The 115,343-nt window shown below is 31.2% G+C and carries 87 protein-coding genes and 2 tRNA genes (2 of these 89 only partly in view); 46 read left to right on the top strand and 43 right to left on the bottom strand.

Translation table 11 applies throughout. The features are described 5' to 3' along the window. The 3 genes in view from purL to K4897_RS04610 are tightly spaced (at most 16 nt apart) and all read left to right on the top strand, a layout consistent with a single transcriptional unit that may run on beyond the window. Positions 1-2,097: the 3' portion of a phosphoribosylformylglycinamidine synthase subunit PurL gene (gene purL, locus K4897_RS04620; RefSeq protein WP_019265227.1), read on the top strand. Its footprint begins 54 nt before the window's first position; the window shows 2,097 of its 2,151 coding nt (coding positions 55-2,151); the start codon falls outside the window, past its left edge; it ends in the stop codon at positions 2,095-2,097. 12 nt (positions 2,098-2,109) lie between these two features. Continuing rightward, a complete protein-coding gene (glp, locus tag K4897_RS04615) occupies positions 2,110-3,327 on the top strand; it encodes a gephyrin-like molybdotransferase Glp (protein WP_250416935.1) in 1,218 nt (405 codons plus the stop codon). Positions 3,328-3,343: 16 nt separating this feature from the next. Beyond that, positions 3,344-4,489, top strand: coding sequence for a site-2 protease family protein (locus tag K4897_RS04610; RefSeq protein ID WP_250416934.1), 1,146 nt, complete (start codon positions 3,344-3,346; stop codon positions 4,487-4,489). A 111-nt stretch (positions 4,490-4,600) separates the two neighbouring features. Here the strand turns inward: K4897_RS04610 and K4897_RS04605 are convergent, their stop codons facing one another. Next, entirely contained in the window at positions 4,601-8,122 is a 3,522-nt protein-coding gene (locus K4897_RS04605) for a right-handed parallel beta-helix repeat-containing protein (RefSeq protein ID WP_250416932.1), read from the bottom strand. 267 nt (positions 8,123-8,389) lie between these two features. Continuing rightward, positions 8,390-17,500 carry an Ig-like domain repeat protein gene (locus K4897_RS04600; RefSeq protein WP_250416931.1) on the bottom strand — a complete coding sequence of 3,037 codons (9,111 nt, stop codon included), beginning with the start codon at positions 17,498-17,500 and terminating at the stop codon, positions 8,390-8,392. Between the two features lie 578 nt (positions 17,501-18,078). Between K4897_RS04600 and K4897_RS09125 the strand changes: the two genes are divergently transcribed. Next, on the top strand, positions 18,079-18,201 hold the full coding sequence (locus K4897_RS09125) for a hypothetical protein (protein WP_256468726.1): 123 nt from the start codon (positions 18,079-18,081) through the stop codon (positions 18,199-18,201). Positions 18,202-18,439: 238 nt separating this feature from the next. On the opposite strand, the gene K4897_RS04595 is transcribed toward K4897_RS09125, so the two are convergent. Continuing rightward, on the bottom strand, positions 18,440-18,853 hold the full coding sequence (locus tag K4897_RS04595; RefSeq protein WP_250416929.1) for a ferritin family protein: 414 nt from the start codon (positions 18,851-18,853) through the stop codon (positions 18,440-18,442). 48 nt (positions 18,854-18,901) lie between these two features. Further along, positions 18,902-20,128, bottom strand: a complete 1,227-nt coding sequence (locus K4897_RS04590) for an FprA family A-type flavoprotein (protein ID WP_004032564.1) — start codon at positions 20,126-20,128, stop codon at positions 18,902-18,904. A gap of 226 nt (positions 20,129-20,354) precedes the next feature. On the opposite strand from K4897_RS04590, the gene K4897_RS04585 reads away from it, so the two are divergent. Beyond that, positions 20,355-21,122 (top strand): V4R domain-containing protein, encoded by a 768-nt coding sequence (locus tag K4897_RS04585; protein ID WP_250416927.1) that lies wholly within the window; start codon positions 20,355-20,357, stop codon positions 21,120-21,122. Here K4897_RS04585 and cobI read toward each other — a convergent pair. Beyond that, complete coding sequence (cobI, locus tag K4897_RS04580) at positions 21,119-21,823, bottom strand: precorrin-2 C(20)-methyltransferase (protein ID WP_094516347.1); 705 nt, start codon at positions 21,821-21,823, stop codon at positions 21,119-21,121. The two genes, K4897_RS04585 and cobI, sit on opposite strands and share 4 nt — an antisense overlap. A gap of 199 nt (positions 21,824-22,022) precedes the next feature. Between cobI and K4897_RS04575 the strand changes: the two genes are divergently transcribed. The 3 genes from K4897_RS04575 to K4897_RS04565 all read left to right on the top strand — a co-directional run bounded on the left by K4897_RS04575 (position 22,023) and on the right by K4897_RS04565 (position 25,617). Further along, positions 22,023-22,853 carry a DUF4062 domain-containing protein gene (locus K4897_RS04575; protein WP_094516348.1) on the top strand — a complete coding sequence of 277 codons (831 nt, stop codon included), beginning with the start codon at positions 22,023-22,025 and terminating at the stop codon, positions 22,851-22,853. A 5-nt stretch (positions 22,854-22,858) separates the two neighbouring features. Then, a complete protein-coding gene (locus K4897_RS04570; RefSeq protein ID WP_250416925.1) occupies positions 22,859-23,470 on the top strand; it encodes an ATP-binding protein in 612 nt (203 codons plus the stop codon). 308 nt (positions 23,471-23,778) lie between these two features. Beyond that, positions 23,779-25,617, top strand: a complete 1,839-nt coding sequence (locus tag K4897_RS04565) for a helicase C-terminal domain-containing protein (RefSeq protein ID WP_250416923.1) — start codon at positions 23,779-23,781, stop codon at positions 25,615-25,617. A 19-nt stretch (positions 25,618-25,636) separates the two neighbouring features. Here the strand turns inward: K4897_RS04565 and K4897_RS04560 are convergent. The 8 genes from K4897_RS04560 to hpt all read right to left on the bottom strand — a co-directional run bounded on the left by K4897_RS04560 (position 25,637) and on the right by hpt (position 30,134). Next, positions 25,637-25,710 (bottom strand) — tRNA-Arg (locus K4897_RS04560). A 9-nt stretch (positions 25,711-25,719) separates the two neighbouring features. After that, complete coding sequence (locus K4897_RS04555) at positions 25,720-26,733, bottom strand: topoisomerase IV (protein ID WP_019265240.1); 1,014 nt, start codon at positions 26,731-26,733, stop codon at positions 25,720-25,722. Between the two features lie 11 nt (positions 26,734-26,744). After that, the gene (locus K4897_RS04550) at positions 26,745-27,059 is read right to left on the bottom strand and encodes a transcription factor S (protein WP_019266911.1); all 315 of its coding nucleotides are present in this window, start codon (positions 27,057-27,059) and stop codon (positions 26,745-26,747) included. Positions 27,060-27,148: 89 nt separating this feature from the next. Continuing rightward, on the bottom strand, positions 27,149-27,577 hold the full coding sequence (locus K4897_RS04545; RefSeq protein ID WP_019265242.1) for an NUDIX hydrolase: 429 nt from the start codon (positions 27,575-27,577) through the stop codon (positions 27,149-27,151). Between the two features lie 38 nt (positions 27,578-27,615). Beyond that, positions 27,616-27,906 carry a DNA-directed RNA polymerase subunit L gene (locus tag K4897_RS04540; RefSeq protein WP_019265243.1) on the bottom strand — a complete coding sequence of 97 codons (291 nt, stop codon included), beginning with the start codon at positions 27,904-27,906 and terminating at the stop codon, positions 27,616-27,618. A gap of 11 nt (positions 27,907-27,917) precedes the next feature. Further along, on the bottom strand, positions 27,918-28,490 hold the full coding sequence (locus tag K4897_RS04535; RefSeq protein WP_019265244.1) for an exosome complex RNA-binding protein Csl4: 573 nt from the start codon (positions 28,488-28,490) through the stop codon (positions 27,918-27,920). 68 nt (positions 28,491-28,558) lie between these two features. Beyond that, positions 28,559-29,563 (bottom strand): diphthamide biosynthesis enzyme Dph2, encoded by a 1,005-nt coding sequence (gene dph2 / locus K4897_RS04530; RefSeq protein ID WP_019265245.1) that lies wholly within the window; start codon positions 29,561-29,563, stop codon positions 28,559-28,561. Between the two features lies 1 nt (position 29,564). After that, a complete protein-coding gene (gene hpt, locus K4897_RS04525; protein ID WP_019265246.1) occupies positions 29,565-30,134 on the bottom strand; it encodes a hypoxanthine/guanine phosphoribosyltransferase in 570 nt (189 codons plus the stop codon). Positions 30,135-30,238: 104 nt separating this feature from the next. Between hpt and K4897_RS04520 the strand changes: the two genes are divergently transcribed. The 8 genes from K4897_RS04520 to K4897_RS04485 all read left to right on the top strand — a co-directional run bounded on the left by K4897_RS04520 (position 30,239) and on the right by K4897_RS04485 (position 37,063). Further along, the gene (locus K4897_RS04520) at positions 30,239-31,582 is read left to right on the top strand and encodes a signal recognition particle protein Srp54 (protein WP_019265247.1); all 1,344 of its coding nucleotides are present in this window, start codon (positions 30,239-30,241) and stop codon (positions 31,580-31,582) included. Beyond that, positions 31,579-32,793 (top strand): tRNA pseudouridine(54/55) synthase Pus10, encoded by a 1,215-nt coding sequence (locus K4897_RS04515; protein ID WP_250416921.1) that lies wholly within the window; start codon positions 31,579-31,581, stop codon positions 32,791-32,793. Before K4897_RS04520 ends, K4897_RS04515 begins: the two co-directional genes overlap by 4 nt. 11 nt (positions 32,794-32,804) lie before the next feature. Further along, complete coding sequence (gene moaC / locus K4897_RS04510; RefSeq protein ID WP_019266914.1) at positions 32,805-33,272, top strand: cyclic pyranopterin monophosphate synthase MoaC; 468 nt, start codon at positions 32,805-32,807, stop codon at positions 33,270-33,272. 69 nt (positions 33,273-33,341) lie between these two features. Continuing rightward, entirely contained in the window at positions 33,342-33,503 is a 162-nt protein-coding gene (locus K4897_RS04505) for a preprotein translocase subunit Sec61beta (protein WP_004032550.1), read from the top strand. Between the two features lie 65 nt (positions 33,504-33,568). Then, the gene (gene hisF, locus K4897_RS04500) at positions 33,569-34,393 is read left to right on the top strand and encodes an imidazole glycerol phosphate synthase subunit HisF (RefSeq protein ID WP_019265250.1); all 825 of its coding nucleotides are present in this window, start codon (positions 33,569-33,571) and stop codon (positions 34,391-34,393) included. Then, the gene (locus tag K4897_RS04495) at positions 34,390-35,325 is read left to right on the top strand and encodes a DNA glycosylase (protein ID WP_250416919.1); all 936 of its coding nucleotides are present in this window, start codon (positions 34,390-34,392) and stop codon (positions 35,323-35,325) included. Before hisF ends, K4897_RS04495 begins: the two co-directional genes overlap by 4 nt. 4 nt (positions 35,326-35,329) lie before the next feature. Next, positions 35,330-35,680, top strand: coding sequence for a VOC family protein (locus K4897_RS04490; RefSeq protein WP_250416918.1), 351 nt, complete (start codon positions 35,330-35,332; stop codon positions 35,678-35,680). Between the two features lie 3 nt (positions 35,681-35,683). Next, positions 35,684-37,063 carry an MFS transporter gene (locus tag K4897_RS04485; RefSeq protein WP_250416916.1) on the top strand — a complete coding sequence of 460 codons (1,380 nt, stop codon included), beginning with the start codon at positions 35,684-35,686 and terminating at the stop codon, positions 37,061-37,063. A 10-nt stretch (positions 37,064-37,073) separates the two neighbouring features. Here the strand turns inward: K4897_RS04485 and K4897_RS04480 are convergent, their stop codons facing one another. Then, complete coding sequence (locus tag K4897_RS04480) at positions 37,074-37,508, bottom strand: peptidylprolyl isomerase (RefSeq protein ID WP_019265254.1); 435 nt, start codon at positions 37,506-37,508, stop codon at positions 37,074-37,076. A 74-nt stretch (positions 37,509-37,582) separates the two neighbouring features. On the opposite strand from K4897_RS04480, the gene K4897_RS04475 reads away from it, so the two are divergent. Beyond that, a complete protein-coding gene (locus K4897_RS04475; RefSeq protein ID WP_019266918.1) occupies positions 37,583-38,749 on the top strand; it encodes an acetylornithine transaminase in 1,167 nt (388 codons plus the stop codon). On the opposite strand, the gene K4897_RS04470 is transcribed toward K4897_RS04475, so the two are convergent. Further along, positions 38,746-39,150 (bottom strand): NUDIX domain-containing protein, encoded by a 405-nt coding sequence (locus K4897_RS04470; protein ID WP_019265256.1) that lies wholly within the window; start codon positions 39,148-39,150, stop codon positions 38,746-38,748. The genes K4897_RS04475 and K4897_RS04470 overlap by 4 nt on opposite strands. A gap of 162 nt (positions 39,151-39,312) precedes the next feature. On the opposite strand from K4897_RS04470, the gene K4897_RS04465 reads away from it, so the two are divergent. From K4897_RS04465 to dapF, 3 genes are all read left to right on the top strand, one after another. Then, on the top strand, positions 39,313-40,389 hold the full coding sequence (locus K4897_RS04465) for an acyltransferase (RefSeq protein WP_250416914.1): 1,077 nt from the start codon (positions 39,313-39,315) through the stop codon (positions 40,387-40,389). 88 nt (positions 40,390-40,477) lie between these two features. Next, entirely contained in the window at positions 40,478-41,761 is a 1,284-nt protein-coding gene (gene lysA / locus K4897_RS04460; protein ID WP_250416912.1) for a diaminopimelate decarboxylase, read from the top strand. 8 nt (positions 41,762-41,769) lie between these two features. Continuing rightward, entirely contained in the window at positions 41,770-42,630 is an 861-nt protein-coding gene (gene dapF / locus K4897_RS04455) for a diaminopimelate epimerase (RefSeq protein ID WP_250416910.1), read from the top strand. 17 nt (positions 42,631-42,647) lie between these two features. Here dapF and K4897_RS04450 read toward each other — a convergent pair whose 3' ends face one another. From K4897_RS04450 to polC, 10 genes are all read right to left on the bottom strand, one after another. Continuing rightward, positions 42,648-43,229, bottom strand: a complete 582-nt coding sequence (locus tag K4897_RS04450; protein WP_250416908.1) for a HemK2/MTQ2 family protein methyltransferase — start codon at positions 43,227-43,229, stop codon at positions 42,648-42,650. Positions 43,230-43,235: 6 nt separating this feature from the next. Further along, a complete protein-coding gene (gene rsmA / locus K4897_RS04445) occupies positions 43,236-44,147 on the bottom strand; it encodes a 16S rRNA (adenine(1518)-N(6)/adenine(1519)-N(6))-dimethyltransferase RsmA (protein ID WP_250416907.1) in 912 nt (303 codons plus the stop codon). Between the two features lie 9 nt (positions 44,148-44,156). Beyond that, positions 44,157-44,804, bottom strand: coding sequence for a DUF655 domain-containing protein (locus K4897_RS04440; RefSeq protein WP_019265262.1), 648 nt, complete (start codon positions 44,802-44,804; stop codon positions 44,157-44,159). A gap of 244 nt (positions 44,805-45,048) precedes the next feature. Continuing rightward, positions 45,049-45,393: an RNA polymerase Rpb4 family protein gene (locus tag K4897_RS04435; RefSeq protein ID WP_019266922.1), complete on the bottom strand. Its 345-nt coding sequence runs from the start codon at positions 45,391-45,393 to the stop codon at positions 45,049-45,051. Between the two features lie 10 nt (positions 45,394-45,403). Then, the gene (locus K4897_RS04430; protein WP_019265264.1) at positions 45,404-45,700 is read right to left on the bottom strand and encodes a 50S ribosomal protein L21e; all 297 of its coding nucleotides are present in this window, start codon (positions 45,698-45,700) and stop codon (positions 45,404-45,406) included. A 194-nt stretch (positions 45,701-45,894) separates the two neighbouring features. Beyond that, positions 45,895-46,191 carry a putative quinol monooxygenase gene (locus K4897_RS04425; RefSeq protein WP_019265265.1) on the bottom strand — a complete coding sequence of 99 codons (297 nt, stop codon included), beginning with the start codon at positions 46,189-46,191 and terminating at the stop codon, positions 45,895-45,897. A gap of 47 nt (positions 46,192-46,238) precedes the next feature. Next, complete coding sequence (locus tag K4897_RS04420; protein ID WP_250416905.1) at positions 46,239-47,309, bottom strand: NAD(P)-dependent alcohol dehydrogenase; 1,071 nt, start codon at positions 47,307-47,309, stop codon at positions 46,239-46,241. A 186-nt stretch (positions 47,310-47,495) separates the two neighbouring features. Continuing rightward, the gene (locus K4897_RS04415) at positions 47,496-48,107 is read right to left on the bottom strand and encodes a queuosine precursor transporter (RefSeq protein WP_250416903.1); all 612 of its coding nucleotides are present in this window, start codon (positions 48,105-48,107) and stop codon (positions 47,496-47,498) included. A gap of 156 nt (positions 48,108-48,263) precedes the next feature. Beyond that, positions 48,264-50,594, bottom strand: a complete 2,331-nt coding sequence (gene nrdD / locus K4897_RS04410; protein WP_019266923.1) for an anaerobic ribonucleoside-triphosphate reductase — start codon at positions 50,592-50,594, stop codon at positions 48,264-48,266. A 170-nt stretch (positions 50,595-50,764) separates the two neighbouring features. Next, positions 50,765-54,070, bottom strand: coding sequence for a DNA polymerase II large subunit (gene polC / locus K4897_RS04405; RefSeq protein WP_250416901.1), 3,306 nt, complete (start codon positions 54,068-54,070; stop codon positions 50,765-50,767). A gap of 183 nt (positions 54,071-54,253) precedes the next feature. Between polC and K4897_RS04400 the strand changes: the two genes are divergently transcribed. Together K4897_RS04400 and K4897_RS04395 are read left to right on the top strand one after the other, a co-directional pair. Continuing rightward, positions 54,254-55,012 carry an acyltransferase gene (locus K4897_RS04400; protein ID WP_250416899.1) on the top strand — a complete coding sequence of 253 codons (759 nt, stop codon included), beginning with the start codon at positions 54,254-54,256 and terminating at the stop codon, positions 55,010-55,012. Between the two features lie 23 nt (positions 55,013-55,035). Beyond that, positions 55,036-55,512, top strand: a complete 477-nt coding sequence (locus tag K4897_RS04395; protein ID WP_029143296.1) for a nucleoside deaminase — start codon at positions 55,036-55,038, stop codon at positions 55,510-55,512. Here the strand turns inward: K4897_RS04395 and lysS are convergent. Continuing rightward, entirely contained in the window at positions 55,509-57,092 is a 1,584-nt protein-coding gene (gene lysS, locus K4897_RS04390; protein ID WP_019265272.1) for a lysine--tRNA ligase, read from the bottom strand. The two genes, K4897_RS04395 and lysS, sit on opposite strands and share 4 nt — an antisense overlap. 237 nt (positions 57,093-57,329) lie before the next feature. Then, positions 57,330-63,173, bottom strand: coding sequence for an Ig-like domain repeat protein (locus tag K4897_RS04385; RefSeq protein ID WP_250416898.1), 5,844 nt, complete (start codon positions 63,171-63,173; stop codon positions 57,330-57,332). Between the two features lie 346 nt (positions 63,174-63,519). On the opposite strand from K4897_RS04385, the gene K4897_RS04380 reads away from it, so the two are divergent. After that, positions 63,520-68,097, top strand: coding sequence for an Ig-like domain repeat protein (locus tag K4897_RS04380; protein WP_250416948.1), 4,578 nt, complete (start codon positions 63,520-63,522; stop codon positions 68,095-68,097). A gap of 79 nt (positions 68,098-68,176) precedes the next feature. Here K4897_RS04380 and thiC read toward each other — a convergent pair whose 3' ends face one another. From thiC to K4897_RS04360, 4 genes are all read right to left on the bottom strand, one after another. Continuing rightward, positions 68,177-69,475 (bottom strand): phosphomethylpyrimidine synthase, encoded by a 1,299-nt coding sequence (gene thiC, locus K4897_RS04375; RefSeq protein WP_250416895.1) that lies wholly within the window; start codon positions 69,473-69,475, stop codon positions 68,177-68,179. Between the two features lie 184 nt (positions 69,476-69,659). Further along, on the bottom strand, positions 69,660-70,574 hold the full coding sequence (locus tag K4897_RS04370) for a carbohydrate kinase family protein (RefSeq protein ID WP_019264635.1): 915 nt from the start codon (positions 70,572-70,574) through the stop codon (positions 69,660-69,662). 151 nt (positions 70,575-70,725) lie between these two features. Continuing rightward, complete coding sequence (locus tag K4897_RS04365; RefSeq protein WP_250415713.1) at positions 70,726-71,943, bottom strand: hypothetical protein; 1,218 nt, start codon at positions 71,941-71,943, stop codon at positions 70,726-70,728. Between the two features lie 151 nt (positions 71,944-72,094). Beyond that, positions 72,095-72,964: a LysR family transcriptional regulator gene (locus K4897_RS04360; protein ID WP_250416893.1), complete on the bottom strand. Its 870-nt coding sequence runs from the start codon at positions 72,962-72,964 to the stop codon at positions 72,095-72,097. 73 nt (positions 72,965-73,037) lie between these two features. On the opposite strand from K4897_RS04360, the gene hxlB reads away from it, so the two are divergent. Then, positions 73,038-73,628 carry a 6-phospho-3-hexuloisomerase gene (hxlB, locus tag K4897_RS04355; RefSeq protein ID WP_019266536.1) on the top strand — a complete coding sequence of 197 codons (591 nt, stop codon included), beginning with the start codon at positions 73,038-73,040 and terminating at the stop codon, positions 73,626-73,628. A gap of 8 nt (positions 73,629-73,636) precedes the next feature. Here the strand turns inward: hxlB and fdhD are convergent, their stop codons facing one another. Beyond that, positions 73,637-74,386, bottom strand: a complete 750-nt coding sequence (gene fdhD / locus K4897_RS04350; RefSeq protein WP_250416890.1) for a formate dehydrogenase accessory sulfurtransferase FdhD — start codon at positions 74,384-74,386, stop codon at positions 73,637-73,639. 101 nt (positions 74,387-74,487) lie between these two features. Here fdhD and K4897_RS04345 point away from each other — a divergent pair, with 101 nt between their 5' ends. The 4 genes from K4897_RS04345 to K4897_RS04330 are packed head-to-tail and all read left to right on the top strand — an operon-like array spanning position 74,488 to position 77,995. Further along, positions 74,488-75,588, top strand: coding sequence for an ABC transporter substrate-binding protein (locus tag K4897_RS04345; RefSeq protein ID WP_019264631.1), 1,101 nt, complete (start codon positions 74,488-74,490; stop codon positions 75,586-75,588). A 9-nt stretch (positions 75,589-75,597) separates the two neighbouring features. Next, positions 75,598-76,611 (top strand): iron ABC transporter permease, encoded by a 1,014-nt coding sequence (locus tag K4897_RS04340; protein WP_019264630.1) that lies wholly within the window; start codon positions 75,598-75,600, stop codon positions 76,609-76,611. Further along, entirely contained in the window at positions 76,602-77,405 is an 804-nt protein-coding gene (locus K4897_RS04335) for an ABC transporter ATP-binding protein (protein ID WP_019264629.1), read from the top strand. Before K4897_RS04340 ends, K4897_RS04335 begins: the two co-directional genes overlap by 10 nt. An 11-nt stretch (positions 77,406-77,416) precedes the next feature. Continuing rightward, positions 77,417-77,995: an FmdE family protein gene (locus K4897_RS04330; protein WP_019264628.1), complete on the top strand. Its 579-nt coding sequence runs from the start codon at positions 77,417-77,419 to the stop codon at positions 77,993-77,995. 69 nt (positions 77,996-78,064) lie between these two features. On the opposite strand, the gene K4897_RS04325 is transcribed toward K4897_RS04330, so the two are convergent. The 4 genes from K4897_RS04325 to K4897_RS04310 all read right to left on the bottom strand — a co-directional run bounded on the left by K4897_RS04325 (position 78,065) and on the right by K4897_RS04310 (position 88,226). Then, entirely contained in the window at positions 78,065-80,713 is a 2,649-nt protein-coding gene (locus K4897_RS04325) for a right-handed parallel beta-helix repeat-containing protein (protein WP_250416888.1), read from the bottom strand. Between the two features lie 120 nt (positions 80,714-80,833). Then, entirely contained in the window at positions 80,834-83,329 is a 2,496-nt protein-coding gene (locus tag K4897_RS04320; protein WP_250416885.1) for a right-handed parallel beta-helix repeat-containing protein, read from the bottom strand. 120 nt (positions 83,330-83,449) lie between these two features. Next, positions 83,450-85,738 carry a right-handed parallel beta-helix repeat-containing protein gene (locus K4897_RS04315; RefSeq protein WP_019268077.1) on the bottom strand — a complete coding sequence of 763 codons (2,289 nt, stop codon included), beginning with the start codon at positions 85,736-85,738 and terminating at the stop codon, positions 83,450-83,452. A gap of 163 nt (positions 85,739-85,901) precedes the next feature. Continuing rightward, positions 85,902-88,226: a right-handed parallel beta-helix repeat-containing protein gene (locus K4897_RS04310; protein ID WP_250416883.1), complete on the bottom strand. Its 2,325-nt coding sequence runs from the start codon at positions 88,224-88,226 to the stop codon at positions 85,902-85,904. Positions 88,227-88,621: 395 nt separating this feature from the next. Between K4897_RS04310 and K4897_RS04305 the strand changes: the two genes are divergently transcribed. From K4897_RS04305 to K4897_RS04270, 8 genes are all read left to right on the top strand, one after another. Next, positions 88,622-90,568: a nitrous oxide reductase family maturation protein NosD gene (locus K4897_RS04305; RefSeq protein ID WP_295870361.1), complete on the top strand. Its 1,947-nt coding sequence runs from the start codon at positions 88,622-88,624 to the stop codon at positions 90,566-90,568. Positions 90,569-90,671: 103 nt separating this feature from the next. Further along, positions 90,672-91,331, top strand: a complete 660-nt coding sequence (locus tag K4897_RS04300; protein WP_019266529.1) for a hypothetical protein — start codon at positions 90,672-90,674, stop codon at positions 91,329-91,331. Between the two features lie 11 nt (positions 91,332-91,342). Next, positions 91,343-91,984: a MotA/TolQ/ExbB proton channel family protein gene (locus tag K4897_RS04295; protein ID WP_019264621.1), complete on the top strand. Its 642-nt coding sequence runs from the start codon at positions 91,343-91,345 to the stop codon at positions 91,982-91,984. A gap of 5 nt (positions 91,985-91,989) precedes the next feature. Next, positions 91,990-92,289 (top strand): DUF2149 domain-containing protein, encoded by a 300-nt coding sequence (locus K4897_RS04290; RefSeq protein WP_019264620.1) that lies wholly within the window; start codon positions 91,990-91,992, stop codon positions 92,287-92,289. 534 nt (positions 92,290-92,823) lie between these two features. Next, positions 92,824-93,612, top strand: coding sequence for a formate/nitrite transporter family protein (locus K4897_RS04285; protein ID WP_301178397.1), 789 nt, complete (start codon positions 92,824-92,826; stop codon positions 93,610-93,612). Between the two features lie 86 nt (positions 93,613-93,698). Continuing rightward, entirely contained in the window at positions 93,699-95,756 is a 2,058-nt protein-coding gene (gene fdhF / locus K4897_RS04280) for a formate dehydrogenase subunit alpha (RefSeq protein WP_250416879.1), read from the top strand. 6 nt (positions 95,757-95,762) lie between these two features. Next, positions 95,763-96,968 carry a Coenzyme F420 hydrogenase/dehydrogenase, beta subunit C-terminal domain gene (locus K4897_RS04275; RefSeq protein WP_004032501.1) on the top strand — a complete coding sequence of 402 codons (1,206 nt, stop codon included), beginning with the start codon at positions 95,763-95,765 and terminating at the stop codon, positions 96,966-96,968. A gap of 141 nt (positions 96,969-97,109) precedes the next feature. Beyond that, a complete protein-coding gene (locus tag K4897_RS04270; protein ID WP_250416344.1) occupies positions 97,110-98,660 on the top strand; it encodes an IS1182 family transposase in 1,551 nt (516 codons plus the stop codon). A gap of 112 nt (positions 98,661-98,772) precedes the next feature. Here the strand turns inward: K4897_RS04270 and moaA are convergent, their stop codons facing one another. Both moaA and mobB read right to left on the bottom strand, forming a co-directional pair. After that, on the bottom strand, positions 98,773-99,702 hold the full coding sequence (gene moaA / locus K4897_RS04265) for a GTP 3',8-cyclase MoaA (protein ID WP_250416877.1): 930 nt from the start codon (positions 99,700-99,702) through the stop codon (positions 98,773-98,775). 4 nt (positions 99,703-99,706) lie between these two features. Then, a complete protein-coding gene (mobB, locus tag K4897_RS04260) occupies positions 99,707-100,756 on the bottom strand; it encodes a molybdopterin-guanine dinucleotide biosynthesis protein B (RefSeq protein ID WP_019262451.1) in 1,050 nt (349 codons plus the stop codon). Between the two features lie 386 nt (positions 100,757-101,142). Between mobB and K4897_RS04255 the strand changes: the two genes are divergently transcribed. From K4897_RS04255 to K4897_RS04215, 9 genes are all read left to right on the top strand, one after another. After that, positions 101,143-101,604 (top strand): 4Fe-4S binding protein, encoded by a 462-nt coding sequence (locus tag K4897_RS04255; protein ID WP_004032498.1) that lies wholly within the window; start codon positions 101,143-101,145, stop codon positions 101,602-101,604. A gap of 2 nt (positions 101,605-101,606) precedes the next feature. After that, positions 101,607-102,704: a tungsten-dependent formylmethanofuran dehydrogenase subunit FwdF gene (gene fwdF / locus K4897_RS04250; protein ID WP_004032497.1), complete on the top strand. Its 1,098-nt coding sequence runs from the start codon at positions 101,607-101,609 to the stop codon at positions 102,702-102,704. 8 nt (positions 102,705-102,712) lie between these two features. Next, the gene (locus tag K4897_RS04245) at positions 102,713-102,943 is read left to right on the top strand and encodes an ATP-binding protein (protein ID WP_004032496.1); all 231 of its coding nucleotides are present in this window, start codon (positions 102,713-102,715) and stop codon (positions 102,941-102,943) included. Between the two features lie 11 nt (positions 102,944-102,954). Next, on the top strand, positions 102,955-103,524 hold the full coding sequence (locus K4897_RS04240; protein ID WP_004032495.1) for a molybdopterin dinucleotide binding domain-containing protein: 570 nt from the start codon (positions 102,955-102,957) through the stop codon (positions 103,522-103,524). Further along, positions 103,514-104,890 carry a formylmethanofuran dehydrogenase subunit B gene (locus tag K4897_RS04235; protein WP_004032494.1) on the top strand — a complete coding sequence of 459 codons (1,377 nt, stop codon included), beginning with the start codon at positions 103,514-103,516 and terminating at the stop codon, positions 104,888-104,890. Before K4897_RS04240 ends, K4897_RS04235 begins: the two co-directional genes overlap by 11 nt. 6 nt (positions 104,891-104,896) lie before the next feature. Further along, positions 104,897-106,609 (top strand): formylmethanofuran dehydrogenase subunit A, encoded by a 1,713-nt coding sequence (locus tag K4897_RS04230; RefSeq protein WP_250416874.1) that lies wholly within the window; start codon positions 104,897-104,899, stop codon positions 106,607-106,609. Between the two features lie 5 nt (positions 106,610-106,614). Then, positions 106,615-107,490 (top strand): formylmethanofuran dehydrogenase subunit C, encoded by an 876-nt coding sequence (locus tag K4897_RS04225; protein ID WP_019266518.1) that lies wholly within the window; start codon positions 106,615-106,617, stop codon positions 107,488-107,490. Positions 107,491-107,650: 160 nt separating this feature from the next. Next, complete coding sequence (locus K4897_RS04220; protein WP_019266517.1) at positions 107,651-107,944, top strand: DUF2097 domain-containing protein; 294 nt, start codon at positions 107,651-107,653, stop codon at positions 107,942-107,944. A 144-nt stretch (positions 107,945-108,088) separates the two neighbouring features. Beyond that, on the top strand, positions 108,089-108,379 hold the full coding sequence (locus K4897_RS04215; protein ID WP_019266516.1) for a DUF2097 domain-containing protein: 291 nt from the start codon (positions 108,089-108,091) through the stop codon (positions 108,377-108,379). A gap of 5 nt (positions 108,380-108,384) precedes the next feature. On the opposite strand, the gene K4897_RS04210 is transcribed toward K4897_RS04215, so the two are convergent. The 5 genes from K4897_RS04210 to K4897_RS04190 all read right to left on the bottom strand — a co-directional run bounded on the left by K4897_RS04210 (position 108,385) and on the right by K4897_RS04190 (position 113,963). Next, positions 108,385-110,064, bottom strand: coding sequence for a DUF128 domain-containing protein (locus K4897_RS04210; protein WP_019266515.1), 1,680 nt, complete (start codon positions 110,062-110,064; stop codon positions 108,385-108,387). 87 nt (positions 110,065-110,151) lie between these two features. Then, the gene (gene glnA / locus K4897_RS04205) at positions 110,152-111,510 is read right to left on the bottom strand and encodes a type I glutamate--ammonia ligase (protein ID WP_049780222.1); all 1,359 of its coding nucleotides are present in this window, start codon (positions 111,508-111,510) and stop codon (positions 110,152-110,154) included. 256 nt (positions 111,511-111,766) lie between these two features. Continuing rightward, on the bottom strand, positions 111,767-112,522 hold the full coding sequence (locus K4897_RS04200; RefSeq protein WP_250416872.1) for a HesA/MoeB/ThiF family protein: 756 nt from the start codon (positions 112,520-112,522) through the stop codon (positions 111,767-111,769). Between the two features lie 9 nt (positions 112,523-112,531). Further along, on the bottom strand, positions 112,532-113,698 hold the full coding sequence (locus K4897_RS04195; protein WP_250416870.1) for an aldo/keto reductase: 1,167 nt from the start codon (positions 113,696-113,698) through the stop codon (positions 112,532-112,534). Positions 113,699-113,853: 155 nt separating this feature from the next. Beyond that, positions 113,854-113,963: transfer RNA gene (locus K4897_RS04190), tRNA-Met, on the bottom strand. A 249-nt stretch (positions 113,964-114,212) separates the two neighbouring features. On the opposite strand from K4897_RS04190, the gene K4897_RS04185 reads away from it, so the two are divergent. Further along, positions 114,213-115,343, top strand: the 5' portion of a protein-coding gene (locus K4897_RS04185; RefSeq protein ID WP_250416868.1) for an adenosylhomocysteinase. The gene runs 120 nt beyond the window's last position; only the first 1,131 of its 1,251 coding nucleotides appear in the window; its start codon is at positions 114,213-114,215; the stop codon falls past the right edge of the window.

The following is a 115,343-nucleotide window of genomic DNA, read 5'->3' as shown; positions in this document are numbered from 1 at the left end:
ATGAATGAACTGGAAGAAGGGATGTTGGATGTAATGTTTTCAGAACATTGCTCCTACAAAAGCAGCAGACCAATTCTAGGTACATTTCCTACTGAAGGGGAAAATATTATTTTAGGTCCTGGAGATGATGCAGGTTTAGTTTCAGTAACTGATAAATATGCTTTGGCTGTTGGTATGGAAAGTCACAACCATCCTTCAGCTATTGAGCCTTATGGTGGAGCAGGTACTGGAATTGGAGGAATTTTAAGAGATATTATTTCTATGGGTGCAAGACCAATAGCTCTTTTAGATTCTTTACGTTTTGGATCATTGGATGATGAGAAATCAAAATATTTATTTGAACATGTTGTAGAGGGAATTTCTGACTATGGTAATAGGGTAGGAGTTCCAACAGTGGCAGGTGAAGTTGAATTTGATGATTCATTTAGAACAAATCCTTTAGTTAATGTAATGTGTGTAGGACTTGTTGAAAAAGATAAAATCGTTCGTGGAAAAGCTCCATATGTTGGGGATGTCTTTTTATTGATGGGAGGTACAACTGGCCGTGATGGAATTCATGGTGTAACCTTTGCATCAGAAGAGTTAACTTCAGATAGTGAAACAGAAGACAGGCCTGCTGTACAGGTAGCTGATCCATTTACTAAAAAAAGAGTTTTGGAAGCTTCTCTTGAAATTTTAGATGAAATTAATGTTAGCGGAGTTAAAGATTTAGGTGGTGGAGGATTAACCTGCTGTATTTCAGAGCTTGTTGATGAATCAGATAATGGTGCAAGAGTTGATTTACGTAATATTCCTTTAAGAGAAACAGGAATGACTCCATATGAAATCATGCTTTCAGAATCTCAGGAAAGAATGGTTTTTGTAATTAATCCTAAAGATGTTGAAAAAGCACAGGAAATCTGTGATAAACATGAAATTGTTTCAGCAGTTATTGGGGAAGTTATTGACGGAAACAACATGATAATTGATGATGAAGGTTCTTCTTTAGCTGATTTGCCAACTATACTGTTAGCTGATCCTCCTTCACTTAATCGTGAATTAAAAGAAATACCTGAAGATACATCAAAAGTTGAAGTAGAGCACCCTCCAGTTAGGCAATCCTTACTTGGACTTTTATCTTCACCCAATATTGCTTCCAAACAATGGGTTTACAAACAGTATGACCACGAAGTTCAGGTAAGAACTGTTGTAAAACCTGGTGATGATGCAGCTGTTTTAAGAATTGATGATGAGACAGCTATTGCACTTGCAACTGATGCAAATACAATCCACACTAAATTGTCTCCGTTTGATGGCGGTGCAGGTTGTGTAGCTGAAGCTATTCGTAATGTAATTTCCATGGGCGCAACTCCTTATGCTGTTGTGGACTGTCTTAACTTTGGAAATCCTGAAACTCCTGAAATATTATGGCAATTTAAAAGAACAATTGAAGGTATGTCACTTGTAGCTGAGAATTTTAATGCTCCGGTTATCAGTGGAAATGTAAGTTTTTATAATGAAACTGAAGGTATTAAAATCAATCCTACTCCTGCTGTTGGTGTTATAGGTGTTGAGAACATTGAAAATATCAGAACAATGGACTTTAAAAACTCCGGTGATAAAATCCTTTTAATTGGTACTACTTATGATGAAGTAACCGGTTCGGAATATCATAGGGCTATTCATAATATTGAAAAAGGTATGGCTCCAAGAATTAGGATTGAAGATGAATTGGCTAATGGTAAAACTATCTTAAAATTACTTGATGAAGATTCATCTAAAAATATTACAGCTATTCATGATATATCTAATGGCGGATTAGCTGTTGCATTATCTGAAATGGTTATGAAAGGTAATATTGGTTGTGAAATAGATTTGGATTCAGTTATAACTTCTGATGATTTGGAAGAATCAGATTTAATTTATAGTGAATCACATGGTAGATATATTGTAACAGTAAAGGCTGATGCTGTTGATGAAATATTAAATAAAATAAATGTTCCTGTAGCTATTATAGGGGAAGTTAAAGGAACTGTTTTAAAACTTGGAGATAATGAATTTACCATTGATGAATTAAATAATTCTTATCATGGAGTTATTGAAAAATACATGGCTTAAGCTGGTGCGCTGATGTTTTTGTCTAAATTAGATTCTCTAAAAGATGCTTTGAAATTAATGGAAAGTAATCAGAGGGTAATGGATTATGAAGAAATACCTTTAAAAGATGCTCATAAAAGAGTGTTGGCTGAAGATATTATTTCTTTTCATGATTCTCCTCCTTTTGATAAATCTGCAATGGATGGTTTTGCCCTTAAGGGAGTAAATACTTTTGGAGCATCACAAAGCAATCCTAAACATTTAAAAATTGTTGATTCAATTGGTGCAGGAGATTTTTGTGACAAGATAATAGGTGAAAATGAAGCTATTGTAATAGCTACTGGATCTCCTGTTCCTGCAGGTGCAGATGCTGTTTTAATGAAGGAGTATACTACAACACAGAGTGATGAGTTAACCATTTACAGTCAGGTAACTCCTGGTGAAAATGTAAGTCCGAAAGCTGAAGATATCAGCAAGGGGGATGTGGTTTTATCTAAAAATACATTTATCAGATATCAGGAAATGGGCTTAATAGCGTCTGCAGGATATAATACAGTTAAAGTTTTTAAAAAACCTAAAGTAAAGGTAATTATTACAGGCAATGAACTTGTAGATCCAACTAAGGAAGAAATATCTAAAGCTAAAATAATCAACTCTAACCAGTACACAATTGGCTCCATGCTTGAAGATTGTGGAGTTGTTTTTGATATTTGTCATGTAAAAGATAGTTTTGAAGAAGTTAAGAAAGCTATTTTGGAAGCATTAGATGAATATGATGTTATAATGACTACTGGGGGAACAGCTATCAGTAAAGGTGATGTGGTTTTGGATGTTGTTGGTGATATTGGGGAGATATTATTCCATGGTGTATCTATAAGGCCTGGAAAACCTATTGGTGCAGGTATTGCTAATAATAAAATGATATTTACATTTTCAGGACAGCCAGTTGCAGCTATGACTCAATTTGATATTTTTGCGAGGAAATATTTATTTAATATGCAGGGCAGAGACTTTAATTTCCATATTGTTCAAAGAGAATCTTTATTAAAAATTCCTTCTCAGCTTGGAAGAACCGATTTTGTCCGTGCATTTTCAGATGATGATTTTGCAAGGCATGTGTTGAACAGGGGTTCTGGTATAATTAGGTCTATGGTGGAGGCAAACAGCTACATCATAATAGATGAAAATGATGAAGGATATCAAAAGGGCGATATAGTTGATGTTGTCTTCTTTGATTCATTAATTTGGTAGACTAAGAGGTCATTTAATGAATGGTATTTATTATTATTTAATCGCTTTCATTGTTATCTGGATATTGGCATTCGGATTAAAAAGCAAATTAACCAATCATGGATTTGAAATTCAGTTTCCTCTTATTATGTGGAGAACTGAAAAGTTTAAAAATTTTATAAAAAGGATGGCTAATCTTTCTCCACGGTTTTGGAAATGGTTTATGAATGTAGGGATTGTAATTTCATATATTGCAATGATATACATTACATGGACACTGCTTAGTTCATTATCCTCAATGTTATATGCTCCTTCAGTTTCTTTAGTTATTCCTGGAGTTGAACTTCCTGGTTCATCAATTTATGTTCCTTTAGGCTATGGATTGGTTGCATTAGCTACTGTATTGATAGTTCATGAATTTTCTCATGGTATATTGGCTGTTGCTGAGAAAATAAATGTTAAATCAGTAGGTCTGATGCTTTTTGCAATTCTTCCGGGGGCATTTATGGAACCTGATGATGAAGAAATGAAAGAAGCTAAAAAATCTTCTAAATTAAGAATATATGCTGCAGGATCAATGGCAAACATTACTTTGGCAGTGATAGCTCTTTTAATAGTTTCTGCAGTAGGGTCTTATGTTATTCCATCTACTTTTGAAGAACATGGGATTGAAATTGACAGACTTGTAGGAGACTCTCCCGCCAGTAAGGTTCTTAAGGAAGGAATGGTTATTGAATCAATTGATAATCATAAGGTTCATGACTCAAACAGCTATGTAAATGCAGTCAATAATCTTAAACCAGGTCAAAACATAACTATAGGAACGAATGAAGGTGATTATTCTATAGTTTTAGATAAAAATCCAAACAATGAGTCTAAAGGATATATGGGTATTCAAGCAGCTAAACATTATGAATTAAATGATGGTGTAGCTAGTACTTATGGAGATTCTCTGCCATGGATCTGGTTTAATATTCTGGAGCTGTTCCAGTGGATATTCATGTTGAATCTTGGTATTGGTTTATTTAATCTGCTTCCGATAAAACCTCTTGACGGAGGACATATGTTTGAGACATTACTTAGTTATAAAGTCTCTGAAAAGTATTACAAGCCAATTACAAATTCACTGTCCCTGGTTTTAGGGATGATTATAATATTTAGTTTGGTTTATGGATTTTTATAATCCAGAATATTATTTTTTTCATGGTAATGTCAATATTTTAGTAATTTCAACTTGAACACAAAAAAATCAATAAATAAAAAAAGGAGTATTTAAAAAAAGATTTTAAATACTCTAAATTTCATTTTTCTTATTTCTATAATAACCAAGTCCAATTAGAATAGCAACAAGTAGAATAACAACAATAGTAACAATAATATTATTAGTGGATATTGCACTCTTATTAACCCTCTTAGAAACCTCATAAGATTTAGACTCAGAACCCTGCTCATTAGAACTGGATTCTCCTATAGAACTACTAGAACTAGAACTAGAAGATGAGGACGGACTTGAAACAGCACTGTCTACACCGGTAAATATAATGTCACTTACACCAACAGCAAAATGACCATCTAAATCAGAACTAATAGAACTACCATTACTTACCACATCAATAACAACATCAACAATCTCAGAACTAGTATTGCCATTTACAGGATTCTCACTAGAGGTACCATTTCCGTCACCAGTCACATTATCAGCTGAAGTATTACCTTTAGACTCACCACCGGTATTTCCTCCTTGAGAAGGATTACTTGGAGTTACAGGAACATTAGGATTACTAGGAACATCTGGCTTAGTAGGAACCTCCGGTTTACTAGGGACATCTGGCTTAGTAGGAACATCGGGATTACTAGGAACAACAGGTTCGGTAGGTTTAATTATAATAACATGATACTTTCCATCTTTATCAAAATAACCGTTATCTATCAACTCATTAGGCTTAAATCGGTTATAAGTATGAATAGCATTACCGTTACCTTTATTACCAATAAAATAACTGTCTATAATGGTTAAAGAACCTGTATTCTTAATTGCACCACCATCGATTATAGCTTTATTATTAGTAAAATTAGAACCACTAACAATAGTCTTACCAGTAACCCACAAAGCACCACCATTTGATCCTTTATTATTATCAAAAACAGAACCGGAAATCACATTATTAGCTCCATTAGAATAAATAGTAGCTGCTACATTACTAATACCACCAACAGCATTATTATTTTTCACAACAGAATCGATAATAGTCATATCAGCACCGCCACGATTATTAATAACACTGACTTCCAAACCACCTTTATTACGGGTAAAAGAGGAATTCTCAATGTATAATTTACCTGAAGAAAACATGTCAATTACACCATTACTACCACCATAATTATCATCAAAATTACAGCCAGTAATGCTTAAATTGGTATTAGCTTTTCCACGAATATCATATATTTCAATAACACCTGCAGAAGCACCAGCACTATTGGCAGTGAAATTAGTATTGATTAAATCAATATTGCCTCCGGAAGAAAAAATTACTCCACCTTGAGAGCCCCAATGATCATAATAAGCAATATTATTATGAATATTACAATCCTCAATAGTCAAATTAGCATTATTGGAATTAATCACACCACCACTACTGGCTTGAGTACTGTGGAAATTGGATTCTTTAAGAATTGTAGTACTGTTTGCATAAATAGCTCCACAAAAAGCAGCAGGTCCAGAAGCCTTATTAGATAAAAATTCAGAGTTACTAACATTTAAAAAACCATTATTAAAAATAACTCCGGAACTTCTTTCAGCATCATTACCAAAGAAATAACAGTCAATTACAGTTAAATAGCCATCATTATAAATAGCACCGGCACAACCGCCTTCCTCAGGAAAAACAAGAATAGTATCATCTTCTAAAGAGTTACCATAATCATCCCACTTGTAAGGATTCACAGAAACAGCTTTATTATCTCTAAAGTTAGAATTAATCAAAGTAGCAACACCCTCATTATAGATTACACCACCTAAATTAGCATTATTATGTATGAAAGAGGAATCTATAACTGTTAGATTTCCACTATTAAAAATAGCACCGCCGGAATATTCTTTCTCAATACCTTTAATATCTTCAGAGTGAAGATCACTAAATAATAAATTAGCACCTAAAACAACAGCATTCCTTAAAACTAATGAACCGGTAGAAGTAATATTGAAAATACGAGTATTAAACTTATTTGCATTAATCTGGAAATTATTACCTAAAATAGTTACATTCTTGTCAATAACAATACCGGAGCGTAAATAATAATCACTACTTATAAGTTCAATATTTCCAATTAAATTAATAACACCACCATCAACAATACTGTTAATTGCCTCAGTTAAATTATCAAAACTGCCATAAACATTATATATAGTATAACTTCCATTACCATGACTTATTTCACTATCTGGAGTTAAAATTATACCATAACATTTATTATCAGAAATATTATAGCTGTTTTTATCTACATCTTTAATATTAATAGAATATTTACTAGACATCACCACAATATTATTTATTACACTAACATTAGAGGGATATTTGGAATTAGATGACTTTACAAGTAAAATACCAACACCGGAAGAAGAATTAATAATATTGCCATAAAGAGTAAGTCCTGTTAAATTACCAGTTTGATAAATACTGGCTTTACCTACAGTACTAACAATATTATTTAATACATTAATATTATCTCCATCAGCATAAATACCGTAACCATCACCAGTAATGTCAATATTATTATTGGATATAATGGAATTGGATCCGCAATAAATTGCTGAAGAACTAATAAGGCAATTGGCAATGGTATTATTGGAAACTAAACAATTATCTCCAACAAAAATACCGTAATCAGCACCAATACGATCAGCACTTAAATAAGCAACACCAGTTAAATTAAAAATTTTATTATTAATCACGGTGGAATTTTCATAAGTAGAAATCCCTCTGAAAGTTCCTATAATAACATTGGAATCAATGGTGTTATTAAAACCCATCATTTGCATTCCATAACAAAAAGCATCAGGATTATCAATCATACATTTTAAAGTATTATTATAAAAAATATTAAAGTTAGCTTCACCACCATGGAAAGCACCACTGCCCCAAATGGAAATATAAATTATATTGGCATTATCACATTCTAAATAATTATTAGCTATATAATTATAATCAGCACCACCTAAAACCATAGTAGAATAGGATTTACCACTTACAGTTCCAGATTTAAAATAATTATTAGAAATATTATTATATTTAGAACCAGGATTAACTATACTGGCAAAAGCTCCATAAGTTACAATGGAATTATTCCAAATATTACAATTTAAAGCCCTATAAAGAATTAAACCAGGACTATTATTGTTAATAATCCTAATATTACTAACATTAACATCAGAAGAGGTGATATAAAGATAACCTTCACGAATTATACTATTATTACCAACAATATTTACAGGACGATTAATATTGAAATGTTTATTATCAAATTCTCCTGATAAAATCAAGGTATCTCCATTTTTTACTGCAGCAGAATCTAAATTACCAAATCCATCAAAATATTGAGTATAATTATATTTAGAAATTACATGCTGGGTAGAACCAGAACTAACAGCCTCATGTTCAGAAATCACATTTAAACTATCATCAGAACTGATAGAAACATCAGCATTACTAACAGAACAATCAACATCGGTGGAATTCACATCAGTTGCACTAACATTATTAAGTAATATTAAAATACTTGAAATAAGTACTAATATAAAGATTGCATTTTTTTTCACTTTTTTTCACCTCCCTTTACACTTGTATTATAAAATTAGTTATACGTACTTTTAAATTAAAAAGAAGAATAACCCACAATCACACTTAAATAGAATGATTGTGCCTTAGCCTTAATTAAAAATTTACATTTGCACAATATAATTAAATTCATTTATTTTATTTGTTCTTAACATTTTTACATCATTTATTGCTTCTTTAAAGCATATTAATACTTTAAAAAAGAAAAAGGGTTTTAATAAAATAAAACCCTCATTACAAAAATACTTTTATCTATTCACTTTAATAGTATTAGAAACCACCGCTTGACCATAAGATGAAGTAATAATATACTCACCAGGCATTAAATTAATATTTAAACTAGCTACTCCATTACTATCAGTTAATTTGTTGTAGAAAATACCATTAATATTCATAGTAATATTAACGCCATTAACAGGTTTACCAACACCATCAACTAACTTAGCCTTATACTGATCAGGATTTCCGTATGTTTTAACTAAATTTTCACCAGTTAAAGTAGGTAAAACTTTAATAGTGTTAGAATACATTTCACCATTAACTGGGTTAATAGCAGTTAAAATGTATGTTCCGCTGTTTAAATTAATATTTAAAGTAGCTACACCGTTAGCATTAGTATTTTTTTTATAGAAAACACCATTTATGTTAAAAGTAACTTCAGTATTGGTTAATAAACTACCGTCTTTGTTTAAGAAAGTAGCAGTATATTGAGTACCATTTTGGAAGTATTTAGTAATATTATTACCCTGAATAGTACATAAAACAGTAACTGTACTACCAACCATTTCATTATTTACTGGGTTAATAGCAGTTAGGATGTATGTTCCGCTGTTTAAATTAATATTTAAAGTAGCTACACCGTTAGCATTAGTATTTTTTTTATAGAAAACACCATTTATGTTAAAAGTAACTTCAGTATTGGTTAATAAACTACCGTCTTTGTTTAAGAAAGTAGCACTATACTGAGTATCATTTTGGAAGTATTTAGTAATGTTGTTGCTCTGAATACTAGATAAAACAGTAATTGTACTACCAACCATTTCATTATTTACTGGGTTAATAGCAGTTAGGATGTATGTTCCGCTGTTTAAATTAATATTTAAAGTAGCTACACCGTTAGCATTAGTATTTTTTTTATAGAAAACACCATTTATGTTAAAAGTAACTTCTTTATCAGCTAAAACTTTACCAGTTCCGTCTACAAAAGCAGCATGATATTGAGTATCATTCCTATAGATTTTAGTAATGTTTTTACTTTCAACAGTAGATAAAATAGTCACATTATTAGTTATTGATGATTTAGTATAATCCTCAGTACCATTATATGTAACAGTAACAGTATAATTACCTGTATTTAAATTAAGACCTATACTAGCTTTACCATCTTTATCAGTGAACCTAACATAATCTACACCATTAATATTGATAACAACACTTTGATTAAATAAAGCATTACCTTTAATATCAGTTAAAGTAATTTCGTATCTTGTACCGTTTTTAAAGAACATAATAACATCATTACCAGTTAAAACACTTGCAGACATTACAGGAGTGTTATTAGCAATAATGTTACCGGAAGAAGGTGTTACACTAACATCACCTTTATAATAAGGAGAAATTAGCTCATTATCAACAACAGTATTACCTTCAGTATTTAACTTAACAGTATAATTACCAGTAGTTTTAACACTATTGTCTGAAATTACAGCTTTTCCGGAATTTATTTTAATACCTACATTTTCAGAACTAATAGAATCACCAGTAGTTGGAGTTCCAAGACCGGCACCATTAGTAACAATTGTATTACCTGAAACAACTAAATCTTTACAAGCAGAAGCAATACCTATAGTGAAATTACCATCTGCAGAGATAGTGTTATTGATTATAGATTCTTCAGTTCCCATTACTTCAAATCCGTAAACAGAATTAGCTAAACCATAAACAGTATTGTTAACATAATCTACAGTTAAATTAGCACCATAAACAGAAGAATAAACAGGATATGCAACAGCACTTGCAACAGCACTTAAATTATTATTCATTACAATACCGGAAGATTCACCACCAATAACAACTGTATTAGCATAATGATTACTAGTAAATGAATCAATAACATTGTCAACAACAGTGAAATTATCTAAATTGCTTAAACTAAGACCATAAATATAAGAGTTACCGATACAATCAATAATATTATCACTAACAATCACATCAGCGGAATCAGAAAGCATAACAGCATAAATAATATCATAAGAACCAAAAACACCATCATAGCTAAGGTCAATTATATTGTTAGATATAACAGCACCGTCACAAGATGTAACTTCTACACCACCAGTTTTAATATCAAGATTCCAAGAAGCATCATAAATAGCACCAGAAGGAATAGTAATATTCATAATATTATCAATAATATTTAAATCAGTACAATTATCAAAAGATAAAGCCTTATTAATACCAGTACCATTAGTTTTACCAACAAAAATAACAGTATTGTTAAATAAAGTTAAATCATTACAAGAATCGGCTAAAACACCATAAGCATCACAATCAAAAGCACCAGTAACATTAATCACATTACCGCTTAAAACAACACTATCACCATTAACTAAAACACCGTAAGTCAAAGCACTATCATCAGAAATATCAACAGTAAAATTATTGACACTGACATTATCAGCACTAATATTTAACATAATATCCAATAAAGTAGCATTACTGCCTGATAAATCAATAGGACGATTAATATTAATGGAAGTTATATCAAGACCACTAAAAGTACCAACAAAAGTTAAATTACTACCAACAAAAGCGGATTTTAAATTACCGTTACTATCAAAGAAACTAAAGAAAGTATCATTAGTAACAGTACCTACATAAGCCACATTAATAGTACCGGAAGTAAAAGCAGGTTTATGATTAGCATCACCATTATAAACAGCACTTAAACTATGTTTACCAGGTTCTAATTTATTCAATACATACTCAACTCTACCATTAATTAACTTAAGATTAATTGGATTACCATTGTCTACAGATAAAATTACAGTTCCATTTAACAATGGAGTAGATGTAATAACGACTTTAGCAGGATCACCGAAAATTATATCTTCAGTTTTAATACTAATTTTAGTATCAGCAACAGAAACACGGAAACTACTACCAGATGGATCATAATCATGAGAATTGAAATTATCATTACCTGCAGTAGTTGCAGTAACAATATAAGATCCTACAGCTAAATTGGTGAAATTTCTAACAGCAACACCATTTACAAAAGTAACAGGATAGCTAGTACTCCATCCAAATAGAATATTACCAGTTCCATTATACAATGGATTGGTTTTAACAGTTATAGTTTCAATTTCACCATATTGAATATCTTTAACAGTAATAACAACATTGGTATCCGCCTTAACTATAGTAAATGATGAAGTGGCAGATGAATTTTTATACATATCATTTCCACTATAATTAACTGTAAATGAATAAGTATTAACATTTAAAATTCCTAAATTAAGAGAAGCTGTTCCATTAATTAAATTAACAGTATAAGATTTACCATTAACAATTATATTAACAGTACCGCTAGCAAGACTTTTATCTACACCGGTAACAGCAACACCAATACTGACATTATTTCCATATACTCTACCATTAACACTTGCATTAATAAGAGACTCCATTTTAACAATATCAATTAAGAATTTTTGATTATCAACAGTACAGATAATATTTCCTTCAGAATTTGTAACGGCAGTGAAAGTAGCTGTATTGTTATTAAAGTTAACAGTTGAAGAATTAACACTAGCACTAGCAGAAACAATCTCTAAAACACGATTAGGTATTATATATGTAACATCAGTACCATTACTATTTTTAAACACAATTGAAATAGTATTATTAGTTCCAACAAAAACACTACTGATATTATTATCTATAGTAGCTACGAACCAGTTGGTAATATTTTGTACTCCATAAACTAAATTAGATACATTATTAGGATTATCATTAGAACCCCACCAATTATCATTTAAAATAGTATTAGAACCTCCAAATACAGCAGCACCTAAACCGGAAGCAGTATTATTTAAAATTACAGAATTAATCATATTTAAAGTAGTATAAATTGAATGATATATTGCTCCGCCATCAACAGCATTATTTTCAAAGAAATAAGAATCAGAAATAGAGTAACTATATCCACTTCTAATAGCTCCACCTTCAGTAGCATTATTTTTTATAAAACTACAATTAGTTATTTTTAAATCTGAACTAATCATCAATGCACCGCCAGAAGGAGCCTGATTACCATTAAAAATACAATCATCAATAGTATTTCCTAAACTACGAGCTGTATAATATGCCCCACCAAGACTGCCAGCAGTATTATTAGTAAAAATACAGCCAGTCATGTAAGTTTTAGCTACTTGTTGGTATTGACTTGGATCAGTATAACTTGCAACTGCACCGCCCCAACTTCCAGCATGGTTGCCGGTGAAATTAGAATACATTATAGTAATAGTATCTGTAGAATATCCCATACCATTACGAATAGCTCCGCCAATTGTAGAAGCAGTATTGTTAACAAAATTACAGTTCATAACAGTTAAACTACCTCTATTCATGATAGCTCCACCTCCATTTTGAGAAGGATTACCATTTGAAACACTATTGCCTTCAAAATAACAGTTACTTATAACAGTATTTTCATTGCTAAATATAGCTCCACCACTACCAGAACCAGTAGCTCCTGCAGTATTATTAATAAAACTACATTTTATAATTGAACCTCCACTTATTACAATAGCTCCACCATCACCATAAGCAGAATTATTAATAAAGTTACAATTGAAAACATCACCTTGACCATTTAAAGCCGCACCAGTACCATAATGATCATCTATAACTGGATTACTGGTGAAATTAGAGTTAATTACATTGAAACTTCCTTGAACACATATTCCATGATTATTTACAAAATTACACCCAGTAATATTAAATGCACCATAATTAACATACCTTCCATAATTATCATCGAAATAACAATTATTTAATGAATTATCAAAATAATTTCTAATATGGTAAATACAAGCAGAGAAACTACCAGTGTTATTTATAAATTTAGAATTATTAATTGTAAGAGATACATCACCATTATTATAAATTACACCAGAATCTATATAGCTATTATCAGCACCATTATTTTTAAAAATAGAATCAATAATTGTTAAATAACCATTATTATAAATGTTTCTAACATCAGCAGTTAAACTTGCAACTGCATTATTATTCATATATATAACATTTTTTAAGGTTACTCCTGATGTTTTGGAAATGTAAATATTTCCATTAGAAGACATTAATCCATTAATAAATGTTAAATTATCAATGATAAGGTTTTTTGCATTATTAATTGTAAAGAATGTATTACTATTTCCTCCATCAATTACAGCATTTCTTCCTGTAATAGTTAATAAACCGGTGTTAATTATAATATTTGTATTTTCATTTCCAGAATAAATACCATCTAAAATATGAATTGTTACATTATCATAACCATAAGCATAATAAACTGCTTTTTTAATAGTTTTAAATGGATATAATAAACTTCCATTATAATTATCATTTCCAAGACTGTCTGAAACATATAAATCTGTAATAGTTAAAGGAATCACATTGATTTTTGCAGTTCCATTATTTATAACTAAATCATTTAATGCATTACTATAATTTCCAGAAATAGTATACTGGCCATTTTTAAATACATAATTTAAATTTGCCTTATTATTAGACAAAGCAGAATTTCCAATTAGAACTCCATCAACATAAAAATTAACAATGCCTCCGGAAATAATTGCATTATCTTTATTGGATAATGTAGCAACAATATCGTTCATATAAGTATTTGAAGTGATATCTGTAAATGTTAAAGTTAAACCCGCCATCTGAGTAATGTAATAATCACTTAAACAAATATCATTTAAAACTCCTTTAGCAGTATTATTAATATATTCATTATTTACAAGTGTACAGTTGTTAATTAAATATAATGCTCCTCCAGAAAATGTAGCTGTATTATTAATAAATTTAGCTCCAGATACATTACAATTACCAAATATAGCTCCGCCATATTGGGCAGTATTATTTATAAAAGTATCATTAATAGAAACACCATAACCCAAACCAAAACTAGCTTTTACTGAAAAACTTATTGCACCTCCATAATATTTTGAAGTTATATTGACAAATTTATTATTTGCACTATATAAATAAGCAGTTTCATCTTTATTAAATGTATATACAATAATAGCTCCAGATAAATAACTATACCTCTTTTCAACTTGAGTACGTTTTCCACCACCGACGATTATGTCTTTAAAAATTGAATTAGTAATAGTAGCATTTTTTGTGGTAATAGCTCCTTCACCAGAATTTAAATCAGATATGATTTTTTCAAAAATACAATTATCCATTATAAGATTGCTTACAGACAATGCTCCTACATAATGTTTAGAAAAACAATCAGTAAAAATACAATCGTTAATAATAGTTTTTCCTGCCTGTGAAGTCATTACACCCGCCTTTTGAAATGCATCACTTGCAAAATTATTAAAAGTTAAATTTACAAAATTAAGTGAAAGTATTTTATTAGATATGGTTGTACTAAAGAATGTACTAGTAGATGTTCCATCAATAATGGTTTTATTATAATTTTCACCAATTATAGTTAAAGTTCCTATTGCATCTAAAGTTAGATTAACATTACCTGCACCAGAATAGTTACCTTCTTTTAAATGAATAATAACATCCGCTCCATTATTAAAACCATATTCTAATGCTTTTTTAATAGTTTTAAAAGGGCTTGTTTCAGTTCCTAAACCGGAAGTATCATTACCATTAACAGAAACCCAAATATTTAAAGGAGTCCTATCAACATTTACAATTAAATTACCAGCTATACACTTACTATATTCAGTACCATGAGAACAATTAGCAGTTAAAGTATATTTTCCATTATCTAATAAACCAATATAATTTAAAGTTGTTACACTGTTAGTAACACCTTTGGTTTGTCCTAATAAAGTTCCATTTGCATAAAAATAAATATACCTACTATAACTACTAATTGACACATTATTTCCATCAATATCAGTAACATGAGCAGTTAAGTTAAAATTAGTGCTATTTGTAGTAGTATTTAGTAAAGTGATAAGTAAATTCATATATCCACCATTGTAAATATTACCCTGATTATTGCTTGCATTAATGAATTTGTTTCCACTTACATAATTATTTCCTTCTAAATATACAATAGAATAACCTGTTCTTTGATTAGTACAGTTTATAAAAGTATTGTTAATTAAATAACCATCTTTAGAGTTTAAATATATACTTGCATCATGACCGTTTGATGTGATGTTTATAAATTTATTTCCAATAATATTCGCTTTAGATACGCCAAGAAGACAGACTGCAGATCCCTGAGTATTAGATGATCTTCCATAACAATTAATAAAAGTATTATTAATTAAATTAACACTGAGGTCAGATGCATAAATAGCTCCTGCCCTATTTGAATTTGAATTATCTTTAAAAGTAGAATTTATAACAGTTAAATTATTATATTGCTGATAAATAGCACCATATCTACCAACAGCATAATTATTTTCAAATACACAGTTTTCTATTGTTAAAAGAGCATTACTTTTTATAACTGAAGCCTGACTGGTAGTACTGGAGTTACAATTTATAAAAGTAATATTTTTCAATGTTACTATTGAATTCCTATTCATTGATAAAAATATAGGGCTAGTATAATTACCATCAATAATAGCTTTATTATAATTTTCACCAATTATAGTTAAAATTCCTACGGTATCGAAAGTTAAATTAACATTACCTGCACCAGAATAGTTACCTTCTTTTAAATGAATAATAACTTCTACTTTATTATTAAAACCATATTCTAATGCTTTTTTAATAGTTCTAAAAGGGCTTGTTTCAGTTCCTAAACCGGAAGTATCATTACCATTAACAGAAACCCAAATATTTAAAGGAGTCCTATCAATGTTTACAATTAAATTACCAGCTATACACTTACTATTTTCATCACCATAAGAACAATCAGCAGTTAAAGTATATTTTCCATTATCTAATAAACCAGCATAATTTAAAGTTGATACACTATTAATAATTCTGGAGTGGCCTAATGAAGTTCCATTTAGATAAAAATAAACATATGCATATCTGTATAGTGACACATTATTTCCATCAATATCGCTTACACGGGCAGTTATGCTAAAATTAGTATTATTTGTAGTAATATTCGATAGGGTAAAAAGTAAATTCATTGTCCCCTGACTGTAGATACTACCCATATTATTACTTGCATTAATGAATTTGTTTCCACTTACATAATTCTTTCCAGTTAAATATACAATAGAATAATCCGTTCCTTGATTAGTACAGTTTATAAAAGTATTGTTAATTAAATAACCATTATTAGAGTTTAAATATATACTTGCATCATAACCGTTTGATATGATATTTGCAAATTTATTTCCAACAATGTTTGCTTTAGTTATACTATTTAAATAGACTGATGATCCCTGAGTATTAGATGATCTTCCATAACAATTAATAAATGTATTATTAATTAAATTAACATTATCCAGACCTTCTGCTCGAATAGCTCCTGCTCTATTTAAATTTGAATTATCTTTAAAAGTAGAATTTATAACAGTTAAATTATTACTTCGTTGATAAATAGCACCATAAGCATCAGTTCCATAATTATTTTCAAATACACAGTTTTCTATTGTTAAAATAGCATTACTTGTTATAACTGGTGCCTGATTTTGAGCAGCAGTACTGGAGTTACAATTTACAAAAGCAATATCTTTCAATGTTACTAGTGAATTTTTACTCATTGATGTAAATACAATACCTGTATATTTACCATCTATAAAGGTTTTATCACTACCTTGACCGATGATAGTTAAACTACCGCCTGAAGAATCAATATTCAAATTTGTATTTTTTTCTCCACTAAATGTTCCTTCGCTTAAATAAATAACTGTATCCTGTGTTTCAGTTACACTTGATATTGCTTTATTTAAGCTATTATAAGGACTTTCCTTACTACCAGCACCATCATCAGAACCAGTAGTATTAACATAAATATTTACAGAATTTGATGAAGGATTTTCCCCCCCAAAATTCATATTTGAGTCTACATTAGTTGCAGCATAATCACTATTAGAAATAGTTACACTATTGTCTGTAGCACTTGCTGCACTAATTGTTAAAAAAACTAATAAGACTAAACTTATCAGCATTATGTTTTTTAATTTCATCTTCATTTTCACCCAAAAAATTGTATTTAAAAATCATGTTAAATACAATTAATATATAACAATCAGATAATATTTAAGTTTTTTCAAATCAACTTTAAACGAGCTATTACTTTATTAGTTGGATTTATCCAATTTGTTGTTCTGTGTCTGATTTGAGTAAAAACACCTAATGTGCTCTAAATTTATTTCTGGCTATAGCATAATTATTCTCTAAATTCTTCTTATTTTTTTGAATCCTGTCAATAAATCTATAATTTCTTAATTTTTCTTATTTTTTAAATTTTTATATTTATTTAGTTTTTATTTTTATTAATTCCACTTTTTATCCATTATTTTTAGTTTTAAATAAATTTTCAAAATGAGATTTATTACATAATAACATATTACAATCAATTAATCGAACAACAATAGGATATGTGCTTAAAAATGCATGAAACTATTAAACTTTTTATTGAGATGCAAAGAGAATTTGGGGCAAAAAAACTACAGTGAAATACAATGAAGATTCCAAGAACATATTTTAATCTCAGATTCAGTGTATTTCTCAACAGAAAACCTTTATTATCCATCTATTAACAATGCCTAAAAAATTATCTGAAGCACATAACAATAAAGCACAGCAAAAAAAAACGAACTTGAAAAAAAAGTTCATCAAAAAAGAGTTAAAAATGGATATGGCTGTTCTTTTGGATATTTTATGAGTTTAATAAAAGTTAAAACTATGAAACATAGAAAACCCTATAATGAGGATAGTCTTCCAGACAACTGCATGTTGTATCATAAACAAGTATGCCAAAATCAACAAAAAATAAACTTATCACAGCACTCAAAAACAAATAAAAGAAGAAAAAACATCAAAAAACTAAATTATTAACATTGTTCTTAAAAAAAGAGATTTAAAGGAAGAATCAGGAATTCCTCCCTAAATTAGAAGTTTATTTAGAAGTATCTTTCTAAAATTCCTTCTAAGATTTTGTAGTGACGTCCTTCATCTTTGGAACTTTCTTTGAAGAAGTCAGTAGCGTCTTCAAGGTTTTCACTAGCTGCTTTTTCAGAAGCTTCTCTTTTTTCAGCATTAGCCATTTTTTCTCCTTCTAACATCATTTCAATGTTAGCTTTGAGATCATCTTTAATGATTCCGTTCATTTCACAGAATCTTGCTGCGTGTTCTGCTTCTTCCCAAGCTAATCTTTTGAATACTTCAGCTAATTCCCCATAACCAGACCTTGATGCTTGTCTAGACATAGCTAAGTACATACCTACTTCTTGGGTTTCTCCGTTGAAATTGTTTTGCACTTCTTTTTCTACTCCAGTACCAACAGTACTACCTATTTTATGTTCGTATTTAATCATAATAATAACCTCCAATTATTAGTAATTAATAAATTTATATTTCATATTTTATAATTCTTTACATGCTTTAGCTAAAGTTTTTCCTAACTCATAGCTGTCAATATTTTCTTCTTCAGTTGGGATGTAATAAATTTCTTGAGAGTCCACTACGTCAAATCCGTAATTTTCAAGTTTTTCAGCGAGTTTTTTAGCAGTTCCTCCTTTTCCACCCATGGAACCAAATGTGACAGCTTTTCTGTTAATGTTTGTTTTATCAAATCTAAGACCTTTTAAGTAGTACATGATGTCCCCAATACTTGGGTATGGTTCGTCATTAATGGTAGGATCTCCGATAGCTATTCCTTTACTGGTTAAAATACTTTTAACGATTTCACTTCTTTCATCTTCGTGCAAGTAGAATATTTCAACATCGTAACCTTCAGATATAGCACCTTCAGCTAATTCATGAGCCATTTTTTGGGTAGAGTAGTGCATAGTATCGTAGACAATTGTAATTTTGTCTTCACATACACCTTGTGCCCAGTCAGTATAAGCTCCGATAATTTTCATTGGGTCAGTCCAGATTTGACCGTGGGATGGTGCAATCATTTTGATTTGTTCAAGTAAACCTAATTCCACTACTTCGTTTAATTTTTTAAGAACAAGTTTGGAAAGTGGAGTGATTAAGTTAGCATAGAATTTTTGTGCAGCATCCATTAACACATATTCTGGAACTTCGTGGTCGAATCTTTTTGTGAAACATAAATGTTGACCGAATGCGTCATTTGGGAATAAAATTCCATCCTCTACAAGTAAGGTAAACATACTGTCAGGCCAGTGTAATAAGAATGCATCTAAAAATGCAAAGGTTCTGCCATCCATTTCTAAAGTGTCGCCTGTACCTACAGTAACAAATTCTGCACCTTCTAATGCAGGATAATGTTTTAAAAGACCTTTTACAGCAATTTCTGAACAGTAAATTGGTGCTTCAGGGAATCTTTTATGTAAATCTACAAGAACTCCTGAGTGATCTTTTTCAACGTGATTTTGAATAATGTAATCTACAACTACTTCATCTCTGCCTTCTTGTGCGAAAGCATCTTCAATACGTGCCATCATTTCTTGAGTTTTACCAGGGTAAGCATTATCAATAACAGCTACGTGGTCTTCACCAAATACAATGTATGCATTATAGGTTGTTCCGTCTAAAGTGTATCCATGGTAACTTCTTAAGTCCCAATCGAGTACACCAATCCAATATACTCCATCACCGATTTTTTGAGCATTTGCTTTCATTTGAATCGCCTTATATGTCTTTTTGAATTTTGTTTTATTTCATACGAATAATTCGCATGATTAAAATTGTATTATGTATGAACTAATATATAAATTTATTGGGTCTTTGATATATCCTTAAGTTGAACATTTTATAAATGAAGGGTTAATTTTATTAGATACGAATATTATATTATACTTATATAAATTTAGTTTGTTAGTATAGTTACAAACGGAGATATTTTTAATGATTAAACAAAAACCACTTCAGATATTTTCTAAAGATGCGGATATGGGTATTGATGTTGTTAAAAGCCCAGTCAAACTTACAATTTTGGAAATGCTTCGTAGCAATGACATGGAATTTGATGAAATTGTTAGAAATACGGGTAAATCAAAATCTACAATTTCTGTACATTTAAAAAGTTTACGGGAAGATGGAATAATCTCATACAGATTAGGCGAGTCAGACAGCAGAAGAAAAATTTTTTATTTAAATTCAAAATATCTTGGTTCTGTAGAAGTATCAAAGAAAAATGAAATTGAAGAAACAAGAGCTGAATATTTAATTGAGAATATTGTTGAAAATGATGGAGATTTTACAGTTTTATTATTTCATACTTTGAGATCAATGCTTATACAGGAAGGAATAAACATTGATCCGGTATTGCATTCTACAGGAATACGTATGGGTCAATCTTTATATAATAAGTTGTATGATGATGATTTGGAGGTGTTTATAGGAAATATTGCTGAATTTTGGGAAACCAAAGGTTTAGGTAAATTATCTTTTAAATTAGGTCAAATTATCAAAATCACAGCTGCGGACTGTTTTGAATGCGAATTACTTCCAAAAACAGGAAAACCTGCATGTTATTTGGATACAGGTATTTTTCAAGCATTGTTTAGTGAATTTTTCGGATTACCTGTTCGTGTAATCGAAATTCAATGTTGTACAATGGGTGATGAAAACTGTGTTTTTGAAGTTGAGCCTTTCAAACCTAAAGAAATTTAGTCATCTGTAAATTTGATTATAGTTGTTGTAAGGTATGGTTTTTCAGTTGAGAAACCTTCCACTATTTTTTCATTTTCTCTGGTACAATTTTGTACTGAAAATACTTCTTTAGGTCTGTTTTTTTCATCGATAGCTGATTCTAATTCTTTTGGATTTCTTGAAGCTTTCATTAAAACAATTGAATCGCTGTGTTCCAGGAAATTGTCTAGTCTGTCATCTATTTTTGGAACAATAGTTAATATGTCATTTTTTTCAACTAATGGTTCATTTTTAGCAGCTGCACAAGCAGTAAATGAAGTAATTCCAGGTATTGTTTCTATTTCATAATTATTAGCCAGTTTCTTTTGAGTATATGAATAAGTACTGAATATTGAAGGATCTCCAAGAGTTATAAAAGCCACATCCCTTCCGCTATCTAAATAGTTAGCTATTAATTCTGCAGCACTATTCCAATATTTTTCAAGCTCCTGTTTATCTTCAATCATTGGGAATAAAGGTTCTACAACCATTAATCTTTTATAATCCTGTCTTTTTTCTAAAATTGGTGTTACAATTGATAATGCTATACTTTTCTTTTCTTTTGCTGATTTTGGTGAGAATATTACTGGCACACTTTCTAAAACTTTAGCTGCCTTTAAAGTAAGTAATTCTGTATCTCCAGGTCCAACACCAATTCCAATTAACTTTCCTTTTTTCGCCATATTATCATCTTTATGATTTAATTTTTGTGAATATTAGTTTTCATATGCACTTCTATAGTTTATTTATAATATTGTTTATAATACACTTTTGTATTTGAAAAGTAGTAGGAATAATATTCATCTATTCTTATAAATAAAATTAGTATATAAAAATAAAATTTTAAAATTATTAAAATATATAATATATTTGGTGGTTTAAATGGCATATAAAGTTTTTATCAGCAGTAATATGGTCGAATTTAAAGAAGAAAGGGAAGCTATTGTAAGTACGATTGAAAACGATGATTTCCTTAATGATTTTTTTAAAGTTTTTGTCTTTGAAAATATTCCTTCTTCTGGACAATCACCAAATGATACTTGGAGAAAAAATGTTTTAGATTCAGATATTTATATTGGATTAATAGGGTCTGAATATGGAACAATATTAGACACGGGTTTATCTCCTACTGAAACAGAATATGATTTATTTAATGAAAAATCAAATGAGGTATTTATTTTTATAAAAGATTCTGTTAAAAGGGATGGTAAAATTGAAAAATTTATTGCTAAGATAAGTGATAATCACATATATAAACCATTTGGCACTATTGAAGTATTAATTAAAGAAATTAAAAAAAGTTTGACGCATTTTCTCCATAATCAGATAGTTGAAAATGATTTTGATAAAAGAATAATTGATTATTCAAGTTCTAAAGATATTGATATGGATTCTTATAATCTTTTTTTTAAATCGGTTAATAATAATAGTTTAAAACAATTAAAAGAAGAAAAAACTCCTGAGGAAATGTTAACTATAATTAATGCAGGTAGTATGAAAAATAATATATTTCATTTTAATAATGCTGGTGCGTTATTCTTTGCTAAAAATATCAATAAATTTAACATACCTCATGAAATCAAAATGGCTAAATTTAAAAATGGAACTAGGGCAGATATAATTGATAGAAAAAATTCATATAATACGTTAATTGATTTAATGGAGGATGTTCGATTATTTTTCAGTAGAAATACAAAAACTAGTTCGTGGTAGTAGGTATGGATAGGATAGACCTTAATGAGTATCCATTTGAAGTTGTAAGAGAAGCTATTGTAAATGCAGTAGCACATAGAGACTATAAAATAAATTCATCACCCATTACATTTTATATATATGATAATAGGATAGAAATTACAAGTCCGGGTAAATTAATTCCACCATTAACTATAGCCACTTTAGAGTCAGCTAATCCATTACATAGAAATAAAATAATATGTGATATATTTTCAAAAACAGGATATATGGAACATTATGGGACGGGTATTTCAAGAATGAAAAAAACCATGTTGGAGGAAGGTTTAAAAGAACCTAAATTTGAAGAAATGGGGGAATTTTTTAAAGTAACATTATGGGCAAGGGATGAAAATACTATTGATCCAGAATTATATAAAAATAATAGGAACCCTTTGGATAAATTAGGTTTAAATGAAAGACAAATAAAAGCATTTGCATTAATGGTTAATGAAAATAAAACTTTCACTATCAATAATTATTTAAATTGTTTTGAAATATCTAGAGTTACTGCTTCAAAAGATTTAAATAAATTAGAGAGTTTAAATTTGATTAATAAAGTAAAAAAGGGCAGATCTTACATATATTATGTTAAATAAAATTTTCCATAAAAAAACTTTGCATGAAACTAAAAAACTTTACATTAAACTTTACACTTTAAATTAAAAGTAGCTATTAATATTTTATGGTTAAGTGTATAAATTTTAATTTAATTAATCAGTTTTTTGTTTATTTTTTATAAGTATATAAATAATTTTTCTTTCTAATCAGTGGTGACTATTTCACATTCCTAATATTTTTTTAGTATTGGTAATATTATCATCTTTATGATTTAATTTTTGTGAATATTAGTTTTCATATGCACTTCTATAATTTATTTATAGTATTGTAACTAATATATTGTTTGATGTCTAATTCTATTTTTTGTCCAAATTGTGGTATGTTAAAAAGTAATTGTACTTGCAGTCATTCAAATAATGAGGTTTCTTCATCAGATGAGGATTCTGTTGATTTATTTAGCTTTCAAAAGCCAAGAACTTCTTCTATTTTAGATGATGAAATTCCTGAAGTTTATTCTATTGAAGATCATAGATTAAATGAAGATACAGTTTCATATCTTCAAGGAAAATGCCCTCACATTGAAAGGGACATAATTGAAAATTTCCCTTTTGAAACACCTAGGATGGGACAGCTGGATATTATACAGGATATTAATGATGCAATTCGTCAGGGATATAAATACATCGTTTTAGAAGCAGGAACTGGAACAGGTAAATCTGCAATAGCTACAACACTAGCTAAAATGTATGGTTCTGCTTATATTTTAACAATGACAAAACAGTTACAGGCCCAATACGCTGATGAGTTTGATTTCCCATTAGTTAAAGGTAGGCGGAATTTTGCCTGTTTAAATGATAATTTGGAGTCTACCTGTGATATGGGGACTTGTAAGACATCTCCAACTTCAAGTAACTTTTTTTGCCCATATGGAGTAGCTAAAAATCCAACTTTGGATGCAGAATTGGCTTTTGAAGATTCTCATGGCGGAACTATATTTTATCAGTCTGGCCAGCACTGCCATTATTGGAATCAAAAAGCAAATGCAGTCAATTCTCCAATTACTTTAATGAACTATGATTATGGAATTTTAGAGTTAAATTATGTAAAACATTTCGGTACAAGGTCTTTACTGATTTTAGACGAGGCTCACAATATTGAAAACAAATTAATGAATACAATGGAAGTTGATTTATTTAATCATAGTTTAGAAAAGGATATTAATAAGGTAATTTCTAAAGAAACATTGGAAGATGGCGAGATTGAAGATTGGATAATGGAAATTGCAGCTATTACAGAAAGCTATGAGGATATTAATATTAAAGATGTTTCTAAAAATAAGGCAGAAAGAATAAGATCAACTATTGGAAGACTTAAATCACTTAAAAATAACCTTGAAAAAGAACCTAAAAACTGGGTTATTGATTCTGATGAGAAAGGTGTTGAATTTAAGCCATTAAGAGTTCATCACTATGCTAATGATTATTTGTTAAAATATGGTGATGTTGTTATCTTTATGAGTGCAACTATTCTTTCCCATAAGATGTTTTCAAAATGGTTAGGTTTAAATCCTAATGAAGTGTATCATATTAAAGTTGACAGTCCATTTTCAAAAGAAAAAAGGCCTATTATTTTAGATTTGGCAGGTAAAATGTCTGCAAACAGAATTAAAAATACTGCACCTAAAACAATTCCTATTTTACAAAAGATTCTTGAAAAACATAAAAATGACAAAGGTCTGATTCATACTAACAGTTATAAATGTCAAAGATATATTAATCAGAATTTGCCTAATTCAAGGTTAATTTCACATACTTCAAAAAATAGGGAAGAAGTATTGAATTATTTTGAAAAAGATGAGAATCCTTTGGTTTTGGTATCTCCGTCAATGAGTGAAGGTGTGGATTTACCTTATGATAAATGCAGATTCCAGATTATTTATAAGATTCCTTTCCCTTATCTTGGAGATAAGCAGGTTAATATGAGACGTAAAAGAGACCAAAAATGGTATGCATATAAAACGGTAATGACTCTTATGCAGGCTTACGGTCGTGGAATGCGTGCAGAAGATGATTCATGTTATACTTATGTTTTAGATTCGGATATTAATATGATTCTTAAAAGCCCATTATACCGCTCTCTAATTCCTGATTTCTTTAAGGAAGCTATTGTTAGGCTTAAAGATTAAAACATTTTAAAAAAAAGTACGGACCTGGGGGGATTTGAACCCCCGACCTCAGGATCCGAAGTCCTGCGTCATTCCTGGCTAGACTACAGGCCCAGATTATATTTATTCTTTTTTATTTTTCTTTTTTGAATCAACAGAAACAATAGGAATTTCGTCTATTTCTTCAACATTTGAGAAAATATCATCAATAGATTCATTATCTAAACTAGCTTTTTCGTATTCTATTTCCTCAATTTCTTCTTGACTAAGTCCTTTTTCTTCTTCAGGTCTTTCTTTAGCTGGAGGAACATCATCTAATGTTGTCTGTTTGGTTTTGGTAGATTCATTTATTTTAGAAACAGGTTTTTTAAGGTTTTCTTTAAATTCACCAATGTCAAATTCTCCAATTTTGTAAGATTCTTTGTCTAATGGAATATTACTTTTTGGAATAATTTTTTCTTTTGGTTTTTTTATTTCTTCTTTTTCAGATTTTTCTTTATTATCTATATTTTTAATTGAATCCGCTAGTTTATCTACATGTTTAAATCCAAATATTTTGTATGCTCCTATTATTACAAATAATATTCCGAGTATTATAGTAAATACCATAATACTATTATGTTCTCCAGAGGATACATTATCAATAACCCTATCACTAGCTCCTGTAAACATAATAAGTGATCCAATAAGCAACAATATTCCTATAGCTAAACTAATTATTCCAATTATTGGTGTTCCACCTATTTTTGTATTTAATAAATTATCAAAACCTTCTGATATGCTTCCATCTAAATCAGAGGATTCGTCATTGTATTCTTCATTATCTTCAGAAAATTCAGTATCCTCTAATTTAGTTTTGATGATGTAATCTTCATTTATTTCTTTTTTTTCTAAATTTTCCCGAGGTGTTGAATCAGAATCAGGGCGATAAATAAATTCATCATTTATTTCGTATTCTTTGTCTGTGTCATGAAGGTATGCAAGCAATTCTTTATCTTCTTCATACTCTTCATCATCTTTTATGTCGAATACATCTTCTGAATTGTCATTAGGTTCGTTTATATCTTCATCTTTGACATTATTTAGCATATCCTTTAAATTAGAAATTCTATGCTCATTTTCTTTAGATTTTTTCATAAACTATCCTCTTAATCGTATTCTCTCCAGGTGTGTCCGCATTTAAGACACTTAAAGAAACGTGTTTCTGCTTCATCAGCACTACGGGTTTGTTGCAACCACCATGAAGCTTCTGTGTGACCACATTCTGGACAAACAGCTTTTGTAGTTGGGAGTGTATTTACATCTTCTCCTTTTTCAATAACATTATCAGTTTCTTTAATTTTTTCATTAACATTATATTCAGATTTATCTTCAGATAATTTTTTAGTATATCCGCAACTACATTTTAATTCATTATCTTCTGTTGGAAGTAACATTGATCCACATTCAGGACAAAATTCCATATTTTTTAACCCCTTATATATTTTTTCTCATTAAAACTTTTATAACATTTTAAATTATATTCTTAAGTTATTTATATTTTTACTATTTTTTAACATTGAAATTTACTTGAAACGGCCTTTAAACAATCTTTAATAATTTTTTCATGGTCGAAAGCAAGTTCAATGTTGGCCAAATCTTTTTGGGAAAAAACACCTATTTCACAAGCATCACTATCTGCTTTTTTATTATCCATATTTCCTTTAGCTATATATGCTATGGTTATTGTGTGTCCGCGGGGGTCTCTGTCCGGTTTTGAGTAAACATTAACTAAATCTATTAATTCTACATCAATACTGGTTTCTTCTTTAGCTTCACGAATAGCTGCTGTTTCCACACTCTCACCATATTCTACAAAGCCTCCGGGAAGCGCCCAATAATTTTTAAAAGGATCATTTTTTCTTTTAATAAGAATAAAATTAGTGTTGTCATCAAAAATAAAAATGTCTGTGGTTAATGAAGGAATTTTATAATTTTTCATCATATCTCCCTCAAAAATAAAATAAGTTTTTATTGAAGTTATAAGGTTTCTTCAATAAGTTTTTTAAAGTCTGCAGCATCATCTTTAAGTTGGCTAGCTGCTTTTTTTAATACTTTTCTAGGTCTTTTTCCTCTTTTTGTTTTGATGGTCATATCTGGTTCACCAGTAAGAGGATGATCAATATTGTAAACAGCATATTCGACATCATTATCTTGCATTAAGATGTGTCTAAGTGCATTACATACTCCGTGGCTTTCGCCATGTACAATAAATTCAAGTTCTAATGTTTTATCTTCAATAATTTCAATATTGGTATTGTTATCCATCATATCAACCTTAATTAGCTATTAACATAATTTATAGAAACTTCACGTTTTTCTTTTTTATTACATGTTCTACATTGGACTTCATTTTCTTTTTGTGTGGTGTTCATATAATCTCTGCAACGAGTACACATTGCTTTTAATACTCCACAATCTTCATCCACTGTAGCTAAATCAACATTATCTCCAGTAATTTTCACTACTTTTGCTTTTATAATGTCTCCAATTCTAAAAGCATCTGTTAATTTGTCTAAATATCCTGATTTTGCTTGGGATATATGAATTGCACCCATATATGGAAGTGCTAAAGGTCTACTACTATTTGTTAAACAATCAATATTTACATTAGCTCTTTGAGTTTTTATATCTGTGATTTGTCCGTAAACGGTGTCACCTATTTTTAAAAGAGCTGGTTGGCCAGATTTGGCTTTTACAGTAATAGTCCTCATTTTTGAATCAATTTGAACATTTCCTAATACTGATGATTTAATCTCGCCGTTATCTTCATAGGTACCTTTTCCAAGTAAATATTGCTCAATTATCCCTAGTTTATCTCCAGGCATTACGAATGCCCCGTTTTTTATACTCATAATCAAATCACCAAAATAAGGAATTATTAATATTAATATAATAATTTTATTTTTATTAATATTTAAAACTATTTGTACCTTTCATGGAATAAAATTTCATCTAATTGGTACTTTTCCCATTGTCTTTTGTTTAAAACTATTTCAAGTTCCTGTGGTGTTAATAATGGTTTTTTATACATTTGGGAATCATCAATGGCTATTCTTGGACAAGCTGAAACAACAAATGCATCTAATTCCATATAAGGTAATAATATCTCTGGATTTATATTGTCTGCCATTATGATATAGGCTTCCATGTTATTGTCTTCCAGAATTTTCTTAATTTCTTTAGCTAGTTTCATTCTGTACTGCCCTTCCTTGGAAGAAACTAATATTCCCCATTTTTTAGCTTCTTTTGCTTTTGTAATTCTTGCAAATCTGATTCTTAATATTCTGTCTGCAAAAGCACTTATATCTCTTATTTCACTGTTATATGGGTCTAGGGCTAATACTGGTGATTTGGTAAATAAATAGATTCCTAAAGGGTGGAAATTTCCACTACCTACAAATAAGTAAACTTCGGCATCTAAGTTTTTAATTGATGAGAAATTACACCCTAAAACCTGTCCTTTTTTGGTATTTTTAGATGATCCAAGAACTACCTCTTTGCCATTGTCTTCTAAATAGTCTTTAATTTCATTTAACAAATGTAGATGTTGAGTTGTAGTTACAAGAGCTATTTTTGAATAGTCTTCTAACTTTTCAAGACATTTTTCAAGGTCTTTTTTGATATCAATATTAGAAAAAGCTTCTATGAATAATGTTGGTACTTCATATTTTAATGGAAGGGGGGTGTGGCCATAATGAACGATTAAATCAACAGAACCTTTCATTTTGTAATCGCTAACGTCGCATGCTCCAAAACATGGGTCTCCAGAAATTATCACTGTTGCTTGAGTTTGTGATTCAATAGCTTTTGCTATTTTAACAGCTTGCATTTTAAGGCCTTCCGGAAATTGAAGACCTACAGTTCTTGCTCCTTTTTTATTGATTTTTCTTATGACTTTGTCCAAGTCCATATTATACATTGACATTTTAATCTGCAATGGTTTTTTCAATAACTACTTTGCCGTCAATTACATCTAATTTTACAACTGAAAATATTGGGATGCCAGTTTCTTTTTCAACTAATTTTTTACCTTCACCTTTTTCAATAACAGCTACTGCAGCTTTTATGTCTATATTCAATTCTTTTAGCGCATTTAAAGTTGAAATTAAGGTTCCACCAGTACTTACAACATCATCTATTAAAAGAATTTTTTCCCCTTCTTTTAAATCGTTTATGTATAATTTAGAAGATCCGTAGCCTGTTTTCTGACTTATTTCTTTTTCTCCTTCAAGTCCATATTGTCTTTTACGGATAATTACAAATGGAATGTCGGTAGCTAAAGATAAAGCTGTAGCTAAATGTATTCCCATAGCTTCAATAGCAACTATTTTATCAATATCCATATCAACATGTTCTTTCACCACATTTGCTAATTCACGAAGCATTGAAGGTTTCATAGTTGGGACTCCATCACTTATAGGATTAACAAAATAATTATAATCTCCTTTTTTAACAATAGGAGAAGCTTCTAAAGATTTTTTAACTTCTTCTAACATTTATCTCACACAAAAATTTAAAAATTAAATTAAATATAATATATATTTAATATAAAATTTAATATAAATTTTTCTTAAAAAATTAATTTTAATCGTGTGATATTATGGCGATGCTTGGAAATTTAGGTGAAAATCTTACTAAAACCATGAAAAAATTAGTAGGGATGTCAGTTATTGATAAAAAAACAATAAAAGAAGTTGTAAAAGAAATACAACGTGCTTTAATTCAATCTGATGTTAATATCGCTTTAGTTTTAGATTTATCCAAAAAAATTGAAAGTAGGGCTCTTGAAGAGGAACCTCCGAAAGGTATTACTCCAAGGGAATATGTTATAACAATTATTTATGAAGAGATGGTAAATCTTTTAGGTGGTGACGCAGCAGGATTGGATATTGATGTTAAACCTTATAAAATTTTATTCTTAGGTTTGCAAGGTAGTGGTAAAACAACTACTATTGGTAAATTATGCAGATATTTACAGAAAAAAGGTTTCAACCCTGCTGTTGTATGTACAGATACATGGAGACCTGCTGCTTATGAACAATTAAGGCAATTAACTGAAGAAATGCAAGTGCCTCTTTACGGAGATCCTGACAATAAAGATGCTCTTGATTTAGCTCAAAAAGGTTTAAAAGAGTTTAAAAATAGGAAAGTTATTATTTTTGATACTGCAGGAAGACATAAACAGGAAGAAGACTTAATTGCTGAAATGGATACTTTGGATGATATTATCCAACCGACTGAATCTATTCTTGTAATTGATGGAACAATTGGTCAGCAAGCTGGTGAACAGGCTAAAGCATTCTCACAAGCAACAGATGTTGGTTCTATAATTATTACCAAACTCGACGGTTCAGCTAAAGGTGGGGGAGCAATGTCTGCAGTAGCTGAAACTGGTGCTCCAATTAAATTTGTCGGTACTGGTGAACGTATTGATGATTTTGAATTATTTGATCCTGAAAGGTTTATTTCAAGATTGCTTGGAATGGGTGATATTCAAAGTCTTATAGAAAAAGCTGAAGACAACATTGATGAAGACATGGCTGAAAAAACCATGAAAAACATGATGTCCGGTAAATTCACATTGGTGGATATGAAAAACCAATTTGAAATGATGAACAGTATGGGGCCAATGCAGCAAGTTTTAAGTATGATTCCTGGACTTGGAAATAAAGTATCTAAAGAAGCATCTAAAATGACGGAAGATAAAATTGAGGGATATAAAATCATAATGTCCTCAATGACTCAAAAGGAAATGGAAAATCCGAAGTTAATTAAACAGTCACGTATTAAAAGAATAGCTATGGGTTCAGGTGTTGAAGAAGCAGAAGTCAGAGACTTATTGAAATATTATAACAATACTAAAAAGACTATGAAAGGTATTGGAAAACGTGGACGCTTTGGTAATGGCTCAATGAACCGTATGATGGGTCACTTCATGAAATGATTAATATGTATGATTTAGCCAAAAAAATATTAGCAGAAACTGACGGTCAAATTTGCAAACACTGTTTAGGGCGTAAACTTTCCCATATTGTAGATGGCAGGGATAATATAAATCGTGGTGAAAAGATATTTGAAGATTTGGAAATCCAGGAGCCTGAAGAATGTGTGATTTGTGGTAATATATTTGATAAAATCAACGATGACCTGTTTAAAAAAGTTTATGACAAAATTGACTTTTTAGATATAGAATTTGATACTTTTCTTGTAGGATCCAGAATTGATAAGCAAATTAAAACCCGTGATGATGAATTAAGTGAAAAATTTGATTTAGATGTTGAACCGATTAAAAAAGAAATAAATAGAATAATTGGTCGTGAAATTGAAAAAACTTTAGAAAAGGAAGTTGAATTTGAAAAACAGGATATTGTAATTAATGTTGATTTAAGAAAAGAACCTAAAGTTAGAATTCAAATTAATCCTCTTTTTATTGAAGGGAAATATAACAAATTAGTCAGGGGAATTCCTCAAACAAAATGGCCATGCAGCAAATGTAATGGAAAAGGATGTGAAGAATGTAATTTTACAGGCAAGCAATATGCCGAATCTGTAGAAGAATTATTGTCTGAGCATATTTTGGAAGCTACAAATGGCTGGCAGGCTAAATTCCATGGTGCGGGTCGTGAAGACATTGATGTATTGATGTTGGGTTCTGGAAGACCTTTTGTTCTTGAAATAAAAGAGCCTAAAATTAGAAAAATTGATTTGCCTGCTTTGGAAGAAAAAATAAATAAAATAAATGAGGGAAAAACAGCTTATCATAATTTAAAATTCTGTGAACGGAACAGAAAAGCAGAAATTAAAGTATCTTCAAGTGATGCTTATAAAATTTATAAAGCATTGGTAAAATGCGATAAGCCTTATGACAAGGACAAATTAGCTACTTTAAACAATTTGGATGAAATTCATCAGCAAACACCTTTAAGAGTAATTCATAGGAGAGCTGATAAAGTAAGAATTAAGCATGTTCATAATGTTTCCTGCGAAATAATTGATGATACTACTTTTGAAATGACTGTTAAAACAGAAGGCGGTCTGTATATTAAGGAATTAATTTCCGGTGATGAAAACAGAACCGAACCTAATGTCGGCGAAGTTTTAGGAGTTAAATCTATTTGTGAACAGCTGGATGTTGTAGAAGTAAGTGAAAAATAGGAGAAATAATAATGGGTAAAGAGTTTACACACCTTACAGACAGTGGAGTACATATGGTTGAAGTTGGCCAAAAGCCGGATCAAAAAAGATTAGCTATAGCTAGTGGAAAAATACATTTAGATGAAAATACCATTAAAATGATTCAAAATGAAGAAATTAAGAAAGGAAATGTATTAACTACTGCTCAAATAGCTGGAATTCAGGCAGTTAAAGGCACTTCTTCAATTATTCCGCTCTGTCATCCGTTAAGTTTAACTGGGATTGAAATAGATTTTGATGTTAAATCAACTGAAATAACTGCAACATGCAGTGTTAAAACATTAGGAAAAACTGGTGTTGAAATGGAAGCTTTAACTGGTGTAAGTGTTAGTTTGCTTACAATATGGGACATGGTTAAGGCAGTTGAGAAAGATGAAAACGGACAGTATCCTGATACAAGAATAAGTGACATTTGCGTAATTAAAAAAGAGAAAATCTAAAGTTTATATACTATGAAAAAAATAAATATAGTCAATTATTTTTATAAATTAATTTGAAGGGAGTTTATTATGTCAAAAAAGAATGATAAAATTAGCATGCCTCAAACTGGTGCTGGTTTAGTAAGATATTTTGATGAAGAAAGTGTAGGTCCAAAACTTTCTCCTGAACATGTTATAGTTATTACAGTTATTTTAGCTATTTTCTGTTTTGTTTTAAGATTCTCTGGATAAAATCCAGACTTTTTTCTTGTTTTTTTTAAAAAAACAAGCTATTTTTTTATATTTAGGTAATTTAAATGTTAACTAAAAGAATTATTCCTTGTTTAGATTGTGATTTACAGGTTCCTGAAGGAAGAGTTGTTAAAGGTGTGGAATTTAAAGAAATTAAATATGCTGGAAATCCTGTAGATTTAGCTACCCGTTACTATGAAATGGGTGCTGATGAAATAGTTATTTTAGATATTACTGCATCTTATGAAAGAAGAGCGACAATGGCTGATGTAATTGATCGTTTAACTGAAAATGTTTTCATACCTATTTGTGTAGGTGGGGGAATTAGAAAAGTTGAAGATTATACAAAAATGCTAAAAGCAGGGGCAGATAAATGTTCTACAAATACTGCAGCTATTAAAAATCCGGAATTGCTTACTGAAGCTTCTAAAGTTGTGGGTTCTCAGGCTGTTGTTGTTGGAATCGATGCAAAAAGACGATATGTAGATGATCCGTCAGATGCTCCAGATAAAAATGTTGTAGAAACTGATGAAGGATACTGCTGGTTTGATTGCAGTATTTATGGCGGAAGGGAATTTACTGGTATGGATGCTATAGACTGGGCAGCTAAATGTCAGGAATTAGGCGCTGGTGAAATTCTTTTAACAAGTATGGATGGTGACGGAACTAAAGAAGGATATGACATTGCTCTAAATAAAGCTATTAATGATGCAATTGATATTCCTGTAATAGCTAGTGGTGGGGGAGGAAATCCGGCACATATTTTAGAGGTATTTCAAAAAACTGATGTTAGTGCAGCTCTTGCAGCGAGTATTTTTCATTTTAACCAGTATTCAATCAGTGATGTTAAAGAATACTTAAAGGAAAATAACATTTCTGTGAGATTATGATAATTAAAGCTCCTGTTGACCTGAATTTAACTCAAAATTCAGGCCAAACATCTCAACCTCCCTGGAAATTAGAAAGTAATGTTTACTCTGATGTTGTTGTAGTGGATAATAATGCAGTTTTATTTCAAGTTAAACAGGAAGGAAATAATTTGGAATTTGATTTTGTTGGAGATATTTCTAATAAGGAAGCTACCAATAAAATAAAGACTATTTTTGATTTGGATTTCAATTTAAATAAATTTTATAAATATTTAAATAATCAGCCGGAATTAGCTGACATGACTAATTTTTGCAGAGATTTAAGATTATTTTTAGCTAAAGATAAATTTGAATGTGTAATTTCTTCAATATGTTCTGCAAATAATTCAATAGTCAGATGGACAAAATCCATTGATGATATTAAAAAATCATGGGGAAATAAATTCACTTATTTGGGAAAAGACTATTTTACATTTCCTGATGTTTCTGCTCTTAAAAATGTATACTGTGATGATTTAGAAGAGCTGGAATGTTGCAGCAATCTGAATAATCCTGATGAATGTATTAATAATTTAAAAAGCTGCGGTGTGGGATATAGAGCTCCATACATGAAAAAAGCCAGTGAAATTTTTACACTTGAAATGGACCTGGAGGATATTTCAAAAATGTCTTATGATGAGGCATTTAACACAATACTGAAAGTTCCTGGTGTTGGACCTAAAGTAGCTGACTGCATACTGCTTTACGGTTTTAATTTTAGACAGGCTTTTCCCAGTGATGTTTGGATTAAACGTATAGTTTCTTATCTTTATTTTGATGGTAATGATGTTGATGTTTCTAAAATAAGGGAATTTGGCATGGAAGAATTTGGAGATTATGCAGGATATGTTCAATTATATTTATTCCATTATGCCAGAATGTCTGGTTTAATGAAAAAACTTAAGGGGAGGTGATGCTATGAAGATAAAGTATGTTACGATTATTGTAGATGATATGGATAAGTCTATTGAGTTCTATACAGAAGTTTTAGGTTTTGAAGTTGATGATGTATTTGATTTGCCCGGCGGAAAAATTGTACTGCTTAGCAACGGAGATGAAACGGGTTTTGAATTAATACAGAACAGCACATTTAAAACAGGTTTTTATTCTGTAGGTTTGGATGTTGAAGATATCCATAAGGAAATGGAAAATTTCAGGAAAAACAATGTTGAAATAGCCATGGAACCTACCAGAATATCTGTTGGAATCATGGCAAGGGTTATTGACCCGAATGGTGTTAATATAGTTCTAATTCAGCACGGAGCTTAGAAAATGAATCTTAAATTAGAAAATGTAGTTCTTATTATAGCTACTTTATCATCATTTTTCACGGTTTTTTTATCATCTGCTTTAACAATTGCTGTTCCCAGTATAGCCAGTGAATTTTCAATGAATAATATTCTTCAGAATTGGGTAACAATGGTATTTTTCTTTGTTATTGCAATTTTTACAGTTCCAGTTGGACAAATTTCAGGAAAATATGGTCTTAAAAAGTCTATGGTTGTGGCAACTCTTTTATATATTATTGGTGCAGTTGTAGCTATTTTTTCAATGTCTAGTGAAATATTTTTTATTTCCCGTATAATTCAGGGAATTGGAGGGGCATTTTTAAGTGTTGCATCTATGGCTTTGGTTGTATCTGCATTTAAACCTCAAGAACGTGGTAAAGCTATTGGAATTACTGTTACTGGTGTTTATTTAGCTACTTCATTATCTCCGGTTATTGGAGGATTTTTAAATCATACTGTAGGATGGAGATCAATATTCGTATTTACAATTCCATTTTTGGTACTGATTCTTGTGCTGTTGATTACAAAAGTAAATAAGGAATGGAATTCTTTAAAAGATACTTCTATAGACTGGAAAGGTTCTGCAGTTTATAGTATCGGTATTGTATTGTTTATTTATGGATTTACAATATTGAATGAAACATTAGGTGTTATTTTAACAGTTTTAGGATTGATTACATTAGCTATATTTGTAGCTATTGAACTGAAAGTGAAATATCCTGTATTTGATGTTAAATTATTTAAAAATTCTGAATTTGCATCAGCTAATTTCGCAGCAGTATGTGCATATTTAGCATCTTTTTCACTTGTTACAATTGTCAATTATCATTTGCAGTATATTAGAGGCTTTGATTCACAACTTGCAGGTATATTTCTCCTTGCAGCACCTCTGATTCAGGTAATTGTTGCTCCTTATGCCGGAAAACTTTCTGATAAGGTAAATCCTCAAAAACTATCTGCACTTGGAATTGGAATCGCTGCTGTAGCTATTGGATTGCTTGCCATGTTGGATTCCAGTACTCCATTATGGTTATTGATATTTGCCCTAGCTTTGGAAGGTTTAGGTTTCGGAATATTTTCTTCTCCAAATACCAGTGCAATTATGGGAGCAGTTCCGCCAAAAGATACTCCTACAGCTTCTGCTTCAGTCTCTACAATGAGAGTTATTGGTCAGTCAATGAGTATGGGAATGCTTACATTAGTATTTGCTTTTGTGATGGGTAATGTTCCTATAATTCCTAAATATTTCTCATTACTGATAGCCAGTTCTCAAATAACCTGTTTTATTTGTATGGTGTTATGTATAGTTTCAGTATTTGCTTCTTTAATTGGAATTAAATCTAAAAAAATAGTAAAAGGATAGTTAGAAATAACTATCTTTCTTCAACATATAAATGGAGCATTTTGTCTCCTTGTTGGATTTTATTTACAACATCCATACCGTCACCAATAACATGGCCAAATACAGTGTGTACTCCATCTAAGTGTGGTTGCGGTGAATGGGTAATGAAAAATTGGCTTCCTCCAGTATCTTTTCCTGCATGAGCCATTGAAAGTGCACCGGTTCCATGTTTGTTTGGGTTTCCTTCGGTTTCACATTTAATGGTGTAGCCAGGTCCTCCAGTACCGTTACCGTTAGGACATCCTCCTTGAATTACAAAATCTGGTATTACTCTGTGGAAAGTTAATCCGTCATAAAATCCTTCGTTTATAAGTTTTTCAAAGTTAGCTACAGTATTTGGAGCATCTTTTTCGAATAATTCTAATTCAATTGTTCCTTTTTCAGTTTCAATTATTGCAACTTTCATTTTATCACTTTTAAATTTTAAATATCATTAATACTATAAATATAGTTAATATAAGTATTTTATGGAAGTATTTTATGAACACAAATGAACTTATTGAAGCTGAAGATAAATATTTTATTAACACTTTTACAAGACAACCAATTGTTTTAGACCATGGTAAAGGTGTAAAAGTATGGGATAAAGATGGAAATGAATATATTGATATGTTTGCAGGAATTGCTGTAAATGCTTTAGGACATGCACATCCTAAATTAGTTAATGCACTTCAAGGCCAAGTTGAAAAGCTTATTCATGTTTCAAACATTTATTATAATGAGCCAGCTATTGAATATGCTAAAAAATTACTTCCTTTAACAGAATTTGACAGAATATTCTACGCAAACAGTGGAGCAGAAGCTAATGAAGGAGCTATTAAATTAGCTTTAAAATACACCGGCAAAAGTGAAATTATTACAGCTAAAGACTCTTTTCACGGAAGAACTTTACTGACATTAGCTGCTACAGGTCATGAAGAATACAAAGAGCCTTATTTAAAAAATCTCCCACAGGGATTTATTGAAGTTCCATATAATGATATTGAAGCTATTAAAGAAGCTATAAGTGATGAAACTGCAGCAATTATGGTTGAACCAATTCAGGGAGAAGGAGGGGTAAATGTTCCGTCCAAAGAGTATTTTGATGAAATAACTAAAATCTGTGCTGAAAATGATATTCTTTTGATTTTAGATGAAGTTCAGACTGGTTTTGGAAGATGCGGAACATTATTTGCTCATGAACTTTTTGATATAAAAGCAGATATTATGACTATAGCTAAAGGTGTTGGAGGAGGAGTTCCTATGGGAGCATTTCTTGCAACTGAAAAAGTAGCTAGTGGTTTTGTACCTGGTGATCATGGAACTACTTTTGGCGGTGGCCCTTTAGTATGTGCTGCAGCCAATTCTGTTTTAGATACTATTCTGGATGAAGGTTTATTGGAAAACTCCAAAAAAGTTGGAGCTTACTTTAAAGATAAATTAAATGAATTAAAAGGAAAACACGATAAAATAGTTGATGTTAGGGGACACGGATTGATGATTGGTGTTGAATTGTCTGAAAATGGTGCTGCTTATGTTGATAAATTAAGAGAAATGGGATTCTTAATTAACTGTACTGCAGGCAATGTATTAAGATTTGTTCCCCCTCTCATAATTACTGAAGATGAAATTGATAAATTTGTTGAAGCTTTAGATAAAGCTCTTTAAATTTTCCAATTTTTCTTTTTTAAAACTTTCTCAAATGCTGTTGACAATTCCAATGTTTTTATTTTTTCTAAATTAGCCCACATCCAGTCATCATGTTCATCACTGATAGCTACATTTCCTGTGATATTTTTTAAATACATAATAACTTGAACAGTTCTTTTATGGACATAATCATCTTGTATTGCTTCATAAAAGTCACCAACTGCTCCATCTAAATTAGTTTCTTCTTTTATTTCACGTACTAATGCTTCGTCGAAAAATTCTCCGGGATCTACTTTTCCTCCGGGCAATTCCCATTTGTGAGGGTTTGTTCTGGATTTTGGATGTCTTCTAAGTATTAATATTTCATTATCTTTGTTTTTAACGATTCCTCTCATTGTAAGTCCATATGGTTTGTCCATTTTAAATCCACCTGCTTTACTGTTTGCCACGGTGATATTTAATTATTTTGATTTATCTGTTATGTTCATTTTTAGTATCATTTCAAGAGTAATGTTTATAATATATTAAATTTTATAACTAATTATTAGTTAATAGTTCAACTTTAAAGAGGGTAAAGTTCAATGGAAATTGGTGAAAGAATAATATATGTTGATCAATTAAGGGCAGTCAGTATACTTTTCTTAATTGCAATAAACGTAGCTATGGTTTTTAAGTATAAAAGTGTAGGAAATTTACAGGAATATGTTGTTTTTACGACTTTCGGATTCGGTGTTCCAATATTTCTCATGCTTTTAGGTTTGTTAATGATTGACAGGGATTACTCAGATATTGAAACATTTATTAAAACGGATTTTCTAAGGATTTTCATTCCTTTTTTAATTTGGAATACATTACTGGCTTTACTTATGACGGCATCTGCAGGCAAGCTTAGCTTTAGCTTTGGATGTGTAGCTTATTTTGCATCTAAATTCATGACTCAGCATTGGTATGCATGGATGTTACTTGGGCTTTACCTGTCTTTACCTATATTTTCCCCTTATGTTAGGTCAACAAAATTAAAAGGTGCAAAATATTTCCTTATCCTTGCAATATCTGCATCACTTATCTATCAACTAATTGCATATATCGGGTCTCCAACCTATTTTAATCTAACTTTCTTCATAGGCCCTATCCTTTACATGTTTCTGGGATATTATTTGGAAAATCATAAATTCAATGTAAAATCCAAATGGCTGATTTTAGTTGGATTTATCATATTTTTAATAACAACAGCTTATATGATAAATTTTGATATATTTGTAAATGGAATTCAGAAAACAATATTCCTGCATCATTATAATTTCCTTACAGAAAACTATGTAGATGTAAGTGTGGTAGCTATCCTGCAGGCGGCAGGAGTGTTTGTAATGATTAAATATTTAAATGATCCAAAGCTCCAGAACAACAGGATTCTAAAAAGAATTCATAATAGCAAAAAGTTCAATTATTCTGTAATGACAATTAGTAGAGCATGTTACGGAGTTTATTTGCTTAACCAGTCATTATTGCTTATATTAACTACATTTGTGGATATTTCATTTTTAGATAATTTTGTTGGAATTGTAATACTGACATTTGTTCTGGCATTTTTATGCTGTGTCATTATTTTAGGTTTGATTGAAATGGGAGTTCCTGCCAAATATATAGGTTATGATTAAGCGGAAAATTTTTTTCCTTCCTTAATTTTAAATACAATATCTAATAAAAATTAATATTAATAATTTAAATTACAGGAGTTTTTACAAAATGGATTTAAATATTAAAATTAATGATAAAAACCACTTGGATATTGGTGGTGCTGATGCATGTGACATTGCTGAGGAGTTTGGAACTCCTACTTATGTCATAGATGAAAACAGAATAAGGAATAATTATAACAGATTCTACAATGCCTTTTCAAAATATTATCCTGATTTTAAAGTATATTATGCATGTAAAGCCAACACTAACTTAGCAGTAATGAAAATTCTTGAAAGTGAGGGATGCTGTATTGATGCAGTATCTCCTGGGGAAGTATACACCTCTAAAAAATTAGGATTCTCTGGAGATAGGATATTGTTCACTGGTAACAATGTAACTACTGAAGAATTAAAATTTGTAGCTGAACAAGGAGCAGTTCTTAACCTGGATTCAGTTTCAGCATTAAAAAGATTAGCTGAAGTTGTTGATCCTGAAGGATTTAAAATATCATTTAGAGTAAATCCGATGGTTGGTGCAGGTCATCATGATCACTGTATTACAGGGGGAGTAATGAGTAAATTCGGTATTATGGATAATGAAGCTGCAGAAGTATATCAGTTTGCAGAAGATTTAGGTTTTACTCCAGTAGGTATGCACTCCCACATAGGTTCAGGAATTTTAGATCCGGAACCATTTAAATTAGCTATTGAATCAACAATAGATATTGCAGGAAAAGTTCACGATGAAGCTGGTGTAGATTTTGATTTTATAGATTTCGGAGGAGGAGTTGGAATTCCATACACTCCTGAAGAAAACATTGTAGATATTGATATGTTTGCAAAAGAAAACATTGAATTATTCAAATCTAAATTGGAAGAGCATGATTTAGGTAAACCAACAATGTATCTTGAACCTGGAAGGTATTTGGTAGGTGATGCAAGCGTGCTTTTAACTCGTGTAAACAGTGTAAAACAAAGTTACAGAAAATTTTTAGGTGTAGATTCAGGATTCCATACCTTACTCAGACCTGCAATGTATGATTCATACCATCATATTGTAGTAGCTAATAAAATGGATGCACCAAACACTCAGGAAGTGGATATTGCAGGAAATGTATGTGAATCAGGAGATTTATTTGCAAGAGACAGACCAATGCCTGATGTTGAAGAAGGGGACTTATTAGCTATTCTTAATGCAGGTGCATATGGATTTACCATGTCTTCAAACTACAATTCAAGACCAAAAGCATCTGAAGTTCTTGTTAAAGATGGCGAATGTTTCTTAACCCGTGAAAGAGAAAGTTTTGAAGATTTATTCAACAAACAGATAATTCCTGATTACTTGCAATAGGTGAAAAGATGGATTTAAAAGGATTAAAATTCTCTAAAATGCATGGAATCGGTAATGATTTTCCGATAATTGATGAAAGTGCTGGAGAAGTAATACCTGAAGCAGATAAAGCTGAAGCATGCAGGTTTTTATGCCACAGACATTTCGGTGTAGGTGGGGATGGAGTATTATTTGTAACTCCTTCTGATGTAGCTGATATTGGGTACAGAATGTTTAATCCTGATGGAAGCGAAGCTGAAATGTGCGGTAATGGTATTAGATGTTTTGGTGATTTTGTATACAGAAAAGGTATTTTAAAACAGGAAAAAATGACTGTAGAAACAAAATCCGGAATTAAAACAATTGAAATTACATTAGAAAATGATGAACCGGCATTATTTAAGGTTGACATGGGAACATCTACTTTTAAAACTCCTGAAATTCCAATGGCATCAGATATGGAAGAATTTTTAGACTCTCCATTGGAAGTATTAGATACAACATTCAATACAACAGCCATTAGTGTAGGTAATCCTCATGCAATTATTTTCGTTGACAATATTGATGAAATTGACATAGACAAATATGGTCCTGCTATTGAAACACATGAAGCTTTCCCTGAAAAAATCAATGTTCATTTTGTTGAAGTGATTTCTAAAAATGAAGGAAAAATGCTTACCTGGGAACGTGGAGCAGGAGTTACACTAGCTTGTGGAACTGGAGCTACTTCAACAGCTATTTCAGGATTTAAATTAGGTCTTTTTGATAGTGAAGTTTTATTGCATCTTCCTGGTGGAGACTTGAAATTTAATGTCTATGAAAAAGAAGGGGAATTAGGAGCTTTTATGGAAGGTCCTGCTCAATTAGTATTTGATGGAGAAATTCAATAATTTCTCTTTTACTTTTTTTATAAATAACCATTAATCAGCACAACATCTTCAAAAAAGAAGTGTTCACTAACAGCTATTTCTGCTACAAAACCCTGTTTATCCAGAATATCTAATGTTTTGTCATTGCCGCAAAGTGAAGACTGAATTAGCTGGACGATTCCACCATCATTTAAGTGATTTTTTACTTCATTTAAAAAAAGATCGATGACTTTTCTACCATCTAATCCGCCATCAAATGCATAATTTAAATTATCATCAAGAACTTCATCATTTTCAGTAGGCAGATATGGAGTATTAAATAAAATTACATCGAACTTTCTATCTTTTACAGGTTCAAATAGATTGCCGAACAATAATTCAATATTTTCTATATTATTAGCTTTAAAATTCTTACTAGCTAATTCTAATGCATCATAATTAATATCTGTAGCTGTAACTTTACTGGTTAGTTTTGAAGCATACATGGCTACTATTCCAGATCCTGTTCCAATTTCCAGGACACTTTGACCATCTTTAATTAAAAGATTTTCAGCTAACATATAGCTGTCTTCAGCGGGAGTGTAAACAGTTTCAGCAGTATCTATTATAAAATTATCCATTTTAAATTACTCCTTTAATGCAGAATTTAAGTGTATTGAAAGATAAAGTATTTCTTCAGGTGTCAAATTAGTTATTCTTTCAGATAAAAGTTTTTCAATTTTATTTTGTTTAATTGAATTTAATTTAGCTTTCACTTCTTTTTTATCTAAATCAGATATAATGTGTCTGGAATCAATTAAAGCATTTTTAACTTTTTTATTTCTATGCTGGAACAGGGCTTTTACAAATTTGGAATAAGTTTTAAAATCATTTTCATTTATTTCATTAATATTTAAGTGTTTTAATTGCCCGTTTAATTCGGGAAGTTTTGGAGTTAATTTGACAATTGCAGAATCAACTTTTGGCTTTGGAATAAAACTTTCAGCACTTACACTAGCTAATAAATCAACATCGCATTTAAAATATAACATAGCTGAAAGTCTGGAATAATCTTTGCTTCCTACTTTTCCATTCATTCTAGAGGCAAATTCTTTTTGGTACATTAAAATAGCTAGCTGGAAGTCATAATTTAGAAATTTAAATGTAATTGGTGATGAAATTTGATAAGGTAGATTTGAGATGATTTTGTTAAATTTTGGAAAGTCCACATTTAATGCATCATCATTGATTAATTCTACATTATCTATATTTTCGTTTTTCAATCGATTTTCTAATATCTGGCAAATATTAGAATCTTGTTCAATAGCTATTACTTTTTTAACTCGTTTGGCAAGTTCTATTGTTAGTGTGCCAATTCCAGGACCTATTTCTAATACAATATCATCTTTTGTAAGATTACCGAATTGGATAATCTGATCTCGTTTATTTCTATCAATCAGATAGTTTTGTCCGAGATTTTTATTTAATTTTATCCCATATTCATTAAGGATAGATTTTGTTGTTTTAGATAATGAAGTGGAAGCAGCATCACTATTCAAGGTTATCACTTACTTTCTTTGATTCCTATTATTTCTGTGTTTCTTTTGAGTTTTTGGAATTGGAGTGAATAGGTAATATTTTTTCTTACCTTTTTTAGCTGTTGTTGTATCTAGTTCTTGTTTTACTCTATTTACAATCATTTCAGCAGGATTATTTAATGAAGGTATTCTTGTAGTTATGTCTTCAAAGCTTTCAAATGGTTTTTCTTTTCTAGCTTCAACAATTTCCCACATATATTTTTTACCAATTCCGGGAATCAATTCTAATTTGTGAAGTCGGGTACTAATTGCACCTGCAGTATTAAAGAAATCAACAAATTTTTCTTCGTTATTATTAACTATTTCGCGTATACTATATTCTAACTCGATTCTGCTAGTTGCAGTTAAGTTTTCATAGTCTAATTTTCCAAGAACTTTATATATTTGGTCTCTTTTTCCTTTTCCAATATATACTGTGTCTTGAATTTCTAAATCAACTCCTCTTTTAGGAACTAATTCTAGCAAAGTGAAATAGTCGGTACCAATAGCTTGAGCAATAGCTTTACCTTTAAATTTAGACATATCTGAGTTTACATATCCTAAACTAAGATAATCCAATATAACAGCATGTTCTTCAGTTGCTGCTGGTATTTTTTGTTTTTTGTTTTTTGTTTCCATTTTATCACTTCACGTTTGAATTACTCCGTCCTCATGGAGGATGGAATTTTCTTACATTAACGATTAATTGTTAGTAAGGAAATATTAATTGTTTTAATAGTTTACAATTCATTTTTTCTTAAAGTTTTATTTGCCAATTTAATAAACTATAATTATATGTTTTAATTGTTAACTTAAATAAACATATCTAAAAATAGTGATGTGATTATTTTTTAAAAATAAAAAAAGAAGAATAGTTTAAAAACTATTCAATGATGGTATATTGATCTAAGATTTCAAGAATATCTTCCATTTGCTCTTTTTCAATGTGTGTAGCTTCTTTAGCAAATATTAATCTTAAATCAGATAAATCTTGTGGAATTAAATCAACGATGCGAACAGCTACTTTTTGCCTTAAACCAATTTTATCTTCAAGTTCAGATATTATTTTTTCGCTGTCTTCAACAGAGTATCTTTTAAATCTTGAAAGATGATTTAAAGTGATATTTTGTTCGTAATTTAATTCATTTTCTTGTGAAAATTCTTCGAGAGCTTCTTTAACTTTTACACTTTGAATTGGTTTGCTCTCAATTATTTTTTTCCCAATCATAGTTATCAGTTTATTGGCTTGTTTGTAATTTTAAGTGATCAGGTCTGATAATTAATTCTTTTGCTTTGTTTCCATCAGTTAATGAAACAATGTAAGCTTTTCCTTTTTTATCAGTGATTTTACCAGTTTTTCCATGGAATCTTGGATGTGGTTGACCTTTTTGGATACTTGGGTTGATAGTAATGTGAACTAAGTCTCCTTCTTCAAATTTTTGAAGTCTGTTGGTAATTGGGTTAGACCTACCTTCTCTTACTACTTTAGTCATTTTTCTTCTTGATTTACTTCTAAATCCTCTTGATCTTTGCATTTAAATAACCTCTTTTATATATTAATGCACTGGGTAAATGAATCCATGTTATCAGCTACCTAGTATAAAATGCCCATAATACTAGTAACACAGAATATAAAAATTATAAAAATATTATCACTTATTTGATAATATTAAATTATTTCTATAAAGATATTAATATACTTTTAGTTTTTTGGATTTGAAGTAACACATTAAAGTTCAATATTTTCTGCTGTAAATACATTAATTTCTAAATCTTCTTTTAAAAGACCATCAATATCTGCTCCAAATTGATTAAAATGCTCTGTTTGGAGGTGTGCTTTTAATATATCCAGATTTTCCCATTGTTCTACAAAAAGTAAGGTGTCCTCTTGAACACTTGAATATAAGTTATAGTTAATATTTCCATTTTCTGATTTTGACTTTTCAATTAAATTTTCAGCAGCTTTGATAATTCTGTTTTTTGATGTTTCATCTTTAGGGATTGCTTTTGCCTGAACGATTATCATTTTCAATCCTCCTTTAAAAGGAAAAAGTAATGAAATTAATCATTACTTTAATCTATCTTTACGATTGGTTTAATCAAGTCTTTTGGTTTGTCTTTCATCAGGTATAAAGCATCTTCAATTTTTTCAAGACCTTTAAACCTGTGGGTAACTAAGAGTTCAGGGTCTGCACGGTTTGTAAGTGCAAGGCGAGCTAATCTCTCCATTCTTACACGTCCACCAGGACATAATCCGTTTGTGATATTTATATTAGACATACCACAGCCCCACTCTACTCTAGGGATTAAAACATCATCTGCTCCACTTAAGTAGTTTACATTTGATATTGTTCCTCCGGCTTTTGTACTGGCTACAGCTTCTTTCCAGGTGTTTGTTAAGTTTCCTCCTGCAATAATTACAGAGTCAACACCTGCTCCGTCTGTAGCTTCTCTAACCTGTTCATCAATTGGAGCTTCTCTGTAGTTAATAATTTCTGTAGCTCCGTATTCTTTAGCAACTTTTACTGAAATAGGACGGGTTCCTGCAGCGTAAATATCTGCAGCACCTAAAAGGGCAGCACCGGCAATTGCTGAAAGTCCTACAGCACCGATTCCAATTACTAATACACTTCCTCCTAATGGTATATTTGCATTTTCAGATCCCATCATACCGGTAGACCACATATCTACAAGCATTACTGCAGCTTCATCACTTAATCCTTCAGGCATTAGGGCTAAGTTAGCATCAGCTAAATTGACATGGAATCTTTCTCCAAAAACACCGTCTTTGAAATTTGAAAATTTCCATCCGCCTAATGGTTCTGTAGTTTGTGAAGGATAACCTCTTTGGGCAGCTTCATCATCCCAGTCTGGAGTAATAGCAGGTACAATTACTTTGTCTCCTACTTTGATATTTTTCACTAAGCTGCCAACTTCTTCAACAATACCGACTGCTTCATGACCTAAGACCATGTCTTTTCTATCTCCGATAGCTCCTTCCCATACGGTATGTATATCGGAAGTACAAGGAGAGACACATGTTGGTCTTACAATTGCGTCTAATGGTCCACATTCCGGGACTTCTTTTTCAACCCAACCAGTTTCATTTAGTTTTTTCATTGCAAATCCTTTAAATGTTGCCATAAAATCCCTCAATAGTCTTTTTTATCAATTGGATGTTGGTTAGGAAATTTAAAAAAATAGTAGTTAAATATGTCACCAATTGTAATTTTAATAAGACTATGTTTATTAGTATGATTTATGAACTATATATTGTTTACTATTGATATTAAAAAAAGAGTTAGAAAGATTTAAAGTAATCTTTCTTAATTAAGCAGTTATTGGTTCACCTTTTTTAGCCCATTTGGTAACTTTAACTGTGATAGGTTGTGCTACAAATGTCCAAATGAACATTATAGTGAAATGAACAAGAATCATTATTGCAATATTTGCCCAACTTACAGTAAATGCAAATGCTAATGATATGAATATTGTATTGTCTAATATTTCACCAATGGCAATAGCTCCAATAGATTTATATCCGACATTTCCGTCTTCGGATCTTTCTTTAATCATATGGGTTAATTTAGCATTTACAAAGTTACCAATAATATATGAAATAAAAGATGCAATCAACATTCTTGGTGTTTGTGAAAATATGTATACAAAGCTGTCCTGTCCTTCCCAGAAACCAGCTGCAGGCAGCATTAATGCAATTGTTGAAACAACAACGAAAAGCAAGTTACATACTACTCCAAAAAGAATAGTTTTTTGTGCTGTTGATTCTCCATATGTATCAGCTATTACTGATGTAAGAATGAATACTAACGGATAAATTATTACGCCGCATGGAACTGTAAGTCCCCAGAAACCTAAGTCTAAAATTTTTACAGTAACAATATTTGTTGTAACAAAAGCCACACAGAATATTGCGATTAACATTATTTTCTTTTCAAAATAATTTATATTTAAATTTATAGAAATTCCTCCTAATTTTTAAACAATATGTATTATTTCTGGAAGATTTCATATAATAAGGTTCTGATAAAAAATAGGATGGTGTGATGGTTTTTTTAAAGGATGGTTTTTGGAAGAAGATTATTCATCTTCAAATCTTCTTCTGTCAATTAATTCTTGACGTTTTCCAGGGTTCCAACCACCAGATGATGATTTTGCACGTCCTACTTGTTGTACATATCCTGTGATTCTGTCATACCATTCAACATCTTCACTTTCTCCACAGGTTGGGCATTTGTTGTTTAAACCTTTCATTAAAGTTTTACAATTAAGACAGAAACTTAATGCAGAACTGTAAGCCCAGAAACCAATATCTGATTTTTTAGCTATTTTGTTAGTTAAACTCATTAATGAATCCGGATCGGAATATGATTCTCCCATAAATGCATGGAAGATATGTCCGCCAGGAGTTAGACTGTGGTATTGTTCTTCGATTTTTATTTTGTCAATAAGGGATACATCTGTGTTTACCGGAACATGTGAGGAGTTAGTGTAGTAATTAGCACTTCCGTCACCTTGTACGATAGCTTGATCTCCGAATTGCTCTTTATCAAGAGTTGCAAATCTGTATGCGGTGGATTCTGCAGGAGTTTGTAAAACAGACCATCTGAGACCGGTTTCCTCTTTTAATTTGTCAGCTCTTTCATTTAAGTATTCAATACATTTGACACCAAATTTGTTTGCATCTTTATCTTCGATACCGTTTCCAAATAATGATAATAACATTTCGTTAAGACCAACAAAACCAAAGGATAATGTTGAATTTTGGATTCTGTAATAACTGTCTTCTCCAACTTTTTGTTTAAGGAAAGGTAATATATGGAAGTCATTTAAACATTTTAATCCTTGTTCTCTTCTGAGCATTAATGTTTCTGCAGCTAAATCCATGTATTCATCTAAGTACTCAAATACTTGGGATTCGTCTTTGGATTGGTATCCGATTCTTGGGAGGTTTAAAGTTACATATGCAAGGTTACCTGTTCTTAAACAGTCTTGTTCCCAATCACCAGTCCAATTATCTTGTAAACAAGTTCTGCATCCCATGTAATTCGCCATTTTACCTCTGTAATCAGGCAACATATTGATAAAATAGGATGATCCGTATTTTGCAGATAATTCATGGACTAAATGTAAGTCTTCTTCGTAATCTCCTTTTAATGTTTCTTCACGAAGTGTGTAAATAGTATTCGGGAAAAGATGAGGTTTTCCTTCTTGGTCTCCTGCAAGCAATGTTTCGGTAAATGCTCTTTGGATTAATCTTGTTTCTTCTTCAAAATCACCATAAGTTCCTACTACTTCTCCTTTTGGACCGTATGCAGTTACATCCTGTAAGAACTTTGGAACTCCGAATTCTAAAACCATACTTGTAAACGGTACTTGGGAACCTCTAGCTGCGTAAGCCATATTTAAATTATAAATAAGCATTTGAACAGATTGTTTGATTTCTTCATAGGTTCTTCCTCTTGCAAATGGTGCTACAAATACGTTCCATAAGGACATAGCTTGCCCTCCGGACATATTCTGTTGTGATGCAAGCATAATTTCTCCAGTATGGTTCATTAAAGTTTCCATATGGTTTGGAGCACCTGCAACAGAGGTATGATCTCCAGTTCCGTCTACTTTAAGCCCGTATCTGATGAAGGTCCTTATATCATGTTGCATACAGTTTAGAGGTCTTCCTGCAAAGAATTCCAAATCGTGAATATGAATGTCTCCAGACATGTGTGCATCAGCTAAATGTGATGGGAGCATTTGCAAAAGAGCATATTGTTTTAATGCTTCATCAGCTACATGCTTGTGGATACTTTCAGGATTATGAATCATGTTTGCATTATCTCTGTTACCGTTTTCAATTAATGAAGTGATGTTGTATACAGGGATACCTAAACGAGTGTAACGGCTTCTTAGGTCTTCTAATCCATATTCTACAAGTTTGGTGTTTACCATTTCCCTGATCATTGGTGCAGTTAAGTATTCAACATTTAATTTTTTAAGTTCTTTCCAAACTTCAGTAGCTATTTCAAATGCAGTTTCCTGAGATGCACCGGTTTCTTCAATTAAAGTATTTGCGATTTTGGATAAATCAAATGCTTCAATAGTATCTCTGGAAGTACGTACTTTTAATTGGGTGCTGGCTAAATATTTGTTAGCTATTTCACCGTCAATATCTTCCAAACATTCATATACGATTTTTTTAATTTCTTTGGTTTTAATGCCGTCATAAAGTGAGGAAACAACCTGAGCCACAATTTTATCAGATTCAAAGAAAGGGGTTTCAACCATTACTAATGATTTTAATAATTTTTCATAGCTAAATCTTTCTTTAATACCGTTGTTTTTTTCAACGTTGATTTTCTTGGAGTTAGCAAGTTCTTTCATTATTTCAGAAGTCTTTTCCATATATGTCACCATCCTATAAATTTTGATGAGAGAGTTTTCTCTCAGTTGTATTAATTGTATATTGTTACTTGTATATATTATGTTCGTTTTGATACGAACGATATATGCTTCAGTTAAAATTATTCATGAATTTTTAAATATTATATTAAACTGCAAGAGCAATTAAAAAGTATTGATGTTCTTTAGAAGAAAACATCTAAAGAACTTTGTTTGGATTTATCACTTTCAAAAAGCGAATGAATTCCAAACTCTTGAATTTCTAAACGCTGTCTTAAATAATGAGACACAGGGTATCTATTTACCAAATCCTGCGATATCTCAAGATATTTAGTTACTGAACCTTTAGAAACTGAAAGTATTAAATTTCCACCACATTTGCATTTTCCGGTAAGTGGCATTCTTCTGTATTTTGAACCGCATTTTGTACATCTTACTTTTTGTTTGGAAAATGCCCTTGAATTTCCCATAATATCCGGTAAAAAGTGGGAAGATAAAACTTTTTCCACAACTCCCCTTTGATCTACCGCTCTGATATTTTCAGCCAGTGCAATTTGAGCTTCTACTTTTTCCCTCATTGAAGGAAGTCTTTTATAAAGACATACTGTAGGTCCAGCATGGATACTTGATGTGTGGTGGGAAAACATCAATCCTTCGTATTGCTGCGGGGTTCCTAAATGCATTTCCACATTGTCAATGTATTCTAAAACTTCAGCAGGTTTTAATGGTTCATAAGTTTTTTCATAAAACTCAACAGGGAATCTTTCAAAAATATCCAGATTGTGGGATTCGTCATCTATTTCTTCAGGATCAATTCTTGAAGATAGAACTAACGGAGCATCCATACTTCCTCCTCTTGTATTTGGAAGGTATGATTTTGAGAAGTTGATTAATGCATCTAGAAGCAGCATTACTGCATCTTCATCACTATCACAATTTCTACGTTTTGCAGAGTGGAAATAAGGATGTGCATAACAGCATAATGCTTTTGTAAATCCAACAATCCTGCCTAATACTCCTGCAGAAGTGTGGGGAGCAAGACCTGCCACTAAATGTCCAATCAAGTCAGATTTTTCCTTAACATTATAGAATTTTTCCATTCCATAATATCTTTCAAGTTCATCATCAATGAAATTGGCGGTACGGACAAGATAGTCTGCACAGTTATTGGAAATAACAATATCCTGCACTCTAAGCTCTATAATCTGCTCATCATTTTCAATTGGATTTCCATAGCAGTCTTTAGTATAACCCATTTTCAGAAGTTTTTCAACAGTAACTCCAATTTCTTTTGGTATAAAATGAGTTAAAGGCAAGTCTGTTGAATCATGACGGATGGTTCCATCTTTAAATGTAAATACTTCGTTTTTGGATCTAAGTATTCCTTTTTCAAGAGGTTCAGGTAACTTGGATTCAGAAATCATACCTACAACACCTTTCATTTCATCAACTTTTCTTACTTTTACATTGTCAGATGCTTTTTTAAGCATAGCTGAAAGGTTTATGTTTTTTACACTATGTGGGCTGATTTCTGTTGGAGCTCCACAGTGAGGGCAGATAGACTGGAATGAACTAATTTTACATTGAGTACATTTTCTTCTAGCTAAATCTACTTTGATATTACCTTTTTTAGCTGCAGTAGCTACTAATCTTCTGCTTCCACCATAATTGCCAATTGGGAATAATCCGTGTGGTGCAGGCCTCATTAATCTTTCTTTGGATTTTTCAGGTCTTCCTACACGGGTACCAATATATGCAGGAGCTTTGTTTTTAATTTCAACTGGTGAAACTTCATTTAAAGCTTCTATAGTATGTTCTTTAACAGGAACATGATTTACTAATGTATTTATTAAAGCATAGCTGTGGTCTTTGTCTATTGTTATTTTTCCATCTTTTACAGTGTGGGGAACACCTATAATTTCCAGTACTCTTTTTCTGTAATCCAAATCAATAGTAAGTCCGTTTTCTTGTGAATATTTGGATTTATTTTCCAGAATCACATCAATCATTGAGTTTAAATCATTTATTGTTACATCATTATAGCAGTAGGTGTATTTTGGATGTAGAGGTATATTATATTCTTCAGATAACTTAAAAGCTTCAGCAGCAGGAATATAATCATATTCCAGATGATGTAAATCTAAAGTTTCATCCGTGCTATCAAATTTGTCGCTTTTTTGAAGCAGACCAATCCACCATTCTTCACACCATCCTGAAGGCATTAATGGTTGGTTGTTTCTTAAAAATTCTCCAAATGCAACAAGCATATCTCCTAAAAACAGGATTTCTGTAACCTGATTTTTAAGTTCTTTTGCCTGTTTGATTTTATCTATTTTTACAACATCTCCGTTTTTAAGTTTTACAATAGGTCCTTCAATGGAGTCTACCGGAACAACACAGTTACCTTTTCCAGGATATTCAATTTTAAGCTGTGTTCCGACAGCTAAAAAATCAAGCAATGCCATTGTTGCAGGATGGACCCCCATAGTTGCAAGTCCTGTGTTTCTGGAACGGCCATACCTTAAACGGAAACCTCCTTTTTCAGAAGGATAACCTAAAACAGGCCTTCCGCCAATAATATCCTGAATATATTTTGGTTCAGTTACTAAATCTGTGCTGTCATCATCAGATTTTTTGTCATCATTTTTTGGTTTTGAATATTCGGAAAGCCAACCCCAGCTATCCAGTTTAAGTTTTTTAGAGATTTTTAAAATCTTTTTGGATTTCTGAATAACTCCTTCAACCATAGCTAAAAGAGCTCCTCCCCTAATATTATTGGTTTCAACACGTTCCAAATCTCTGTGAGATACTTCAACCTGATCAGTTTGTTCTCCAGTAACTTCTACTGGTATATGGTTAGCTGCAAATCTTACCTCTTCCGGTGTTGGTGAGTATTGCAGGTTGGTAACTTCTGATTCATAAAGTTCCACTTCTTCTACATAACGTTCAATTTCATCATCAACAGGTTTAAAATCATCAATACCTATAGCTTCTTTAATTTTATCTCCAAGCAAAACAGCTAATGCTGCTGCAGTTCCTCCTGCACTTCTGATAGGTCCTGCAAAATAAACTGCAATATATTTTGTAGAATCGAAATTCTGTTTAATTTTTACCTGGGAAATACCTTCCAATGGAGCAGCTACGACTCCTTCTGTAAGAATAGCTAGTGCAGTCCTGAGAGCCTGGTCGCACCTTTGCTCTTCATTATAATTTGCTTTTTCTTTTGTAAGCTCAAATTTTCCAGATGCTATTTCTGCAGCTATTTCAAAAGCTACTTCTTCTCTGGTAATATCTTGTTCTAATTCTTTAATACGTTTAGCAACACCTTCAGGACCAACAAGCCCTTCAACTCTTTCAGCTAAATCCTTTGCTAAAGGAACTTCACTTTTTGTTTCAACATCAAGTCCTTTAGACCTTGCTTCATTAGCTATTTTATATAATACTTTAGTATCTGCTTCTAATCTATCAAAATAGTCCATGTTTATCTCCATGAGTTTTTAAAATCTGTTAGTATAATGTATGTTTTGCTACTTATTTAATCATTGGGGAGGCACAAAAATTTTCATCTGTAGTTGATAAAGATTTAAATAATTTAATAGTAATATATTTATTTTTGTATACTTGTTGTTGAACATAAATTTAGAAAAGATTATTATTGCTTGTATGGTGATATAGTGTCTGAAGAAAACGTAACTGAATTTGAAAGCCAATTAAAAGAAAAAGATCAAAAATTAGATAATCAGTCTAGTGAACTTAATTATTTAACTAATGAAATTATTCCTAATCTTAAAAAAGAAAATGCAGAGTTAAAGAAAATTAAAAATGAATTAACTGAAGCATTAGAAAAAACTACTAGGAAATATTATGATCAATTAGATATTAATGCAGATTTAAGCGAAAAATTAACAAAAATTGGTGCTGAAGATGCAATTAATAAAGTAAGAGCTGAAAAGCTTGAATCTGAAATTGATGATATTAAAAAAGATGCAGAAGCTAAAGTAGCTGATTTCAAAGCTAAATTGGATGATGTTGATGCAGATAAAGTTGATAAAATAAAAGCTGAAAATCAGGATTTACATTCTAAATTAACTGAAAAAACTTCTGAATTAGATAAACTTAAAGAGTTAGTCCCTAATCTTAAATCTGAAATTGATGATTTAAGAAAACAAGTTATTGAAATGGGAAATTATAAGGAAGAAGTTGATGCTAAAGTTAAAGGCGAAATGAATAAGCTTAATGAAGAAATTAAGTCACTTACTGCAGAACTTAAAGGTAAGCAAAGTAGTTACGATAAATTACATAACGATTCACAAAAAACTATTGATGATTTAAAAGGACAAGTTTCCAAACTTAAAAAAACTTTAGAAAAACAAGCTAATAGAGGATTTTTAGACAGACTTTCCAATAAAAAAGTCTCAATTGATGATGATTAAATCATCATCCCATTTTTTTTATTATGCATAATGATACTTATTTTATAAATGAAGCTTTAAAGGAAGCTGAAAAATCTTTAGCTGAAGGAGGCATTCCAATCGGAGCTGTTTTAGTTAAAGATGGAAAAATTATTTCTCGCGGCCATAACAGGCTAATTCAAAACGATTCTGTAATTTTGCATGCAGAAATGGATGCTATTGAAAATGCCGGCCGTTTAAATCATGAGGATTATCTTCAATCCATATTATACACAACTCTTTCTCCCTGCCCGATGTGTTCTGGAGCTATATTGTTATATGATATTCCGAAAGTTGTAATTGGTGAAAATACAACATTAATGGGTGCAGAATGTTTGCTTGAGAAAAATGGTGTAGAAATAACGGTTTTAAATAATTTGGAGTGTAAAAAATTGTTTGAAAAATATGTAGAAGAAAACCCTGAATCTTGGAAAAATGAATTATCCAAAGTAGGGAATTCTACTAATGTTTGTGATTTTTAAGCTTCTTGCCTTAATCTTTTAACAACAAAATCTTTATCAAGAGATAGTAAGAATGATGCTGCTCTTGGACCTTGTTTTTGACCTAAAATCATTTTATAAATAGCCTGGAATCCTTTTTGAGGTTTTAATCCTTGGCCTTCAAGAATTTCATACATTGCATCATGTAAATCTTCTGCTTTGTTAAATTCTTTTGATTCCATTAAATCAGCTAAATCACTTAAGAATTGTGTTTGTTCATCAGTTAATGGTAATTTTGGAACACTTTTCTCTTGAACTTGGAATTTTACAAATTTAGGAGCATAGTTGTCTAACCAGTTAACTACATTGTCAACACGTTCCTGGAATTGTTTTAATTCAGTTTCATTTAAATCTCCGAATTCTTTATCCTTAAAGCTTTTTGTTAACTGGGAATTGTTTTTAAGAATTGTAAATATTTTTTCCAAGTTATTTCCAGCTATTTGGTAAGCATTAACTAAGAATCTGTAATGTGGTCTGAATGGTAAAGGACTGCCTTCATTTATTTGAGCTATTTCATAGATTTTTTTGAATTTTTTACCTTCTTTTTCAGATGGTGCTTCTTCTTCATCGTAAAATACTTTTTCTACTTTATCAAACTGATCCATGAAGTCTAAAAATGACATTTTAGGTGAAAAATCTTTAGCTTTCATAGGTTTGCTTCTGAATAAGTAATAATTGAGACTTTCAGCAGGTCCGATAGCTAACCATTGTTCCGGTGTGAAAAATACTCCATGAGATTTACTCATAGCTTCTCCATCTAAAGTAATCCATTCGTAAGGAACTGGGTATGGTGCTTCATAGTCAAATATTTCTTTTGAAATAATGCTACTTACATCATAGGAACCTCCACTGGCTGCATGGTCTTTCCCGAATGGTTCGCAGGTAACATTAAATATTTTCCACCTTGCTGCCCATTCCACTCTCCATGTAAGTTTTCCGTTTCCGGATTTGATATCCATTTCACCTTCATGACCGCAGTCACATCTGTATTTAATGATATCTCCATCAAAATCATATGCATAGGTGGTATTTACTCTTCCACATTCTTCACAAATCGGATTGTATGGTAACCAGTCATCTGCTAGAGGTTCTCTTCTGTATTGATTGAAGATTTCTTTGATTCTGTCTACATTTTCAAGAGCGGTTCTTATGTAGTCATTGTAGATTCCGCTTTTATACATTTCAAATCCTGATTTATGTTCTATTTCAATGCCGTATGAATCCATAACTCCTAAAAATGGTTTTTCAAAGTGTTCTACAAAGTTGTCACAACATCCGTCAGGACATGGAATTGTTGAGTAAGGCATTCCAAGATATTTGTCATAATTTTCAGGTAATGGGTATGGAACTTTTCTAAGGGGGTCATGATCATCAGCAATCCAAATAGTTTGAGCTTCTTTTCCTAATTCTCTTAATTTTTTTCCGATTGCATTAGCTATAAATACATCGCAGGAGTTTCCAATATGAATAGAACCTGATATTGAGGTCCCACTTGCAATTACATGTTTATCAGTATCTCTTTTACTTAATTCCTCAGCTATATTTTCAATCCAATGTTTCATTACATCACCGATAATTTATAATCATAAAAAATAAGTTATACAATTAATATTTCTTGTTATTAATATAAAAAGATTGTTTAAAAAAGGCAGTTATGGAAAGTTTTTTTAGTCTTTTTTTAAATTGTATTTTTATTGAAAATTTTATAGTAAAAAGTAAAATAACATGTTTGTGCATGTTATGAAGAAAAAATAATAATGAATTTTAAAAAATGTAAAAGAGATTAGTTATTTAATCTCTTAAGATATTTTTATTGTGTTTCCTGTTTGGAAGTCGTTCCAGTAGGAAGTTATGATGTATTCACCGGCCATCAGTCTGATTCCTAATTTGGCAATACCGTTATTGTCTGTGAGTTTGTGGTAAAATACTCCGTTTACATTAAATGATACATTTTGGTTAGCTATTGGTTTGCCTTGACCGTCTAATGTTTGTGCAGTGAAGCTGCTTCCGTCCAGGTATTTCATGTTTAAGTTTTTAGTAATTAATGTCGGCAATACATTGACTTTGTTTCCTATACTTAATCCGTCAACCATTGTGGTTATTATGTATTCTCCAGGTCTTAAAGAGATTCCCAGGCTTGCAATACCGTTTTCATCTGTTTTTTTGTGGTAGAATACACCGTTGATGTTAAAGGTTACTTCCTTGTTTGCAGCTAATGATCCGTCCTTGTTGTAGATGGTTGTCTGGAATCTGGAAGCATTCAAATAGTATTTAGTTAAATCATTTTGAACAATCAGTGATTTTACAGTAATATTATTACCTGACTGCTCACCAGTAACAAGGTTAATTGCTGTTATAACATATTTGCCGGGATTTAAGTTAATACCCATCATAGCTATTCCTTTATCATTGGTGGTTTTAGTGTAAAAGACACCATTGATATTAAACTGAATATCTTTGTTTTTAAGAGGATTTCCCTGTGAATCAGTAAATATAGCATAATACTGAGTATTGTTTCTAAACATTTTAACAACGTCCAATCCTTTAACTGTCGGTTCAATAGTAACTTTCGCCTGCCTGGTTATCGGAGTATAGTTTAATAATCCTTTAAAGTTAACAGTTACTGTGTATATTCCACTGTCCAAGCTCAATCCTAAACTTACAACACCTTTTTCATCTGTTGTTTTAGTATAGGTTTTTCCGTTAATTGTTATTTCAATTGCAGCATCTCTTATAGGATTTCCCTGTTTATCAGTTAAAGTAGCTATAAATCTTGTACCGTCATGATAAATCATTTTAACATCAGGAGCATTTAAAATAACATTATACTCAACAGATTTGATTTCAAAAGTTCCGTTGTCAGTAGCTCGAGAAATTTTATCAGTTCCTTTATATGTTGCAGAATATGTGTATTTGCCCTCTGGAAGTTTATCAAAGCTTCTAAAACCAACACCATCAGTTATTACTATTTTATAGAACTCTTTATTAAGCTCTAAAGTTACATTACCTGTAATTGGTCTTCCATCTTCTGTTTTAAGAGTTGCACTAAATATTATTTCATTTTCACCTATTTCAACATTAACTTTCAATATACTTCTTGTTTGATTGATTACAAGTATTTTAGTTGTATTGGAACTTAAATAATTATTATCTCCATTATAATATGCATTTATGGTGTATGATCCACTTGTTAATGGTGAAATTAACCATGATGCATTACCGTTGCTGATGGTTTTATTTCTTGGTGAATATAATCCTAAAATTCTAAATGTAACATTACCTGTAGCATCATCATTTACTACTGCATATATTCTAATATTTTGGCCTTCTATGATTTCTGAAGTTATAATGTTTATATTTGAAGGTGCTTTAGCTATTTTAAATTCTTTGGTGTCAGAGGAGCCTTGGTAAATATTGTTTCCGTTGTAGGTTGCTTTAACATTTTTATTTCCTGCATTGACTTTATTGAATGTAACTTTGGCTACTCCGTTTACTATTTCAACAGTTTTTGAGTCATGGTCAATAGTAAAAGTAACGTTTCCATTTGCACCGCTTGTAATGTTGGCTGTTATAGTAATGGATTCACCATAGATACTGTCTTTAATTGTATTGATTGTAATGGAGGATAATGAGTTTTTAATATTGAATTCAACTTCTTTTGTGTTATTGGTATAGTTGGAATCTCCTGAGTAAATTACTTTTAATGTATGTTTTCCTAAGGTTAAATTAGCTATTTCAACACTTGCAGTTCCATTTTTCAATGTTTTACTGTAAGTTTTACCATCTATAACAAATAATATAGTTCCTGTTGCATTGGCAGGTAATTTAACAGTAATTACTTCAGTTTCTCCGGCTAAAATGTCTTTAATGTCAATATTTAAATCTGCTGGTTTTACAATAATTTTGTTTTTGGCTGTAATTCCATTGAATGTTGCTTTAAGGATATATTCTCCTGCTTTTAAATTTAAATTAAGATAACCTAAACCTTTAGAATTTGTCATTACTGTGTAATTTTTGTTATCTATGTTTATTTCAACTTTTGTATAGGTGTAAGGATTTCCTTGTTTGTCTGTTAAATTAAAGTGATATATTGAGTTATCCTGCTCTTTGATTGTTAAATTCTCACCAGTTAATATAAAATCAATGCTTGTTATGTTTATTGTGGTATTCCAGCTTGCAGATTCAAACTGTTTATCTCCAAGGTATAAAACATAAATGTAATTGCTTCCTTTTGTGAAATTAACATTAAATACAGCTGTTCCGTTTGTGAGAGTTAATTTATAGAATTCTTTATTGATATAAACTCCAACTTCGCCGGTACAGGTGTTGGGATTAGTTTTTACATTGATGATTCCGGTTAAATCATTGTTATATGTAATATTTACAGTTAGATTGCATGAATCTCTTAGAACTTTAAATGTTGTTGTTGCAGTTGATGGGGCGTATTTGGAGTCTCCGGGATAATAAACAGTTACATTATAACTTCCGCTAGTTAAATTGTGTAGTGTAATGTTTGTTACTTCTGATTTTAAAAATATTGTAGTATTTATGCCATTTACACAGAGTATAGCTTCTCCGCGAAGATTGCTTGGATTTACAGTTATTGTAGCTGTTGCATCTTCTCCAGCTTTAACATCATCTACATTTATTGTTAAATTAGTGTTAAATTTACTTACTTTAAAAATTGTACTTGCATTGCTGCTTTCATAGTATTTTGAATCCCATAAAACAACTGTAAGGTTATATTCTCCAACAGCAAAGTTTTTAAGTGGAATTGTAGTTTTTCCGGCATAAATGTAAATTATTTGTTTAAGTTCTCCATTGATGTAAAAGTAACCTTGTGTTTGGGAACCTTCAGGTTCAAGATTTATAATTAGTTCTCCGTTTTGCCCGATTTTAACTTCAGGTGCAGTAATATTTAATGTAGTTGGATGTTTATTTACAGTATAATTGCAGTAATAGAAGACTTTAGCATAATCTGAGTCGCCTTCGTAAATTATTTTAATACTATAAGTTCCAGGTGTTAAATTAGTGAGTGTTAAATTAGCTAATCCATTAGTTAAGTTTATGGAATATTTTTTATCGTTAATAATGACTGTTACATTTCCAGTTGGGATGTGTGTGTAGTTTCCGTTTACTTTAATTTTAAATATTGCATCTTCACCGTAGATAATGTTGTTATTGAAATCCACATCTATTTTTGAAGTTTCTTTTCCAACATCAAGAATTATTTCTTCTGTGTGTCCTCCTAAATTAGCATAAACTTTGTATTGGCCTTTTTGAGAAGTGTAATTATATTCTAATACGGTGGTTCCATTTATTAAAGGTTTAGTTATATTTACTTCTTTTCCATCAATTATAGTGGTAAATGTAACATTCATATCCGGAAGTAAGTTATAATCTGTAAATACTTTTCCATTAGCTAATTTTAAACTTATTTTAATAGGGGAAATTTCTCCGATTTGTAAAGATTGGTACTCTGGTTCAAATTGGAAAATAAAATAATCATTTACAATACAGCTGGCATCCTCTGGATAAGGGTTACTATTTGTAGAGAAGTAATTATAATTAACAAATGCGCGCCCAGTATTAAATATAAAATTTAATGGTTCTCCGTAGTTTACTGCATTTTTATCTACATATATGTGATTGGTATTGGTAAATAAATTGTAAGTGGATTCTAATTTTCCAGTATTGTAAATATTGAAGGTTCCTGATAAGTAAGTTATTGCAATAGGAGGTTGATGACCGTTATTGTTATCAAAAATACTTTTTGTTATTGATAATGTTCCTTCATTGTATACTGCACCATAATAAACAGTTAAATAACTAATAATTGGGTTTATAATGTTGTTCTTAATTATGGAGTTTGTTATAATACAATTTCCAGTTTCATAGTTATATATTGCATTACCCGGGTTTCCATTTTGAAGATATGTGTTAAAGCCATTGTTGTCGAGTATTGTATTATTTATAGTTAAATTACCTGCATTTCCAATAGCTCCTCCAACAGATTTTGAACCAGATAATGTTATTGTACTATTTAAAAGATTTAAACTGCCTATATTATATATTCCACCACCAGTCTGTGCAGTAGAATTTTTTATTAACAGGTTTGTAATATTTAAAGTTCCTTTGTTGTATAGTGATCCGCCATTAACATTAACTGCAGTAATATTTATGAATGTGGTGTTGTTAATATTTCCAATTCCTAAATTATAAAGTGTACTTGTAGATTTAATATTGTTAAATATTGAATTTTCAATGATTAAGTTGTTTGAATTAAATATTCCGCTTCCATCTAATGAATTTTCTCGTTTTCCAGTATATGATTGGTAAATAATATTATTTCCTAAATTTTGTGGTGTTGTAGAGTTGATAGTTATACATAGACCATTTGAGGTTATATTTTCAAAAGTGCTGTTTATTATTTTTAAATTACCTATATTTTTAATTGCTCTTGTATTTATATTGTTAAATTGAGTGTTGGAAATTGTTGCGCATCCCTTTTCTAAATTATATATTAAACCTTCTTCAATCATGGATTTGTTACCAATTTTCACTTGTTTTGGAAGATAAATATTGTTAAAATGGCCGTCATTAATTTGTAAATTTCCATTGTTATAAATTATTCCGGTGTCATCATAATTTACAGAATAAATCGCTTGTGGATTTTTATAATTGGGATTAATATTTTCAAAAGTCGTATTTATTAATTTTAAGTTTCCTACATTTTTAATTGCCTTCCCGTCAATATCTTTAAATGTAGAATTAAAAATATTAGTTATTCCATTATTTTTAATAAGATAACTAGTGGTATTGGTAAAAGTTAAATTGATAAGATTAACCTGGGTATTTTGAGCTATTTGAAACATATTGGAGTTTCCAATGCCATTAAAAGTAGTGTTGTTCCCGATTATTGTAACAGATTTATTAATAACTAAAGTTTTATTAGCTATTATATTAATATTTGAAATATAAATTGTCCCATTAGTTTTAACTAAATCTAGAGCTTTTTGAATGGATTCAATAGAATTGACCCATGAATTATCAGAGTAGAAGTTATTGTCAATAATAATTGAATCTGTTGTTAAATTAGTGTAAGTTACTTTGTGTAATTTCTGAAATATTAATGTATTTGAATCCGATTTAAGAAATTGCACTCTTAATTGACTATTATCTGAAATTTGGTAGGAAATGCTGGTATTTAAAGAGTAAATATTAGGAGAATGTTGATATTTTGGAACATCAAGGCTTGATATTGGAATTGATTGGATTAATTTATTATTTTCAAAAACATATATTGACTGGTTTTTAAAATAACTTTCTCCGCATAAGAGTTTTCCTTCAAAATTAACTTTAATTGTAGTATTATCACTTTGGATAGTTTCAACATTTATGCTAAGATTCATATTATTTGGAGTATCTACATATTCATCATTGCTATTTGTAGAAGGTCTGTTATTAATATAGTTTTCATTATAATTAACTGTATTTTCGCCATTTAGTGTAAAAGTTTCAATATTATCTGTATCTTGTATTTCACTAGAATTCAGGTTATTTGAATCTTGTGCACTAACATTAGCTAGTGAAAAAATTGCACAAATAAAAAATATTGCAATAAATATAGGTTTTAATTTCATATAATCACCAAGTTACTTATATGTTATTAAGTAAGTAATATAATCTTATTGATTTTTATGCAATATGTATTGTTTTATAATAATTTTCGAAAATTATTCAATTATTTAATAAATTTATTGAATGAATAATTTTAATTTCTAATATTGATTAGGATATGTTTCTAAATATATTTAAGTATAATGAATATTATATTGTTTATATGAACAAGTTAACTTTAATTTTTATAATGTAATATTTGTATATTGTTTTTGTGGAGATTTTAAATCTATGTTAATTTGTTTTAATAATTAATTGGAGGAAATTAAATTGTTAAATACTAAAAGGATAATGTTTATTTTTTTATTATTGGTATTTAGTATTGGTGCAGTTAGTGCTACGGATTTAAATGACAATTCTACTACTGAAATTAGTTATTCTGATGTAGATGATGGGTCTGTTTTACTAAGTAATGATGCATCGAATGATAATGTTGAAATAAATCAAAATAATGGAAATGTTTTGAGAAGTATTGATGAAAGAAATGTAGACAGTTGGGATGAGTTATATGATTGCTGTGTTGAAGGTTCAGACAATTTTATACTTCATTTGAATGACAAGGAATTTGTTGCAGATTCCCAAATCACTTTTAATAATAATGTTATTATAATTGGATCTGAAAATAGTTATTTTACAGTTAATAATCCTAATTTAATTCCATTTTTAAGCAATGGTGATTATGATATTACTTTTAAAAATGTGAATTTTAAAGATAGTAATTGTGATATGCTTATTCAATTAAGTGGGAATAGTAAATTGGAAAATTGTACTTTTACTAATATTACTGTAGGTTCTAATCATAAATCTGTAGTTTATAATACAAATGGATTTATGGATATTACAGATTGTACTTTTACTAATTGTACTAGTTCTTTTGGTGTTATAACTAATTATAATCAACAAAGTGTAAATAATGTTCGTATGAATGTTGAAAACTGTAATTTTATAAATAATATTGCTACTTATGCTCCTGGAGCTATTAACAATTGTGGTATTTTAAATGTAACTAATTCTAAATTTACTGGTAATTCTGCTAGATTTTGGGCAGGTGCAATTCATACTCATTGCAATGCATATACTCGTATTTTAAATTCTGAATTCATTAGTAATACTGCAGGATGGAATGGTGGAGCTTTATATTCTTACAGTAAATTAGAAGTGTATAATTCTACTTTTACAGATAATAATTGTACTACTAATAATGGTGGAGGAGCAATAGGTGCATATAACTATATTTCTACATACAATGTAACAATTGAGAATTGTAATTTTAATGATAATAACAATCTTTGCGGTGATTTCACTAATGAATCTACAACTACTCTTGGTCGTGGAGGAGCGATTTCTGTATTAAATGGAGGATATTTAAATGTACACGGTTCTAATTTTGTTCACAACAGTGCTGTAATTGGGCAAGCTATCTGTGCATATAATTCTGATTATCATGATAATGAAACAATCGGTGGAGTTCCATACTTACAAGTTTATAATAATACTTTTATAAACCATACAAAAACAACCAATGACACAGTATTTATTTCTTCTGGAAATTATCTATTTGTGAATAATACATTTATTAATAGTCCTCAGACTATTGGTGTAGCTGATAATACAGTTGTATCTACTAATTTTAATCTATTAAATACATTATGCATTAGTGAAATTAAATTTAATCAACCAATTGTTGCAGATTCTGATCGTGCAGTTATTGAAAATCAATGGGCAATGACTGGTTATGATGCTCAAAATTCAAAAAATTCTCCATATGTGGGTTTAAAAGAGGTAGGTTATGTTTGGAATTATACTATAGGTACAGCTCCGTCAGGTAATTATTATGCATCTCCAGTCATTGATGAAAATGGTGATTTTTATGTTTTGGGAGGTGATAAAATATGGGCATTTTATAAAAATGGTAATCTAAAGTGGAATATTCAGGCATATAATGTTAGAGGTTTAGCTTTAGATAGTAAAGGTTATCTTATCGCACCAGTTAAAGGTAATAAATTAGTTGTATTAAATGCAACTACTGGAACAGCTACTGGTGCAAATATTTTCCAAGCTTCTAGTGTATATGAACCTATGATAGGTGAAGATGGTAATATTTATGTTGCAGGTGAATACGAATATGATGGAGGTTTTGTACCTATTGTTAAATATTATAATAGCACTCATTATAGTTCTGATGGGGGTTATGATTATTCTTACAAATCTCTTCTTGATGTTTCTCCTTTAAATTCTGCTCCTATTATGGATAAACAAGGAAATATATGGATTAATTCAGATAAGGGACTTTATTGTGTTAATTCAACATCTGGAGTTGTACTTGCTAATTATGCAGGTGTTGGTGAGAATAAGGTACGCCCTCTTAGTAATGGTAATGTTGTTTTTTCATATTCTGGTAATCCAAAGGCAATTTATGCCCTTACTTCTAATGGGGTTTTGTGGAATACTACCTTGCCAGATTCAGTAAAATCTTGGGCTTTGGATAATATAAATAATGTTTTATATGTGTCTACATATAAGGGAATCTACAAGTTTAATCAATTAACAGGAGATATTTCTTTAGTAAACTCTAGTTTAAAGCCAAATCATATGTTAGTTGATGCAGAAGGCGTAGTTTATTGTTTTACTGCAAGTTCTGCAAGTTCATTATCTGCTTTAGATAAAAATGGAACTTTAATGTGGTCTTTTGGATATGGTGGTCGTATAACAGGAAGTCCTGCAATGGATAAAGATGGAAGTATTTATTTCACATCAAATGATGGTCATTTGTATGTATTAAATCCTGCTAAAACAAATCCTAATATGACTGTTGAGGCTAAAAATATCAATGTCGATGACAGTTCTGAAATTATAGCTAAATTACCGTCTAATGCTGCAGGTAATGTAATTTTTACAGTTAATAATAAAAATTACACTGTCGCTATTGAAAGGGGTATTGCTAAATTAAATATTGAGGGTTTAGCTTTTGGAACTTATGATGTGGTGGCTAATTTTGCTGGAGATATTAGGTATTTGCCTAGTGAAAATAAAACATCATTCAATGTAAGTAAATGGAATTCAACAGTAATCCTTTCAGTAAATAATATTAAAGTTGGTGAAGATGCTGTTATTAATATAGCTGTTCCTGAGGATGTTACAGGTTTAGTTACTGTAACTATTGACGGTAAATCTTATACTGTTCTTATCAATAATGGTAAAGGTTCTTTAACTTTATCTAATTTGGTAGCTAATTCTTATCCAATTACAGCTAAATATGATGGAAATTACAAATATACTGAAGGTGAAAACAGTACTACTTTAACTGTTGCTAAAATGCCTTCAGCTGTAAATGTCACAGCTAATAATATCAAATTTGGTGAAGATGCTGTTATTAACATTGCTGTTCCTAATGTAGTTTTAGGTGTAGCTACTGTTGTTGTTAATGGTAAATCTTATAATGTAGCTATTGTTGATGAAAAAGGTGTCTTAACTATTTCTAACTTAGCTGCTAATGATTATGATGTAAAAGCAGTTTATTTAGGTGATAATAAATACTTATCAAGTGAAAATACTACTAAATTCACTGTTTCTAAAGTAGGTTCTTTTGTAAATGTTGCTGTTAGTGATATTAAAGTGGGTGATGAGGCTGTTATTAATATAGCTGTTCCTGATGATGCTACTGGAAATGTAACTGTAAACATTAGTGGTAAATCTTATAATGTAACAACTAAATATGGTATGGCTTCTATTAAAGTAGCTGGTTTAGCTAATGGAACTTATGATGTAAAAGCAGTTTATTTAGGTGATAATAAATACTTATCAAGTGAAAATACTACTAAATTTACTGTTTCTAAAGTGTCTGATTATAATATGACTGTTGATATTGCAGATATTATTAAAGGTGAAAATGCTACAATTACTGTTATTACTCCTAAAGACGGAACCGGTAGTGTAGTTGTAACAATAAACGGTACAGATTACAAAGGATCAGTCACTAACGGTACTGCTAAAGTTATTATTCCTGGTTTAGATGAAGGAACCTACAAAGTAGTAACCTTCTACACAGGAGATGCTAAATACGACTCCATGATAGTTAACGGAACAATAACAGTTAATAAAAACACTAAAACCACCTTAACAATGGACGATGTTGTAAAATACTTCAAAGGTGCTCAAAATCTCACAGCTAAACTTGTTGACGCATTTGGAAACCCAATAGCTAACGCAACTGTTTACTTCACAGTAAACGGCAAAGTTTATGCTAAAACAACTGATAAAAACGGTACAGCTTCCATGGGTATCGGATTAGTTCCTAACGAATACAAAGTAAATGCTGTATTTAACGGAACCAAAGACCATGATAAAGCAACAGCTAATGCAACAGTAACTATTAAAAACACTGTCTTTGGAAACGACACTACATTATACTTCTGTAACGGAACAAAATATGTAGCTAAATTCTTAGACAGCAACGGAAAAGCATTAGCAAACACAACTGTTAAATTCAACATTAACGGTGTGTTCTACACCCGCGTAACTGATGAAAACGGTACAGCTGGTTTAGGCATCAGATTAGATCCAAAATCATATGTTATAACAGCTTACAACCCGGCAACCGGTGAAGAAAGAGCTAACAACATAACTGTCATGCCAACTTTAGTAACTAAAGATCTCTCTATGAAGTACCTTGACGGCAGCAATTTTACTGCTTTAACTTTAGATGGTCAAGGTAAACCATTAGCTAACCAAAATGTATCATTTAACGTAAATGGTGTCTTCTATCACAAAGTTACTAATAAAGATGGTATTGCAAGCTTAGGAATCAGATTAATGGCTGGTGAATACATTATAACTTCCTACTGGAATGACTTCCAAACAGGAAACACAATAAAAATCAGTCCTTAAAGAGAATTCTCAATTCTCTTACTTTCTTTTTTTATATATTATTAAATTTCTCTTAAAAAAGAAAAATAGATATGAAAATCTATTTTAAAATATCGCTGTCAGATTTGTCCAACCATTCGTTTACTATTTTTACTGCACAGTAATTTCCACACATGGTACATGCATCTGAATCTTCAGGAGGTCTTTGGTCTCTTTTTGCACGTGCAACATCCGGAAACATTGCACATGCATATTGTGCTTCCCAATCAAGTTTTTTACGAGCTTCAGCCATAGCTAAATCTTGTGAACCGTCGATTGTACCAGTTGCTAAATCACCGGCATATGCTCCTATTTTTGTTGCAATTACTCCTTCTTTTACATCATTAGGGTCTGGAAGAGCAAGGTGTTCTGCAGGAGTTACATAACAGATGAAATCTGCTCCTGCTTTTGCAGAAGATGCTGCACCAATTGCAGATACTATGTGGTCATAACCTGGCGCTACATCACATACAATAGGTCCGAGCATATAGAAAGGAGCATTGGAACACATTTTCTTCTGGATCATAACATTTGTTGGAATTTCGTTAATTGGAATGTGTCCGGGGCCTTCAATCATACATTGTACTCCTGCTTCACGGGATCTGTCGATTAATTCTCCTAAAATAATCAGTTCTTGGATTTGAGCCCTGTCTGTTGAATCGGCAATTGATCCTGCTCTCATACCATTTGCAAGTGAAAGAACAACATCATGTTCTTTAGCAATTTCTAAAACATAGTCAAAGTTTGAGTATAGGGGATTTTCTTTTTCGTTTTCAACAATCCATCCGGACATAAATGATCCTCCACGGGATACAAGTCCGGTTACACGGCCCTGTCTTTTGAGTCTGGTTAGAGTTTCGATGTTGATGCTGCTGTGAATTGCCATGAAGTCAATACCGTCTTTTGCCTGTTTTTCGATGGTTTTGAATAAATCTTCTTCTTCCATATAAATTACGGAACCGTCTTTTCTGATTCTTTCAATAGCTGCCTGATAAACTGGCACTGAACCTACTGGTAATGGAGACATATCAAGAACTCTTCTTCTGATTACATCTAAATCTCCACCAATACTCAATTCCATTAAACAGTCTGCACCATGGTCAATTGCAATTTGTGCTTTTTTAACTTCTTCATCAAAGTCAACAATATCAGTTGAAGTTCCAACGGTTGCGTTTACTTTTGTTCTAAGTCCTGCACCAATACCTGAAGCTTCGATGTCTCTGTTTACATTAGACGGAATTACTATTGTTCCGTTAGCTACTGATTTTAAAATGAATTCTTCAGAAACATTTTCCCTTGCAGCTACGTGTTTCATTTCATCAGTTAAAATACCTTTTTTTGCATCCATTATCTGTGTCATAGGTCATCACATTAATTTAGTCAAATAATTTTTAAAATTATCAAATAAGTTTTAAAAACTTATCATTTTTGATTGATACTATTCTCTTTTACTGTAATAGTATTTAAATTAATATGATTGAGTTTAATTCAAAAAAAGTTGATATGTGTAAAGTTTATTTTAAAAAAATAAGTAAAAAGAGTGATTAATAAAATTCACTCATTCTGTCAAATGCATCATCAAAAGTAGGCATGTTGGTTTGACATCCTTGTTCTTCTACAATAAAAGAAGATACTGATGATGCAAATTTGGCAGATTGTTCAAGTGATTCCCCATTTAGGAATCTTGATAAAAATCCAGCTCTATAGGAATCTCCAGCTCCGGTAGGATCTACAGCTTCACGAACAATGGCATCAACTTTGATTTTATCATTGTTTGAATAGATTTCACTTCCATTAGCTCCGCAGGTTTTTACAATGATTTTAGGACCAATTTCTCTTAATCCATCTAAATCCACTTCTAATGATTCCAATATTCTTTCAATTTCGTAATGGTTTCCAAAAAGGATGGTAGTATTTGTAATAACGTCTCTTAATTTATCTGTATCGTACATTCCAAGATCCTGACCAGGGTCAAAAGAAACAAGTAACTCCTGTCTTTTTGCTTCTTCACTGCATTTCCAGTTAAAGTGAGGATCACCAGTAGCTAAATGAACGGCCTGTACATTGGATATTGCATTTTTAGGTACTTTACTTGATGCAAATTCTTTAGCAGCTCCCCAGTAGAAATAGCTAATTTGATCATCATTTTCATCAGTTAAAACAAATGCTGTAGGACTAGTTTCTCCTGGAACTATAATTAATGAATCGGTATCTACATCTAAACTTTCCATTATTTCATAATAATTGGATTTTTTAAAGTCTCCACCTACTGCAGAAACAAGTGATGTTTTTAAACCTAAATTGGCTCCAACAAGTGCAACATTAGCCGCAGCACCTCCATTAAATGTTTTCATATCGTTTATTGGTGCTGAAAAATTAGCTTTAGGAAACTCTGGTACTCTAATGATATAATCTAATGCAGAATGTCCAATAGATAGTAAATCTCTGTTTTTTGCCATATTATTTTCTCCTTTTTTATTAGTCTATTTATTGTTTATTTTATGATTTTTAAAAAATTTTTGGTTAATTTGGTATAAATTTTTCAGTATAAATACAAAAATAACTTTTGTATGTTTAATTAAATTTTTATTTCCTTAGGGCATGGCACTGTCAATAACTTTGGTGATGAATGCCTCGGAAGTTTCTCTGCACCCAGTATTTGGTTTTGAGAGAAAATCTTGTCCTAGCTCCTTCAAAAGTTCTTAATGTTTTTTTAATATGCTTAGGGAAAACTTTTTGAAAGAAATTTTCAATTTTATTACTTGTAGTTGGAACATTACTATTTTCAAGATGAAATGTTATTGTTTTAAAGTAAGGAATGATGAAAAACCACAATAAATTAAAAATAACTTTCGGCAAATTGTTTTGTATACTAATAAGATAATCTCTACCTTTTTTAGCAGATTCTAAATCATTAGCATCTAAAACATCAAAAACTAATTGTTTACAATAATTTAAGTATTCCAATTCTTCATCAGAATAATTATTTCTTTTTTTATCCTCTCTAATGTTCCTGTTTATCTTTTGTTTTGTGTGAAACATACAGAATTGATGTCTAACCCCAACTTTTTCAATTGCTGGATGATACTCATCTTTTAAATCAGATACAATACAAATCTTAGGCTGATTACGTAGGGAATCATCTAAAAACTTATATATAGTTCCAATATCCTCTGATTCCACCAGATCCATAGAAACAACAGAATTCAATTTAACATCAAATAAGACTAAAAAATAGTTCCAAACACCGTTAATTTTAGTCCAAAGACTATCAAACAAATAATATCCAGAATAAGATTCATTCACACTTATATCATCATTTTCATCAGATATTATGCAAGATTCAATACTTTGATGTGAAATATCTACATTGAAGAATCTTTTGAGCATATACTGAATTTTATAAATACTATTTCCAGAAACAGAGTATATTTCATTGATATATTCTATTACAGGCTTTGTAATATTGCAATTTTCATCAACAATAGATTTAATATCAGTATAAAAAATTTTACCACATTTTTTACATTTATATTTCTGAATAATACATTTTTGTTCTCCAACATTTAAAAAATACAATTTACGAACATAATTCCCATTTTTAACAACATTTGAGGAATAACAATCAGGACAAAATGCATATTTATATTTAAAATAAAAATTACCATGTTTAGTAAGCCTAATTAAATTATCATCCGAATTTAAACATCCATTGCTTAATTTCTCCCCATAAGATTCATATTCAGAAAATTCTTCAAAAAAATCGAAAAGTTTAAGTTGTTTATCCTCCAATATAGAACATGGAGCTTTTGTATTGTCTTTATTCATATTAATATATTAGCTCCACTTAATATATTAAATTTACTATCTTATTTTAAAAAATAAAACCCAAAAAAGCATTTAAAAAATTTTTTGAAATTAAAAATTAAAAATTCAAATCACCAAAGTCCTTGACAGAGCCTAGGGCATTTGAAAACTTTTAATCCATTGGGATAAATCCCTGATTTTTAATAGCTGTTTGTCCATCAGTTAATAAATATTTTATGAATTGGTCCAGTTCTTCTTTTTCATCATTTACTTTTATTAAACTGATGATATGTCTTGTATCAAACTTTAAGATGTCATTTCCTTTGAAATAACTGGCATTTAAAAAACTATATAAATTTTCAGAATTTCTGACTATTTTAAATGCATCAAATTGTGAATTTACTTTTGTTTTAATGTTATAATCGATATCATAATGTTCTAATGTATTCCAGGCCAGTCTTTGAGCGGAACCCTGAACATTTACAAAATCCAGTCCTTCCAGTTCATGAATACTTTTAATGGGTTTGGAATCTGGACTGGATATTAAAACCAGATAATCATAAGCTATTGGAACCATATTTAAATCTCTCTCAAAAGCTATTAATGGATCATCTAATGTTAATAAATCCACAACTCCTCTTTTAGCTAGTTTAAATGCATCTTCATCATTGCTGCTGTATATATTGGCATTAAAAGGAGCATCAATACTTTCCAAAAGCCCTGTACTGATATGGCCGCCGCAGATATTGATTTCAGAAGTTTTATCTATTTGAATCAGGTATTTTTTATACTCTTCAAGTAAGGATTTGCCTGCAGGAGTTAATAAAGTACCATTTCCCTGTTTTCGAGTAATTTTAACTCCTAACTTGTCTTCAGCTTTGAGCAATCTTCTATTAAAAACCGTATGTGATATATTTAATTCTTTAGCTGATTTTCGCTGAGACCCTGTTTTGGCTAATGAATTCAGACTTTGATATAATTTATAGTCATAAATCTCACCGTTTATGTCTAAATTGATGATGCCTTTGCTTTTGAGTTTCATAATTAATTATATATAAAGTTGTAATCATAATTAATAATATTGATTTGATAATATATTTTGGGAATTGGATAGAATGGAATTGATGAAAAGTTCAATTAAAGCTATTTTAGATAATATTGTTTGTGCTGAAGAATTTTTAGATGAAGATGCTATCAATGAATTTGAAGATATTATAATGACTTCAAAAAATGTTTTTGTAACTGGTGCAGGAAGATCAGGTCTTGCAGCTAAAGCTTTTGCAATGAGATTAATGCATTTGGGAATTAGTTCTTATGTGGTTGGTGAAACTATTTCTCCAGCTATTTATGATGATGACTGTATTATAGCTATTTCCGGTTCTGGAGAAACTAATACTATTGTGTCTGCAGCCAGAATTGCAAAAAATAGAGGATCTAAAGTATTGGCTGTTACTTCATATCCTGAATCAACTCTTGGTCAGTTAGCTGACGGTTATTTGCTTGTTAAAGGAAGAACTAAAAAGGAAGTAGATGATCAAAATTATATGAAACGTCAGATATATGGAAATTATACTTCTTTAACTCCTTTAGGTACTGCTTTTGAGTTAACTACTTTAGTATTTTTAGATGCAATTGTTTCTGAGCTAATGGAAAAAATGCATCAGACAGAAAGCGATTTGAAATCAAGACACACTGTTTTAGAGTAATTTTAACTCTAGAATATTATTCTATTTTTATTGTTGTAAACATTAAATCTCTGACCTCTTAAAAATCCAACAAGAGTTACATTTCCTTTTTTAGCTGTTTCACATCCTGAATATGCTGGAGCAGCATTTGATGCAAGTACAGGTATTCCAGCTCTGACTATTTTTATTACCATATCTGCAGGCATTCTGCCACTGTAAATTACATAACAGTTGCTTAAATCATAATCATGTAATATTCCATATCCAATTACTTTATCTACAGCTACATGTCTGCTTACATCTTCTTTTACAATGAAATTGTCTTTATAAACAATTCCTGCCACATGTGTTCCTCCAGTTGCCTGCCAGATTTGTGCATTATTTTTCAGCTCTTCAATTCTCTCAATTAGCTCATCAGATTTTACCTGAAAATTGGAAGTTACAGGTTCAATATTGTTTATTTTACTTCTCCAGCCCCCTGCAGAATCAGAACACAAAACAGTTTCTTTTGTTTTAAGCAGAGTATCATTAATTTCTACATTAATCTTGTTTCCGTCAATTTCGATTTTTTCTATGTCTTCTAATGTTTTTACCATATTTTCATTAAATAGATAACCGACGGCAAATTCTTTAAGGGAATCTTCAATTGCAGACAGGCTGCGTTTGATTTTATTGTTTATTGTTAATGTTATGGTGGAATCCTTAACAACATTTTCTGTAACATCGGTTATTTTTCCATTTTTATAATTTTGGGCTTTTTCTTCCATTATCTGTTTCATATAATTCCTTCTTTATTTTTGAATATGACTTTCAGTAAATTATTTATTTATTTAAGTAAATAAATTCATATCAGTATTTGACTAAATGTTTAGTGATATTTATGGAAAAGAAGAGTAAGATTATTATTTTAATTTTAGCTGTTTTAGTTATATGTGGAGTTGCTGCTCACTTATTTTTAACTCCTTCTACTGTGGAAACAGTAGGATCTAAAAATATAACTGATATGGTTGGCAGAACAGTACAGATACCTGCTTCTGTTGGAAATGTTGTAGCTACCAGCCCTCCAATGACTACTGTAATTTATATGATTGCTCCGGAGAAGTTAACTGCAGTTAATTTCCAGTGGAATGATGATGAACTTAAGTATGTTCCGTCCCAATATGCAAATCTCCCTGTTGTTGGAGGATGGTATGGAACACAGGATGGTAGTTATGAAGAATTTATAGCTTCTGAACCGGATATGGTTATTGAATCTATTGATGAAGGTGGAGATGGAGATTTGGCTACTGTTCAGGAACGTCAGGATAAATTTGGTGAAATTCCTGTTGTTGCAGTTAATGACACTACCGATGTTGAGAAAGTTGACGGGTCAATAACTTTTATTGGAGATGTTTTGGGAGCACAGGACAATGCTAAGAAATTAACAGACTTCAACGACAAATATTTGGACATGGTACATCAGAAATCCGGCCAGATTACTGATAAGAAAACAGTATATTATGCTCAGGGCAATGACGGACTTCAGACAAATCCTTCCAATTCCACTCATGGGCAGTTGATTGATCTGGTTGGTGGGGAAAATGTAGCTAATTCTTTAGCTCAGGGAAATACTACTGCAGGTATTCAGGTATCTATGGAACAAATTATTAAATGGAATCCTGATGTTATTATCACTACAAACCCTGATTTCTACGGAAAAGTTTATAATGATTCAAACTGGGCAAGTATTACAGCAGTTAAAAATCATGATGTGTATTTATCACCGCAGTCTCCGTTTAAATGGTTTGACAGGCCGGTTGGAGCAAATATGATTATTGGTGTTCCATGGACGGCAAAATGTATTTATCCAGATCAGTATCAGGATATAGACATGGTTTCCACTACTCAAGAGTTTTACAGTGAATTTTATCACTTTGATTTAAGTGATGAGCAAGCTAAGCAAATATTACTTGATTCCGGACTTAAGGAGTCAGACCTGTAAGGGATTTATATGAATAAGGAAAATAAGGAGATATTAGGCATTGTGCTTTTAGTGTTCCTTCCTATAATTCTTTTTTTCGCATCTTTTTTAATTGGAAGATATCCGATTGATCCTGTTGATGTGATTAAAACCATATTATGTCCTATATTTCCGCAGCTGGAAGTTTCTCAAACTATTACAACAATTGTTTTTGAAATAAGGCTCCCCCGTATTATTGGAGCATTAGTTGTAGGGGCAGCATTAGCTATGGCAGGTTCCGCATTTCAGGGAATCTTTAAAAACCCATTAGTGTCTTCTGATTTACTTGGAGTGTCTAATGGTGCAGGTTTTGGAGCGGCACTGGCTATTTTACTTTCCGGATTAAATGTTGTAACTCAAATATTTGCATTTGTATTTGGTTTAATTTCAGTATCAGTTACATATTTAATTTCAAAATCTTATAAAAACGGCGGAATACTGGTTTTAGTTTTATCTGGAGTAGCTATTTCAGCATTTTTCGGAGCGTTAGTTTCTGCAGTTAAATTCATAGCTGATCCTGATGACAAATTACCTGAAATTGTATACTGGTTAATGGGAAGTCTGGCTTCCATTACTGTTGATAAATTAATTATGATTTCAGTTCCGATAATTATTGGTGTGGTTATTCTGATGTTGCTTAGATGGCGTATTAATTTATTGTCTATGGGAGATGAAGAGGCACAGGCTTTAGGTTTAAATCCTTCAAGAACCAGGTTAATTGTAATTGCTGCTTGTACTTTACTTACTTCAGCAGCAGTTTCTGTTAGTGGAATTATTGGATGGTTAGGTTTGGTTATTCCCCACATGACAAGAATGATTGTAGGTCCGGACAATAAGATTCTTATTCCTGCTTCTTTAAGTTTAGGAGCCAGTTTCTTACTTTTAATTGATAATATATCCAGAGCAGTAATTTCAATTGAAATACCTATAGGAATTTTAACAGCAGTTATTGGGGTTCCAATATTCTTATATTTACTTAGAAAGGGGTATTCAGAATGGTCGTAGAAGATAAAATATTGGAAGTTAACAATATATCCTTTTCTTATGAGGATAATTTAATATTCGAAAATATTAGTTTTTCCATAAAAAAAGGAGATGTGTTATGTATTCTTGGACCGAACGGAACAGGAAAAACAACTTTAATCAAATGTCTAAATGGATTGCATGATACTGATTCCGGTGAAATTTTAGTTAATGGTGAAAATATTAAAACATTATCCTTTTCTCAGATTTCCAAACATATTGGTTATATTCCACAATCGCATATTCCGTCTTTTCCCTTTACAGTTTTTGATGTTGTACTGATGGGCAGAGCTCCTTATCTTAATTTAGCTCAATCTCCAAAAGCTGAAGATGAAAAAATAGCTGTAAAATCATTAAAAACATTGGGAATATATGATTTAAAAGATAAGGAATATACCAATCTCAGTGGTGGTGAAAGACAGCTGGTATTTTTAGCCAGAGTGCTTACACAGCAGCCTGATATTTTAATATTGGATGAACCGACATCTCATTTGGATTTTGGTAATCAGATTAAGCTTCTGGAAATCATTGACAGGCTGGCTGAATCAGGTCTGTCTGTTATAATGTCATCACATTTTCCGGATCATGCATTTTTAAGCTCTACTAAAGTAGCTATCATGAAAAATAAAAAATTCATTGATTTTGGAACTCCTGAAGATGTGGTAACTGAAGATAACTTAAAAGAAGCTTACTCTATTGATGTTAAATTAATTGAATTAGATGAAAATAGAAAAGTTTGTGTACCTATGAAAACAAACTTAAAATTAGATTTATAAGGTGATAAAAAATGATGAGTGAAGAAGACTATGATGAACAGTTAGCAAAAGCAGGCGATTTCCACGGAGAAATTTGTGGCGGAATAGCTATTGGAACTAAATTAGCTATGTATGGTTTAGATTTAATGGGAATGGAATTAAATCAAAGACACAAAAACTTAATTGTCTTTTTAGAAATCGACAGATGTATGGCTGATGCAGTTCAGGCTGTTACAAAATGTTCCATGGGTAAACGTTCATTAAAACAAATGTATTATGGTAAATTTGCAGTAACTTTCTATAATATGGATACTGGTGAAGCTTTAAGGGTATCTGACGCTGATGCAAATAAACAAAACAAATCTAAAGAAACAAGAGAAGAAATGATTCATCGTTTCAGAGTCACTCCTCCTGAAGAATTATTTAATGTAGAAAAAGTTAAAGTAGAATTAACTCCATCTCAAATGCCGGGCAAACCTCACACTTCTGCATGGTGTTCTGTCTGTGGTGAAAAAGTAACTGACGGACGTCATTTGGTAAGAGGCGGAAAACCTATCTGTATTTCATGTGCAGAAGGTTCTTACTATGAAATAATTGAAGATGATGAATAATTAAGCCACATTTTGTGGCATCTTACTATTTTTTTAAATAAAAAAAGTTAGATAGTAAATAAATACTATCTATTTTGGAATTTCACTTTCCGGCACATTATATGTGTATATTACTGATTTTGGCCTATTTGGATCAAATACTGAAAATCCTTCTATAATGTTGTTTGTTTCATTGTAATTTTTAGCTGAAAACTCAAATGTAGCTTTTCCTTGGTGTGCAACAACTTCTACCACTTTTTCTTTATCGGTGTTGTAGTTTAATACAAAGTATGTTGTTAAATCAGGAAGTTTGCTAGCTATACTACTATTATTATAGAAAGTTACTTCGTATTTTCCTGGAGAAATACAGGTTATGTTGTATGGGATTAAAGTAGTATGGATTCTCGGACAAATTGTTCCTGGACCTGTCTGATTTAGTCCCCAGGTTGTGTATTTGTTTGTTCCATACCAGTTAGGCCCTAACTGTAATTTTAATGTATCGTTCCATTCACCAGGTCCGTAAATTCCATTAGGGTTAGCACTGACTTCTCCAAGAATTATTTGACTTGGTCCTTTAGCATTATTGTAAATAGCATTGTTTTCTACAATAAGAACAGCTCCCGGTGCATAAGTGTAGTTTTCATTTACAGTTAAACCTTCAATAGTACTGTTTGAAATTTCATTTCCTGTAATTACAATTCCGCTACAGTTTTTAGCATCGATAAATACTCCCATATAGTTGTTATTGATTCTATTGTTGGTTACAGTTACATTTACTCCGGAATGCCTCATACTTATTCCGTATCCGTAAGGACCTTCAATCATCACCATTGTATTGAATCCGATATTTTCAATAATGTTATTGTTATTAATCAATGTGTTTGAAGCATCTTTGTCAAATTCAACACCGAAATTGTTTTTAGTTATTGTGTTCTTTTGGATAGAGGTGTATTTGGCACCGTTTAAGTAAATTCCATTGTAATAATATTGAATATTATTGTTTTCAACAGTAGTGTTTTTGGAGTTTAAAAGTGCAATACCTTTTCTAGGCAGTAATGTTTTACCAGAATTATAGTTGTCCATATTACTTTGGTTTAATAAGTTGTTAATGTTATTATTTTCAATGACTGTATTTTTAACATTATTGACTATGATTCCAGACCCATTGTTTCCATTAATATTTAAGTTTTTAACCAAAACATCATCTGCTTTAATGTTTAAAACACAGGTATTTAATTTTCCATTTAATGTAGTGTTAACATCACTTGTGAGAATAATGCTTTTTGTAATGTCTAATGAAATGTTGTTGTAAACTTTACCTAAGAATTTAACAGCGCCTTTGCTGCCAACAGAGTCTATAATATTTTGAATTTCACTGTTTGTAGCATTTTCTTCAACTGTTCTGGTATTTAAAACAGTAACTTTAGCACTTGCAAAAGCTGATTTGTATGTAATGGTTGCAATATATTCTCCTGGATTTAAGCTAATATTTAATTTAGCTATTCCATTTGCATCAGTAGTTTTATTGTAGAATACTCCATTGATATTATAGGTTACACTTTGATTAGCTAGTGGATTACCTTGTCCATCAACTAATTTTGAATTTAATGAAGCAGGAATTCCGAAGTATTTTGTTAAATCACTTGTAGTTAAGACAGGCAATACGGTAATGTTGTTTGAAACAAAGCAGTCTTTGTACATTGCTGTTATTATGTATTTCCCTGGGTTTAGATTGATGTTTTGGGTAGCTATTCCTTTATCATTAGTGGTTTTTGTGTAGAATACTCCGTTTATGTTGAATGTTACATTTTGCTTGGCTATTGGATTTCCCTGTTCGTCAAGAGCTCTTATGTTATACTGTGTATCATTCCTGAAATATTTGACTAACTCTTTATTTTGATCCATGTTTGCTTTTACAATAATTGTATTTGAAATAGATTCGCCGGTTGCTGTGTTGGTACTTGTTATTATGTATTTTCCCGGGTTTAGATTGATGTTTTGGGTAGCTATTCCTTTATCATTAGTGGTTTTTGTGTAGAATACTCCGTTTATGTTCATAGTTACGTTAGTGTCTTTTAATGCTTTTCCGTTACTGTCTGTGAGTTTTGGATAGTATTGGGTTTTGTTTCTAAAGATTTTTTCAACATCTTCAGCAGTAATTGTTGGGATTACGGTTAATACATTTCTGGAAGTCATTGCAGGGATTTGTGAATCTCCTTTGTAACTGGCTGTTATGTTGTATTTTTTATTGGAAATTAATTTAATTGTTAATTTAGCTATTCCATTATTGTCTGTGGTTTTTTCATAATCCATGCCATTAATTGAAATTGTAACTTTAGCATTAGCTAGTGGATTCCCACTAATATCCTTTAATAGGTATTGTGCTTGGTTTCCATAGTAAACAGTATCATTTTGCAATCTTAATGAAGAATGATTTGGAGAATGATCCATTGGAATATTATCTGATTTGTCATTAAAAAGAACTCCATTTTCATCTGCTATTGGTATTTTTGATGATGATTCAATATTTGAACCAGAGGAAGCATCATTATATGTTAATGAAGTTTCAGAATCTAAACTTACTTCATCACTGTTTTGAATTATCTGATTATTATCAGCAAAAAGTACTTCATTACTATTTGCATTGGTGCTGTTGTCATCTAGAGCCGTAACACCTTGTAAAAATGCAAATAATATGAAAATACTTAATAAAATTAGCAATGTGCTTTTATTTTTCATATTTTATTACCTCATATAACTATTTTATAATAATATTATAAACTATTGTTATATAGGATTTTCCATTGGTTTTTAGAAAAACAGATTTAAAAAAATAAGAAATGAGGTAGTAAAATACCTCTAAGCTTTAACAGTAACTTTGTTTGAAGTTGCATATCCGTTATACATGGAGGTAATAATATATTCTCCGGCCATTAAACGGATATTTAATTTAGCATCACCATTAACATCAGTTACTTTGTTGTAGAATACACCATTGATGTTAAATGTTACATTTTGGTTAGCTAATTCTTTTCCTTGACCGTCAACAACTTTTGCAACAAATTCTTTAGATTCACTAAATGTTTTGTTTAAGTCATGTGCAGTTAAGGTAGGCAATACGGTAATGTTGTTTGAAACAAAGCAGTCTTTGTACATTGCGGTTATTATGTATGTTCCAGGGTTTAGGTTGATGTTTTGGGTAGCTATTCCTTCATCATTGGTTGTTTTTGTGTAGAATACTCCGTTGATGTTAAAGGTTACATTTTGCTTAGCTAATGGGTTTCCTTGTTCGTCAAGAGCCCTTACGCTATATTGTGTATCATTCTTGAAATATTTAACAATATTCTTATTCTGATCCATGTTTGGTTTTACAAGAATTGTGTTGGATATAGATTCGCCGGTTGCTGTGTTGGTACTTGTAATAATGTATTTTCCAGGGTTTAAGTTAATAGTTTGGGTAGCTATTCCTTTATCATTAGTGGTTTTTGTGTAGAATACTCCGTTTATGTTCATAGTTACGTTAGTGTCTTTTAATGCTTTTCCATTACTGTCTGTGAGTTTTGGATAGTATTGGGTTTTGTTTCTAAAGATTTTTTCAACATCTTCAGCAGTAATTGTTGGAATTACGGTTATTGTACTGTTTAAGGCAGCTCCATTGTAGTCATCATCTCCAGCATAAACTGCAGTTACGTTGTACTGTTTATTGGAAATTAATTTAATGTTCATAGATGCAATTCCATCTTTATTAGTGCTTTTATTGTAGGTTTTACCATTGACTGTAATGGAGACAGTAGCATTTACAATTGCAGCACCATTGTCTTTTAAAATGTAGCTTAATTTTCCACCATAGTAAATACTTGCATTTTGAAGAATTAAATCACTGTCTTTAGTGTCATTTGATGGAATGTCAGAATCAGGTATGGTATAATATGCACATGGTCTTGTTGAACTATTGGATTGGCTTATTGCACCATATCCTGGTCCAAGAGCAATCAATACATTTTGGCTTGGTTTAAATGTAGCATTTTTAAAGTTTACAGTAGCAGTTCCGTTTATTATTGGTACAATTTGGTAAATGTCTCCCGGTTTTATGCTGCTGTCAGTACCTTCTTTATTTAAGAAGAAAGTTACATTTCCAACACTTAAACATTTTGCTACTTCGCCGGTATCTTTTCTAATAAGGCTTATTTTGTATACTCCTTTTGATATTTTGGTCATTTCTCCAAATATCATATCTCTTTGACCCTCTTTCAATACTCCAGGTTCATAGTATGTACTTGGACAAAGCTGTTCAAATGAATATACATTGCTTCCAACATAAATGATTCCAGTGTCACCACCTTCATTTTGCTGTGCAAATACTCCTCTTGTTTTATGACCAACAAAAATATTGAAGTTAATTTCTTGTGCTTTGTAATTGTCTTCAAAACTTTTTTTAGTTTTATAAGTATCAAATACTCCGTAATTTCCATTTTCAAAAATGTAATTACCATTTATTTTCAAGCTGTCTACTGTACAATCGACGTATATTCCTGCTCCGTTATTTGCTCTTGCCTGAACGGAATTATCTCTGTTTGCCATTATTACATTGCTTATGATGTTTACATTGTTTGCAGAATTAACAACAATTCCTTTCCAATTATTTCCTACAATGTTATTGTTCATTATGTTGATATTCTTGTTATTTTCACCAACATAAATTCCGGAGTTTTTATTATTTTCAATATTATTGTCAGTTATAGTAATTTTATTACTATTTTCGATTAATATCCCATTTTTGGAATATTGGATATTGTTATTGTTAATTAAAATATTTGAAGCATCTTTTAAGTATATTCCAGGACCGTTGGATACTTGGTCTATAGTATTATTGGTTATTTGAATGTCTTTTGCACCTTCAATATAAACTGCATATGGGTCGACTTCTCCGTTTTTAGCAGCATTGTTTACAAAAGTAAATCCTGAAAGAACAGATCCTGATGCCTCTGGACTAAAGTAGAATATTCCAACACCATTTGATCCTTTAATATTACTTGGACATGTAGACATTGTTGTTCCTACATTACTAATGATATTTAATTTTTTATCTACAACAAAATGACAGTGTTCATAGTTTTTTCCAGTAATTTCTATAGTGTCACCATCTTTTGCATTATCTATTGCAGTTTGTATTGTTGGATTGTTCATTTGATTTTCTGCAGAACCATCAACAACATATTTAGTTCCTAGTACTTCATGTGTTTCTGCTTGGCTTATTACATCAGTACTGTTGTCTATATCTGCAGCACTAATGCCTTGTGCAAATGCAAATAACATGAAAACACTTATTAAAATTAATATTATTTTTTTATCCATATTATTTACCTCATATTTCACGATATGATTAATAATAAATATCATATCTATTGTTATTTAATTGTTGTCTTTTAAATATGAAGTTAATTAAAAAAATAAGAAAAGGAGGTATTAATACCTCTAAGCTTTAACAGTGACTTTATTGGAAGTTGCATAACCGTCATAAATGGAGGTTATGATATATTCTCCAGCCATTAATCTGATGGATAAACTGGCTATACCATTTGAATTAGTTGTTTTAGTGTAGAATACACCATTAATATTGAATGTTACATTTTGGTTTGCTAATGCTTTTCCCTGACCATCAAGAACAGTTGCATTGAAACTTTCAGGTCCTAAATAAACTTTGGTCAAGTCATTAGTTACTAATGTTGTTTTTACAGTAACATTGTTAGATACAAAACAGTTATCGTATTCAGAAGTTATGATGTATGTATTAGGACGTAAATTAATATTCAATGTTGCAATACCTTCTTTGTTTGTTTCTTTATGGTAAAATACTCCGTTAATGTTGAAATTAATTATTTTATTAGCTACTGGATTTCCATCACTATCTACTAATTTTGCATTAAATTGAGTTCCATTTTTAAAGTATTTTACAACATCCTGTGTTAAGATAATTGAATTTACTTTAACTTGATTAATAGTACTTGCATTTGGATTAACTTTGTCTCCAGCATATTTTGCAGTAATTGTGTAGGTTTTAGGTTGGAGTTTTAATTTCATAAATGCATTTCCGTTAGAATCTGTGGTTCTGATGTAATCTTTACCATTAATGTTAATTGTTATATTTGCATCAGCAATGCCATTGCCTTTTTTATCTTTTAATATGTATTTTAGTTCTCCGCCAAAGTATATGCTGTCTTTTTCTAAAGTTAAGGTAGTTTTTGCATTACTTTTTATTATAATATTTTTAATTTCCTGATCAACTTTGTTGAAGTAATAGCTGCCTATTATTTTATCGGTTCCATTATAAGTTAATTTTAAAGTATATTTGCCTTCATCGTAGTTTAACGGAATATCGATAATACCAAAATCATTAGTTTTAGTATTGATTGTATCTATAACTTCTTCATCAAATATAATGGATATTTTGACATTTTGATTAGGTAAAACAATTCCGTTTTCTCCAGTTAATTGCACTCTATAATAGGAACCAGATTCAACAGTTTTATTTGAAGCTCCAATAAATTTACTGTCTAAACTTGCAGGTAAAATAATATAATCTCCGGAGGTTTCATTTTCTATCCATGATTTGTCCATAAAGGTCAATACTTTAATACCTGTTTGATAAGTGTTATTTGCAATAGTTATAGTACCTACTGGAAGTAGTGCTCCATTTGCACTGCCAATTCTAACTGCCTGAATAGTGTATGGGGTGATTGGATTATCTTGGTCTAATGCGGTAAATTTATTGTTTGTAACTGTAATAGTTTCAATATTACTTGGTGATCCGTGTGCGGTATTACCCTGTTCAATGTAAAGACCAATATTATTAGCAGCTAATTTAAAAATGTTATCGGATACAATACTTGTTCCTGCTGCTTTTTTAAAGTCAATAGCTATTTTAATTATGTCTATGAATGTGTTGTTGGTAGTGTTAACATTTCCAACTCCACCGCCATAAAATACTCCGTACCAGTTATTTACAAAAGTATTGTTTCTTACATTTACATTTTGACCCCCGGAAGCTATTGATACTCCGTCAAGACATTGTGAACCAAAGAAATTGTTTTCAACTAAAATATTTGATCCGCCCATAATGTTTATAGCTTTAGTTCCGGTTTCTTTGTTTTTTCCAATAGATGAAATGTCTGTTGTTCCATTAAATCTACAGTTGCGGACTGTTATATTTCCAAGTGTTGCGGATAAATAAACTCCAGAATTTCCATTTAGGAAAGTACAGTTTTCAACAATAATATTTGCACCGTTACGGATTTCTATTCCACGACCATTCCATTTTGCAGTTTCATTGGTCATAATAAAATTTAAATTGTATATTTGAGTGCCATCAATTGTTCCGGTTTTACTATATATTTGGAATCCTTGAAGAGCATAAAATGTAGCATTGTTTCCTTGAACAATAATATTTTTGTCTACAACAATTCCATCTAAACTTGTAAAGTTATAAACTCCATTTTTAGTGAAATTAAGAGTATCTCCAGCACTTACATTTTCTTTAATGTATTTATTAAGTTCTGTGATATTTGTTTTTGGGTCTATATTGTGAATGGTTGTATTTTTAATATCATTATTTACTGGTTCTACAATTTCATTAGCTATTGCAGATTCATCTGCAGAAGTAGATATTATTGAAGTATCATTTTCATCTATTGCAGACACGTTAGATATTGATACTGCAACAATAAATCCAATTAATAATGATAAAATTATCTTATTAATTTTCATATCATTTCTCCATTTTAATTAATTTATATGATAACCTATTATTTTCGATGTATAAATATTTTTATTTCGAATAATTTTTGAAAAGTAGTTAATTAATTAAAATGAATGTTTTTAAAAAAAGAAAAATAGGTAGAGGTTATAAAACCTCTAGTTTAATGTAAAATTATGCTTTTAAAACAGTTACGTTGTTACCAACTTGGTATTCATCCCATATAGAAGTAATGATGTATTCTCCAGCCATTAATCTAATGGTTAAAGCAGCTTCACCTGTCTCATTGGTGACTTTGTTGTAAAATACACCGTTTATATTGAATGTTACATTTTGGTTAGCTAATGCTTTACCTTGACCGTCTAAAGTTTTTGCAACGAAAGTTTTGTTTTGACCATAAGTCATGTTTAAGTCGCTAGTTATTAAAGTTGGAAGTACAGTAACTTTGTTGGATATTTGGATACCGCCGTAAATGGTAGTAATAATGTAATCTTTAGGTAATAATTTAATACCTAATTTTGCAGTACCATTTTCATCAGTAGTTCTGGTGTAGAATACACCGTTGATGTTGAAAGTTACATTTATTCCTTTTCCAACAGCTTTTCCGTTAGCATCTAAAATAGTAGCTTCAAAGGAAGTACCGTTTTTGTAGTATAATGTAATATCTTTAGTAATGATGTTTGAGGTTACAGTAATAACATCTTTAGATGTGATAGTATCATTTCCAACTTTACAGGTTGCAGTAACTAAATAATCTTTAGGTTGGAGGTTAATACCCATACTTACAGTACCGTTTTCATTAGTTATTTTAGTGTAATCTCTTCCGTTTATGTTTAATGTAACAGTTACATTTTCAATAGGTTTACCATTTGCATCAGTTAAGGTGTAAATAAGTTTTCCGCCTTTAATGATGGTAGTATTTTTAATAGTTAAAGCGGTTTTACCAGCTACAGTTGCTTTTATTGTAGTTTTGGATGCACCATATAAGTATCCGTTGGTACTTGTGGTGGTTCCTGCATAAGCAATATCTAAAGTCCAGTTTCCGTTACCTAATCCTTCAACAGTAAATAAACCAAATGCATCAGTGGTAGTTTCAATAGTTTTGTTCATATTTCCGTTTTTAGCAGTAATAGTAACTTTTGCATTAGGAATAGTAATACCGTTTTTAGTAGCTAATTGCATAGTGATTGAGTCACCAACAGTTATTGCAGTAGTTGGTGCTTTTACTAAAGTGTCTAAAGTTGCAGGTCCAATAATGTAAGTATTGTTTTCACCTTTCCATGAATTGTCCATGAAAGTTACTGGAGTAATTCCTTCTTCATAAGTGTTGTTAGTAACAGTTATGGTTCCGATAGGGAGTAAAGGACCTCCTTTACTTTGAACATAGACTGCATCGATGGTGTAAGGGTTAGTATCGTTATAAGCTTCAAATATGTTGTTGGTAATAGTAATAGTTTCAATGGTACTTGGAGCACCGTGTGCGGTGTTACCTTGTTCTATGTAAATAGGAGTACAAGTTCCACTGAGTGTTGTGTTTTCATCTACTTTTACAGAATAATATCCGTTAATGAAAGTGTTGTTGTTTATTTTAGTTTCACCAGCAGCTTTAACAAGACCTAAATCATAGATTTTGTTGTTTATGAAAGTGTTACCTTCAACAACAACTCCTCTTACTCCTCCTCCGTAGAATACACCATACCAGTTATTTACGAAAGTATTGTTAATAAATTGGAAGTTGTTTTGAGCACCACTTGCAATAGATACTCCGTCAAGTAAATCTTTTCCAAAGTAATTGTTTATTAAAATGTGGTTGGATCCACCCATAATATTTATTCCTTTGGTACCTTTTTCTTTTTTACCAATGGTTTTTATATCAGTAGTTCCCATAAATGAACATCCGATAACTGTAATATTGGAACAGGTACCAGTGTATATTCCGGAATGACCGTTTTCGAAAGAACAGTTAATAATTTTAACATTATTAATGTTGATTAATTCAATTCCACGACCGTTAATTTTATTTTTTTGATTTATATTGAAGTTAATATTTTGGAAAGTTGTTCCATCAATGGATGTTAATTTACTATCAGCAGTAAATCCGTTATCACAGTCGATAGTAGCATTGTTTCCTTCAATAATCAAAGCATGTGGAATAGTTATAGCGTTAAGCACTTCAGATTTGTTAGCACTATGCCAGTTGTAAACAGCATCTTTAGTGAAGTTAATTGTATCTCCACTTTTTGAATTATCAATTATTTTTTGTACATCTGCAGCAGTAGCTGTTGAATTTACATTCCAAACAGTATTATTTGCAGCAGGTGCAGCAGGTTCACTTATTACACCACTCATATCAATGCTAGATATTTCTAAAGCTTCAACTTCAGCAGGAGCAGATACTGCATTAGTATCAACATCTTCTGCAGCTGAAACAGCGGAAAGTGAAATAGCAGCAATAAGAACGATTAATAAGGATACCAATATCTTATTGTTAATTTTCATCTTTATTTCTCTCCATAAAGTTATAAATTAGCTAATAACATCTAACGATAAAATAAGAAATGACTATCATTAAGGTATTATTAGTAATTTTAATTATGTTTTTATTTAGTATATAACAGTTTTTCTTTATTCTTTCAGCAATAGTTATTTTTATTATAAGTATTAGTTCATTTTTTTAATTATTTTATAAAAATTTTTCAGATTTTCATTTAATTTTTGAATAAAAAATATGTCATTTTTATAATATGGTGTAAAATTTAGATTACAATATTATGTAATAATTAAATTACATACTTATTTATAGTACCTGTCGATATAATCAAGTATGTAATTACAATTTTCATTCTGTAATTAGGTGAGTAGTTTAAAAAGGGGGTGAAAATATAGTTAAAAAAGTGTTTTTCATTTCAATTTTAATATTGTTCTTAGCAATAAATATTGTATCTGCTGAAGATGTTAATAATACTGCTGCTGATGTATCTAATTCATCTCAGACAGGAAATGAAGTATTGCATAATATAGAAATAGAGTATGTTCAATTAAATACTTCTGATGTGTCCGTATTTTCTAAAGGTGAATCTTATAATGCTACACTTATTTATGATGATGGAACTCCAGTTTTTAATAAAACAGTCATCTTTGATATTAATGGAGTCAAATACAATAAAGTAACTGATAATCATGGTGTTGCAAGTTTGGATATACGATTAAATCAGGGAACATATGTTATTTCTACTAGTTTTACAGATTCTTACGATAGAATTTTAACTCATTACAATTATGTTTATGTGTCTGATGTTAAAGGAACTATTATTCCAGAAGGATTGTCCAATATTGAAATTCAAAAAATCATTGATTCTGCAAATGCAGGGGAAAATATAATTTTTGCGGGTAAAAACTATGAAAATATATCATTAACAATATCTAAAAATCCGGTTAATATTTATAGTTCAGTTAAATCTACTTTAAATGGAAATTCTAAAAATCCAGTTTTCACAATTAAATCATCAAAAGCTGCAGGGACAGTTATTTATAACTTAATTGTTAAAGGTGGTTCTGAAGGAATTTTGTTAAAGGGAACTAATAATGTTACCATTCTTAATAATGATATAATTAATAGTAAGTGTGGCATTAGTGTAATTGATACAGATAAAGCAAATATTGTTGGAAATTTAATTTCTAATTCAAACAGTTTTGGTATTTATCTTAAAGATTCAACTAATACTGTTATCTACTCTAATTGTATTACTAAAGGAGGATATGGTATTTATTTTGATAAAGGTGTAGAATATACAACTGTTGAACATAATCAAATATCATACAACAAAGAATATGGAATAAATCTTCATGGATCAGGGCCTTACACAACCATAACGGATAATAATATTTCAAATAATTATAAGGGAATCAATATTGACTGTAAAGGAGATTCTGAGTTATATATTACCAACAATGCAATTCACAGTAATGATGTAGGTCTTAATGTTGGTGAAAATTATGTAAGATCTGGTGAAGACGGATTGATGGGTGTTGGATATAATTTTATTGGACTTAATAAGGAGTTTAATATTTTAGGCAGGGAAAATGATAATTATCCTGCTTTTAAAATGGGTCCTGTACTTACTGATGGAAGCAAAGAGTCATTTGTTAAAATCTGTAGTAGAATAAAAACCAAATTATTAGGTTTTAATGTTAAGCAAGTTGATAAAAGTTCTATACTTGTATCTGTAGATGAAAGAATTACTACTGCTATTCCGTGGAAAACTTCATTGAATGATGGAAAAAATTGGGGATACTCAATAATCAGTAATGGAAAAGGTCTTATACATGTCAATAATGGAAATGGTAATGTAAAATTTGGTTATTATGGCATATCTGGTCAGGAAACTTATAAACTGTCCGATTATGAGCAATATATTAAACCAACTTATCCTGTTCCTCCTGCTGATTTTAAACCTACAAATCCAGACAGTCCAGCAAATCCAAATACTGGCAGTCAGGGTAATGGAACTTCATCTAACACACAACAAGGTCAAGGTTCTGCAACTGCTTCTGGCAGTGGAGGATCTGGTGATGGTTCTTTAAGTGTGTCTGAAGCTAATTCTGCTTCAGCAGCATCTGCTCAAAGTTCTGCATCTGCAAGTGAATCTAGTGCTAGTGACAGTGCTTCTGCTTCCACATCTGCAAGTTCATCTCAGTCTGTTGCAAAAGTTATAGATATTGATGAGGAAGTTGTAAAGATTGCAGGAATAGGTATTTTAATATTACTGATAATAGCTGTCATTGCGTTGTATTATAGAAATGATATAAAATCAATGATTGAAAAGAAAAATGGCAAATAATCATTTTTCTTCTTTTTACTTTTTTTAAAAAACTTAACGATATGTTTATATATTCAGGTAGTAAATATTATTACTCATAATAAAGAGTTAATGAGCTGTTGAAATGTTAAGTTTGTTTGAGGGATATTTATTAATATTTGTTGCATTATTTGCAGTGAATATGGGTCTTTTTTTAGGAAATTTTAAAATTAATAATTCAAAGGCAATTCTTATTTCACTTTTATCAGGAATTTTATTGATTGGTGTTAACAGTATTTCAGGCTATTTTAAAGATAGTTTATCTTTTTTAGCAGGTAATTTCGGATATCTGTTTGTGGTAATGGCTGCTGTTTTATTTGTTTTAACATGGATTTATTTAAAAAAGGAGAATAATCTAAAAGAAGTTACTTTGATAACTGCTGTGTTATTTTACATATCTATATTATGTATTGATGCTCATATTGATGGATTTTCAATATTTAATAGCTTATTATTAACTTTATTTTTAGTTATAATAATGTTTGTAGTTTATCAGCTTTCTAAATTATTGTTTTATGCAAAAAGAGAGTATTCCCTTATTGTTGGGGAGTTTATGATTTTAGAATCAATTTTAATTTTTATTTTAGGATTAACTTACTGGTCTGTCAAAGGTTTGGACTATAATATGTTTAGTGCTTATCTGATTTTGACTCCTACTTATCAGCTGGTATATGTTATTATTTTAATGATTTTTATTTTGATTGTGGGATTGTATTATAATGATAAACAATTGAAAAAAAGATAGTGAGGTAATTTATGATAATTCAAGGAACTGAAACATTATCTTCATTTATTCATATAGTGTCTGAAAGCTTACTGACTCCGGTAATGATTTTGATTGTGGTCTTTTTAGTTGTTGTTATATTATGTATTGGCGGGCTTATTAATGAACGTATTTCAAGAAAACCAATCAGCTCTGAAGAATTGGAATGTTTAATAAGGAATGTTTCATTTTCACAGTCTCATAGCGAAATTGAAAAACATATAGAAGAAAGCAATTTATTTGATTTTCAAAAAAATGTACTTATTAAAATAGCTAATAATCATGATATCGGATGTGAAGCCAGAAAAGCATTAGCTAGTGAATTGATTTCAGCAGAAGAAACTAAATTAATTAAAAGTACTAATAAGACAGATGTTCTTGTAAGAGTAGGTCCTATTTTAGGTCTTTTAGGTACTTTAATTCCGTTAGGTCCTGGTTTGGCAGCATTAGGTTCAGGAGATATTGTTACATTAGCTGAAGCATTAACTGTTGCATTTGATACTACTGTTACTGGTCTGGTTATTGGAGCACTTGCTTATTTGGTATCTAAATTTAAAAAACAATGGTATGAATCAGATTTAATAGTTCTTGAAACTATTGCTGAAGCAGAATTGGAAACTTTAAATAAGAAGTGAGTATTATGCTTAGAAAAAGACGTAGAATTAGTGAATCTTTAGATGACGATCCGATGAGTGGTTTATCTAACTTGTCTGATGCAATGCTGGTTCTGGCACTTGGATTTTTAATTTTTGCTATTATGGCATTGTCTGCAAATCCGGAATTAATATCTCAAACACCTGCTACTCAGGATGTTTCCAGTGCTGATACTTTTGAACAGAATTACACTGATTCCGGGGGTATGGAAGATAGCGGATACAGTGAAGTGGGTAAAGTGTATGAAGATCCAACTACTGGTAAGTTAGTATTAGTATCGGGTTAAAATCACCTTTTTTTAATTTTTCTTTTTTATATTTGTTTTTTATTGTCGTAGTTTGATAAATATTTTTTATTTTTGTTTTCTTTTAATTTATTTTTTCTAAAGATTTATTTGATGTTTATCATATGATTTTAGGCTTTACAAAAATTGTTAGATATAACGAAGTTTATTTTTTTAGAATATTTTTATGAATCTTATGTTATATTTTGTATAAATACTAAAAAGGATGTATTTTTCATTATTTTTAATAAATAACTTTTATAAAATTTAATGCAATGTTTATAAGTAGTTTAATGTATAATTTTGTAAAAAAAGAGATTTTTCACGATATGAAATGAGTTTATCATGATTTATCATTATATATACATTTTGTCGGTAGATATATTTAAAGATTACTTTTTAAGCTAGATAACAAATCCTTTTTATATTAATTTACATACTTATAGTCATAATACTATGAATTAGAATTTAAGGGAGATTTTCATATGTATTATAAATTTTTTCCCTTTGGAAAAATTAAATATGAGGTTGATATTAATGAGTTCTTTTAAAAGTCCTGTAGATACAGCAAAAACTGTGTCTTCAATAGGTGGAACAAAAAGTTCCGCAAATGTTCTTAATGTAATATTGTTATCCTTCTTAGCAGGTGCATATATTGCATTTGGTGGATTGTTAGCTGAAGTTGCAAATGCAGGAATGCTTGCAGCAGGTTGTCCTCTCGGATTATCTAAATTTGTCTTTGGTGCAGTGTTCCCTGTTGGTTTGATGCTTGTTGTACTTGCAGGATCTGAATTGTTCACTGGTAATGTAATGTACATGGTTATGGGTGTTTTAGATGGTAAAGCATCTGTTGGTGGTCTTTGTAAAAACTGGGTTATCAGTTGGATTTTCAACTTTGTTGGTGCTTTATTTGTTGCTTATGTATTAGCATATATGAGCGGTATTGCTACTGATCCGGTAATTGCTGCAGGAGCTACTAAAGTTGCCGTTACAAAAGTCGGATTATCATGGGATGTAGCACTCATTAGAGGTATCGGTTGTAACTGGCTTGTTTGTTTAGCTGTATACTTAGCATTAGCATCTGATGATATCATCGGTAAAATCTTTGGTATATGGTTCCCAATTATGGCGTTCGTAACCATCGGATTCGAGCACAGTGTTGCAAACATGTTCTTTATTCCATTAGGTATGTTCTTAGGTGCTGAAGGTGTAAACTGGGCAACTATCTTTGGAAATCTTATTCCAGTAACTATTGGAAACATAATTGGTGCAGCAATATTTGTAGGTTGTATTTATTATATAACTTACCTTAAAGATGCAAGTTAGAGGTAGAACGGAATTAAAATAAATAAGAAGCTTCATGCTTCTTATTAATTTATATTAATTTAAATAAATTATTTGGAGATTATAAAATGGTTGAGATAAAATATGTCCCAACAATTTGTCCATACTGTGGTACTGGATGTGGACTTAACTTCGTTGTAAAGGATGATAAAATTGTAGGTGTCGAACCATATAAAAGACACCCAGTAAATGAAGGAAAAGTATGTCCAAAAGGTAACTTTGGGTATGAATTTATTAATAGGGAAGATAGATTAACAACTCCATTAATCAAAGAAAATGGAGAATTTAGGGAAGCTTCTTGGGATGAAGCTTTAGATTTAGTTGCTAATAAACTTAAAGAAGTATCTGATGATGATCCAAATAAAGTTGGATTCTATGCATGTGCTCGTTCACCAAACGAAAACATTTACATTACTCAAAAATTAGCTAGGGTAGCTTGTGGTACTCAAAACGTTGACCACTGTGCACGTATTTGTCACGGACCTACTGTAGCTGGTCTTGCTACCACCTTTGGTTCAGGTGCTATGACCAACGGATTCGACAGTATTAAAGAAGCAGACTACATATTCTGTATTGGTTCAAACAACATGGAAGCACACCCATTGTTTGGTCGTAAATTAATCCAAGCTCAAAAAAATGGTGCTAAATTAGTTGTTTTAGATCCAAGATACACTCCAACTGCTAAAATAGCTGATGAATATGTACAATTCAAAACAGGTACTGACGTAGCATTAATGAATGGTATGATTAAAGTTATTATTGATAATGGCTTACAAGATGACGAATTTATTAAAAACAGAACAAAAGGTTTCGATGAACTTAAAGAAACAGTACAAAAATACGACCTTGAAACTGTATCTGAAATCACTCACATTGCACCAGAAGTCATAGAAGAATTAGCTATTGAATATGCTAAAGCTGATAAAGCAGCTATTGTTTACTCATTAGGTATTACTGAACACTCTCACGGTGCAGATAACGTAATGTCTACTGCTAACTTAGCTATGTTAACCGGTAACATCGGAAGAGAAGGTACTGGTGTAAACCCATTAAGAGGACAAAACAACGTACAAGGTGCTTGTGATATGGGTGCATTACCTTCAGATTATGTAGGTTACAGAAAAGTAGCAGATCAAGAAACTACTGACTGGTTCAACGAATACTATGGAACAAACCTTCCTGCAAAACCAGGTTTAACCTTAGTGGAAATGATGAATGCAGCTCATGCTGGTGACTTAAAAGTATTATACATCCATGGAGAAGACCCAGTACTTTCTGATGCAGATATCAAACATACTAAAGAAGCATTAGCTAACTTAGACATGTTAATTGTTCAAGAATTATTCATGACTGATACTGCACAATGTGCTGATGTTGTTTTACCTGCAGCAGGTTGGGGTGAACAAGAAGGAACATTCACCAACGGTGAAAGAAGAGTACAATGTTTACACAAAGCTCAAGAACCACCTGAAGGCGCAATGTTAGATTGGAAAATTATGGAAGAAATCGCAGTTAGAATGGGAGTTCCAAGAGAAAAATTCCATTATGAATCTGCTGAAGAAATCTTTGAAGAAATCAGAGAATGTGCTCCAATCTTTGCTGGTATGAACCGTGAAAGATTAGACACCCCTGAAGCTCTTCACTGGCCATGTCCATCTGTTGATGACCCATGTCAACCATTAATGCACAAAGATAAATTTGCACATCCTGATGGATTAGGTATTTTCCAAGCATTAGAACACAGAGGTCCTGTAGAAGTTCCTGATGAAGAATATCCATTGTTATTAACTACTACTAGGGTTTTATTCCACTATCACGCAGCTATGACTAGAAGATGTAAAACTTTAGACAACGAAGTTAAAACTGGATTTATAGAAATCAATACAGAAGATGCTAAAGAATTAGGAATTCTCAATAATGAAATAGTTAAAGCTAGCTCCAGAAGAGGGGAAATTGAAATTCCTGCAAGAGTAACTGATGACATTAAGAAAGGTATTGTAAACATACCTATGCACTTTACTGAATGTGCAGCTAACATGTTAACTAACTCTGATTCTTTTGATCCAAAATGTAAAATGGTAGAGTTAAAAGCTTGTGCTATTAAAGTAGAAAAAATTGAGGAGTAGATTTAAATGGCTGTAAAAAATAGCGACATGTATTATGCATACTCTAACAACGAAGGTATTAAAGAAAAAGGTGAATACGGAGGAGTAGTTACAACTATCATGAAACATCTTTTAGAAAGCAATGTTGTTGATGGTATTGTAGCTGTAAAAGAAGGATTTGATTTGTATGACGCAGTTCCATGCCTTATAACTGATCCTGAAGAAGTTATTAAAACTGCAGGTTCAATTCACTGTGGTACTGTAAACTTAGCTAGTTTCATATACAAATACTTAGACGGTTGCAGAGATATGAAAATAGCAGTTACCTGTAAACCTTGTGACGCAATGTCTATAAGAGAATTAATGAAAAAGGGCAAAATCATCGAAGACAACGTCATAATGATTGGAGTAAACTGTGGTGGAACATTACCTCCTGTACCAACTATGCAAATGATTAGAGATGTTTATGAGTTAGATCCTAGTGACGTAATTAAAGAAGAAATCGCAAAAGGTAAACTCATTATGGAAACTGCAGAAGGGGAAAAAGGTTTCGGTATTGAAGATTTAGAAGAAGACGGTATGGGTAGAAGAGAAAACTGTCAAAGATGTGATTTAAAAATACCAAGTAACGCAGATTTAGCATTAGGTAACTGGGGAGTAATCGGTCCTTTAGCAGGAAAAGCTACTTTTGTTGAAGTATTCTCTGATAAAGGTGCAGATATTCTTAATGATGTGATTGAAGCTGATTTAATCGCTGTTGAAGAACCACTCGAAAAAGGAATTGCAATAAGAGACAAAATTAATAATTTCATGCTCTCTGCATCTGCAAAGAAAAAAGAAGCAGATTATGCAGGTACTTCTGGAGATATCATCGAAGTATTCAAAGAATATGAAGACGAATTCTCTAAATGTATGAAATGTTATGGTTGTCGTGAAGCATGTCCATTATGTTTCTGTGATGACTGCTGTCTTGAAGCTGAAGGTCCTGAATGGGTACCTGGCGGATACACTCCTGCAGCACCATTCTTCCACTTAACTCGTATGGTGCACATGGTAGATTCCTGTACTAACTGTGGTCAATGTACTGAAGTTTGTCCTTGTGAAATACCTGTAGCTAAAGTATGGAGTACAGTAAACAACAAAATCCGTGATGTATATGGATATCTCCCTGGATTTGATAACGGGGAACCAATTCCATTCACTGAACACAAACCAAAAGATAACTGGAAATAGAGTTTTTACTCTATTTACCTCTTTTTTTTAAAAAATGAGGATGTGACACGAAATCACATTTTTTTCTAATTTTAATTGACTAATTTTTCTTTAATTTTATATACTATGAAGTATAATCTTTTATTATAGATATTAATATTTATGGTTGTTTTATTCATGGTTTTAAAAGATGATAATATTAATCAGACTATGTTGGTCCCTATGGACTTGCGAAATTTGATTCCTGAAGATCATCCGTGCTATTTTATTAAAAATGTGGTTGATTTAATTGATTGTTCAAAAGCAAACCAGGAATTTCGTGGAAAGCCTGGTGAATCTGCTTATCCTCGAGAATTATTGCTCAGGCTCATTTTAATGAGCGTATTTGATGGTGGATTGTCTTCAAGAGAAATAGAGAGAAAAACAAGAACTGACATTGCATATATGTATCTTGCAGCAATGGAAAAACCATCATATCGGACAATTGCACGATTTAAAGTCGATTATACTGATTTAATCGACGAAGCATTTAAAACAACGATCAAAATTGCAAAGGAAAATGATTTAATAAAAATACATCATTTGAGCTTGGATGGAACTAAAATCAAAGCAAAAACATCAATTAATAAATTAATCGATGAAAACCAAATCAAAATCATGAAAGAACACTTCAAAAAAAGTATTGAACTTGATCAACAAGAAGATGAGGAACTCGGAGATGAATCTGGAAATTCAGTTCCAGAATCATTAACAGACAAAGAAAAATTCAAAGAAACAGTAAAAGAAATTCAAGAATCTTCTAAAAATAATAGAAACAAAGATAAATTGCGTTCTTCAAGTTTAAATCTTTTAAAACAAGCAGAAAAAAATCCAGAAAAAGTTTTAAAAAAACTCAACGAACTCGAAGAAAAAGTAAAAGAATCACCAAAAGATGTAATAAGCATTAACGACCCAGATGCTCGCTTAATGATGAATAAAAAAGGCAAATGGGAATGGGATTACAACGCACAAATCATCGTGGACGAATACAAAGGAATAATCCTATCTTCATACATTACACAAAATCCAACCGACCATTTCGAGCTGATTCCATCAATAGAACAATTAGAAAACAATTTAACCAGAATTTATGATGAATTGCCCTCCAATTTCCAATTCAGTGCCGATAATGGATATTCAACAGATGAAAACACAACATATCTTGAAGAAAAAGGCTTAGACGGATACATATCCACCAGAAAACTCTCAAGAAAAGAAAAAAAATATAATCTATGGGAAAAACCATTCCAAAAAGACAATTTCTGCTACGATGCAGAAATTGAAACCTATATCTGCCCTTTGGGAGAAAGTTTATATCGAAGAAGAACATACGAATACAAAAACAAACAAAGAATAACCTACTGGACAAACGAATGCAAAAACTGCATCATGAAAGAAATCTGCTGCAAGAAAAAGAACTACAGAACAATCCAAGACTATGGAAACCCTTCCAAAATCAGAATGCAACGGAAAATGGAAACAGACTGGGCACAAAAAATCTACAAAAAACGATCAAAAACAGCAGAACTACCATTTGCACACATAAAACAAAATATGAAACTCCATGAATTCACAACAACAGGAATAAAAAACACAAACACAGAATTCAAACTATATACAATCGGACACAACCTAAAAAGAATATACAATGAAATAAACACAAAAAACAACTAAAATAAGAAAAAAAATTATAAAAAATCAGAAACACAAAATTCAACTAAAAATTTTGCGTCACATCCTCAAAATTAATTTTAGAAGATAAAAATCTTCTGTTTAAAAATAGCTTTTAATTGTTATAAGGCTCTCTTTTGTTAATGCCTTTAATGAAAACTTCTTTTAGTTGAGAATCTGATTCATTATTTCTTATATGTGATATTAATTCTACCAGATTGTCATTTCTAAGTAAGCATGGCTTTATTTTTCCGTCAGGGGTTATTCTTAATCTGGTACAATTTGCACAAAAGTCGCTGTTTTCAATAGGTTTTACTACTTCAATTTCTCCGCCGTCTATGAAGTATTTTTTACGGTTTTGCATAAATTCACGTGTTTTGACTTCATCACATATGGAAAGCAACTTTTCATTGATGGGATCTAAATTATAATGATAATCTCTGCTGAATTTTTCATCGTCACAGTTTTCACTGTCCATTAATTCAATAAGCTGAAGTATGATTCCATGTTTTTTACAAAATTCAAACATGTCATCCACTTCGTTTTCATTTATTCCTTTCATTAAAACCATATTGATTTTAACAGGATAAAGGCCAACTTCAACAGCTTTCAGAATTCCGTTTTTTGCTGATTCAAGCAGATTTTTAGTGGTAACTTTTTTGTAAGTTTCAGGATTTAAAGTATCTAAACTGATATTTACCCTATTTAATCCAGCTTCTTTTAGATCTTTTGCATATTTTCCAAATAATGTTCCATTTGAAGTAATGGATATGTCATCAAAATCAAGACTGGCTATTTTACTTACAATTTCAACGATGTCTTTTCTTATTAAAGGCTCTCCACCGGAAAGCCTTATTTTTCTAACACCAATATTCTTAGCTATTTTACAGATTCTGTAAATTTCATCTGCATTCATTTCCTCTTGAGAATCATCCATCCCATCATGGTGGCAGTATAAACAATTTTCATTACATTTGTTTGTTATTGTAATTCTTAATGAAAGTATTGGTCGTTCATATTTGTCTTTGATAGCTTCTATACTCATAAAATCATTTTTTAACAGTTATATTAATAGTTTCGATTTCATTGATGTCTAGTTCTCCAAGTTTCAATGATTTAATCATACCATAAATTGTTTCCTTTAGGATGCCCTTTACAAATGCATTAATCTCAACATCTTTATTGTTTACTGTGAGTCTAGCTTCACTTTCTTTAAGATTTTCCTGATTTATTTTAGAAATATCTACCTGTGCAATTCTTGCATCTTCATCAGTGTTTAGGGAATTAATCATTCCAAATACTGAGTTTGCAACGAAGTTGTTGGTATGATGATTTAAACTAATTTCTTTATTGTTAATTAGAACATTAGCTTCCACTTTTGGGTTTAAATCAATGTTATCTTCATTGTTTATTATTAGTTCGACTTTATTAATATCTTTTACTCCATACTCTTCGATATGCAATGTTTTTATTATTCCAAGCACTGTTTTTTTGATAAAATCGCTAACGAATTCATTTAAACCGATAACCGTGTTATCAATTGACATAAAAGTATTAACTTTGTCCAGGTCTTCGGTTTTTACAGTTCCTTTTCTGATTTCTTTAGCTATTGCGTCTCCATCATTAAATCCGCATTCATCTAAAAAGAGGGTATCAACAATATCATGGCCTTTTTCTTCAACAGTATCTACTAGATCGGACACACCTTCGGGAGTTATTGAAAATGAGTCCACTTCAGCTATTGTGTATTCATCAACTACATCAAGGGATGTTACTATTTTTGGATAGTTGTAGCTTTTAAATCCTTCAATAACTACAAAATCGACATTGTCCATAAATTTAATTAAAAACAGTAATCTGTTTAGTTCTAAAATATCCCTTACATTAAAAAATGATGTAGACCCGATTCCCACAACAACATTTGATCCTGCCAGCTTATGTCTCCAGGTATCGGTATGTTCCCGGTCCATTTCCATTTCATGATGGGAATGCTTTATAGATGCTACATTATATCCTCTTCTGGTAAGTTCTTCAATAATCTTTACAGTTAGGGAAGTTTTTCCAGTATTTTTTCTACCTACTACAGATACGATTTTCATAGTAAAACCTCTACTTATTATTATGTATTATCTAGTTATTATAATAGATGTGTAGTTACTCCACATTCTCTTAAATTTTAGTTTTTCCTTAATTTTTTATAGATTTAGTAATACATTTTTTTATTTTTTTATTATTTTTTCAATAAAAATATCCGATATTACTTTTTTTCAAATCGTATTTTAACCTTTATATCTTAAATTAAATTATTAGGATAATTTTTGTAGGAATATAACTATTTAAATCACTTATTTTTTAAATTAAATTGTTATAATCTTTTTAACTAATTTTTTTGTTGTAGTATTAGCACAGTCATATATATTACTTTCGCCTTGCTTCTAGTAGACAAGTATATATTAATAATAAACAAAAGTTTATATCATTACACATGGTGGTTTATATGCCAAAACATATTGCATCTGGTTTGAAATATTTAGCTGCAGTGAAGCTAAAAGAGCAAGGTGAAAGCCAACAAGCAATAGCTAATGAATTAGGTATTGATAGGTCTACAGTATCCCATTATTTAAATGGCAGTAATTTATCTTGGAATTCTATAGACGTTGCCAAAACTATCACTGATCTGACTCCTAGAGATTTCTTAAAAATGACCAGTGCAATATTTGATGAACCTGAACAAAGCCGTAAAATTGTTTCTATTTGTAATGATAGGGAATTTGAGGCAGTTGTTGCAGATTCATGTATCGGTTGTGGCTTATGTGTAAGCATGTGTTCTATGAAAGCTATTAAATTAGAATCGTTAAAAGCACATGTAGACTCCATACAATGTTGCGGTTGTCAGCTATGTAAAGATGAGTGCCCAACGAATTCTATTAAAATTTTGGAGATTTAATAATGATTAAAAATAAAAAAGAAGCTATAGACAATAACTTTGCTATTACAAGGGCAGCTGAAGAAGTAAGAAAGTTGTCTTTTAATGATCAGATTTGTCTTGGATGTGGAGTTTGTGAATCTACTTGTCCTGTTGAAGCAATTACTTTAAATCCAATTGCTATCGATGCTCGTCACAGACGTTCCAACGATGTCTATTTCAGTGGTCATGAAAAAATAGCACAAAATTTCCATGCTGAATTTGATGTTCAAAAAATCAGCATTGATGAAAATAAATGTGTTTTATGTGGTATGTGTAGTGGATTATGTCCAATAGATGCATTAGTTTTAACTATTGATGATGTTCCAATTAGTGAAATTGAAGCATATCCTCATTACAACTCCTATTCTAAAATCGATGACGACAAATGTATCTACTGTAAAAGATGTGAAACTGCATGTCCTCAAGATGCAATTACTGTCATGAGAAAATTGCCAGAACGTCAAAACTTAGTATCTGGTGAAATTAGTGTAAGTGATGATGACTGTGTTTACTGTGGAATCTGTCAAGAATTATGTCCTGCAGAAGCAATTGTAGTAGATAACACTACCGGTCAAGAATCTATCGTAATTGACAAAGACAAATGTGTATACTGTCTTGTATGTAAAAGGGCTTGTCCAGTTGATGCTATTTCTGCAGTATGTAGGGCATGTTCCTATGGTGAATATGATTTCAAAGCTGAAGATGAAGTCACTACTGGTAGTGCAGTTATTGATGATGAACTTTGTGTATACTGTGGATGGTGTGAAGGAGTATGTCCAACTGATGCTGTTGAAACCAACAAACCATTCAAAGGTACTTTAGAAATTGATCAAGAAGCATGTCAAACCTGTGGAGCTTGTGTAGATACTTGTCCATGTGATGCTTTAGCATTCCCTGTTTCTACTGCACCAGGTCAAAGATTAGACCGCATTACTAAACATGATCAATATTGTATCCGCTGTAAAGCTTGTGCTAAAGTATGTCCAAACGGAGCTATAACTGTTACAAGAACTGAAATAGATCACACTCCTATAAAATCTGTAACATGGCTCGATGCATTCGATGCAATTAAAAATTAGGTGATTTAATGGAACTTAAAGTTAATCAAGATAATTGTTTAGGATGTGGAATTTGTGTAATTGCATGTCCTGTTAACGCATCTATCAGTCCTGAAAATGCAGGTGGTAATGGTGCAAAGACTGATGAAGTAGTTATTATGGTCGAAAATGGATTCATTAAAATTTTCTCACCAGATAAATGTGAATTATGTGGAACTTGCCAAATGTTCTGCCCTGTAAATGCTATATGGATTGAATAGGAGGAATAATTATGCATTATGCTAATACTTATTTATCAAAACCTGTTGTTCCTGATGTAGAAATTGTTGGTGATGGAAAGACCAAAGTACTTAAATGTATGTTAAATACAGGTTCTGACATTTATCAAGGAGCTTGTAAAAAAAGAGGTTCTACATTAAAAGAAGAATATAAAAATGCTTCTGGAACTTGTTATATGGACCCAAGAGACATGGGTAAATTAGGTGTAAAAAATTGGGATACTGTCCTTGTTAAAACTGAATGGGGAGAAGTTGTAGTAAATGCTGCAGTATCTAGAGATGCACCTCACGAAGGAACTGTTTTCATTTGTAAAGGTCCTTGGGCAAATACTGTTGTAAGTCCTGATACTTACTGCTGTTCTGACCCAACTTACAAAGGTATTCATTGTACTGTTGAAAAAACAGACAGAGAAGTATTACTCATGGCTGATTTAATGAGATGGGTTTACAAAAAATATGTTGATTCCGACGACGATGATGTTGTTGAACATATGGAATCATTAGGAGAAAGACCAGTATATAAAGGTCGTAAATGGGAGGAGTTGATTGATCATGACATATGAGCCACCTGTAACCGATTATGATTACATCGTAGAAAATTGTACTTGTGCATTTTGTGGATGTAACTGTGATGATTTAGATTACTTAGTTAAAGACAACCATGTTGTTGCTGTAAGACATGCTTGCAGATTAGGTGCAAGTAAAGTTATGGAAGATATGGACCAAAGATTAGTAGTTCCTATGATTAGGGATGAAGACGGAGAACTTATGGAAGTAGATTGGGATACTGCTTTAGATAAAGCTGCAGAATATATTGCTAACTCTATCAGGCCAGTATTCTACGGTTGGTCTGAAACTTCCACCGAATGTATGAAAGAAGGATTAGAATTAGGTGAATATATAGGAGCAGTTTTAGATAACCAAGCTACTATCTGTCACGGTCCAAGTTTACAAGCTGTGCAAAATGCAGGTTACCCTATTCAAACTTTAGGGGAAGTTCAAAATAGGGCAGACATGGTTGTTTACTCTGGAAGTAACGCAATGAACTCTCACCCAAGACATGCAGCTCGTTATGCTATCTTCTGTAGAGGATACTTCAGACAAAGAGGTAGATTTGACAGAACTGTTGTAACTATGGATCCAAAATTCTCCGATACTGCAAAAATTTCTGATAAATGGATAGGATTCGAACAAAATGGAGATTATGGTTTTTACAATGCTATCAGAGCAGTATTAAGAGGAAAAGAAATATATCAAGATACTATTTCCGGAATTCCTAAAGAAGACATTTACGAATTAGTGGAAGAAATGAAAAATGCTGAATTCGGTGTTTTATTCTTCGGTTTAGGATTAACTCACACTTTATCCAAACAAAGAAACATTGATATAGCTATTAAAATGATTCAAGACTTAAACAAATACAGTAAATGGGGTCTTACTCCAATGAGGGGTCACTTTAATGTAAATGGTTTCAACATTTTCATGGCTTTCGAAACTGGATTTGCATTTGGTGTTGACTTTGCTAGAGGTTACACTAGGTATATGTTAGGAGAAACTAACACCATCGATTTATTAACAAGGAAAGAGCCTGACTGTTTCATGGTTATTGCAGCAGACCCTGGTGCTCACTTCCCTAATGGTGCTAACCAACATTTAGCTGACATTCCTGTTATTCAAGTGGATATTCACTGGGGACCATCTACTGAACTTGCTGATGTAGTATTACCTGGTTCATTCATTGCAGTAGAATGTGCTGGTACCAGTTATCGTATGGACGGAGTTCCTATTTACATGAAAAAAGCAATTGATAAACCTGAAACATGTCGTGACGACGAATGGATTATCAGAGAACTTAAAGAAAGAGTCATGAAACTCAGAGAGGAGCCAAACGTAGCTCCAAAATATGTGCCTAATCCAAATGCATTATAAGGTGATATGATGGAATTTATACTTAAAAATGGTATTGTTTATGACCCAGCTAACGGAATAAATGGTGAGAAAAAAGATATCATGGTTAAAGATGATATCATTGTTGAAGAAGTCTCAGCTAATGCAAAAGTCATAGATGTTACTAATAAAATCGTTATGCCTGCTGGGGTAGATCCTCACGCTCACGTTGCAGGTCCAAAATTAGTTGTAGGTAGATTATACAGACCTGAAGATTCAAGAAGAGGAGTTACTCAAAAAACAAAAGTTACAAGGGCAGAATCTGGTTTTTCCATTCCAAGTTGTCCATCAACTGGTTACAGATACTCCAGATTAGGTTATGGTACTGTTGTAGAAGCAGCTATGCCTCCTCTTGAAGCAAAACACACTCACGAAGAGATTGCAACTATTCCAAACATAGACATTCCAGCTTTAGCATTATTTGGTAACAACTGGTTTGTAATGGAATACGCAAGAGAAAACAATATTGAAGACTTATCCGCATTTGTATCTGCATGGTTAAAAGTCTCCAAAGGTTACGGTGTTAAAATCGTAAACCCATGTGGTAGTGAAGCATGGGGTTGGGGTATGAACGTACACGGATACAATGACAAAGCACCTTACTTTGATGTAACTTCTAGAGAAGTTGTAACTTCTTTAGCAAAAGCTAACGAAAAATTAGGTCTTCCTCACTCTATTCACATTCACCCAAATGATTTAGGACATCCTGGTAACGTACCAACTACTCTTGAAACATTAGATTCTCTTAAAAATATTAAGAAAAGTCCTAAAGCAGATATTAGGGATCAAGTTGTACATATCTGTCACCTTCAATTCCATTCATACGATGGAACCAACTGGAGAGATGCAAGTTCCGGTGCAGAAGAAGTTGCTAAATACATAAACGGTCACGACCACGTAACTTGTGATATTGGACAAGTAACTTTAGATGAAACAACCACCATGACAGCAGATGCACCAATGGAATACGACTTGTTCAAATTATCCGGATTAAAATGGGCTAACAAAGACATTGAATGTGAAACCGCAGCTGGTATTATTCCATGTATCTACTCTGGTAGAAGTCCGGTTGGAGCACTTCAATGGGCTATTGGTTTAGAATTGTTCTTACATCTTAAAAACCCATGGCAAGTATGTTTAACTACTGACCACCCTAACGCAGGTCCATTCATAAGATATCCAAGAATTATCTCCTGGTTAATGAGTAACCAAAGAAGAATGGAAATGATTGAAAACGGTGAAGTTCACAAATGGGTACAAAAAAGAACTACTCTTCCAACTCTTGATAGGGAATACGACTTCAATGATATTGCAATTATTACAAGGGCAGCACCTGCAAAAATCTACGGTTTCAGAGACAGAGGTGCTCTTACTCCGGGATACAAAGCAGATATTGCTGTATATGACATAAATCCTAATGAAATTGATCCATCCAGACAATATGCAGAAATTGAAAAAGGTTTCTCTCTTGCTGATTACACAATTAAAGATGGTCAAATCTTAGTAAAAGATAAAGAAATTGTAAAAGTTAAAGAAAGTCAAAACATATGGGTTAATGTACAAGGATATGAGCATGAAGAACAAAATGTTATTAATAAAATCATGCCGTTCTTTACTCAATATTACTCCGTAAAATGGGAAAACTATCCAGTACATGATCATTATGTATCAAATCCTATAAGGGTAGATGTTAAAAGATAAAAAGGGTGTTTAATTTGAAAACAATAACATTTGATCAATTAAAAACTTCTTCAATCGCTTTAGAATTTGATGAATTAATTCCTGATGAAATTTACGGATGGAGCGAAGAAGATTTTGCAAAATATGAAGTACCTATTGGAAACTCAAGATTCCCAATTACTGATTTCTTTGATATTACTGTAGAAGGTGATGCAGAAGGACCTAATGATGTTAAAATGATCCTTAACGGTGACTTAAACAGGGTCAAATACATTGGTTGTAATATGAGTGGAGGAGAAATTATCTGTAATGGTAATGTTGACCTTCATGTAGGTGCAGAAATGAGTGGCGGATCCATTTATGTTCATGGTAATGCTGCAGCTCATGCAGGAAGAGAAATGTCTGGAGGATACCTTGAAATCGACGGTGACACTAAAGAATTTACCGGAGCTTCTTACATTGGTGAATGGAGAGGTATGACTGGCGGTAAAATCGTTGTTAAAGGTAATGCTGGTAAACAATGTGGTGAATGTTTAACTGGTGGAAGAATTCACGTTTTAGGTAACTGTGATATTTTAGCTGGTATTCACATGACTAAAGGTATTATTGAAATTGATGGTGATGTAAACCGTTGGCCTGGAGGTCAAATGAAAAACGGTAACATTGTCATTCACGGATTCCTTGGAAGATTACTTGAAGGATTCGTTCTTGAAGGTGTTGTAGACGACCCTGAAATTGACGGTGAAGTATTTGAAGGAAAATATATCCAATACAAAGGGGACATTGGTCTCAATGGTAAAGGTGCTTTATACTTAGATGCTGAAGCTAACAGGGAAAAATTAGCTCATTATAACGAGCTTGACGACGAATATACTTCAATTAGGGAATACAGGAATTTATAATTCCTCCCTTTTCTTTTTTTAAAAAAGAGTTTAATCAATAATTATTTTTGATTTAATCAATATGTTTAAATATTGTTTTATTATAAATTATTATTAATAGTAATAATTTTAAACCTTGTAAACTGATTTATAATTATTGTATGGTTTTATATGTGATAATATGGTTAAAGAAATTAAGATGTCTGCTGATGAAGCTATCGAATATGTAAGAAACAATGTTCAAATAAGGGATATTTTAGAAATATCATACAATCGTATTTTTGCTCCAGGTGAAGTGTTAAATATAATTTCAGAAGATGAAGAAACTGGTGAAGGTCTTAGAGTTAGTTTACAATTAAATGGTGAAATTTTAAATCAGGCTGTTGATGTTGATTTTAATGAGATTAAAGATGATCTTTTGGAATTGCGTCATATTAAAGATGGTAAAATAACAATCGTAGAAGTTTACGAATAGATTTTCTATCTCTTTTTTTATACTTTTTATTTTTTATACAGCTGTCCTTTTTTGAAAAATTATTTTGTTTTATACATTACAAACAAAGTTTTATATTATAAGAGATATAACTAATATTTAATAATATAAAATGAGGTGTTTTCCATGAAACAATTAAGTTTATCTCCAGACGATGCTGTTGAATATTTAAAAAACAATGTGAAAATCCATGATAATTTAGAAATTTCCTATAATAGAATTTTTGGAAGTGGTGAGGTTTTAAACATGGACTTTTCTGAATATTTTGGAAAACCAGGTTTTAAAATGCTGCTTTCATTAGACGGAGATTCAATTAATCCAACTATTGAAATTGATGTTTATGAAATTAAGGATGATTTAATTGAATTTATTCATCATCCTGTTGAAGGAGATGAAGTGGAAGTTACTGTAGTTTAAAATAGCTACAGCCTATCCATTTTTTCAAATTTCATTAATTTTGCAATAGCTTTAACTTCAACATCTATGTCCTTTTCTTTAAGTGCACCAATCAGGTTAAGACCGCTGCCTGCAACAACACCGAAATTGTAATTATCTACTTTAGCATTATAGGTTAATTCTCTTGGTTTGCCTATTTTATAAATTGAGAATCCAATATTCTTTAAGATGTTTAATAAATGTACTGCATAGTCTCTTGAAATGTAGGGGATTTCTTTTAAACTGGCTAATATTTTATTGGATCCTATATTTCTTGTTATTGAAGTCATGTTTTTAGCTATGAATATTTTGTGGGGATCAACAGAAGACCCGTTATATGAAATCAGGTCAATAAATAACGGAGATTCGTTTAATTCCAGTAATCCGCCATATTTCGGATTGCTCATTATTCCATTGCTTATTAAAAGTCCATCAATACTTAAACTGCATATAGTAGCTATTCCTACTTTAGTATAATCTGTAGGATGTTCTACAAGCTGGTAGTAAGGATTAATGTATTTAGGATTTGATTCATAGGTTTCTTTCATAATGTCTAGTGCTTCTTCCAGATTGTCTTTTTTAATATATGAAACATTTACTATGATGTCTCCTTTTCTGGTTTCTACATTGAAATTAACTTTCTGAATCAGATTCCATGATTTTGAAAGTAAAAATGGAGTTTTAGCATGAACCTTGTTATCGGCATGTTTTAATATTTTTTTAACATCAGCTATTGGGGACAATGTTTCAAATTCTTCAATTTCTTCAGCTATTTTTATGTCAATATCATATCCAAGTTCCTGAGCTGCGCAAAATGGAGTTACTCCTCCACTAATAGCTATTCCAACCATTCCTTCAGGTACCGGAATTCCCAGTGTGTTTTTTCCTTCTTCAGAAACAGCCATTACTCCTCCAATTCCAAATTTTTCTAATTTGTTTATTATGTTTATGGTGCGTTCCCGCCCTACACTTGGGATAAGGCGAAAATTAGCAGGTATTGTTCCGTTTCCAGTGTTTATTACATCCAATACAGAAGTCATTCCCGGAGCTACAAATGCATCAAGAGGAGTTACAGATGTTTTTTTATAGGAAATCAGTTCTGTAAATTTTGTTGGAATGTAATCTCTGATTTTAACTAATCCTCCATATAATGGAATTGTAGGTATTCCTTCATTCAATAGGATTCCATCAATTGTAGTTCCGCAAATTGTTTTTATCTGAATTTCTTCTTTATTGGTATCTGCTTTTAAATTTATGTAAGGACTAACACAAAGACCACTTTTGAAAACATCTTTGATTATATTAAATGCTTCTTCATCATAAATGGTTGAAGTGTTTACTACAACATTTCCTGTCTGGTTTATGTAGTTGAAGTTAGTTAAATAAATCATTTCTTCAAATTTTGAATAAATGAAATCAACCTGGTCATAGATTAAACCTTTTTCAAGTTTTTTTCTACCTAATTCTGTAATTTGTCTGCCGGAATATCCCATTCTTTCAGTATATCCTTTTTCATCAAGAATTTGCATATGGTAACGAACAGCACGTTCACCTAAGTTAAAGCCCTTATTTTTTAGTTCCTGTGCTATTAATTTAGAACCAGTAGGTTTATTTTGTTCATTCAATATTCTTAAAATTTCAATTATTTTGTGTTCTGATTCTGACATAAAAAGCTCTCTTTTCTTAAATATAATCATGCCTAATTTTACTTAAGAATCATTATATTTAAAAAAATAAAAAAAGTATATTTAGATTTAAATATCTAAATATTTGTTTTGTTCGTATCCGAATACTTGTACACGATATTCGTCCCATTCTTGATATTTGAGCTCTAAGAATTTTTCACTGATATGGTCTCCTAAAGCAGATAATATTAATGGGTCTTCTTCAAGTGCATGATAAGCTTCCCATAAACTGGATGGTAAAACTTTAATTCCCATAGCTTCCCTTTCTTCTTCAGTTAATGAGTAGATGTTGATTTCAGTAGGTTCTCCAGGATCAATTTTATTTTGAATACCGTCAATACCTGCTTCTAACATTACTGCAAATGCTAAATATGGGTTACATGCTGGGTCCGGTGCTCTGTATTCAATACGTGTTGCTTTACCACGAGCTGCTGGTACTCTGATTAATGCAGATCTGTTTTTAAGACCGTATGCTCTGTATACTGGAGCTTCATAACCTGGTACTAAACGTTTGTATGAGTTTACAATCGGGTTGGTAATTGCAGTCAATGCTGGAGCGTGAGCAAGTAATCCTCCCATGAAGTGAAGTGCATCTTTGGATAATCCGGTTTCACTGTTTGGGTCAGAGAATAAGTTCCTGTCTCCTTTAAATACTGATTGGTGACAGTGCATACCACTACCGTTTACACCAAAGAATGGTTTTGGCATAAAGGTTACTCTGTAATCCATTTGGTCAAAGGTAGCCATGTTGTCTACAATAGCTTTAATAGCTTGTTTGAATGTAATTACAGCATCTGCAGTTTTTAAAGCATCTTTAAATTTAAATGCAATTTCGTTTTGACCAGGTCCTACTTCGTGGTGAGAAGCTTCTACTTCGAAATCTAATTCTTCTAAGTTTAAGGTTAATTCTCTTCTGAAATCAGGTCCTTTGTCTAAAGGTTCAACATCAAAGTATCCTGCTTCATCGTAAGGCATTGGATAACCTTCATCATCAATATCTACAATAAAGAATTCTGGTTCTGGACCAATGTTATATTGTAATCCCATTTTTCCAATTTTAGCTAAGGATTTTTTCAAGATACCTCTTGGATCTCCAGCAAATGGTGTTCCGTCAGGAGTCCAGACATCACAGATAAATCTACATACTGCAGATTCTTCAGGTCTCCAGGATAATCTTGAGTAAGTATTTATATCAGGTTTAAGAACAAGGTCACTTTCATTAATTCCTACGAATCCTGCAATTGAAGATCCGTCAAACAACATACCTTCAACAAATAAGTCTTCCATTTCTTCTTCTTTAAATGGAATCACGATATTTTTAGCAGTTCCATTTATATCAACAAATTGTAAACGGATAAATTTAATATTATCCTCTTTCATTTGTTTAATTACGCTTTCCATTAATTCTTCGTTAACTTTTTCAGTCATTAAATCATACTCCATAAATTTATGGATATTAGTTTCAAAAGGTTAGTCGGAAATTACCTTCCTCCCTTGGCAATACATTTCCTTCTCATCTTATATAAATGTTTTGAATAAATGTATTTATAATGATTGTCTGTATTTTTTAGTATATAATTACAGTGATTTTTATTTTTTAATGGTTAATTTAGTAGTTATTTTAAAAATTAATGGCTGTTTGTTCAATTTTCAATAAATAAAAAATAGGAAAAAGAGGGATTGTTTAGATTTCATTTATGCCAAATGAGCTTAAATCCAGCAAATCAAATGTTAGCATTTCTGGAGCTTCGGTAACTTTTCCAACTCCCGTCATTATTTTAAAGGCTTCCATAGCTTCAAGACATCCAATTAGATTTGGAGTAGGCCCAATAACTGGAGGCACACCTGATGTAACATTGGATAAATCATCAAGCACATCTTCAGTTAAATCCTTACCTTTTGATGGAAGATTAAACATTGTTTCATAGTTTGTGTCTTTGTCTGGTGAAAATACTGTAATCTGACCTAAAGTTCCGTGAATAGCTCCGTGAATAAATGGAATTTCTTTATTTTCAGCTGCTCTGGAAACAATGACTCTTGTTTTGACATTGTCAAGTGCATCAATAACAATGTCACACTCACCGATTATTTTATCAACATTTTCTTCAGTTACAGTTTCATTGAAGCAGTTAACTTTAACATATGGATTAAGTAATCTGACTTTTTCTTTAGCTACTTGGCTTTTGGAAAGGCCTACTTCTTTAAGACTGGCTAATGTCTGTCTGTTTAAGTTAGATAAGTCAAATTCATCTTCATCAACTAAATTAAGCTGACCGACACCCATTCTAGCTAACATTTCAATAGTCTGACCACCTATTCCTCCACAGCCAATAATTGCTATTTTAGCTTCTTTAAATCTTTCCTGTTGGCTTCTGGTTACAATACTCATTTGACGACTTATTATTTCCCAATATCCGTCACCTATATATCTTGTTGGCATTTTTTCACCTTAAAAATGATTAAATTCTCTACCGAAATATTCATCTACTTTTTCAAGTTCCTGTGGGATGTCGAGCATTTGTGGGCAAACAAATTCGCATTCTCCACAATTGATGCAGCTGTCTGCTCTGCAGTCATCGTCAATTAAAGTAAAATACTGCAGTGCACTTCCTTTAGGATTATTTAGCATTTTACCAATGTTGTATTCCTTAAAACAATTGATAATGTCAACATCTTCTGGACATGGCATACAGTATCCGCAGCAGGTACAGTCATTTCCAGTTAATGTTTTATATGTTCTGGCAACTTCTCTTATTAGATCATGGTCATGTTCACTAATTTCCTTAACATCTGAAGCTATCTGAATATTTTGTCTGACCTGTTCCAGTGAATTCATACCACTTAAAACACAGTCAACATCATCTCTGTTCCATAAGTATTCTAAAGCCCATTCAACAGGAGTTCTTTTAATTTCAGCACTGTTCCAAAGTTTTTGGACTTCCGGAGGAATATTTTGAACTAATCTGCCTCCACGCAGCGGTTCCATAATCATACTTCCGATATTCAGCCTTTTCAATTCATCAAGACCCATTACTCCTGTCTGGTAGTATTCGTCAAGATAGTTCATCTGTGTCAGGACAACTTCCCATTTTGGATATGCGTCAAGAATATCTACAAATGTATCAATTTCAGTATGTGATGAAAATCCCACATGCTTTATTTTACCACTGCTTAAACTGTCATCAAGAAAATCCAGAACTCTAAGTTTACGGACTTTATCCCAATCATTCTTTGTAAGAGCATGAAGTAAATAGATATCAATACTGTCTGTCTGGAGTTTTTCAAGTTGTTTGTCAAGATAATATTCAAAATCTCCTTTTTCTTCCATTAACCAGCATGGAGACTTTGTAGAGATTAAAACATCATCCCGATAGCTATTTTCCTTTAAAAATTTTCCAATGAAAACTTCGCTGTTTCCGTTACCGTCAATTCCGGCACTGTGATAGGGATAGGCGGTATCAATAATGTTAATTCCATTATCAATTCCATAGCTAAGGATTTCACTAGCTACACTTTCATCTATATTGTCATTGGAACCTTTTGTAGGTAATCTCATAGCTCCGAAACCAAGAATTGAAACATTTTCTTTGGTTTTTCCAAGTTCTTTATATTGCATTTTAATAAATCCTCAAATCTTAACACTTGATATATTTATTAATGATTTATAAAATAGTTTTGATTTGGCATTTTTAAAATCAGCGATAAAATCAGCTTGTAAAATTAAAAATTTCATGAAAAATAGTTTATAAAAAATATTCCTGGGATTGAAGATGCCGGGAGCGGGATTCGAACCCGCGGCCTCACGGTATCCCAGGAATTAGTCAGAGCACTGCTTAATTACCCTATGAGCCGTGCGCTCTAACCAGCTGAGCCACCCCGGCATCAGACATTTATATATTAAATTCTCATTACATTTATACTTTTTGTTTTTCTTATTTATGATTATATTTTAATTTTCTTTATTGATAATTAGATATTGTTTAGTTTTATAATATTTGATTATGATGGTAATATATTTTATTTGAAATATTTTGTTGTATTTTATATTTTTAAAATCATTTTCAAATAATAATATTTAATAACTCCCAAACGATATATTATAATATTATTTAATTTTTATAGGGGATATTATGAGTAAAGTTAAAGATATGTCTCTTGCTAAAGAAGGTATAAGAAAAATTGAATGGGTTCAAAGACACATGCCAGTTCTTGAACACATTAAAAAAGAATATGAAGAAACTCAACCTTTCAAAGGAATCACTATCGGGTCCTGTTTACATTTAGAACCTAAAACTATTAATTTAGGATTGACTTTACAGGCAGGTGGAGCTGAAGTAGCTATGACTGGATGTAATCCGTTATCCACTCATGATGATGCAGTAGCTGGTGCTGCTGATTTAGGTTTAAATATTTATGGTTGGAGAGATCAGGACGATGAAGAATACTATCAAACTATCAACATGGTTCTTGACCATAAACCTGATATAATTATTGATGATGGTGCAGATATGATTATGGTTCTTCACAATGAAAGAACTGATGTTTTAAAACATATTAAAGGAGCATGTGAAGAAACTACTACTGGTGTTCACAGATTAGAAGCTATGCATAAAGATGGTGCTTTAAAATTCCCTGTTGTAGCTGTAAACGATGCTTACACTAAATATTTATTTGATAACAGGTATGGTACTGGCCAATCCAGTTTTGATGCAATTATGGGAACTACTAATATGTTAATAGCTGGTAAATCTGTTGTTGTATGTGGATATGGCTGGTGCGGTCGTGGAATAGCTTTAAGAGCACAAGGTCTTGGAGCTAATGTTATTGTAACTGAAATTGATCCAATCAGAGCACTTGAAGCAAGAATGGATGGTTACAGAGTAATGAAAATTAGAGATGCTGTAAAAGAAGCTGATTTAATCATTACTGTAACCGGCAACATCAATATTATTCATGGTGATGACTTTAAATACATGAAAGATGGCTGTATGTTATGTAATTCAGGTCATTTTAATGTGGAAATCAACAGACAGGATTTGGAAGCTCAGTCAACTGATGTTCGTGAAGTAAGGGAAAGTATTGAAATGTTTATTATGAAAGACGGCAGAAAAATATACTTGCTTGCAGATGGAAGATTGGTAAACTTATCAGCAGCCAGAGGACAAGGACACCCTGCAGAAATTATGGATATGAGTTTTGCTGTTCAGGCATTGTCTGCCAAATACATTTTAAACAACGATTTGGAAGTTGGTGTAACAAAA

The organism is Methanobrevibacter sp. TLL-48-HuF1 (assembly GCF_023617305.1).
GTDB classification, from domain to species: Archaea; Methanobacteriota; Methanobacteria; order Methanobacteriales; family Methanobacteriaceae; genus Methanocatella; species Methanocatella intestini.
The sequence above is the reverse complement of the archived record's forward strand: the minus strand, read 5'-3'. Positions and strand labels throughout refer to the sequence as shown.

Coding starts and splice junctions, on each gene's coding strand:
- K4897_RS04240 (WP_004032495.1), top strand. CDS start 102,955: ATGCATTATGCTAATACTTATTTATCAAAACCTGTTGTTCCTGATGTA.
- K4897_RS04270 (WP_250416344.1), top strand. CDS start 97,110: ATGGTTGTTTTATTCATGGTTTTAAAAGATGATAATATTAATCAGACT.
- K4897_RS04590 (WP_004032564.1), bottom strand. CDS start 20,128: ATGAAAGCAAATGCTCAAAAAATCGGTGATGGAGTATATTGGATTGGT.
- K4897_RS04325 (WP_250416888.1), bottom strand. CDS start 80,713: ATGAAAAATAAAAGCACATTGCTAATTTTATTAAGTATTTTCATATTA.
- K4897_RS04340 (WP_019264630.1), top strand. CDS start 75,598: ATGAATAAGGAAAATAAGGAGATATTAGGCATTGTGCTTTTAGTGTTC.
- K4897_RS04610 (WP_250416934.1), top strand. CDS start 3,344: ATGAATGGTATTTATTATTATTTAATCGCTTTCATTGTTATCTGGATA.
- K4897_RS04310 (WP_250416883.1), bottom strand. CDS start 88,226: ATGAAAATTAACAATAAGATATTGGTATCCTTATTAATCGTTCTTATT.
- K4897_RS04600 (WP_250416931.1), bottom strand. CDS start 17,500: ATGAAATTAAAAAACATAATGCTGATAAGTTTAGTCTTATTAGTTTTT.
- K4897_RS04320 (WP_250416885.1), bottom strand. CDS start 83,329: ATGGATAAAAAAATAATATTAATTTTAATAAGTGTTTTCATGTTATTT.
- K4897_RS04550 (WP_019266911.1), bottom strand. CDS start 27,059: ATGGAATTTTGTCCTGAATGTGGATCAATGTTACTTCCAACAGAAGAT.
- K4897_RS04245 (WP_004032496.1), top strand. CDS start 102,713: ATGGAACTTAAAGTTAATCAAGATAATTGTTTAGGATGTGGAATTTGT.
- polC (WP_250416901.1), bottom strand. CDS start 54,070: ATGGAGATAAACATGGACTATTTTGATAGATTAGAAGCAGATACTAAA.
- K4897_RS09125 (WP_256468726.1), top strand. CDS start 18,079: ATGCCTAAAAAATTATCTGAAGCACATAACAATAAAGCACAGCAAAAA.
- K4897_RS04480 (WP_019265254.1), bottom strand. CDS start 37,508: ATGAAAGTTGCAATAATTGAAACTGAAAAAGGAACAATTGAATTAGAA.
- K4897_RS04535 (WP_019265244.1), bottom strand. CDS start 28,490: ATGAGTATAAAAAACGGGGCATTCGTAATGCCTGGAGATAAACTAGGG.
- K4897_RS04585 (WP_250416927.1), top strand. CDS start 20,355: ATGATTAAACAAAAACCACTTCAGATATTTTCTAAAGATGCGGATATG.
- K4897_RS04275 (WP_004032501.1), top strand. CDS start 95,763: ATGGCTGTAAAAAATAGCGACATGTATTATGCATACTCTAACAACGAA.
- K4897_RS04495 (WP_250416919.1), top strand. CDS start 34,390: ATGATAATTAAAGCTCCTGTTGACCTGAATTTAACTCAAAATTCAGGC.
- K4897_RS04330 (WP_019264628.1), top strand. CDS start 77,417: ATGATGAGTGAAGAAGACTATGATGAACAGTTAGCAAAAGCAGGCGAT.
- K4897_RS04215 (WP_019266516.1), top strand. CDS start 108,089: ATGAAACAATTAAGTTTATCTCCAGACGATGCTGTTGAATATTTAAAA.
- K4897_RS04565 (WP_250416923.1), top strand. CDS start 23,779: ATGTCTAATTCTATTTTTTGTCCAAATTGTGGTATGTTAAAAAGTAAT.
- K4897_RS04230 (WP_250416874.1), top strand. CDS start 104,897: ATGATGGAATTTATACTTAAAAATGGTATTGTTTATGACCCAGCTAAC.
- K4897_RS04545 (WP_019265242.1), bottom strand. CDS start 27,577: ATGAAAAATTATAAAATTCCTTCATTAACCACAGACATTTTTATTTTT.
- fdhF (WP_250416879.1), top strand. CDS start 93,699: ATGGTTGAGATAAAATATGTCCCAACAATTTGTCCATACTGTGGTACT.
- fdhD (WP_250416890.1), bottom strand. CDS start 74,386: ATGAAACAGATAATGGAAGAAAAAGCCCAAAATTATAAAAATGGAAAA.
- K4897_RS04515 (WP_250416921.1), top strand. CDS start 31,579: ATGATTAATATGTATGATTTAGCCAAAAAAATATTAGCAGAAACTGAC.
- K4897_RS04490 (WP_250416918.1), top strand. CDS start 35,330: ATGAAGATAAAGTATGTTACGATTATTGTAGATGATATGGATAAGTCT.
- mobB (WP_019262451.1), bottom strand. CDS start 100,756: ATGAAAATCGTATCTGTAGTAGGTAGAAAAAATACTGGAAAAACTTCC.
- hisF (WP_019265250.1), top strand. CDS start 33,569: ATGTTAACTAAAAGAATTATTCCTTGTTTAGATTGTGATTTACAGGTT.
- moaC (WP_019266914.1), top strand. CDS start 32,805: ATGGGTAAAGAGTTTACACACCTTACAGACAGTGGAGTACATATGGTT.
- dph2 (WP_019265245.1), bottom strand. CDS start 29,563: ATGTCAATGTATAATATGGACTTGGACAAAGTCATAAGAAAAATCAAT.
- K4897_RS04285 (WP_301178397.1), top strand. CDS start 92,824: ATGAGTTCTTTTAAAAGTCCTGTAGATACAGCAAAAACTGTGTCTTCA.
- K4897_RS04430 (WP_019265264.1), bottom strand. CDS start 45,700: ATGCAAAGATCAAGAGGATTTAGAAGTAAATCAAGAAGAAAAATGACT.
- glnA (WP_049780222.1), bottom strand. CDS start 111,510: ATGACTGAAAAAGTTAACGAAGAATTAATGGAAAGCGTAATTAAACAA.
- K4897_RS04235 (WP_004032494.1), top strand. CDS start 103,514: ATGACATATGAGCCACCTGTAACCGATTATGATTACATCGTAGAAAAT.
- K4897_RS04475 (WP_019266918.1), top strand. CDS start 37,583: ATGAACACAAATGAACTTATTGAAGCTGAAGATAAATATTTTATTAAC.
- K4897_RS04220 (WP_019266517.1), top strand. CDS start 107,651: ATGGTTAAAGAAATTAAGATGTCTGCTGATGAAGCTATCGAATATGTA.
- K4897_RS04415 (WP_250416903.1), bottom strand. CDS start 48,107: ATGTTAATCGCAATATTCTGTGTGGCTTTTGTTACAACAAATATTGTT.
- K4897_RS04595 (WP_250416929.1), bottom strand. CDS start 18,853: ATGATTAAATACGAACATAAAATAGGTAGTACTGTTGGTACTGGAGTA.
- K4897_RS04450 (WP_250416908.1), bottom strand. CDS start 43,229: ATGGATAATTTTATAATAGATACTGCTGAAACTGTTTACACTCCCGCT.
- K4897_RS04335 (WP_019264629.1), top strand. CDS start 76,602: ATGGTCGTAGAAGATAAAATATTGGAAGTTAACAATATATCCTTTTCT.
- K4897_RS04360 (WP_250416893.1), bottom strand. CDS start 72,964: ATGAAACTCAAAAGCAAAGGCATCATCAATTTAGACATAAACGGTGAG.
- K4897_RS04295 (WP_019264621.1), top strand. CDS start 91,343: ATGATAATTCAAGGAACTGAAACATTATCTTCATTTATTCATATAGTG.
- lysA (WP_250416912.1), top strand. CDS start 40,478: ATGGATTTAAATATTAAAATTAATGATAAAAACCACTTGGATATTGGT.
- K4897_RS04210 (WP_019266515.1), bottom strand. CDS start 110,064: ATGTCAGAATCAGAACACAAAATAATTGAAATTTTAAGAATATTGAAT.
- K4897_RS04300 (WP_019266529.1), top strand. CDS start 90,672: ATGTTAAGTTTGTTTGAGGGATATTTATTAATATTTGTTGCATTATTT.
- K4897_RS04315 (WP_019268077.1), bottom strand. CDS start 85,738: ATGAAAATTAATAAGATAATTTTATCATTATTAATTGGATTTATTGTT.
- K4897_RS04255 (WP_004032498.1), top strand. CDS start 101,143: ATGGTGGTTTATATGCCAAAACATATTGCATCTGGTTTGAAATATTTA.
- K4897_RS04195 (WP_250416870.1), bottom strand. CDS start 113,698: ATGCAATATAAAGAACTTGGAAAAACCAAAGAAAATGTTTCAATTCTT.
- K4897_RS04395 (WP_029143296.1), top strand. CDS start 55,036: ATGCATAATGATACTTATTTTATAAATGAAGCTTTAAAGGAAGCTGAA.
- K4897_RS04505 (WP_004032550.1), top strand. CDS start 33,342: ATGTCAAAAAAGAATGATAAAATTAGCATGCCTCAAACTGGTGCTGGT.
- glp (WP_250416935.1), top strand. CDS start 2,110: ATGTTTTTGTCTAAATTAGATTCTCTAAAAGATGCTTTGAAATTAATG.
- K4897_RS04485 (WP_250416916.1), top strand. CDS start 35,684: ATGAATCTTAAATTAGAAAATGTAGTTCTTATTATAGCTACTTTATCA.
- thiC (WP_250416895.1), bottom strand. CDS start 69,475: ATGACACAGATAATGGATGCAAAAAAAGGTATTTTAACTGATGAAATG.
- K4897_RS04365 (WP_250415713.1), bottom strand. CDS start 71,943: ATGAATAAAGACAATACAAAAGCTCCATGTTCTATATTGGAGGATAAA.
- K4897_RS04470 (WP_019265256.1), bottom strand. CDS start 39,150: ATGGACAAACCATATGGACTTACAATGAGAGGAATCGTTAAAAACAAA.
- K4897_RS04435 (WP_019266922.1), bottom strand. CDS start 45,393: ATGATTGGGAAAAAAATAATTGAGAGCAAACCAATTCAAAGTGTAAAA.
- K4897_RS04200 (WP_250416872.1), bottom strand. CDS start 112,522: ATGCCAACAAGATATATAGGTGACGGATATTGGGAAATAATAAGTCGT.
- K4897_RS04385 (WP_250416898.1), bottom strand. CDS start 63,173: ATGAAATTAAAACCTATATTTATTGCAATATTTTTTATTTGTGCAATT.
- K4897_RS04420 (WP_250416905.1), bottom strand. CDS start 47,309: ATGGCAACATTTAAAGGATTTGCAATGAAAAAACTAAATGAAACTGGT.
- lysS (WP_019265272.1), bottom strand. CDS start 57,092: ATGAAACATTGGATTGAAAATATAGCTGAGGAATTAAGTAAAAGAGAT.
- K4897_RS04370 (WP_019264635.1), bottom strand. CDS start 70,574: ATGGCAAAAAACAGAGATTTACTATCTATTGGACATTCTGCATTAGAT.
- cobI (WP_094516347.1), bottom strand. CDS start 21,823: ATGGCGAAAAAAGGAAAGTTAATTGGAATTGGTGTTGGACCTGGAGAT.
- K4897_RS04290 (WP_019264620.1), top strand. CDS start 91,990: ATGCTTAGAAAAAGACGTAGAATTAGTGAATCTTTAGATGACGATCCG.
- hxlB (WP_019266536.1), top strand. CDS start 73,038: ATGGAATTGATGAAAAGTTCAATTAAAGCTATTTTAGATAATATTGTT.
- fwdF (WP_004032497.1), top strand. CDS start 101,607: ATGATTAAAAATAAAAAAGAAGCTATAGACAATAACTTTGCTATTACA.
- K4897_RS04575 (WP_094516348.1), top strand. CDS start 22,023: ATGGCATATAAAGTTTTTATCAGCAGTAATATGGTCGAATTTAAAGAA.
- K4897_RS04425 (WP_019265265.1), bottom strand. CDS start 46,191: ATGATAATCGTTCAGGCAAAAGCAATCCCTAAAGATGAAACATCAAAA.
- K4897_RS04440 (WP_019265262.1), bottom strand. CDS start 44,804: ATGGAAACAAAAAACAAAAAACAAAAAATACCAGCAGCAACTGAAGAA.
- dapF (WP_250416910.1), top strand. CDS start 41,770: ATGGATTTAAAAGGATTAAAATTCTCTAAAATGCATGGAATCGGTAAT.
- nrdD (WP_019266923.1), bottom strand. CDS start 50,594: ATGGTGACATATATGGAAAAGACTTCTGAAATAATGAAAGAACTTGCT.
- moaA (WP_250416877.1), bottom strand. CDS start 99,702: ATGAGTATAGAAGCTATCAAAGACAAATATGAACGACCAATACTTTCA.
- hpt (WP_019265246.1), bottom strand. CDS start 30,134: ATGTTAGAAGAAGTTAAAAAATCTTTAGAAGCTTCTCCTATTGTTAAA.
- K4897_RS04555 (WP_019265240.1), bottom strand. CDS start 26,733: ATGAAAAAATCTAAAGAAAATGAGCATAGAATTTCTAATTTAAAGGAT.
- K4897_RS04540 (WP_019265243.1), bottom strand. CDS start 27,906: ATGATGGATAACAATACCAATATTGAAATTATTGAAGATAAAACATTA.
- K4897_RS04520 (WP_019265247.1), top strand. CDS start 30,239: ATGGCGATGCTTGGAAATTTAGGTGAAAATCTTACTAAAACCATGAAA.
- K4897_RS04465 (WP_250416914.1), top strand. CDS start 39,313: ATGGAAATTGGTGAAAGAATAATATATGTTGATCAATTAAGGGCAGTC.
- K4897_RS04570 (WP_250416925.1), top strand. CDS start 22,859: ATGGATAGGATAGACCTTAATGAGTATCCATTTGAAGTTGTAAGAGAA.
- K4897_RS04345 (WP_019264631.1), top strand. CDS start 74,488: ATGGAAAAGAAGAGTAAGATTATTATTTTAATTTTAGCTGTTTTAGTT.